The sequence below is a fragment of the Methylobacterium sp. 174MFSha1.1 genome (assembly GCF_900116815.1).
GTDB lineage: Bacteria > Pseudomonadota > Alphaproteobacteria > Rhizobiales > Beijerinckiaceae > Methylobacterium.
This window is the reverse complement of the sequence record NZ_FPCB01000030.1, coordinates 1-100,771: the sequence shown is the minus strand read 5'-3', so window position 1 is coordinate 100,771 and position 100,771 is coordinate 1. Positions and strand designations below refer to the sequence as shown.

Here is a 100,771-nt window from a genome sequence, read left to right as displayed (position 1 = left end):
CAAGGCAGAGCTTCTGCGGGTGCTGGACCGGCCGGACATCCCGCTGCACACCAATGGATCGGAGAACGACATCCGGGCCTGCGTGACCAAGCGGCGGATCTCGGGCGGCACGATGAGTGTGGCTGGGCGGGCCGCCCGCGATGCGCTGCTGGGTCTCATGAAGACCTGCACCAAGCTCGGAATCTCGTTCTTCCGCTACCTCGGCGACCGCCTCGGCATCCCCGATCACGGGCCACCCATCCCACCTCTCGCAGACTTGGTCAGGCAGACCTCACCAGCCTGACCGCCCGCGATTTTGCCCCGGTTACACTTCGCGATGGCAACGCAATCGTGAAGGGCTCTAGCCCCCTCCCCTCTTCCAGATCCACGATCGAGTCCACGATGCGCGCCCTGATCGACCTTCTCCGCGCCATGACCCCGCGCGAGCGCCGCCGCGCCGGGCTGATCGGGGCCGGGCTGGCGCTCGCGGCCCTGCTCGAAGTGGTCGGCGTCGCCTCGGTGATCCCGTTCCTGACGCTGGTCGGCGATCCGGGCGCCGCGGCCCGGGTGCCGGCGCTGGGGGCGATCCGCGACGGGCTCGGGCTCGCCGACGACCGCAGCTTCCTGATCGTGGTCGGGTTGAGCGCCTTGCTCGCCATCCTCACCACCTCCTGCGTCAATGCCGGGCTCACCTACGCCCAGCTGCGCTTCAGCCACAGCGTCGGCTACGGCTTCGCCCGCCGGCTGCTGTTCCGCACCATCGACCGCGAGCGGCTGTTCTTCACCACGGCGAACAGCGCCGCGCTCGCCAAGACGATCCTGAGCGAGACCGACCGCCTCGTCGTGGGCGTCCTGACCCCCGCCACCGTCATCGCCTCGCGGGCAACCTCGGCGAGTGCCGTGATCGTCTTCCTGCTCGTCGTCTCGCCGCGCCTCGCGCTGATCCTGGGTGCGGGCTTCGGCGGGCTCTATGTCGGCATCTTCCTGGTGGTGCGGGCGCGGCTCGCGCGCATCGGCGCCCGGGCCGTCGCCGGCAACGAGGGCCGGTTCCGGGTGGTGCACGAGACCCTCGGCGGCCTCACCGAGCTCAAGCTCTACGGCCGGGCGGACGCCTTCGCGCGCCGGTTCGAGGCGCCGGCCCGCGCCTACGCGCAGGCCAGCGCCGAGAGCCTGCTCACCGGGCAATTGCCGCGCTTCGTCATCGAGGCCCTGGCCTTCGGCGGCGTCATCGTGGTGGTGCTGTTCGCGCTCTCGCAGGGGCTCGACACCGCCGGCATCCTGCCGCTGCTCGGCCTGTTCGCCTTCGCGGGCTACCGGATGCTGCCGGCGTTCCAGAACGTGTTCAACGCGCTCGCGCTCCTGCGCTTCACCTTGCCGGCAGTGCGGCTCGTGGTCGAGGGGCTCGAGGGCGAGCGCGCCTCCACCCCCCGGACGCCCGAGCGCCTGCCGTTCCGGGACGCGATCCACCTCCAGGGCGTCCGGTTCGACTACGAGCCCGGCCGCCCGGCCCTGTCGGACATCGACCTCACGATTCCGGCCCACGCCACGATCGGCCTCGTCGGCCGCACCGGCTCGGGCAAGTCGACCCTGGTCGGCCTGATCCTCGGCTTCCTCACCCCCACCTCGGGCCGCATCGCGGTCGACGGCACGATTCTCGATCCCGCCACCCTGCCGGCTTGGCAGAACCGCATCGGATACGTGCCGCAGGACATCTTTCTGATCGACGGCACCATCGCCGAGAACATCGCCTTCGGGCTCGACGCGATCGACGCGGCCGCGGTGGAGCGGGCGGCGCGGCTCGCCGGGGCGCACGACTTCGTCGCCACCCTGCCGGAGGGCTACGCCACCCGCGTCGGCGAGCGCGGCGCCCGGCTCTCCGGCGGCCAGCGCCAGCGCATCGGCATCGCCCGGGCGCTCTACCACGACCCCGACGTGATCGTGTTCGACGAGGCGACCTCCGCCCTCGACGACGAGACCGAGGGCGTGGTGATGCGGGCGGTGCAGGGCCTTTCCGGCACCCGCACCCTGATCATGATCGCCCACCGCCTCACCAGCCTCGCCGGGGCCGATACGGTGCACGTGCTGGAGGGGGGCCGGATCGTGGCCTCGGGCCCGCCGGAGCAGGTGCTGCCGCAGCTGGTCCGCGCGGGGGATCAGGGGTGATCCCACGCGGGAGCGAGGAAGCAGTCCTTCGACGGGGTGGATGCCGGCTCGTCGCCGTCGAGACGATAGAGACGAGAGCGGCGTCCTTTCGCAAGGCGACGAGGCACGCCGCCGGGTCGTGATCCTTCCGGCAAGCGAGTAGTCTATCGCAAGCCACCTCCCCTTTCCCGGACGACTGCAGCGAAGCGGAAGGAGATCCGGGATCCAGCGCAAAAAGTCGCGAAGCGTCCGTTCGTCTGCAACGGTGCAAGAGACTGAGCCGCTTCGCGGCACTTCTCTCCTGGATCCCGGATCTCCTTCCGCTGTCGCTTCAGTCGTCCGGGAAAGGGGAGAGTGGATTACGAGGAGCGTTCAGGTGCCGACGCGCACCCCGGTCGCGGAGTGCGGCACGCCGCGGTCGGGCGGTGCTCCAGGAATCACGCTTCCAGCTCGCCGTAATCGTGGGTGTAGGCCCCCTCCTCGAACCGGTCGAAGCCCTGGCTCCAGCACTGGCCGGGCCAGAGGTAATCGACCCGGCCCGCCTCCGGCCGGTACACGGCCGTGTAGGCGGTGGTGAAGCTGAGCTTGCGCGAGTAGAGCGGCGGCGCGAAGAAGCGCGCTACCAGGGTCTCGAGGGTCATCGACGGATCGTCGAGGGCCTCCTCCAGCACCCGCTGGCGCAAGGCCGAGCGCGAGGCGGGAAGAATCCGCTCCTGGTGGTTGGTGCAGGTTCGCTGGCGCGTCACCGCGGCCTCGCGCCGGGGGCCGAGGAAGACCGTGGCGTGGTCGCCGGTCCGGTCGAGCAAGGTGACGTTGTGGAGCTGCACCGCCGGGAGGCGGCGGAGCGCGGCGACGCCCTCGGGCACCGAGCCGCAGGTCTCCAGCACGTAGCGCAGCATCTGGATGATGGCAAAACCCTCGCCGCGCCGGGCGAGGCCGCCGAGGGTGCAGCTGGCCACCAGCCCGTCCTCGTTCATCCCGTCGAGGCAGCCGCCCCAGGGCCGCTGCACCATCCCGATCACCCGCCGCCCCGCCCACGCGGTCAGCTCGATGCGGCCGGTGATCGCGGTCAGGGGATAATCGTAGTTGCGGATGAGGGCCGGCCCCTCGTCGCCGAGCCATACCGCCTGGCTGCATCCCTGGCGGTGGGGCGCCGGGCGGTAATGGCTGAGGATGCGGTGGGCGAGGTCGTCGTCGCCGACCATCCCGCACAGGTCGTCGTAATGCGGGACGAGTTCGGGCATGTGCCGTACCAAGGCGGCCCGGCACTCGGCTGCGTCCGGCCGGTCGGGCGCGCCCTCGCCGAGATACCACCGCGCCGCCTCGTCCCGTCCATCCCGGAAGCGCGCGAGCCACGCAGGCCCGGGCCGGTCCTCGCGATGGGCGGTGAAGGTTTTTTTCATGATGACGCCATGTAGGCGCCCGGCCCGTCACGCTCCAGGCCGCGCGGCAATCGGACTGGCCCCCTCCGCTTCGATCCAGGCCAGGAAGGCGGCGACCGGCCCGGCCGAAGCCCTCCCCTCCCGCACGTAGGTGCAGTAGCTCCGCGCCGGGAGACGCGGTCCCGTAAACGGCGCGACGAGGCGGCCCCGCGCGAGGTCGTCGGCGATCAGGGCCGTCGGGCCCATGGCGACGCCGACCCCGTCGAGGGCGGCCTGGAGCGTGAGATAGAAATGATCGAGGGTCAGCGCCGCCTCCGGCTCCAGCCCCGGAACGCCGGCCGCCGCCAGCCAGTCGTCCCACAGCCGCGGCAGGCTGGCACTGTGCAGCAGCGTGTGATGCCGGAGATCCGCGGGCTCTCGCAGGGCGACCCGGTCGCGCAGGCCGGGGCTGCAGACCGGCAGCCGCTCCTCGGACAGGAAGACCCGCACGGCCAGACCATAGAACGCGTCGGGCCCGCCGCGGATGGCGACGTCGCCCGGGTCGGCCAGGGCCTCGAGCGGCTGGTTCGAGGTTTCCAGCCGGACCCGGATCGCGGGATGCCGCGCCCGGAAGCGGGCGAGCCGCGGCACCAGCCAGCGCAGGGCGAAGGTCGAGGGCGCGTTGACCCGCAGCACCGCGCCCGCCTCGTGGCCGTATTGCGCCGTCGCGGCGGCGATCCGGTCGAGGGCCGGGCCGATCTCGGCCAGGTAGGCGCAGGCCGCGGGCGTGAGCACGACGCGCCGGTTGTGCCGCTCGAACAGGCTCGCCCGCAGCCACTCTTCGAGCCCGCGCACCTGCTGGCTGACGGCGCCGTGCGTCACCCCGAGTTCGTCCGCGGCGGCCTTGAAGCTGCCGAGGCGGGCGGCGGCCTCGAAGGCGCGCAGGGCGTTCAGGGGTGGCAACGCGCGCCGCATTCGGGTGAGTTTTCCTGTCTCGTGCCGCCTGAACAAATGGTTTGTCGGGGCATCCTGCAAGAGCCACCCTCACGCGTGCCCACACCAACCGCGTGACGTCCGATGTCCGACACTCCGACCCGCAGCGCCGAGGCCGCCGCGTGACGCCGCTCGTTCTCGCCTCCGTCACCGGCGCCGCGATCCTGCATGCGGGCTGGAACGCCGTCCTGCGCGGCGGCAGCGACCGGCTGTGGTCGATGACCCTGATGATGGTCGCGGTCAGCGCCGTCACGGGACTCGCCGCCCTGGTCCTGCCCTGGCCGAACGCCGCGAGCTGGCCCTACGTGGTCGCCTCCGCGCTGATCCATGCCGGCTACAACCTGTCCCTGGTGCGGACCTACCGCATCGGCGATCTCGGCCAGACCTATCCGATCTCTCGCGGCTCCTCGCCGGTCCTGGTCGCTCTCGGCGCGATGGTCTTCGCGCATGAGGCCGTCACCCTCGCCTCGGCTCTCGGCATCGCGCTCGTCTCCGGGGGAATCGTCTCGCTCGCCTTGCAGGGCCGGATGGTCCGGGCCGAGGTGCTGCCGGCGGCGCTGACCACGGGCGTGCTGATCGGCGCCTACACAATCGTCGACGGGATCGGGGTGCGGCTCTCGGGCGACGGCGTGGCCTATGCCAACGCGATGTTCCTGCTGTGGAGCCTGACGATGCCGCCGCTCTACCTCGCCCTGCGCGGCCGGCGGATCCCGGCCTATTCGCGGCGCGAGACCGCGATGGCGCTCGCCGGCGGCGTGGTCTCGATCCTCGCCTACGGCATCGTCATCGGGGCGATGCAGTTCGGCGCGATGGGCGTGGTCTCGGCCTTGCGCGAGACCAGCGTGGTCTACGCCGCGCTGATCGGCCGGATCTTCCTGAAGGAGCGGCTGACGGCGCAGCGGATCGCCTCCTGCCTGGCAATCGCCGCGGGCGCGGCCTGCCTCGCCGCCTGAGCCCTCACCACATCGTCTGCTTCGCCCGCTCGGCCCACGCCCCGTCGTAACTCTCGCCGCCGACGCGGCCCTCGCTCAACGCGGCCAGGATCTGGCCGGGGGTCGGCAGGGTCTCAGGGTCCACCTGGGCCTCGGCCCGCCACAGGCCGGAGCGGATCAGCGCCCGGGCGCACTGGAAATAGACCTCGCCGACCCGGATCACCATCACGGTGCGCGGCGCCTTGCCCTCGACGGCGAAGGACGCACACAGGGCCGCATCGTCCTCGATCGCCGCCCGACCGTTGACCCGGAGCGCGTTGCCGATGCCGGGAATCAGGAACATCAGCCCGACCCTCGGATCGCGGATGACGTTGCGCAGGCTGTCGATGCGATTGTTGCCGCGGCGGTCGGGCAGGAGCAGCGTGCGCGGATCGGCGATCCGCACGAAACCCGGACGGTCGCCGCGGGGCGAGCAATCGAGCCCCTCCGGGCCGCTCGTCGCGAGCGCGGCGAAGGGCGCCGCCTCGATGAAGCGGCGGTAATGCGGCGTGATGTGGTCGGTTATCTTGACGGTCGAGGCCTCGCCGACGGCGCCGAACTCGCCGTAGACCCGCTCCAGATCCGCTTCCGTCTCCAGGATTGCCATCGTCTCACCCCTTCCGCCGCCGGTTGCCGCGGTCTTAGGAGAGCGGGTGGTGCGTGACCATCGAGAAGATTGCACCCAAGCGTGAGCGGCGCTCACGGAGCCGGCGGTCCAGGCTGGCCCGGTTGCCACCTGGCAACGATCCGAGGCGAGAAGCCGTCCAGCTCCGTGTTGCCAGGTGGCAACCGCCTCCGTGGTTAATAACGCTTAACCAAAAACCGTTTGCGTCGCCAAGGCCACGCTGGCATCGTCTTACGGACTTTATCCGTGATGCGTCCAGGAACCGTAAATGCCCGATCAGCCGCAGGAGCAGGCGCGAGCCGCAGCCTCCGACCGTCCCTCGATCACCCGGATCATCGCCGATGACGGCGGCGCCCTGTCGAGCGAGCTGAACGCCCTGCGGCGCACGCTCTTCCCGCCGGCCTCGCACAAGCTCCTGCGCTCGTTCTCCTCCGGCGAGGCGGCGAAGCTGATCGGGGTGGCGGACGGCTACCTGCGCCAGCTCTCCCTCGCGAGCAAAGGCCCGCAGCCGGAGATCGGCCCGGGCGGCCGGCGCTCCTACACGCTCGGCCAGATCAACGAGCTGCGCCAGCTCCTCGACGACGGTCCGAAGGCGAAGGGCTACGTGCCGCACCGCTCCGGCGACGAACATTGCCAGGTGCTGGCGGTGGTGAACTTCAAGGGCGGGTCGGGCAAGACCACCACGGCGGCCCACCTCGCCCAGTACCTCGCCCTGCGGGGCTACCGGGTGCTCGCCGTCGACCTCGACCCCCAGGCCTCGCTGACCGCGCTCCACGGCTACCAGCCGGAATTCGACGTCGGCCCCAACCAGACCCTCTATGCCGCGATCCGCCACGACGACGAGCAGCGCCCTCTCGTCGAGGTGGTGCGCAAGACCTACTTCCCGGGCCTCGACCTCGTGCCCGGCAACCTCGAACTGATGGAGTTCGAGCACGACACCCCGCGGGTGCTAGCCGACCGCAACGCCGAGCCGTTCTTCGGCCGCATCGCCACGGCGCTCGGCAGCGTCGCCGACGACTACGACGTGATGATCCTCGACTGCCCGCCGCAGCTCGGCTTCCTGACGCTCGGCGCGCTCTGCGCCGCCACCGCGATGCTGGTGACGGTTCATCCCCAGATGCTCGACGTGATGTCGATGTGCCAGTTCCTGCTGATGGCCTCCGACCTGCTTGGTGTGGTGCAGGAGGCCGGCGCCGACCTCGATTACGATTTCCTGCGCTACGTCGTGACCCGCTACGAGCCTTCCGACGCGCCGCAGACCCAGATGGTCGGCTTCATGCGCTCCCTGTTCCGCGAGCGGGTGCTGACCCACCTGATGCTGAAATCGACCGCGATCTCGGATGCCGGCCTGTCGAAGCAGACCCTCTACGAGATCGGCCGCGAGAGCTTCACCCGCGCCACCTACGACCGGGCGATCGAGGCGCTCGACGGGGTCAACGGCGAGATCGAGGGTCTGATGCACCGCGCCTGGGGACGCAATCCGGCATGAAGCGCAAGGACGCCCTCCGCGCGGCGCTCGGCGCCCGCTCCGCCGACCGCGAGACGGCTGAGTTGCCAGTTGGCAACCCGGCCGAACCGGTGGAAACGCCCCCGGAGGCGCCGCGCCCCCTGGTGCGCTCCGGCGCCGTTGGCGCCATGGGCCGCAGCCTCGGCCGCATCGCCAGCGCGGCGGCGGAGGCCCGCGCCATGGTCGCCTCCGGCGACCGGGTGGTCGAGCTCGATCCGTCCCTCATCGACGGGTCCTTCGTGCAGGACCGCCTCACCGGCGACCCGGCCGAACACGCCGCCTTCGTCGAACTGATCCGCGAGCGCGGCCAGCAGGTGCCGATCCTGGTGCGGCCGCACCCCACGACGGAGGGCCGCTACCAGGTGGCCTACGGCCATCGGCGGTTGCGGGCGGCTGTGGAACTCGGCCGGCCGGTGCGGGCGGTGGTCAAGGCGCTCACGGACGAGGACCTCGTCGTCGCGCAAGGGCAGGAGAACTCGGCCCGGGCCGATCTCAGCTACATCGAGCGGGCCCTGTTCGCGATCGCGCTGGAGGATCGCGGCTTCGACCGCGCCACCATCATGGCGGCGCTCGCGGTGGAGAAAACCCAGCTCTCGCGCCTGATCGGCATCGGCCGGGCAGTGCCGGCGCAGGTCGTGGCGGCGGTCGGCCCGGCGCCGAAGGCCGGGCGGCCGCGCTGGACCGCGCTCGTCGAGGCGCTGGCGCGGGACGGGGCAGGGGAGGTTGTGACCTGCCTCATCGCCGCCCCGGATTTCTCGGAGCTGTCCTCCGACGACCGCTTCGCCCGGCTGCTCGCCGGCCTCACCGCGCCGCCGCCGCGCCCGGCCCCGGCGCCCGCAATCTGGACCAATCTCGGCGGCCGGCCGGTGGTGCGGGTCGAGCGCGGCCGCCAGGGCACCCAGCTCACCGTCGACGACACCCTCGAGCCGGACTTCGCCGCCTATCTTATCCAGAATCTTCCACAGCTCTACGCCAGCTTCACCGAGTCGAAGACGCGCGACGAGACCGATTAAGGTTCGATCCACGATGGAGCCGGCGGGACGAAGACTCGCCGGTTAGGCACAGAGATTCACAGGAATCTGTCGCTCTGCTTCGGGAATCGGCCGGACTCGACTCGGCCGATTCGGGTTTCGCGCGTTAGGACTCATCGCGAGACAACAGTCACGACGCGCGCCTTCAACCGCGCGTCCCCGTGCGGAGCCCTCTTGGTGGAGACGACGACCCCGCCGCAATCCCCCCTCGAACCGGTCGAGGGCGTGCGCGACGCCGACCTGATCGAGATCGTCGAGAAGGCGCGCGGCAGCGTCGCCTACAAGGCGACGCTCGCCTTCGTGCGCGCCAGCCAGGCCAAGCGCGACGCGGAGGCCGAGGCGCGCGACAAGCTGGTGGTGCTGAAGGCCGAGGCCGCGGCCGAGCGCGCCCGGCTGCCCCGCAACGCCCGCCGCCGCGACATGGTACGCGAGGTGATCGAGAACGAGCCGGCGGCGCCCGAGAACATCCAGCACATCCACTCGGTGCTGGCCCTCTGCGGCCTGCCGTATCGCGAGCCGAAGGGCGTCACCAACGTCTCGCGGGAATACGGCCGCAACACGCTCGCCATCAATGCCGGCCGGCTCATCAACCCGTCGACCGGCGAGATGGAGATGCAGGGGCTGCCCTACGGCCCGAAGGCGCGCCTCCTGCTGCTGCATCTCTGCACCGAGGCGGTGCGCCAGCGCAGCCCCAAGGTCGAGGTTGCGCAGAGCATGTCGGGCTTCATCCGCGACATGGGCTTTCCGGTCACCGGGGGCGAGCGCGGCACGCTCAAGCAGTTCAAGGAGCAGCTCAACCGGCTCGCCGCTTGCTCGATGCAGATCGGCCTGTGGGACGGCACCCGGGCCTCGACCCTCAACGTGCCGCCCTTCCGGCAGATGGACGTGTGGCTGCCGCTGCACAACCACCCGGACCAGGGCCTGCTCTGGTCCTCCACCATCACCTTCCACCGCGAGTTCTACGACAACCTGATCCAGCACGCCCTGCCGGTCGACATCCGCGCAGCCCGCGCCTTCGCGGGCTCGGCGCGCAAGCTCGACCTCTTGTTCTGGGTCGGCTACCGGCTCTCGCGCCTCGAGCGACCTCTGCGCCTGACCTGGGACAACCTCTATAAGCAGTTCGGCAGCGAGAACGGCTCGATCCGCTCGTTCCGCCAGGAATTCCGCAAGGACGTCGCCCACCTCACGGAAGTGTTTCCCCGGCTGCGCCTGACCCTCGACGACGGCGGGATGCAGCTCCTGCCCTCCGATCCGAAGGACCTGCTGGTGCCGCCGAAGGCGACCCTGGCAAATAGGCGAGCCCGCGCAAAGGCTTGATTCCGCCGACTTCCCTACGAGGGGAGGCGTGGGCTGGCCCGCGAACGAGGCTCCGTGCGCGGGCGTCACGACCCCGCCGCTTTTGGCATGACTCGATGTAGGATTGTTTTCTTATATTTGATTGCGCCGCTGACTTCGGCTCGGCACATCCGCCAAAGGCACGCCGACCGTTCCCGGCCGCAAGGATCACCCTCCGCGTCATCCCGGGGCCGCGCAGCGGAACCCGGGATCCATAACCGCCGAGGTCACCGGACAAGGGCGGAGATGTTCCGCTTCATCCTGCATTGTCAGCGGTTATGGATCCCGGGTTCTCGCCTTTCGGCGAGGCCCGAGATGACGACGGAGGGTCCGTCCCCCGTCGAGAGAGCTATATCAGGATTTTTTTCGAATTATTCGACTAAATGGATCGTTTTATACCATCCGTCAATGCTCATATGATTTTTTTGACTTAACATCTGACGGCTGTCATCTCAGACATAAGTTGCCTTGTACATCGATATCCAGCGCCATGACCATGTTATTCTACACCACGGCGCCCCGTCGGCGTCGCCACCCTGCGCCGAGTTGCCTACGCTCCGCCACTCCCCGGACCGCCTCCGGCCACGCCGACTCGCCTACGCCCTCACGGCTCCGCACGGCGCCCCGAATCCCGCGTCTTGCCGTTGAGATTCCGTGGCTTTTCCGATTCGTCCACCGCGCAGACCTGCCTACGGGACGTGACCGATCCCACGCCGAATTGCCTACGCTTCGTCGCAACCAGGCAGCCGGCCGGTAACCCTTCGCCCGTGGGGCGCCGCGCGTCGCGTCCAAGTATTGCCGGGCCCCGGCGGCCTCGCGAGAGTCGCGCAAGAGTCCCGCATCGGGACGGCGAATCATCAGTCAGCGTACAGGCGAGTCGGTTCCGGCCGCTCATGCCTCGGCTCGACTCGTTCCCGCGGAAACGATCCCGGCTGTGCTGGGCTTTGTCGGACGAGGACTCGTGAGCCGCGAGTCTCCGACTCGGCGGCGTCGCCCCAAGACTCGGGAGGGGCGGGGAGGGGGAGCGCCTCGCACGGCCCGGGCCCGGATCGCGAAGCCTCCCCCTCCGGCCGATCCGGGACGGGGCGGATCTCGGCGACCAGACCCCGAAAAGACCCTAACTTCCGATCCCCAAAAGCCTTTTTATGAAAGATTCAGAATCTGGATTCTGAGTCTGAATCCGTAGAGCTATATGGGTATTATATGGGGTGGCGATTTTCTGAAGTCCTGCAAGGGGTTGAGCCCTGTTCGCGTAGGCAGGTCTGCGCGGTCGCGTAGGCAACTCGGCGCGGCCGCGTAGGCAGGTCTGCGCGGAAACGGGGGGCCGGCGAAGGCGACTCGGCGTGGCCCCGTAGGTTACTCGGCGCGAGGGTCCGATTAACAGCTTGGAAAGCTGTGTGAATCGCGGATGGCCCGCCGTAGGCGATTCAGCGTGCCGCACGAGGCCGCACGACACCCCGGACGGCACCGGATTCGTGACCTCGGCGCAGCGCGCCGACCCCCGAAGCGCCGGGATCGCCGGAATCTCCGCCAGGCGGCCCGTGGAGGGCCGTCGCGCCCCAGGACAGTTGTACGGCACTTCTCGGCCTCGAATCCAGCTCAGCGGCGCTCCTGGCGGCTTTGCGGGCGTTGTCCAACGGCTGTGCCCGCCTGCCGCCAGATTCGCACGCCCGCCCGATCCCCTTGTTCCACCGCGCTTTCCGGGCGCTGCCGACCCAGCTGTCCCCGCTGCCGTCAACAGGGGGCCGGTTCCCGGAGGCTCCGACAGCGCCGCCGTCCACAGCCCCGATTGACACTTCGGTGAAACCGAACAAAACAAGAACGAGTTGGTGTTTCGGTCGGTGATGGGCATGAGATGCGACAGGCCGAGCGGGAGCAGCAGCTCGCGGCGTTGCGCGAGCGGATCGGGGGGCTGGCGTCCGAGGGGGCGGGCCGGCCGGTCCTGCCGTTCGGCGTCGCGGCCCTGGACGGGCACCTGCCGGGCGGGGGCCTGCGCCTCGGCGCGGTGCACGAGGTGCTGGCGGCGGGGCCCGTGGACGGGGAGGGGGCGCTCGCGGCCCTGTTCGCCGCCGCGATCCTCGCCCGGCTCCCCGGCCCGGTCCTGTGGTGCCTGGCGAGCCGCGACCTGTTCGCCCCCGGCCTCGCCGCGGTCGGCCTCCACCCCGACCGGGTGCTCTACGCCGAGACCCGGCGCGACGCCGAGGTCCTGCCCACCATGGAGGAGGGCCTGCGCCATCGCGGCCTCGCGGCAGTGGTCGGCGAGGTCGCCCGGCTCGGGCTCACCCCGTCGCGCCGGCTCCAGCTCGCCGCCGAGGGCAGCGGCAGCCTCGCCCTGGTGATCCGCCGCTGGGGCGCCGCCGTCCCGGAGCCCAACGCCGCCGCGACCCGCTGGAGCGTCGTCGCGGCGCCGTCCCCCGCTCTTCCCGTACCGGGCCTGTCGCGGGCCCGCTGGACCGTGGCGCTCGTCCGCGCCCGGGGCGCCGAGCCCCGCACCTGGCTCCTCGAGGCTCCCGATGCGAAGGGTCGTCTGCGTGTTCCTGCCGACCTGGCCGACCGACCGCTGGCGACGCCGGAGCGGCGGGCCGCCGCCGGATGAGCCCCTGGTCGCGGCGGCCCAGGAGGGATCGCGCCGGGTGCTCACGGCCGTCGACCGCGCCGCCCGGGCTCTGCGCCTGCGCCCCGGCCTCGCCCTGGCGCAGGCGCAGGCGATGGTGCCGGGCCTCACGGTGATCGAGGCCGATCCGGAGGACGATGCCGCCGCGCTCGCCCGCCTCGCGGCCTGGTGCCTGACCTATGCTCCCCTCGTCGCCCCCGACCCGCCGGACGGGATCTGGATCGACGTCGCGGGGGCGGCCCACCTGCATGGCGGCGAGGCGGCGCTGCTCGCCTCGTTGCGCCGCCGCCTCGGCCGGGCCGGCTACCGGGTGCGGGTGGCGGTCGCCGACACGCCCGGCGCCGCCTGGGCCGCCGCCCGCTGCCTGAACCCTGAGACCGTGCTGCCGCCAGGCAGGCAGCGCGAGGCACTTCCCGCCCTGCCGCTCTGGGCCCTGCGCCTCGATCCCGACACCGTCGCGGGCCTCGCCCAGCTCGGCCTCACCCGGGTCGAGCACCTCGTGCACCAGCCCCGCGGCCCGTTGCGCCTGCGCTTCGGCGAGGCGCCCGCCCGCCGCCTCGACCAGGCGCTGGGCGTGTGCTCCGAACCCCTCGCCACCCTGGCGCCGCCGGTGGAGCACGCGGTGCGGCTCGCCTTCGCGGAGCCGATCGGGGCGCCCGAGACGCTCGCCCGGGTGACCCAGCGGCTGACGGCCATGCTGGCCGACGACCTCGCCCGGCACGGGCTCGGCGCGCGCCGGCTCGACCTGGTGTTTCGCCGCGTCGACGGGCTCGACCAGGCGGTCAGCGTCGGCACCGCCCGGCCGAGCCGCGATCCCCGCCACCTCGCCCGCCTCCTCGCCGAGCGTCTGCCCACCATCGATCCCGGCCACGGCCTCGACGAGGCGCGGCTCGCCGCTCCTCGCGTCGAGCGCCTGGAGGCGCGCCAGCTCGCCGCCCCCGGCGACGAACCGGACCCGGATACGATGGCCGAACTGGTCGACCGGCTGGTGCTGCGGCTCGGGCCGGGCCGGGTGTTTCGCAAGGCCCCGGTCGAGAGCGAGTGGCCCGAGCGCGCGGTGCGCCGGGTCGCCCCGTTGAGCCCCGCCGCCGGCGCGACCTGGCCCGCCGACCTGCCGCGGCCCGGCCGCCTGCTCTCCGTGCCGGAGCCGGTGGCGGTGCTGGCCGCACTCCCCGACGCCCCGCCCACGATGTTCACCTGGCGCGGCACCCGCCGCCGGGTGGCCCGGGCCGACGGGCCGGAGCGCATCTTCGGCGAGTGGTGGCTCGCCGACGACGAGGTCGCGGCGACCCGCGACTATTACCGGGTCGAGGACGAGACCGGCGCCCGCTACTGGCTGTTTCGCGATGCCCTGACGCGGGACGGGGCGCGCTGGTGGCTGCACGGGTTGGGGGAGGCGTGATGCGCCTGATGATCCCCCGAGGCGCGCCGGCTCCGGCCGACGGCGCTCATCCCGCTCGCGACCTCAGAGCCTGCTCGGCTCGCTCGACGGTTTCCACACCCTCCGGGTCATTCCGGGGCCGCGCAGCGGAGCCCGGAATCCAGAACCGCGGATGGTTCAGGATCAAGCGGAGACCTTTCCACCTTCTTCGGGAACACCTGCGGTTCTGGATTCCGGGCTCCGCTGCGCGGCCCCGGAATGACCCGGAGCGTGTGAGATCCGGGAGAGCCAATCGAACTGGCTCACGGGACGGGGTCGAGGGCGGGTTTGTCATCGGTCGTCGGCCGGGCTCCCGATGAGCGTCGAGCTCCAGGTCACCACCCACTACTCCTTCCTGCGCGGCGCCTCCTCGCCGGAGGAGCTTTTTGCCGCCGCCGCCCTCCTCGGCATCCGGGCGCTCGCCGTCACCGACCGCAACACCCTCGCCGGAATGGTGCGGGCCCACGCCGCGGCGCGCACCACCGGTTGCCGCCTGATCGTCGGCTGCCGGCTCGACCTCGCCGAGGGCTGGAGCCTGCTCGTCTATCCCACCGACCGGGCGGCCTATGGCCGGCTGTGCCGGCTCCTCACCATCGGCCGCTCGCGCGAGCGGGCGCCCCACGGCGGTTGCCACCTGACAACCGCGGACGTCGCGGAGTGGAGCCGGGGCCTCCTGGCGGTGCTGCCGGCCGACCGGCCGGACGATGTCCTCACGGAGCGCCTGCGCCTCCTGAAGGCGATCTTCGGAAAAAACCTCTCCTGCGGCCTGTCGCGCCGCTTCGGCGTCAACGACCACCTGCGCCTGGACGGCATCGCGAGTCTCGCCCGCGCCGCGCGGGTGCCGTCGGTCGCCCTCGGCGACGTGCTCTACCACGTCCCCGAGCGGCGGATGATGCAGGACGTGGTCACCTGCATCCGCCTGAAGACCACCATCGCGGCGGCGGGTTTTGCCCGCGAGCGCCATGCCGGGCGCCACCTGCAGGAGCCCGACGAGACCGCGCGCCTGTTCGCCCGCCATCCGGAGACGCTGGTCCGCGCCGCTTCCATCGCCGAATCCTGCCGCTTCTCGCTCGACGAGCTGACCTACACCTACCCGGACGAGGCCGGCGAGGATGGTCGCCCGGCGCAGGTGCGCCTCGCGGCGATGACCTGGGAGGGGGCGGCGCGGCGCTATCCGGGCGGCGTGCCGGCGGCGGTGCGCAAGCAACTGGGCGACGAACTCGACCTCGTCGCCAAGAAGAACTACGCGCCGTACTTCCTCACCGTCGAGGCGATCGTCCGCTACGCGCGGAGCCAAGGCATCCTGTGCCAGGGCCGCGGCTCGGCGGCGAACTCGGCGATCTGCTGGTGCCTCGGCATCACCGCCATCGACCCCGTCGAGCAGGGGCTGCTCTTCGCCCGCTTCATCAACGAGAATCGCGACGAGCCACCCGACATCGACGTCGATTTCGAGCACGAGCGCCGGGAGGAGGTGATCCAGTGGATCTACGCCACCTACGGCCGCGAGCGCGCGGCGCTCACCGCCACGGTGATCCGCTACGGCGCCCGCGGCGCGGTGCGGGAGGTCGGCAAGGTCCTGGGCGTGCCGGAGGACGTCACCGGCGCGCTCGCCCGCCTGGTCTGGGGCTGGTCGCGCGAGGGCGTCGGCGAGCGGGAAGCCAAGGCGCTCGGCCTCGACCTCTCGGCGCGCCCCTTGCGGCTGACGCTGGAGATCGCCCGGGCGCTCATCGGCACGCCGCGCCATTTCGGCCAGCATCCCGGCGGCTTCGTCCTCACCCTCGACCGGCTCGACCTGCTCTGCCCGGTGGTGCCGGCCCGGATGGAGAACCGCCAGATCATCGAGTGGGACAAGGACGACATCGAGGTCCTGCGGTTCATGAAGGTCGACGTGCTCGGCCTCGGCATGCTCGGCTGCCTGCGCCGGGCCTTCGCGCTCCTCGCCGAGCACAGGCCCGAGACGAATCCGCCGCGGGAGATCGCCGACATTCCGCCGAACGACGAGCCGACCTACGAAATGATCCGGCGCGCCGACACGATCGGGGTCTTCCAGATCGAGAGCCGGGCGCAGATGGCGATGCTGCCGCGGATGAAGCCCGAGAACCTCTACGACCTGACGATCGAGGTCGCGATCGTGCGGCCGGGCCCGATCCAGGGCGACATGGTCCACCCCTATCTCCGCCGGCGCCGCGGGCTCGATCCCGTCACCTACCCGACCAGGGAATTGGAGACCGTGCTCGGGCGCACCCTCGGCGTGCCTTTGTTCCAGGAGCAGGCGATGCAGGTCGCGATCGTCGCCGCCGGCTTCACCGCCGAGGAGGCCGACGGCCTGCGCCGGGCGATGGGCACCTTCAAGGGCGACGGCACGATTAACCTCTACGAGGACAAGCTCGTCCAGGGCATGATCGCCAACGGCTACGACCCGGATTTCGCCGCCCGCACCTACCGCCAGCTCGAAGGCTTCGGCTCCTACGGCTTCCCGGAGAGCCACGCCGCCTCCTTCGCCCTCATCGCCTACGCCTCGTCCTGGCTGAAGTGCCGGCACCCCGACGTGTTCGCTTGCGCCCTCCTCAACGCCCAGCCGATGGGCTTCTACGCCCCGGCCCAGATCGTGCGCGATGCCCGCGCCCACGGGGTCGAGGTGCGGCCGATCAGCATCAACGCCTCGCGCTGGGACTGCACCCTGGAGCCGGTCGGCGACGGGCACCTCGCTGTGCGCCTCGGCCTGCGGCTGGTGCGCGGCCTGGGCAATCAGGACGGCGCCCGGATCGCCACGGTGCGGGAGGCCGACCTGTTCCGTTCGGTCGAGGACCTGTGGCGCCGGGCCGGGCTCTCGCTGAAAGGTCTGCGCAGCCTCGCCGCCGCCGACGCCTTCGCCTGCCTCGGGGTGGAGCGGCGCGAGGCCCTGTGGGCGATCCGCGGCCTCGCGCCGGCGCCCCTGCCGCTCTTCGCGGCGGCCGACCGGCGCGAGGCGGTGCCGTCCCCCGAACTCGCCGAGCCGCCGGTGCAGCTCGCGCCCCTCGGGGAGGGGGCCGCCGTGGTGGCGGATTACCGTGCGTCGGGCTTGAGCCTCGGCCGCCACCCGATCGCCTTCCTGCGGGCGACGTTGTCCCGCGACGGCGTCTCGACCTGCGCCACCTTGCGCCGCCTGCGCGACGGCGCCCGGGTGACGGTGGCCGGGCTGGTGCTGGTGCGCCAGAAGCCAGGCTCGGCCAAGGGCGTGATGTTCATCACCCTCGAGGACGAGACCGAGGTCGCCAACCTGGTGATCTGGCCGGCCCTGTTCACCCGCCAGCGCAGCCTGATCCTCCAGGCCGGCCTGATGGCCGCCCGCGGCCGGGTGCAGCGCGAGGGCGAGGTGATCCACCTCGTCGCCGAGCACCTGATCGACCGCTCGGACCTCCTGGGCCGGGTGGCGGAGGACGCGGCCGGGACGCTCACGGTCGATGGCGGGCGGGGGGACGAGGCGCGGCGCGGGAGTGCGGATCCGCGGGGCGCGGCGCGGCCGCTGCGGGTGGGGAGCCGGGATTTCCGGTGAATGTCGTTCGACCAGCACGATGGCGATCGTAGACTCTCTCGTTACCTGAGCGCCGCGCGGCGGAATCTGGGATGACGCAGGGAATATAAGGACGATCGTGCGATTTCGATTGCATATCGGATCAATTAAGTTCGAAAATGTGGTCCGGTCGGCCGTCTGCGCTGGCTGGTCATGCCGAGAGATGCTTGCGGGACCCGCTCGGACATTGCCAGGGTCAATCACGAAGATCATCATGTTGTCGCTCAAGCTTATTCCTGTCGAGAGCTCGGCCGGCTTTGTGATGCCGAAGAAAGTGATGGTGCGCCTCAAGATCGGAGTAGGTGATACCGTGCTCCTGACTGAGGCGCCGAACGGCTACTGGCTGACAGCCGACGATCTGTGTTCGAAGGAGCAGATGGACGCAGCGCGAAGGATCATGAGGCGTCGCCGCAATGTTCTGCGTGAACTCGCTGAGTAACGAGCAGGGCGAGTGCGACACAACCTCGGTCATCCGCTACGGCGCCGGACAAACCGAGGGCAGACCGGCTGTATCCTGCTTGACCTTTCGATATATACCCCCATTATGGGGGTGTTGCGAGGCGCTATGACCGAGAAGCAGAAGCCTCATTACGATTTGGCTGCCGTCAAGGCCGCCTTCGCTGATCCGACGCGGCTCAACCGTTCTTTTGCCTCTCGACGTGGGGCATTCGCGTTGGACATTGATGATGCAGGGGTCGTCGCGATCGTGCAAGCTCTGCGAATCTCGGATTTCGACAAGGCTATGACGTCGTACTCCGACCACAAGATATGGCAGGACGTCTATAAGCCAATGCGCGACGGGAGAACGCTCTACGTCAAATTCACGGTCGATAGCGCGGGAGAATTTCTGCTGATCAGCTTCAAGGAGTCGTGAGCCGTGGCGAAGAGGACACCGAGAAATTATCCTGAGACGATGCCGAGCGCGGAGAGCGGCCGTCCCATGATGCGCGGCGAGAAGAAGCTGTCGATCGAGATCGATGGGCAGACCTTCAGCTACATGCAGCCCGGCTGGTGGTGCTCGTTGACCGATCCGGACGACGAGGAGGGACAGCTGGTCGACGAGGACAACCAGATCGCGGAACTGGCCGAACGGACGGCGAGGATGCTGGCCCGCGGAGAAACATTGTTCGTGCCGGTCGTCTTCCGGGCGCTGCGTGAACGGCTGGGTCTGTCGCAGCGGGAAGCGGGGTTGCTGTTCGGCACCGGCGAGAAGTCGTTCGAGAAATACGAGAGCGGAGAGATCAGTCCGTCCGAGCCGACCAAGCGGCTGCTGAGGCTGGCGATCCAGCATCCGGACCTGTTCGAGAAGCCCAAGCGCGGCGGATCCATGTCATCTTCCGTCAGTGATGCGACCCTTATCCATACCGCCTTGAGGGCCGTAGAGGTCGACCGGTTCTACGAGGGGCTGTTCGCGTCGACGCTAGCGTCGCCATCGCACTGACAGATCGACCCCACCGCCAGGCAGGTTGGCAACCTGCCTCGCGGCGGGAACGCTCGCCTCAATGTGCCGCCACCCCCCGCGCCGGCACGATGTCGTTGGCGATCACCTCGCCGAACGGGCCGTCGTTGCGGGCCCCCGTCGCGCCCGTCCCGGTGGTGCTGCGCAAGGGGAGCTTGGGGAAGACCAGCTCGGCGAACCGGTAGGCCTCCTCGAGGTGCGGGTAGCCCGAGAGGATGAAGCGGTCGATGCCGAGGTCGATATATTCCTTCATCCGGTCGGCGACCTGGTCGGGGGAGCCGACGAGGGCGGTGCCGGCCCCGCCCCGCACCAGGCCGACGCCGGCCCAGAGGTTCGGCGAGACCACGAGCTTGTCGCGCCGGCCGCCATGGAGCTGCATCATCCGGCTCTGGCCGACGGAGTCCTGGCGCGCCAGGGTCGCCTGCGCCTTGGCGATGGTGGCGTCGTCGAGGCGCGAGATCAGCGACTCCGCCGCCTCCCAGGCCGCGCCTTCCGTCTCGCGCACGATCACGTGCAGGCGGATGCCGTAGGAGAAGGTTTTTCCGCGCTTCTCCGCCGCCTCGCGGGCCCGCGCGATCTTGTCCGCCACGTCGGCCGGGGGCTCGCCCCAGGTCAGGTAGACGTCGCAATGCTCGGCCGCGACCTCGATGCCGGCCGGCGACGAGCCGCCGAAATAGAGCGGCGGGTAGGGTTTTTGCACCGGCGGGAAGATCAGGCGCCCGTCCTCCAGCCGCAGGTGCTCGCCCTCGTAGGTCACGGTCTCGCCGGAGAGGAGCCCGCGCCAGACCCGCAGGAACTCGTCGGTCACCGCGTAGCGCTCGTCATGGGCGAGGAACACGCCGTCGCCGCGCAGCTCCACCGGATCGCCGCCCGTGACCACGTTGATCAGGAGCCGCCCGTCCGAGATCCGGTCGAGGGTCGCGGCCATGCGGGCGGCGGTGGAGGGCAATTGCAGGCCCGGGCGCACGGCCACCAGGAAGCGCAGGCGCTTGGTCAGCGGCGCGAGCGCCGAGGCGACGACCCAGGAATCCTCGCAGGAGCGCCCGGTCGGCAAGAGCACGCCGAAATAGCCGAGCTCGTCGGCGGCCTGGGCGATCTGGCGCAGGTAGGGCAGGGTGACGGCCCGGGCCCCTTCCTGCGCGCCGAGATAGCGGCCGTCGCCGTGCGTGGGCAGGAACCAGAGGACGTCGGTCTGGCCGGTCATGGGGGACTCCGTGAAGAGGTTTTAAGCGCCGATCTGCCTGCCGGAGCAGACGAGAGGACACCGACATCGAGAACTCTCCGCGTCATCCCGGGGTTCGCCGGAGGCGAGAACCCGGGATCCATAAACGCTGACGCTTCAGGATGAGGCGAAACGCGATCCGCCCCTTTCTCCAACGTCGGCGTTTATGGATCCCGGGTTCCGCTTTCGCGGCCCCGGGATGACGCGGAGGGTGACAGTGTCGTCGGGCGAATCAACCCCGCCCATCGAGAAGATGATCGAGGATGCGCCCCTCCAAAGCCGCCAGCTCCGGATCGCCGCGGCGGCGCGGGCGGGGCACCGGCACCGCGACGTCGAGGGCGATGCGGCCGGAATCGACCACCAGGATGCGGTCGGCGAGCGCCACCGCCTCGGCAACGTCGTGGGTGACGAGGAGGGCGGTGAAGCCTTGCGCGCGCCAGATCCGCTCGATCATCGCCTGCATGTCGATGCGGGTCAGCGCATCGAGGGCGCCGAGGGGCTCGTCAAGGGCGAGGAGTCCCGGGCGGCTGACCAGGGCGCGGGCGAGCGCCACCCGCTGGCGCTGGCCGCCCGAGAGGGTCGAGGGCCATTGCCCGGCCTTGTCGGACAGGCCGACCTCCTTCAATGCGGCGGCAGCACGCTCCCGCCGCTCCGCCGCCGAGCCGTCGCGCAAGCCCACCGCGACGTTGTCGAGGACCCGCGCCCAGGGCAGAAGCCGCGGCTCCTGGAACATGATCCGGCGCGGCGCCTCCCCGCCCTCGACGGCGACGCGGCCCGCGCTCGGCGTCTCGAGATCGAGGATCAGGCGCAGCAGGGTGGACTTGCCGCAGCCCGAGCGCCCGACCACGGCGACGAACTGGCCGGCCGGGATGTGCAGGTCGAGCCCGTCGATGACGGGTTTTCCGCCGTCGAAGCTCTTCGACAGGCCGCGCAGGGTGAGGCCGAGGCCGGCCGTCCTCCGGTCGCGGGCGATCTCCCGGTCGATCTGGTTCTCCCTGGCCTCGCGGCGCAGGCGGGCCGGGGAGGCGGGCGAAAAACCCTCGAAGCGGCGCAGGGTGCTGGCGATCATGGAACAAAGATCCTGGAAGCGGGGAGCGGGGCGTCAGGCCGAGCGGTAGGCCGGGTTCCAGGCGAGGCAGGCCCGCTCCAGCTGGCGGGTCAGCAGGTCGGCGACCTTGCCCAGCAGCGCGTAGATCAGGATCGCCAGCACCACGACGTCGACCAGCATGAACTCGCGGGCCTGCATCGCCATGTAGCCCAGCCCCGACGAGGCCGAGATCGTCTCGGCGACGATCAGCGTCAGCCACATGATGCCGAGCGCGTAGCGCAGGCCGACGAAGACCGAGGGCAGGGCGCCGGGCAAAACCACGCGCCGGAACAGCTCGGGCCCCGACATGCCGTAGATCCGGCCCATCTCCACCAGCTGCGGATCGACCGAGCGGATGCCGTGCAGGGTGTTGGCGTAGATCGGGAAGAACACGCCGAGCGCCACCAGGAAGAGCTTCGCCTCTTCGCCGATGCCGAACCACAGGATCACCAGCGGGATCAGCGACAGGTGCGGGATGTTGCGGATCATCTGCACGGTGGTGTCGGTGAGCCGGTCGGACAGGCGCGACAGCCCGTTGGCGAGGCCTAAGGCGAAGCCGATGCCGCCGCCGATGAGGAAGCCGCTCGCCGCCCGCAGGAAGCTGACGCCGAGATTGGTCCAGAGCTCGCCGGTCTCGGCCAAGCGCCAGCCGGCGGCGGCCACGTCGAGGGGGGCGGGCATCAGCCGGGTCGAGACGAGGCCAGCCGAGCCGGCGGCCTGCCAGCCGAGGAGGATCGCGGCCGGCAGGAGCCAGGGGGCGAAGCGCCGCGCCGCCGCGGCGGGGGAGGGGAGGGTGGGCAAGTGACGCGAAGACATGAGTGTCAGCCGTTCTGCGGGACGGGCGCGCGGAGCGCGTCGGCGATGCGGATCGGGCGCGGGATCAACCCGAGGGCGTGAAAGCGGTCGGCGACGCGCTGCTGCTCGCTCACCGCCCCGGAGGTCATCGGGCCGATGACGTAGTCGGTGCGGTCGACGGCGCGCCGGGTCGCGGGCAGCGGCACGCCGGTGCCCTTGGAGAGGATCGCCGCCACCTCGCCGCGGTTGGCCTCGCACCAGCGCGCGACGTCGGCGAGCGCGTCGAGGGCGGCGTCGAGCACCCGGCCGCGCTCGGCGGCGACGGTCTTGTGGGCGAGGAAGAAGCTGTTGGGCTTGGCGATGTCGTTGGCGGGCGACAGCACCCGGGTCGTCGGCTGCATCTCCGCGATGGCGAAGTACGGGTCCCAGATCGTCCAGGCATCGACGCTGCCGCGGGCGAAGGCGGCGGCCGCGTCGGCCGGCGCCAGGGTCACCGGCTCGATGTCGCGGTAGGTGAGCCCCGCCGTCTCCAGGGCCGCGATGGTGAGGTTGTGCGCGCTCGACGCCTTGGCGAAGGCGACGCGCTTTCCCTTCAGGTCCGCCAGGCTGCGGATCGGAGAGCCCTTCTGCACCAGGATCGCGGCGCCCGAGCCCGCCGCTTCCATCGCCGCCACGTAGACCAGAGGGCTCCCGGCCGCCTGCGCGAAGATCGGCGGCGCATCGCCGGTCGGGCCGAAATCGATGGCCCCTAAGCTGATCGCCTCGAGGAGCGGCGGGCCGAACGAGAACTCGACCCAGGTCACGGCGACGCCGAGGGGCTTGAGCTTCGCCTCGATCGCACCCTGCTGCTTGGCTACGACCAGGATGCCGCTCTTCTGGTAGCAGATGCGCAGGGTGTCACTGGCCGCGGCGCGGGCCGGCAGGGCGGCGCCCGCGAGCGCCGCGGCCAGCAGGGTGCGGCGGTCGATCACCGGGCACCCCCGGCGACGCGGGCGAGCGGCGCAACCGCGGCGGCGCGGGTACCGGCGAGGGCGGCGAGCTGGCTGCCGGCCTCGGCCACGCGCTGGCGGATCGCCGCGGAGTCGAGGCCGCCCTCGCGGAAGTCGGCATCCGAGGCGTAGACGGCGGTCGGCACGGTGAGCGCGGTGAAGAAGCCGAAGAGCGGGCGCAAGGCGTGCTCGACGACGAGCGCGTGGCGCGGCCCGCCGCCGGTGGCGGCGAGCGCCACCGGCTTGCCGGCCAGGGCCTCCGGGGCCACGAGGTCGAACAGGTGCTTGAACAGGCCCGTATAGGCGCCCTTGTAGACGGGGGTGCCGACCACGAGGGCGTCGGCCTCCTCCACCGCCTCGACGAGGCGGCGGGCCGGCAGGGAGAGCTGGTCGCGGGTGAGCGCGGCCCCGAGGCCGGGGCCGGCATCGACGAGGTCGAAGATCCGCACCTCGACCGGCAGCCGCACGGCCGCCTCGGCGGCGATCGCCTCGACCAGGGTGCGGGTCTTCGAGGGCCGCTTGATGTTCGCGGAGAAGCCGACGAGGCGCGGTCGCGTCATGGAAGTCGATTCCGATGGTCGAGGGTGGGGCACGGACGGAGCGTCGCGGCCCCGGTGCTCGATGCCGTCGAAGATGCGGCCGGCCCCGAGATCCGTCAATGAAATGAGATTTTAAATGCGCGTATAGCGGGAGTTGATCCTGCTACGATGGCGACGGAAGAGAGAAAAAGCGACTTTCATCGCGCCTGTGACTGAGAATGATCGTGGGTTTATCGCAAGGTATGTTGGTCCGGTGGCGGTCGTCGGCACAGGGCGACGGCCGGGGCGGTGACGCGACCGTGCAGGACCATGCCGATTACCCGGCCGCCCGGACTCAAGGATTTTCGAGTATTGGACGGGGATTAAATCCGCATGACAAACGTATCAGAGTCCGATCGACCGCTATATGGGAGTTTAAGCCGGCAAATGGAATACGGTTCCCGGCAAAAATACTCGCTCTCGATCGGTCTCATGGCGATCGACACCGCCGCGCCGTTGCGGTAATCGAGCGTCTGCGCTGATCGCTGCTTCAGCACAGATCCAGATCATATTGCCAGGGGCCCCCGACGATGTTCAACATGTTCAAGTCGCAGACCTCGCTCGACCTCACGCCGCGGACCTGCCTCGCGGTCTCGCTGATCTACTGCATGAGCGCCGACGGCGAGATCGACCCGGAGGAGATCGGCCACCTGATGTCGGTGCTCGGCCGCAACGCGACGCGCCAGAGTCTCGAATCCGCCGTCAAGTACGCCCGCGCCACCCAGCCGGCCCAGTTCCTGGCCGACGCCGCGCCCCGCCTGCGCCCCGAGCAGCGGCTCTGCATCATCCTCAACATGATCGACAGCGCCATGGCCGACGGCGAGGCCGAGGCGGGCGAGCAGCAGCTGATCATGCAGTTCGCCCAGGCCTTCGGCCTCTCCGAGAACGACCTGAACCCGTACTTCCGGGCCCTGGTGGCGAAGAACGACCGGGCGGTGCTGGATCGCTGAGGCGGGGGCCGGGCGTCGGAGGGGGACGCCCCGGCATCCGTCCAGGCGCAACGCCCTTTCCCGGGCCCATGCAGCGACAGCGGAATGGGACCCGGGATCCAGCGCAAAAAGTCGCGAAGCGTCCTTGCGCCTGCAACGGCGCAGTCAAGGAGCCGCTTCGCGGCACGTCTCTCCTGGATTCCGGATCTCCTTCCGCTGACGCTTCAGTCGTCCGGAAAAGGGAACCGGTATCCCGACGTGGGCGGACCACGCTTCGCGGTCGCCCTCACACCACCGGGTTCACCAACTCCTCCCCCCGCCGCAGCCGCCCCAGATTCTCGATCAGCAGGTCGATCACCCGGCCCTCGTAGAGGCTGGTCTCGCCGGCGCTGTGGGGGGTGACGATCACATTCGGCATGCGCCAGAACGGCGCCTCGGGCGGCAGCGGCTCGTCGCGAAAGCAGTCGAGGCCGGCGCCGGCGATGCCACCCTCGGCGAGCGCCCGCGCCAGGGCGTCCTGGTCGACCACGCGGCCGCGGGCGACGTTGATCAGGAGCGCGTCGGGCTTCATCGCCGCGAGCGCCGCCCCGTCGATCAAACCTTCCGTCTCCGGCGTCAGCGGGCAGGCGAGCGCCACCACGTCGGCCTGACCGAGCGCCTCGTGCAGCCGGTCGGGCGAGACCACCGCCTCGACCGGATCGCCGGCCTGAAGCGGGCGCCGGCGCAGGCCGATCACCCGCATATCGAAGGCTTGGGCCAGCCGGGCGATGCGGGTGCCGATGCGCCCGAGGCCGATCACCAGCAGGGTTTTGCCGCCGAGCTCCCGCTCGCGCTGGCCCGGATCGGCGATCATCGGCCGCCAGGTCGCGGCGGCCTGGTTGCGCAGGGCCTCCGGCAGGTGGCGGGTGAGGCCGAGCATCAGCGCGAGGGCGTGCTCGGCCACGGCGCGCTCGTTGCCGCCCTGCGCGCTGGCGAGCCGGATGCCGCGCTCGCGCAGAAGATCCCTCGGGAACTGGTCGGTGCCGGCGCTGACCGACTGGATGAAGCGCAGGCGTGGCGCTCGCTCCAGCAGGGAATGGCGCCAGAGCCCCGAGACCACCAGCACCTCGGCCTCCGCCACCGCCTCTTCCAGCGCCGCGAGGTCGCGCACCTCGACGAAGGGCTGGGGCGCGCCCTTCGCCCGGTACGCGTCGCCGAGGCGGTAGGCGGCGTGGGCGAGGACGATGGGGCCTTCGAGGGCGGGTGCGGTCATCGGCGGGCGGCTCGCGGGCGTGGGGAAGCGGGACCGCGGGAGTTCACACCGGGCGCGAGGCCGAGGCAAGCCGGCGCGCCGCGTCGAAACATGAAAGCCCGCCCCCGCTTGCGCAGGGACGGGCTTCACCGGCTCGCGAGAGCGATGATCCCGAACGGGGCGGACGGGATCCTCGTGCTCGATCAGCGGCCGTAGACGTACGGGGCGGCCGGGGCGTAGCCCGGGGGCACCTCGCGGACCAGCACGCCGCGCTCGTCGCGCGGATAGACGACGACGCTGCCGGTGCTGTCGACGGCCGGAGCGCCGCCCGGGGCGCCGTAGGCGCGCTCCTGGCCGGCGAGCGGGCCGCCGGCCTGCGAGCCCGCGCGGTTGTAGGGCGTGCCGCCCTGGGCGAAGGCGGGGGCGGCGGCAACGGTCAGCAGGGCCGCGGCAAGGGCGAGGCGGGTCTTCATCACAGTACCTGTCAGTTGAGGGGGACCGCGTTGCGGTTTCGCAGCGTCAACCATCCGCCCGGCGAAAGGTTCACTGCGACATGTGCGCTGCCGCACGCAGCCGCACCTGGGCGGTGCGGGGCACAGGATTACCTTGGATCGCGTCTAGCCTGGAGGAAGCCGCATGAGCGTCGACATCGTCCTGACGGTGAACGGCACGAGGCGCACGATCCCGATTCCGGACCCGCGCATCACCCTGCTCGATCTGCTGCGCGAGGGCCTGCACCTCACCGGTGCCAAGAAGGGCTGCGACCGCGGGCAGTGCGGCGCCTGCACGGTGCTGGTCGACGGGCGGCGGATCAATTCCTGCCTCGCGCTCGCGATCAGCCTCGACGGCGCCGAAATCCTGACGATCGAGGGATTGGCGGAGGGCGACCGCCTGCACCCGGTGCAGGAGGCCTTCATCGCCCATGACGGGTTCCAGTGCGGCTTCTGCACCCCGGGCCAGATCATGAGCGCCGTCGGGCTGATCCGCGAGGCGCAGGCCGGCAACGATCCCGAGCGGGTGCGCGAGGCGATGAGCGGTAACCTGTGCCGCTGCGGCGCCTACGCGGGCATCACCGAGGCGGTGCTGGAGGCGCAGGGCGCCATGAATCAGACAACCCGGCATCCGGCCACCCGGCAGGGAGAGGCGGCATGATCCCGTTCGAGTACGTCCGCGCCACCGACGTCGCCGGCGCGCTCGCCGCGGGGTCGGCCCCCGGCGCCGCCTACCTCGCCGCCGGCACCAACCTCCTCGACCTGATGAAGGGCGACGTCAGCCGGCCGACCCGCCTCGTCGACATCACCCGCCTGCCCGGCCTCGCGGCGGTCGAGCGGCGGGACGACGGCTCGGTGCGGATCGGGGCGCTCGCCCGCAACAGCGACCTCGCCCACGACCCCGCCTTCGCCAAGGCCTACCCGGCGGTGGCGGAGGCGCTGCTGTCGGGCGCCTCGGCGCAATTGCGCAACGCCGCGACGGCCGCCGGCAACGTGATGCAGCGCACCCGCTGCCCGTACTTCGCCGACACCGCCAGCGCCTGCAACAAGCGCGCACCCGGCAGCGGCTGCGACGCGCGGGGCGGCGAGACGCGGCTCCACGCGATCCTCGGCTGGAGCGAGGCCTGCATCGCCACCCACCCGTCGGATTTCTGCGTGCCCCTCGTGGCGCTCGGCGCGAGCGTCGAGATCGCCGGTCCCGCCGGGACGCGCGCCGTGCCGCTCGAGGATTTCCACCGCCTGCCCGGCGACGCGCCGGAGCGCGAGACGGTGCTCGAACCCGGCGAGCTGATCACCGCCCTCGTCCTGCCGCCGGAGGCCGCCGCCTTCGCCGGCCACAGCCGCTACCTCAAGGTCCGCGACCGCACGTCCTACGCCTTCGCGGTGGTCTCGGCCGCGGTGGGCCTGCGGCTCGATAACGGGCGCATCGCCGAGGCGCGGCTGGCGCTCGGCGGCGTCGCCCTCAAGCCCTGGCGGGCGAAGGCAGCGGAGAGCCTGCTCGCCGGCCGCACGCCCGACGACACCGCCTTCCGGGCGGCCGCCGACGCCGCCCTCGCGGGGGCAAAACCCTCCGGCGACAACGCCTTCAAGGTCGAGCTCGCCCGCCGCCTCGTGGTGCGGGCCTTGTCCCGCGCCGCGTCCGGCACGCCGGAGCGCCTGCCGGCGTTGCCGGGTTCCGCTTTCGCTCCCGCCCCGGAGGCCGCTCATGTCTGAGACCCGCCTGTCTGAGACCAAAATGTCCGAGACCGCTCCTCGGGCTCGCCACGGCTCGAATCTCGGCCAGCCGCTCACCCGCCGGGACGGGATCCTGAAGGTGACGGGCGCGGCGGCCTACGCCGCCGACCACCACCCGCCCGGGATGCTCTACGCGGTGATGGCGGTGAGCCGCATCGCCCGCGGCCGCGTCACCCATCTCGACGTCGCGGCGGCGCAGAGCCATCCCGGAATCGTCGCGGTGATGACGCCGCAGAACAAGCCCCAGCTCGCGCAGCACCCGGACGAGAAGCATGACGGCTTCACCTTCCGGCTCGACCTGCTGCAGGACGATCGGGTCCGCTACGCCAACCAGCCGGTCGCGGTGGTGATCGCCGAGACCCTGGAGGCCGCGACCGAGGGCGCCGCGCTGCTCAACCCCACCTACGAGGCCGAGACGCCGGCGGTCGGGCTCGATTCGGCGAAAGAGTTCACCCCGCCGGCGATCGGCGTCGGCGACCCGGCCGACCTGGAGACCGGCGACGTCGAAGCGGGCCTGGCCGCCGCCGCGAGGACGATCGAGGCGGCCTACGAGACGCCGGCCCAGTACCACAACGCGATGGAGCCGCACGCCGTCGTGGCGACCTGGGACGGTGATAAGCTCGACCTCGACATGCCCTCGCAGGGGCTGGCGATGGCACAAGGGCGCATCGCCGGCCTGTTCGGGATCTCAGCCAGCGACATCCGCATCCGCAGCCCGTTCCTCGGCGGCGGCTTCGGCTCGAAGGGGATGGTGGCGGGCCCGCAGGTGCTCGGCATCATGGCGGCCCGCCTCGTCGGCCGGCCGGTGAAGCTCGTCATGAGCCGGCCGCAGATGTTCGGCCCGGTCGGCCACCGCGCCCCGACCCGCCAGACCCTGCGCCTCGGCGCGGGCGAGGATGGCGGCCTCACCGCCCTCGACCACCACACGCTCACCGCCACCAGCACCTTCGACGACTTCATCGAGCCGAGCGGCGGCGTCTCGCACACGCTCTACGCCGCGCCAGCTTTGGCCACCCGGCACCGGGCAGTACGGCTCGATACCGGCACGCCGCTGTTCATGCGTGCGCCGGGCGAGGCCTCGGGCAGCGCGGCGCTGGAGGCCGCCATCGACGAGATGGCCGAGGCCTGCGGCATGGACCCGCTGGCGTTCCGCCTGCGCAACTACGCCGAGACCGAGCCGGCCTCCGGCAAGCCGTTCTCCTCGAAGGCCCTTCGGGCGTGCTACGCGCGCGGGGCGGAGGCCTTCGGGTGGAGCAGGCGTCCGCTGGCGCCCGGACAGATGCGCGATGCGAATGGGCTTCTCGTCGGCTGGGGCGTCGGCACCGCGACCTTCCCGGCCCTGATGTTCCAGGCCGAGGCGCGGGCGACGCTGAAGGCCAGCGGCGAGGCGGCGGTCGCGATCGGCGCCATCGACATGGGTCAGGGGGCCTGGACGGCGCTCGCCCAGATCGCCGCGGAAGAACTCGGCCTCGACATCGACGCGATCGACTTCCGCATCGGCTCCTCGGACCTGCCGAACGGCGGCATCGCCGGCGGCTCGGCCCACACCGCCACCGCCGGCACGGCGATCAAGGGCGCGGCGGCCGACGCCATCGCGCAGCTCACAGACCTCGCGACGCAGGATTCCCGCTCGCCGCTCTACGGCGCCGGCAATGCCGGGGTGATCGCCCGCGGCGGCCGGCTGGTGCGGCGGGACGACGAGAGCCGGTCCGAGGCCTTCACGGAGATCCTGGAGAGGGCCGGCCGGGATTCCGTCGAGGGCAAGGGCGCCGCCGGGCCCGACGCGGCGCGGGAGCACTACGCCATGCACGCCCACGGCGCGGTCTTCGCCGAGGTGACGGTCGATCCCGATCTCGGCCAGATCCGCGCGACGCGCCTTGTCGGCGCCTTCGCGGCCGGGCGGATCATCAACCCGCGGCTGGTGCGCAGCCAGTATTACGGCGGGATGATCTGGGGCGTCTCCTTCGCCCTGCACGAGCAGGCGGTGATGGACCCGCGCACCGGCCGGCCGATGAACGCCAACCTCGCCGAGTACCACGTGCCGGTGAACGCCGACGTGCCCTCGCTGGAGGCGATCCTGGTCGAGGAGGAGGATCCGCACGTCAACCCGCTCGGGATCAAGGGCGTGGGCGAGATCGGGGTCACGGGCAGCGCCGGGGCGATCGTGAACGCGATCTGGCACGCCACGGGCAAGCGGGTGCGGACGCTGCCGGTGACGCTGGACAAGCTGCTGTAGGGGAGCGCGTCTGGACCCTCCCCCTTCTGCGGGCTGGAGCATTTTTCCGGCGAAGTGGATGCGGGTTCGTTGAAGAAGATACGACAGGACCAAGACTTGGAGCCTGCTTGATTGTGAGGACGGCGCTGGCCGCCACCTTTCTCTCACCCACGCCCTCATCCTGAGGTGCGAGTGAAACGAGCCTCGAAGGAGGCCTCCAGGGATCGCGAGACTTCTGGAAGCTTCCTTTGAGGTCAGTCGATCTTCAATCGACTGACACCTCAGGATGAGGGCGTGGGTGGGATAATCTATCGATCAATCGAACAGGATCTCAGAAGTTGGAGCCTCCGGGAAACCCGGGGCGGTTCACTCTGCCAGTGGTCGCGGAACTGGGGCGGACCTGCGAGGGTAGCACCGACCACCTGCGCAACCCTCACCCCGTCGGTATGAGCTGGTTCGTGCGGATCGTGGCCTGCCACGGCGGCTGGAACGCTCCTGACGCGCCACCCGGTCCCAAGGTCGTCGGGCGCGGATGGCAACGCTTCTCCGCCATCCTCGCCGGCGCCCTCCTCGCGCGAGGCTTACTTCCGTCAAGGCCGTCGCCACACGGGAGAGGGGATCCCGCGACTTCCTGTTGTCGCGACGAGCCAGATCGAAATGTCATGCAGCGTCCGGCGCCGGGCTCGGGTAGGAGAGAGGCGGCCGGCCCGTCGTCAAGGTCGGTTGCAGGAGACGGCGCGTGCGCGCGAGAGAGCGGATCTGATTCCCGATGACCGCCCACGACCCCGCCCGCCCCGAGGCCCGGCCGGTCTCGCTGCACCAGCAGATCCTCTCCGAACTTCAGGGCCACATCCTGTCCGGCCGCTGGCCCCCCGGCCACCGCATCCCGTTCGAGCACGAGCTGACGGCACAGTTCGGCTGCTCGCGGATGACCGTCAACAAGGTGCTGACCCAGCTCGCCGCCGCCGGGCTGATCGAGCGGCGGCGCAAGGTCGGCTCCTTCGTGCGCCAGCCGCACTCGCAATCGGCGGTGCTGGAGATCCCGGAGATCCGCAGCGAGGTCGAGGCGCTCGGCCTGCCGTACCGCTTCGTCCTGCTCCAGCGCCGCCGCCGGCGCAGCACGCAAGCCGACCGCGCGGCGCTCGGGCTCGACGCGCCGGCCCCGGTCCTGGCGCTGACCGGCCGGCACGAGGCCGGGCCGCGGCCGTTCTGCCTGGAGGAGCGGCTGATCCACCTCGCGGCGGTGCCCGAGGCCGAGGCGCAGGACTTCGCCGTCGAGCCCCCGGGGGCGTGGCTCGTCCACCACGTGCCCTGGAGCGCGGCCGAGCACCGCATCCGCGCCCGGAGCGCCGATGCCGACCTCGCCGCCGCGATGGCCTGCCCCCCGGGCACGCCCTGCCTCGTCGTCGAGCGCCGCACCTGGAGCGCCGCACGCCCGGTCACCGTCGTGCGGCTGACCTATCCGGGCGAGGCGCACGAACTCGTCGCCCGTTTCGCGCCGTCACGTAACTGACGTCATACTCTAGCCCTCACAGGCCCGATCGGCTATCAGCCGCGCCGCCCCGGCAACGGCCGGGCTTGTCGGGCGTTCCGTACGGTCAGCGCCCGGCGCCCGCCGCCGCGCGGCGGGGCACGAACGGTCGAGGGTGATGCGGTACGAGGTCGAGCGGAAGTTCCTGGTCGCCCATGCGGGATGGCGCGAGCGGGCGGTGAGCCGGCACCGGCTGACGGACGGGCTCGTGGGCGAGTTCGCAGGCGGCAAGGTTCGGGTGCGGCTCGACGACGAGCGGGCCTGGCTCACCGTCAAGGGCCGGCGCGAGGGCCTGTCGCGGCCGGAATTCGAGTACGAGATCCCGCGCGACGAGGCCGCGGACATGCTGCGCCTCGTCTGCGAGACCTGCCTGATCGAGAAGACGCGCCACTGCGTGCCGCATGACGGGATGGTCTGGACCGTGGACGAGTATGGCGGCGCGCTCGCCGGCATGGTGCTCGCCGAGGTCGAGCTGGAGCACGAGGCGCAGGTCGTCGCCCTGCCGGACTGGCTCGGCCGCGAGGTCACCGCCGATGCCCGCTTTCGCCAGTCGACCCTGCTGCGGCTCGCCCGCGAGGCCGGCCGCCCGGTGACCCTGACCGAGGTGATCGCGGCACGCCTGTGAGGATACGGGCGCCGGCGGGACACCGAATCGTCACCGAAGCGGACCTGCCGGCGAGGACATACCGGCATTCCACAGCATGACCCGGCGATAAATGCCGCGGCCGGGCCCATTGCCGGGCGGTCGTTGTCCTTTGCCCAGGCATCGTCTAAGACGCGGCCCCAGAATAACCGAGCCACACCAGCCTGCGTCTTCCAAAGAGCCCCCGAAGCGGCCGTCAGGCCGCCGCGAAGAGCGGGCGAAGCGGACGCCGCCCCGCCCTCCGGACCATCCGGACGCGCGCGGGGATTCCCAGGCCGCGAGGGACCGACAGCGTCGGGGTACCGCGGCCGCCCTTCGAGGAAACCACCCGAAAAGGCCTTGTGCGGCGAGCCGGCGGCTCGCCCGCGAACGGACGCCTGTCACGGCCGGGGGCGCGCGCGCCCGCCGGTCCTGGAGCAGAACGGGGTTTGGCCATGCGTGCCGACGACACGACCACCAGCGCGACCGGCATGAACCGGCGCCAGATCCTCGGCGGCGCGGCCGTCGGCCTCGCGGCTTCGGCGCTGCCCGATTCGCTCGCCCTGGCGCAAGGGGCCGACAAGGTCGACGTGCTGCTGATCGGCGGCGGCGTGATGAGCGCGACGCTGGGCGTGTGGCTGAACGAGCTGGAGCCGGGCTGGTCGATCCGGATGCTCGAGCGCCTCGACACGGTCGCGATGGAGAGCTCGAACGGCTGGAACAATGCCGGCACCGGCCACTCGGCCCTCGCCGAGCTGAACTACACGCCCGAGAAGAAGGGCAAGGTCGAGATCGCCAAGGCGGTCGAGATCAACGAAGCGTTCCAGGTCACGCGCCAGTTCCTGGCTTGGCAAGTCAAGAACGGCGTGCTGAAGGACCCCAAGACCTTCATCAACTACACGCCCCACATGAGCTTCGTCTGGGGTGACGACAACATCGCCTATCTCCGGAAGCGCTACGAGGCGTTGAAGGCGAGCCCGCTGTTTGCCGGGATGGAGTTCTCGACCGACCCCGAGCAGCTGAAGACGTGGGTCCCCCTGATGATGGAGGGGCGCGACCCGAACCAGAAGGTCGCCGCCACCTGGTCGCCGCTCGGCACCGACGTCGAGTGGGGCGAGGTCACCCGCCAGTACGTCGCCCACCTCCAGCGCCAGAAGACCTTCCGTCTCGACGTCTCGACCGAGGTCCAGGGCATCGCGAAGAACGCCGACGGCTCGTGGCGGGTCACCGCGCGCAACCTCAAGGACGGCTCGCGCCAGGCGGTCGACGCCAAGTTCGTGTTCATCGGCGCCGGCGGCGGCGCCCTGCACCTGCTCCAGGCCTCCGGCATCCCGGAGGGCGAGGATTATGCCGGCTTCCCGGTCGGCGGCTCGTTCCTGATCAACGAGAACCCGGATGTCGCGACGCTCCATCTCGCCAAGGCCTACGGCAAGGCCTCGGTCGGCTCGCCGCCGATGTCGGTGCCCCATCTCGACACACGGGTGCTCGGCGGCAAGCGCGTCCTGCTGTTCGGCCCCTTCGCGACCTTCTCGACCAAGTTCCTGAAGGAGGGCTCGTATCTCGACCTGCTCACCTCGACCACGACCAGCAACGTCTGGCCGATGATGCGGGTCGGCCTCGACGAGTTCCCGCTGGTGGAATACCTCGCCGGCCAGCTGATGCTCTCCGACGACGACCGCCTGGCGGCGCTGCGGGAGTACTTCCCCAATGCCAAGAAGGGCGAGTGGCGCCTGTGGCAGGCCGGCCAGCGCGTGCAGATCATCAAGCGCGACAAGGACAGGGGCGGCGTGCTGAAGCTCGGCACCGAGATCGTCAACGCGAAGGACGGCAGCATCGCCGCCCTGCTCGGCGCCTCGCCGGGCGCCTCGACGGCGGCGCCGATCATGCTCGAGGTGCTCCAGAAGGTCTTCGCGAAGAACGTCGCCACCCCCGAGTGGCAGGCGAAGATCCGCCAGATCGTCCCGAGCTACGGCCAGCGCCTCAACGACGATCCGGAGAAGGTGGCGCAGGCATGGGCCTATACCAGCGAGCAGCTGCAGCTGCCGGCCCCGCCGGCGATCGACCGCGGCCCGCTCAAAGCCACCCCGGTGAGCGATACGGTGCTCAACAGCAGCGACACCCCGGTGAAGGCGCCGGTGCACGATCTGGCGCCGTGAGGGGGCGCGGTTCGCGGGATCGCGCGGGCCGTGTAGCTTCCCGGCGTTAGAACAAGGCGCGGGTTTTTTCCCCTCCCCCCTCTGCGGGGGAGGGAGCCGGGCGGGAGAGGGGGCGCCGCTTCCGGACAAGGCGGAACCATTCTGAAGAGCGCCCCCTGGATCAGCGTCGCGGTCCCCTCTCCCGGCCCCTGCTGACGCAGGGACCACCCTCCCCCGCAGAGGGGGGAGGGTTCACGCGCGAGCCTCCAGCCTCTGCTTCACATCAGATCAAACGCCAACTCATCCGGCCGATGATCGAAGACCCCGCAGGTGCGCCGGTCCACCCGGGGGGCCATCCCACGCATCACCACCCGGCGGTCGGCCACCACGTAGCCGTCGACGCTGTAGGTAAAGGTGCCGCAGGCGCCGGCGAAGACCGTCGCTGTGCCCGAATAGGTGTTGCCGCGCCGCACGCCGTCGAACAGCAGGCTGCCGCTGCGGGCGCCGGCCTCCGCCATGCCGGGACGCGGCCGGTGATAGAAGAACCGCCGCCGCGCGCCGTCCGCCACCAGCACCATCACCGAATCGTTGTGGTCCCAGTACGACCCGCCCCGGGGTGCCGCGCCGAGGACCGCCTGCGGGGCCGGTGCGCTCGGGCCGCCGGAATGATTGTAGATGTGGACGTGGGTGGTGCCGCCGCTCTGGTTGATCTGCTGGTTGATGACCTGCGCCTGCGCGACGGAGCCGGCGCCCGCCGCGAGCGCGAGCGCGGCAAGACAGACGAAAGGGTCCCTGGTCATCGACAACGTCCTGAGTGTTGGAGGTCGACGCGAAATGTTCCGGCCCCAGGTCTATCCCGGCGCCAGGATGCACATCCCACGATGCAAGTCTTGAGCGAAAACATCCTACGGGGTTTCGCGCGGTCGGCAATCGCAGCCGCGATCCAGCCTTAAGGAAGACCGAAGGCCCGCCCGTAAAATCCGCGCCTTCGGGTCAGGGGATCGAGGAACGCCCGCCGGAGTCAGTCCCAGATGTCCGCGTTCAGAATCTCGTGCGCCAGCGCCCGGCTCGGCTCGCGGTGCAGGCCGGGGCCGGACAGGACGAACTCGACGTCGGCAAGGCGCGGCAGGTCGGCGTGGGAGAGCTCCTGCAACCCGTCCGGGATCAGGCTGCGGGGCTGCGCCATCAGGCCGACGCCGGCGAGCGCCGCGGCGCGCAGGCCGCTGAGGCTGGCACAGGTGCAGGTGATGCGGAAGGCCCGGCCCTCCTGGGTGAGGGCCGCCAAGGCCACCGCCCGGGTGATGCTGGGGGCCGGAAAGCTCGCGAGCGCCACCGGCTCGCCCCGCTCCGGCAGCGCCGTGGGGAGACCGACCCAGACCAATCGGTCGCGCCGCACCAGCATCCCTTGCGTCTCGCCGACATGGCGCTTGCCGAGGACGAGGTCGAGCTCGCCCCGCGCGAGCGCGTCGTGCAGGAAGCCGGTCAGCGCCACGCTCAGTTCGAGGTCGACCGACGGATAGGCCTCGCGGAAATCGCGCAGCACCTCCGACAGCCGGCTCTGCACGAAATCCTCCGAGGCGCCGAACCGCACCTTGCCGCGCACCGGACCGCCGGCGAGCGCCCGCTCCAGCCGCTCGTGCGCGTCGAGCACCGTGCGGGCGAAGCCGAGCACCGTCTCGCCCTCCGGGGTGAGGGCGACCGAATGGGTGTCGCGCGCCACCAGCCGGCGCCCGACCTGCGCCTCCAGGCGCTGGACGTGCTGGCTCACCGTCGACTGGCCGAGGCCGAGCTGCTCGGCCGCCCGGCTGAAGCTGCGGCTGCGCACCACCGCCGCCAGGGTGCGCAGCAGCACGGGATCGATCAGGCGGGTCATTTCGGGCGGATCATTTCAGGTAGGTCATGGCGGCTCTCCCCATCCTGCATGAGCAGAGGCCATGCTATCGCATCTCACGATAACTGTAATCCTGGGCGCCTCCGTACCCATCCGGCGCCGGTCCGATTAGGTAGGCGGGACCCTTCCAGACCTTCCGGCCCGCCATGCTCTCCCGCTTTCGTCCCGACACCTTCACGCTGATGATCGTCGGCGCCCTGATCCTCGGCAGCGTGCTGCCGGTGCAGGATCAGGCCGCCGAGTGGCTCAGCGTCTTCGCCAACGGCATGATCGCGCTGCTGTTCTTCCTGCATGGGGCGCGGATCGACCGGCAGACGGCGTTGGCCGGGCTGGTGCATTGGCGCCTGCACCTCGTCGTCTTCGCCTCGACCTTCGTGCTGTTCCCGATCCTCGGCCTCGCCGCCGGCCTGCTCAGCCCGACCCTGCTGACCCCGGCGCTCGCCGCCGGCGTGCTCTTCCTCTGCGTGCTGCCCTCCACGGTGCAATCCTCGATCGCCTTCACGTCGGTGGCGGGGGGCAACGTGCCGGCGGCGATCTGCTCGGCCTCGGCCTCGAACATCCTCGGCATGTTCATCACCCCGCTCCTCGTCGCGGTGCTGCTGAACACCCAAGGCAGCCACCACGGCTTCGACTGGGGGGCGGTGGGCAAGATCATGGCGCAGCTGCTGCTGCCCTTCGCCCTCGGCCAGCTGCTGCAGCCGCGGCTCGGCCCGTGGCTGACCCGGCACAAGCCGCTGACCATGGTGGTCGATCGCGGCTCGATCCTGCTCATCGTCTACATCGCCTTCAGCCACGCGGTGGTGACCGGCCTGTGGAGCCGCACGCCCCTGCCGGCGCTGGCCACCATGCTGGTCGTCGACCTGGTGCTGCTCGCGCTCGTGCTCGCGATCACGACCGCCGCGAGCCGCCTCCTCGGCTTCTCGAAGGAGGACGAGATCACCATCGTGTTCTGCGGCTCGAAGAAGAGCCTGGCCTCCGGCGTGCCGATGGCGAACGTGATCTTCTCCGGCCAGGATGTCGGCGGCGTCCTGCTGCCCCTGATGCTCTTCCACCAGGTCCAGCTGATGGCCTGCGCGGCGCTGGCCCGCCGCTACGCCGCGCGCCCGCAGCCGGTGCTGGCCGAGGAGGGCCCGGCCCGGGTCGGCGTCGCGCCCGCCGCGAAGCTCGCGGCGCGCTGAGTTGCAGGCGGCGTTGACGAAAGATTCACTCCGTCGCGCCATTCTCGACCAGAGCCAAGTTGCGTACCGGCTCTGTTGAGTGTCCGGCCCCGTCGCGCGTTCCGCGGCGGGGCCGCGCCGTTTCTCGGGTCTGTTCGACGGGAAGACTGTCGGACCTCATCCTCCGGTCTTTTTTAAGTCTTCATTCACCCTGTCGCTTCAGCCGGCGCACACCATCCCGCCGCTAACCTCCCGGGCGTCGTCACCCGAGGAGGCGCCCGATGGCCACGTTCGTCCTGCCGCGCCGCGATCTCGCCGCGGTGCCGGTCCTGTCGCTGCTGCGGGGCCTCGGCCACGCCCTGATGGCGGCGTTCATCTTCTTCGCCTGCTTCGCCTTCTCGGATACCTCGCCCTACGACATCGTGGCGATCCCGACGATCGTGCTCTGGGTCCTGCTCGGCGTGCGGCTCCACCGCGGCGCGGTGCCCGTGGTCCTGGTGCTGCTCGTCTTCGTGGGCGCCACGGTCGTCGCCCTGATGCCGTATCTCGACGAGGACCTCTCGGCGATCTGGACGGTGCAGCTCTGCTACCTCGCGATCACCGGCATCTTCTTCACGCTGTTCTTCTCGGACGGTACCGACCGCCGGGTCGAGGCCGCCCTCAAGGTCTACACCGCCAGCACGCTGCTCAGCGCAGTGCTCGGGATCGGCGGCTACCTCGAGCTGATCGGCAACGAGGACCTGTTCGCCAAGTACGGCCGCGCCGCCGGCACCTTCCAGGACCCGAACGTGTTCGGCTCGTTCCTGACGCTCGGCGCGCTCTACCTGATGCACAACCTGCTCACCGGGCGCGCCCGGCGTCCGCTCCTGTCGGGGCTCGGGCTCGGCATCCTGCTCGCCGGCGTGTTCCTGTCCTTCTCCCGCGGCTCCTGGGGCGGCACCCTGGTGGTGGCCGGCCTGATGGTGCTGATGGTCTACCGCACCAGCGCGCCGCGTTTACGCCGCCGCATCGTGCTGCTGGCGGCGCTCACGGCGGGGTTCGGGGCGGTGGCCCTCGTCGGCCTGCTCTCGGTCGGCACCGTCGGCGAGACCTTCGCCAAGCGCGCCGCCGTCACGCAGGATTACGACGAGGGCGAGACCGGCCGCTTCGGCAACCAGATTCGCGGCATCGGCATGCTGATCGAGGACCCGCTCGGCATGGGCCCCCTGCGCTGGCGCCGCACCTTCAACCTCGAGCCGCACAATTCCTATATCGGCGCCTTCTCCAACGGCGGCTGGGTCGGCGGCGTCGCCTTCGTGTTCCTGGTGCTGATGACGAGCCGGGTGGGCTTTCGGCTGATGAGCCAGGACACGCCCTACCGGCGCCACGCCCAGATCGTGTTTCCGGCCCTGCTGATGTTCTTCCTCCAGGCGATGCAGATCGACATCGAGAAGTGGCGCCACGTCTACATGATGCTCGGCATCGTGTGGGGGCTGGAGGCGGCGCGGGTCAGGTGGCTGGCGACCGGGGAGGCGTGAGGCGCCCTACGCGGCGAGTGTCCAGCCCCGCTCGGTCTCGCGCAGCCGCAAGTCCGTCCGCGGCTGCGGTTCCAGGCCGGCGAGGCGCTCGACCATGCGGCGCACCGAGCCGTCGCCGCCGACGTATTCCGCGTAGAGCGCCCGGAGCAGGTGATCGACCGGCCCGGGCACCGCCTGGCCGCGGGCCTTCTCGTAGCGGCGCAGGGTCTGTTCCGTCGTGCCGAGGAGTCCGGCGAGCGACCGCTGGCTCAGCTCCATCTCGATGCGCAGGAAGCGCAATTCGGCACCCGTGAGTGGTGCGCTCGCGTCGATCAGGCAGCGGCCGATCGCGGCGTGAAGGCCGTGCACATCCTCGATCGATACGGCAGGGCCGTGGCTCGTCTCCAGCAGGTTGAAGCCGTTCTCGAGGTGGACGTTGTCCAGGCCGCTCTCGACGTAGTGGTAAGCCATCGCGAACTCCTTCAGAACACGGTCACGACCAGCAGCCGACGTGGTAGCTCAAACTCCACGACGCAGGTCATCTCCTCCCCCGCGGCGTGCCGCGAGACGTTGCAGCGCCAAGCCCCGTTCGCGACCTGATACGGCCCTTCCGAGATCGAGCCCTTCAGCAGGCAATCCACGATCTGCTTGAACGAGATCACGCGCTGCCGACCGCGCTTACGGCCATGCGGCAGAACGAAGACGCGGGCGCTGTCCCGCGCGATCTCACGGATCAGCGCACGGGCGGCCGGGGCAGTGCGCGGCGCTGTGTCGTTCATGGACCTATCATTATGATAGGTCATTGCCTCGGTCAACGCGAGCGCAGGAAAGGGGCCATCCGCCCCGGCGGGGCTGGAGCCCAGGCGGATATCGGCCTATGTGGGCGCGAGCCCACGAACCCCACGCGCGCTTGCCCCTGCCGCCCGGCGGCACGCGCGCCGACCGATTCCTGCCTGCGAGACCCGATGTCCAAGCCCGCGAAGGCCGAGAAGGCCGCCACCCTCAAGCCCCGCCTGCCGCGCGGCCTCGTCGACCGCGGGCCGGCCGAGATCGCCGCCACCAACCGGATGCTGGACAAGATCCGCGAGAGCTTCGAGCTCTACGGCTTCGAGGCGGTGGAGACCCCGTTCATCGAGTATACCGAGGCGCTGGGCAAATTCCTGCCCGACCTCGACCGGCCGAACGAGGGCGTGTTCTCGTTCCAGGACGACGACGAAGCCTGGCTGTCGCTGCGCTACGACCTGACGGCGCCGCTCGCCCGCTACGTCGCCGAGCATTTCGATGCGCTCCCCAAACCCTATCGCAGCTACCGCGCCGGCTACGTCTTCCGCAACGAGAAGCCGGGCCCGGGCCGCTTCCGCCAGTTCATGCAGTTCGACGCCGACATCGTCGGGGCGCCGACCGTCGCGGCGGATGCCGAGATCTGCATGATGGCCGCCGACACCCTGGAGAAGGTCGGCATCGGCCGCGGCGACTACGTGGTGAAGGTCAACAACCGCAAGGTCCTCGACGGCGTGATGGAGGCGATCGGGCTCGGCGGCGACGACCAGGCCGGCCGGCGCCTCACCGTGTTGCGGGCGATCGACAAGCTCGACCGCCTCGGGCCCGACGGCGTGCGCCTGCTGCTCGGCCCCGGCCGCAAGGACGAGAGCGGCGACTTCACCAAGGGCGCCGGCCTGTCGGACGACGCGATCGAGCGCATCCTGCGCTACGTCGCGTTCCAGGCCGCCCCCACCGAGGGCGGCGACCGCCTCGCCTTCTGGGAAAACTTCTTCGGCGGCTGGAGCGAGGTGGTCGGGGAGTCCGAGACCGGGCGCCAGGGCATCGCCGAACTGCACACGATCATGAAGCTGTGCGAGGCGGCGGGCTACGGCCACGACCGGGTGCGGGCCGATCCGTCGGTGGTGCGCGGCCTCGAATACTATACCGGCCCGGTCTTCGAGGCCGAGCTGACCTTTCCCGTGGTCAACGAGGACGGCCAGACCGTGCGCTTCGGCTCGGTGGCCGGCGGCGGGCGCTATGACGGCCTCGTCGGCCGCTTCCGCTCGGAGCCGGTGCCGGCGACCGGGTTCTCGGTCGGCGTCTCGCGCCTGTTCTCCGCCCTCCAGGTGGTCCGCAGCCCGATCGTGTCGGGTCAGGCCGCCCCCGGCCCGGTGGTGGTGCTGGTGCTCGACCGCGAGGAGACCGCCGCCTACCAAGCCCTCGTCGCGGCCCTGCGCCAAGCCGGCATCCGCTCCGAGCTCTATCTCGGCGCCTCCGGCATGAAGGCCCAGATGAAGTACGCCGACCGCCGCGGCGCGCCCTGCGTCGTCATCCAGGGCAGCGACGAGCGGGCGAAGGGCGAGGTCCAGATCAAGGACCTGATCGAGGGCGCGAAAGCCGCCGACGCCATCGCCAGCAACGCCGAGTGGAAGGCCGCCCGGCCGGCCCAGTTCTCGGTGCCGGTGGACGAGATGGTCGCGCGGGTGCGCGAGGTGCTGGGGCGGCATTACGGTGGCTGAGGGTCGATACTCTTCGTAATTCGTAAGTTCGCCACCGGGTTGGGCGCGTTCGCCTCTCCCCGCGGGCGGGGAGAGGAGAGATCCGCGCCGCATCCGGCAACGTGGATACAACTCCACTCCGCACACCCCCACGGTCGCCAAGCCCGCCCGCGGCTGCTACAGGGCCGTCCGGATAGTGTAGGTGTTGGGACCAATGACGGGTAACGGAGCCGCGGCCCCCCGGCCGGCGGCGGCGCACGAGGCGCTCCTGGCGCTGTTCGAGGACCGGGGCTACGCGCGGGTCGAGCCGCCGGTGCTGCAGCCGGTCGAGCCCTTCCTGGAGCTGTCCGGCGAGGACATCCGGCGGCGCATCTTCATCACCCAGGACGGCGCCGGGGCGGAGCTCTGCCTGCGGCCCGAATACACGATTCCGGTCGGGCGCCATCACCGCGCCGTCGCCGACGGGCAGGCGGCCGATTACAGCTATCTCGGCCCGGTCTTCCGCCTGCGGGCGGCCGAGCCCGACGAGTTCCACCAGGCCGGCATCGAGTCGATCGGCCGGACCGACGTGCCGGCGGCCGATGCCGAGATCCTCGGGCTGGCCCTCGACGGGCTCGACCGGCTCGGGCATCGCGACCGGCAGGTGCGCCTCGGCGACATGGGGCTGATCACCGCGCTCCTCGACGCGCTGAACGTCCAGCCGGCGGCCAAGCGCCGGACGCTGCGGGCGGTGGCCGCCGGCCGCTCCCTCGACGAGATCGCGGTGCCGGTCTCGGTCGACGCGGCCCATGCCGGCCTGCTCTCGGCCATCCAGGGCCAGGACCCGCAAGGGGTGCGCGCCTTCGTCGAGGACGTGCTCGCCATCGCGGGCATCAGCCGGGTCGGCGGCCGCACCGCCGGCGAGATCGCCGAGCGCTTCCTCGCCAAGGCGGCGGCGCATGCCGAGGGCGGCGCCGGCCTCGGGGCCAAGGCCCGCGAGGTGCTCGATGCCTACCTCGCCCTCACCGGCGATCCCGATGCCGCGGCCCTCGCCGCCCGCGACCTCGCCCGCCGGGCCGGGCTCGACGATCCCCGGCTCGAGGCGGCGCTCGCCCTGTTCGAGGAGCGCAACGGCTTCATCGCCGCCCGCGGCCTGCCGCTGGAGCGCTTCGCGTTCACCGGCAGCTTCGCCCGCAACCTCGACTATTATACCGGCTTCATCTTCGAGGTCGCGCAGGACGGCGAGAAGCCGGTGGTCGGCGGCGGGCGCTACGACGGCCTGCTCCAGCATCTCGGCAGCCGGGACGCCCTGCCGGCGGTGGGCTGCTCGTTCTGGCTCGAACGCCTCGGGGGCGCGCGCTGATGACCGACACGACGAAAGCCGCTCCCCTCGACGGCCCGCTCGATGGCCCCCTCGTCCTGGCGGTGCCCTCGAAGGGCCGCCTGCAGGAGAACGCCGCCGCCTTCTTCGGCCGTGCCGGCCTGACGCTGGCCCAGACCAGCGGCGCCCGCGACTATCGCGGCCGTCTCAAGGGCGTCGACGGGGTCGAGGTGCGCTTCCTCTCGGCCTCCGAGATCGCCGGCCAGCTCGCGTCCGGTGCGGCGCATCTCGGCATCACCGGCGAGGACCTGATCCGCGAGACCCTGCCGGACGCCGCCGGCCAGGTCGAATTGCTGACGCCGCTCGGCTTCGGCCAGGCCACCGTGGTGGTGGCGGTGCCTCAGGCCTGGATCGACGTGCGCTCGATGAGCGACCTCGACGAGGTGGCGAGCGACATGCGGGTGCGCCACGGCAAGCGCCTGCGCATCGCCACCAAGTACGTCAACCTGACCCGCCGCTTCTTCTACGAGCACGGCGTCGCCGATTACCGCATCGTCGAGAGCCTGGGGGCCACCGAGGGCGCGCCGGCCTCCGGCAGCGCCGAGATCATCGTCGACATCACCACCACCGGCGCCACCCTGGCGGCGAACGCGCTGAAGATCCTCGACGACGGGGTGATCCTGCGCTCGGAGGCGAACCTCGTCGCCTCGCTCGCCGCCTCCTGGAGCGAGACGCCGCGGCGCGCCGTGCAGGCGGTGCTCGGCCGCATCAGCGCCGAGGAGCGGGCCCGCACCACCCGCGAGGTCCGTGCCGGCATGCCGGCCTCCGGCGAGATCGACCTCGCGGCCCTCGCCGCCCTGCACGAGGCCGAGTTGCCCTACGGCGCGCCGGAGGGGCGCGGCGAGATCGTGCTGCGCTGCCCTGCGGATGCGGTGTTCGGGCTCGCCGACGCGCTGGTCCGGGCCGGGGCGCAGGCGGTGAGCGTGCGGCGGATCGACTACGCCTTCGCGGCGGAGAACCCGCTGGTGGAGCGGTTGTTGGGGCGGTTGTCGTAGATCGTCCGGGGTCTGCCCGTGCTACGATCAGGGGATCGGACATCGGCGCAACCCGGCGATGACGGATCGGCTGCGGCAAGCGGCGGCGGCGCTGGAAAGGCTGCCGCCCGAAATGCGCGATGAGTTCGCGCGGGCGCTTCTCGCCTCTGTGCGGGGATGGCGATCGTGGCGAGGTCGAGCCTGAGGACATCGATCCCGACCATCTCGCAGTCGTGCTCGACGGCATGGCTCAGGCGGAGCGGGGGCGCTCGCTGTTGGCGATGCCTGTGTGACGTCGTGAAGGCTGCCTTCGATCGCGCTCGGTCATGAGCATGCATTCATCGTCACGTTCACGAGGATGGTCGCACAGAAGGCCCTCGCCATTCGTGGTGAAAGGCCGGGCGAACCGTGCGATGATGGCAGCCTGCCGCTGGCCGTATCGTCGACCACGAGGATACATAAGCAATGACAATGCTTTTGGACAAGGCCGTGGAAGCTCTGCGTCGCCTGCCGCCGAATACGCAGGATACGATGGCGCAAGCGATCCTCTTATTGGCCCAGGACGATGTCCTGGCAGATATCGCGCCGGAGCATCTGTCTTACATCCTGGAAGGTTTGGCGGAAATCGAGCGCGGCGAGTTCGCGACTGACGAGGAGGTGGAGGCAGCGTTTCGAAGCTTCGAACGGTGAAGCTGCGCCTCTCGTGGCGAGCGCGTCGCGATATCGATGCGATCGGCCGTGACATCAGCGCCCATGACCCGGTCGCTGCCAAGCGTGTGGGCGACGCGATCCGCTCGGCGCTGACGATGCTGACTGTGCACCCGCAGGCCGGACGCATGGTCGGGAAAGGCCTGCATCGGTTTGCGGTACCGCGCCTGCCCTACCTGATCTTCTACAAAGTGGATGTGGTGGCCGATGCCGTGCAGATCGTCACCATCCGCCACGCCGCCCGCCGGGAGGAGCACTGACGAAGGCCGTCAGTGCTCCCAAAAAAGCTTACTCCGCCGCCTCGACGAACACCGTCCCGGCCCGCGGCAGGTTCAGCGCGTCCCATACCTCGACCAGCGCTTCGCGGAGCGCCGCGATCTGCGCCTCGCCGTGGAACGGGGAGGGGGTGATGCGCAGGCGCTCGGTGCCGCGGGGCACGGTGGGATAGTTGATCGGCTGGATGTAGATGCCGTGGCGCTCCAGCAGCCGGTCGGCCGCCGCCTTGCAGGCCTCCGCGTCGCCGACCATCACCGGGACGATGTGGGTGTCGGTGGCGAGCACCGGCAGGCCGGCATCGAGGAGGGCGGCCTTGGTGCGGGCGGCCTGGCGCTGGTGCGCCTCGCGCTCGGCACCCGACCGCTTCAGGTGGCGGATCGACGCGACGGCGGCGGCGGCGATCGCCGGGGGGAGGGCGGTGGTGAAGATGAAGCCGGGCGCGTGGCTGCGCACCGCGTCGCAGAGCGCCGCCGAGCCGGTGATGTAGCCGCCGACGCAGCCGAAGCCCTTGGCGAGCGTGCCCTCGATCACGTCGACCCGGTGCATCACCCGGTCGCGCTCGGCGATGCCGGCGCCGCGCGGGCCGTAGAGGCCGACGGCGTGGACCTCGTCGAGATAGGTCATGGCGCCGTAAGCTTCGGCGAGGTCGCAGATCTTCCCGATCGGCGCGACGTCGCCGTCCATCGAGTAGACGCTCTCGAAGGCGATCAGCTTCGGCCGGTCGCCGGCCGCGATCAGCAGCTCCTCGAGATGGGCGAGGTCGTTATGGCGAAAAATCTGCTTGTCGCAGCCCGACTGGCGCACGCCCTCGATCATCGAGTTGTGGTTGAAGGCATCGGACAGGATCAGGCAGTCCGGGATCAGCCGGGCGATCGTCGAGATGCCGGCCTGGTTCGAGACGTAGCCGGAGGTGAAGACGAGGCCCGCCTCCTTGCCGTGCAGGTCGGCGAGCTCGCGCTCCAGGTCGACGAGCGGCGAGTTGTTGCCGGCGATGTTGCGGGTGCCGCCGGCGCCGACGCCGCAGCGCTGCGCGGTCTCGGTGAGCGCGGCGACCACCGAGGGGTGCTGGCCCATGCCGAGATAGTCGTTCGAGCACCACACGGTGATCTCGCGGGTGCCGGCGCCGCTGCGCCACAGGGCGGTGGGAAAGCGGCCGTTGATGCGCTCGATGTCGGCGAAGACGCGGTAGCGGCGCTCGTCGTGCAGGCGCGCGAGCGCGCCGCGGAAGAGGGCCTGGTAATCGGTCGCGCCCTGAACGGTGTCGGGGCGGGTCTCGGGCCGGGTCTCGGGCATCGTGGTCCTTCGCGGTCTGGCCGGATGGGCATCCGGGGGCGGGACCGGGCCTGACCCCGGGGAGGAGCCGGTCCGCGCGGCGGATGGCCGAATCGCCGATCCATCGCTGGTCGCGCCTTGATCTCGCTCAAATGCGACGGCTTTGTCTTTGGAAAAAGTCGAGGGCGAGGCGGGCGTTCTGACTCCTCTCGCACGGTCACGGAAGCGGGAAATTGGTCATGGCGACGAAGGGTCGCGCGCGATGAGCGGGCAGGGCGAGGGAGCCCGGCAGGACGACCGGCAAGGGACTCGCGACGCGACGCGCGACGAGCGGCTGAAGGCGGCGCTCCGCGAGAACCTGCGCCGCCGCAAGGCGCAGGTGCGGGGCCGCGAGGCGGCCGAGCCGGCGCCGGACGCGCCCGCGGATCGAAAGGCCGGGGATGAGCGTTGACGCCCAAGCGTAGCGGTAGCATCGCTGCGGTGCAATAAAGCAGGTTTCGGAATCACGAGGCGCGCCGGTCCGGCGCGCGGGACGCGCCGCGGGCGCGAGGGACGTTGTCACCATGGATCGCATCCACATCGTCGGCGGCCAGCCGCTTCACGGCATCATCCCGATCTCGGGCGCCAAGAACGCGGCCCTGCCGCTGATGATCGCCAGCCTGCTCACCGGCGAGACGCTGGAACTGTCGAACGTGCCCCGGCTCGCCGACGTCGCCTCGCTCCTGCGCATCCTCGGCAACCACGGCGTCGACCACATGGTGGTGGGCAAGCGCCCGGGCCAGACCACCGAGGCCGGCCAGACCATCCGGCTCACCGCCTCGAACGTCATCGACACCACGGCGCCCTACGACCTCGTCTCGACCATGCGGGCGAGCTTCTGGGTGATCGCGCCGCTGCTCGCCCGCTTCGGCGAGGCGCGGGTGTCGCTGCCGGGCGGCTGCGCGATCGGCACGCGCCCGGTCGACCTGCTGCTGATGGCGCTGGAGACGCTGGGCGCCACGATCGAGATCGACGGCGGCTACGCGGTGGCGCGGACGAAGAACGGGTTGCGCGGCGGCGAGATCAAGTTCCCGAAGGTCACGGTCGGCGGCACCCACGTCGCCCTGATGGCGGCGGTGCTGGCCCACGGCACGACCGTGATCGAGAACGCCGCCCGCGAGCCGGAGGTGGTGGACCTCGCCGCCTGCCTGTCGCGGATGGGCGCGCGGATCGAGGGCGCCGGCACGCCGCGCATCGTGATCGAGGGCGTCTCGCGCCTCTCCGGCGCCCGCCACGCCGTACTGCCCGACCGGATCGAGACCGGCACCTACGCCATGGCGGTGGCGATGACCGGCGGCGACGTGACGCTCGAAGGGACCCGGGCCGACCTCCTGCACAGTGCGCTGGACATCCTGGCCACCACCGGCACCGAGGTGACGCCGCTCGATCACGGCATCCGGGTGCGCCGCAACGGCCACGGCGTGGCGGCGGTGGACGTCACCACCGATCCGTTCCCGGGCTTCCCGACCGACCTCCAGGCCCAGTTCATGGCCCTGATGACCAAGGCCAAGGGCCAGTCGCGCATCCGCGAGACGATCTTCGAGAACCGCTTCATGCACGTGCAGGAGCTGGCCCGCCTCGGCGCGAAGATCCGGCTGGAGGGCGACGTCGCGGTGGTCGAGGGGGTCGAGCGCCTCAAAGGGGCTCCCGTGATGGCGACCGACCTGCGCGCCTCGGTGTCGCTGGTGATCGCCGGCCTCGCCGCCGAGGGCGAGACCCAGATCAACCGGGTCTACCACCTCGACCGTGGCTTCGAGGCGCTGGAGGCCAAACTCGTGCGCTGCGGCGCCGAGATCCGGCGCGAGCGGGTGTGACGATCCCCGGGGACGGTCCCGCCTCCGGCGGGGCCATCCCCGGCGGCTACTTCCGGTAGACCGCCACCGCGCTGCCGTCGGTCAGCAGGAACACGATCCCGGCCTCCCGGAGCGCCGCGACGGCGGTCCGGCGGGTGCGGGAGGTCAGGGCCTCGCCGTCATCCTCCAGGCGGCGGACCGAGGAGAGCGAGAGGCCGCTCCGGGCGGCGAGATCCTGCATCGACCAGCCGAGCAGGGCGCGGGCGGCGCAGAGATGCCGGCCGCCGATCCCGCTCTCGAATCCCTGCTGCACCGGCTCGTCCATCGCCGCATTCATCGGGCCGTCGAGGCGCGAGGCCATGATCGCCCAGGTGCGGATCGCGTCGGTCTCGTCGCGCAGGGGCGCGTAGGCGAAGCGGAAGCGGGCCTCCCCGCCCTCGGCGAGGCGCAGCACCTTGCCCATCACGAAGGGCCGGCCGGCCTGCAGCAGCGTGCGCACCTGCTCGCGCGCCCGCGGCCGGTCGCCCGCGGCGATCACCCGGCAGCAATCCTCACGGTACTCCTCCTGCGTCAGGCCGGTCAGGGCCAGCACCTCCTGCGAGCCGACGCGCTGCGCGGGATCGTCGATCGCCGCGTGGGTCCAGGACTGGGTCTGCTCGAACAGGGCCCGGCGGCGGCGGCGCTCCTCCGCCTGCACGGCGGCCAGGCGCTCGCGGTCGGTGACGTCCAGCACGGTGCCGGCGGCGGCCCGCGGCCGTCCGTCCGGGTCGTGGTAGACCTCGCCGCGGAATGACAGGATGCGCAGCGACCCGTCCGGCCGGATCACCCGCACCGTGCCGTCGGGCAGGGTTCCGGTCTGGATCGTCTGCGCCGCCGTGGCGAGGTCGAAGCGGTCGTCCGGGTGCACCATCGCCAGGAGGGTGGCGTAGCTCGGCCGGATTGCCCCGGGGTCGAGGCCGAGCAGGCGGTACAGGCCGGGCGACCAGACGTGCTCGTCGGTGGCGAAGGTCCAGCCCCAGCTGCCGGTCAGCCCGCGGATCTCGAGCAGCCGCAGGAAGTCCCGCGACGAGAAGGCGGGCCGGTCCGGCACACCGGGAAGAGGGGGAGACATGCGGCGATCCTGACAGCCGTGCGATGCTGGTTCGGAGTCAAGTCGACTCTCCGGCAGAGCAGCGTCCTGGCCAGACCAGCCGGCCACGACGCGACGTCAACGCGAGACTGTCACGTACGCTGCATGCGTATCACCGTTAGGTCAAGCTGCCGCCTCCGCCAGCCGCGTCCGCTCGGCGGCGAGCCGGGTCACCGCGGCGAAATCGACCTTGCCGGAGCCGAGCTGCGGCAGCTTGTCGACCGTCACGATCTCGGCCGGCACGGCGAGTTCGCTCATCCCGCTGACGCGGGCGCGGGCCTGGAAGGCGGCGCGGGTCGCGTCCGCCTTCTCGGTCACCAGCACCAGGCGCTCGCCCTTGCGCGGATCCGGCAGGGCCGCGACGGCGCTCGCGGCCTCCGGGTAGAGTTCGGCGGCCAGCGCCTCGACGGCCGACAGCGAGATCATCTCGCCGGCGACCTTGGCGAAGCGCTTGGCCCGGCCGCGGATGGTGACGAAGCCGTCCGCGTCGATCGTCACGATGTCGCCGGTGTCGTGCCAGCCCTCGGGCGGGGCTTCGAGCACGCCGGGATTCTCGGCCCTGAGATAACCCAGCATGACGTTGGGGCCGCGCACGAACAGGCGCCCGCCTTCCGCGACGCCGGGCACCGGCTCCAGCCGCGCCTCCATCCCGGGCATGATCCGCCCGACCGTGCCGAAGCGGTTGAACATCGGCGTGTTGAGGGCGAGCACCGGCGCCGTCTCGGTGACGCCGTAGCCCTCCAGGATCCGCAGGCCGAACTTCTCCGCGTAGGCCTTGCGGGTCGCCGGCTTCACCGGCTCGGCCCCGGCCAGGATGTAGCGCAGCGAGCGGAAATCGTAGGCGTGGGCGACGCGGGCATAGCCGGCGAGGAACGTGTCGGTGCCGAACAGGATGGTCGCGTTCGAGCCGTAGACCAGCTCGGGCACGATCCGGTAGTGCAGCGGCGAGGGGTAGAGGTAGACCGGCACGCCGGAGACCAGCGGCAGCACCAGCCCGACGGTGAGCCCGAACGAGTGGAACACCGGCAGGACGTTGAACACCTTGTCGGTGCGGCCGAAATCGATCCGCGCCTGGGCCTGGGCGGCGTTGGCCAGCATGTTCCGGTGGGAGAGTACCACGCCCTTCGGCGTGCCCTCGCTGCCCGAGGTGAACAGGATCGCCGCCGGGTCGTCGGGCTGGCGCGGGTGGAGCGCCTGGCGCCAACTGATGAGGCCGCGCAGCTTGTCGAGCCGGCCGACCTGCCCGCGGACATCCTCCAGGTAGACGATGGTCAGGCTCTCAGCGAGCGCCTCCAGGAGCGCGTCGAGGCGGCCCTTCTGCACGAAGGCCCGGGAGGTGACGATCGTGTCGACCTCCGCCGCCTTGCAGGCGTTGAGGATGTTGGTCGGGCCGGCGGTGAAGTTGATCATCGCCGGCACCCGGCCCGCCGACATCAGCCCGAGCACCGTGACGGCGGCGGCGTTGGCGTTCGGCAGCATCACGCCGATCGCCCGGCCCCGCGGCGCCAGCGGCCCGAGCTTCCCCCCCAGCACCCGGGCGCCGATCAGCAGGCGGCGATAGGTGAGCGTGCCGGAGACCGGATCCTCGACGGCGACGCGGGCCGTCCCCTCGCGCTCGGCCGCCTGGACCACCGCGTCGAACACCGTGCGGTCGGTCGGCGCGGTGCGGAAGATCAGGTCCGACATCACGCCGTAGAGGGCGGCGCCCGCCGCCTGGCGGCGGGCCTTGCCCTTGAGCGCGGGATCGACGTCGAGCCGCACCGGCTCCAGCACCGTCACGGTGAATTTCGGCCACCAGCGCCGGCGCACCTGGGCCCGGGACAGGCGCGAGAACGCCGTCCGCTCCGGCCCCTCGATCTTCACCGGCACGACCGGCACGCCGGACTTGTCGGCGATGAGGCCGGCGCCGTCATAGACCTTCATCAGGCTGCCGGTGACGGTGAGCCGCCCCTCGGGGAAGATGATCAGCGTCTCGCCGGACTTCACGGCGTTGATGAGGGTGCGCGTCGCCATCGGCTTCGTGGGATCGAGGGGCAGCGCCCGGGTGAGCCACAGGAACGGGCGCACCCACCATTTCTGCGCGATGGTGTGGTCGATGGCGAAGGTGGGGTCGCGCTCGGTCAGCGACAGGGCGAGGCCGGCATCAAGGAAGCTGACGTGGTTGAGGGCGATGATGGCGTTCGGCCCCGCCTTCTCGACGTTCTCGATGCCCCGCACCTCCAGCCGGTAGAAGGCCCGGAACAGGATCGACAGGAAATCGCGAAAGCCGCTGGTCGGCAGGACCAGGAGGATCGCGATGCCGGCGAGGAGGTTGGCGATGCCGACGATCAGGAACTGGCCCGCCGAGGACAGGCCCGCCTTCTGCAAGCCCGCGAGACCGACGGCGCCGAGCACGATGAGGGCGGCGGCGAGCACGTTCGAGGCGGCGATGACCCGGGCGCGGCGCTCCTTCGGGGTCCAGGCCTGGAGCGCGGCGAAGGACGGCACGATGAACAGGCCGGCGGCCGCGGCCAAAAGCACGAAGTCGAGGGCGATCCGGGCGCCGCGCCAGGACCCCAGGAAATCGAGGGCGCCGACGGGCGAGGAGGGCGGCACGCTGGTGGCGGCGACGTGCGCCAAGTCGAGGGAGACGAGGCCCATGACGAGCGCGGCGACCGGCGTCGGCAGCATCACGATCCGCCCGGCGCAGAGCCAGGAGGCGAGGCCGGAACCGAGCGCCACGCCGACCGAGAACATGGCGAGCAAGGCCGTCACCACGGTCTCGTCGCCGCCGAAGGTGCCCTTGACGAGGGCCGGCAGCAGGGCCAGCACCACGGCGCCGACGAGCCAGAACCAGCTCGTGATGACGCCGGTGCGCCACAGCCGCGTGTCCTCGTAGAGGTCGCGCATCAGGCTGCCCGTCGAGCGCAGCACGTTGCGGTCGACGGTGAGGTAGGGAGCCGCCTCGCCGGTCTTCGGGATCGCGAGGCTGGCGAGCCAGCAGAGGACCGCGAAGCCCATCACCAGGAGGCCGAAGGCGTGCGCCCCGCCATGGGTGACGGCGAGGCCCCCCGCGATGGTGCCGGTGAGGATGGCGAGGAAGGTCGCGGCCTCGATGAGCGCGTTGCCGGCCGGCAGCTCGGCGCGGGCGAGGTGGTCGGGCAGGATGCCGTACTTGATCGGCCCGAACAGGGCCGCGACGATCCCGAACAGGACGAGGGCCACGAACAGGATCGGTACCGAGGCGAGCCAGAAGCCGAGCACCGCGACGCCCGCCGCCACGATCTCGGCCGCCTTGAGGCGGCGCGCGATGTAGGCCTTGTCGTAGCGGTCGGCGAGCTCGCCGCCTAACCCTGAGAGGAAGAAGAACGGCGCGATGAAGGCCGCGCCGGCCAAGGTCACCAGGGCCGCCGAGCCGCCATCCGCCCCGCCGCCGACCCCGCCCGCCCCGAACATGATCAGGAACACCAGGGCATTCTTGAGGAAGTTGTCGTTGAAGGCGGAGAAGAACTGGCACCAGAACAGGGGCGCGAAGCGCCGGCTGGCCATCAGCTTTCCGGACATGGAGGGCGTTCCTCGCTCGGTGACGGGTGGGCGGACGAGCCGGGCGCCGCCGCGCCAGGAGACGCAGCCCTTAGCCGGTAAACCCTAACCGGCTTTGCTGCCGCGGTCTCGGGGTGATCCGAAGGCCGGCGATCCGACGACTGGCGATCCGATGTCGGGAAGCCGGCCGCCCGGAGGGCGACGGGCTATTCCTTGCCCATCTCCATCAGCAGGCGCTCGGCCCGGGCATCCTCGATCCGGTTGACGAGGCGCTTGCCCTCGTGGACGTCGCGTACGGTCTTGACCAGGGTGATGCAGGACTGGACCAGCATCGTCACCCCCATGGCGAGATAGGCCTTGGTCCAGAGGTCGAGGGGCAGGAACAGGATGCCGCCGGCCACCATGGTGGCGGCGCCGATGAAGGAGGCGTAGGTGAAGGCCACCCAGGCGGAGGTGTGCTGCGGGGTCTGCGGGGTCATGGATGGGGTTTCCTCAGGAGCGTGAGACGGGGGGCGGGTCGCGCTCAGGCGGCGCCGGTCGGGGTCTGGGCTTGGGACTGGGCGTTGGTCCGGGCCTCGGCTTTCGCCCGCAGGCGCTCCATCACGCGGCCGGCACTCGGCCGGGTGCGCGGGCCGAAGCCGGCCTCCTCCAGGCGCTCGCTCAGGGATTCGGGCGTCGCCGCCTCGATGATCGCCAGGGCCTCGTCGGAGGCGGCGTCCGCGGCCTGGGCCTCGCGCAGGCGCCGCAGGGTGGCCTGCGCCTCGGCGAGCGCCGCCGGGCTGCCCAGCCCCTGCCCGCGCCGGGCCCGCAGGCGGTGCACCGCCTCCGCCGCCCGGGCGATGCGCTGGCCGCGCTCCAGTTCGGCGAATTGCCGGCCGCCCTTGCGCACGGCCCGGCGCAGGGCCGCGACCTCCGCGGCGTAGGCCGCACGGCTCGCCTCGAGGGCTTGCGCCTCCTCCTCCATCTCGGCCAGGGCCTCGGCGGCCTCGGCCGCCAGGTCCTCGCGCCCGCCGGCGAGAGCCGCGACGGCGCTTCCCTCCAGCTCGGCGATCCGGGCGGCGAGCGCGGCCTGCCGCTTGGCGTCGGCCGCCTCCCGGGCGAGGGCGAGCCCGAGCGTCCGGCGGCTGTCGTCGAGGGCGGCGGCCGCGTCGCGCAGCTGCTGCTCCAGGATCAGGAAGGCGTGCTGGTCGTGAAGGTCCTCGGCGGCCCTGGCGGCGGCGCCCCGGACGAGGGTGGAGAGGAGGTTGAGCATCTTAGGCTCCGTGAGCATCTTGGCTCCGCTGGCGTGAACGTTGTTCACGAACGCAAGTTTCCACAGCTCTGAACGGTGTTCAAGCGCGAATTTGAACGGCGTTCACGAGCGTTTTCAGGCAGGTGCGAAAACGCACGCGAGAGGCGACGGACGGGATGCGCAACGACGAGAGGCGGGAGCGGTTGCGGACGGCCCTGATCGACGCCGCGGAGGCCGCCATCGCGGCCGGGGGCCTGTCGGCCCTGAAGGCGCGCGACCTCGCCCGGGATGTCGGCTGCGCGCTCGGCGCGATCTACACGGTGTTTCCCGACCTCGACGCCCTGATCCTCCGGGTGAACCTGCGCACGCTCGCCCTGTTCGAACGGGCAATCACCGCGGTGCCGATCGCGCCCGAGCCGGTGGGGAAGGCGACGCCGGCCGAGCGGGACGCGGCGGTGGAGACCCTGGTGCGGCTGGCGGTGGCCTACCTGCGCTTCGCGGCGGGCCATCCGGCGCGCTGGCGCGCCCTGTTCCAGCACCGGGTCACGCACGCGCTGCCGGACTGGTACCTCGTCGAGCAGGTGCGCCTGTTCCGCTACATCGAGGCACCTTTGCGGGTGCTGCGGCCCGATCTGCGGGACCGCGAGCGGGCGCTGCTCGCCCGCTCGCTGTTCTCCGCCACCCACGGCCTCGTCAGCCTCGGCCTCGACGAGAAGCTGATGGTGCTGAGCGAGCCGGTCCTGCGCGGGCAGATCGAGATCGTGGTGGGGGCGCTGGGGCGGGGATTGGCGGGGGAGTGAGGTGGGTTGTCTCTTCTCCGCTCAGCCGCTTGGGCGCGACCTTCCCGCTTCACAGGGTCATTCCGGGGCCGCGCCAGCGGAGCCCGGAATCCAGACGCTCAGGTCTTTCCGACGCGAGCGGCACGCATCCCGCCATGATCTGCATCACCTGCGGTTCTGGATTCCGGGCTCCGCTGACGCGGCCCCGGAATGACGCCGAGGGTGTCAGAGCCGATGCGTCGATCGGTAGGGCCGCACTCCTACCACGCCACCGTCTCCCCCCGATATTCCAGGTACACGCAGCCCCGCTGCCCGAGCCGTCCCTCGACCACCGCCACCATCCCCTCGGCGCTGGTGGCGACGTCGATGTCGGCCTCCGGGCCGCCCATGTCGGTGCGCACCCAGCCCGGATGCATCAGCACCGTGCCGAAGGGCGCGTCGCCGTGGCGGGCGGAGAAGGAGCGGGCCAGCGTGTTGAGGGCGGCCTTGCTCGCCCGGTAGCTCTCCCAGCTGCCGCCCTCGTTGAGCGAGACGCTGCCGAGGATCGAGCTCATCAGCACCATCAGGCCGCCGGGGGCGACCCGGTCGGCGAAGGTCTCGGCGAAGCGGATCGGGCTCACCGCGTTGGTCTCGTAGACCTTGAGCGCCGTCGCCCGGTCGCCCTGCGGCAGCGGCACGTGGGCGCCGTCGGCGACGCCCGCCACCACGAACACCACGTCGAAGCTCTGGCCCGCGAGGTCGTCGTGCAGGCGCGCCACGCCCGCGTCGTCGTCGATGTCGACCCGCGCGAGGGCGGGCGCGACGGGGCTCAAGGCGGCGAGCGCCGGCGCCTCGCCCCGTGAGGTGGCGGTGACGGCCCAGCCGCGGGCGAGGAAGACCCGCACCAGCCCGAGCCCCAGGCCCCGCGAGGCCCCGACGATCAGCGCGCTGCGTTCCTGCTGGGCCATGGCGGACATCTCCCGTGTCGGTTCCGGTGCGGGGAGAAGTAGGGCCCGCGCGACCGTGGCAAGCAGTCCGTGGCAAGCGGTCCTGGGCAAGCGGTCCGGGGCCGAGCCCTCAGGCCGCGTCGGCCGTCCGCGGCGCGCTCCACCGCTCCACCGTCGCCAGGAGCTCGTCGGGCCGGAACGGCTTGCCGACATGGTCGTCCATGCCGGCGGCGCGGAACTGGGCGACCTGCTGCGGCAGCACGTTGGCGGTGAGCGCCACGATCGGCAGGCGGCTCGCAGGGGCGCCCAGCGCCCGGATGTGGCGCGTCGCGGTCAGCCCGTCCATGCCGGGCATCTGCACGTCCATCAGCACCACGTCGTACCCGCCCGCCTGCAGGGCCGAGACCGCCTCGGCGCCGTCGCCCGCCACGCTCACGGCGTGGCCGCGGCGCTCCAGGATGGCGCGGGCGATGTCCTGGTTGATCGGGCTGTCCTCGACGAGGAGGACCCTGGCCGGGCGCGCGAGCGGCGCGAGCGGGGGCCGCTCCCGGGCCGGGTCCTCTTCGGCGGCGGCCGCCAGCGGCACGGTGAACCAGAAGGTCGAGCCGGCGCCCGGCCGGCTCTCGACCCCGATCGTGCTGCCCATGGCCTCGACCAGCTGCCGGCTGATCGCCAGGCCGAGGCCGGTGCCGCCGAAGCGGCGCCGGATCGAGCCGTCGACCTGGCTGAAGCGCTGGAAGAGCTGCCCGAGGCGGTCGGCCGGGATGCCGATTCCGGTATCGCTGACCGAGACCCGCAGGGCGTGGCGCCCGCACGTGAGCGGCGTGCTCGCGAGGTGCAGGGTGACGCGTCCCGCCGGCGTGAACTTGATCGCGTTGTTGACGAGGTTGAGCAGCACCTGGCGCAGCCGGTTCGGGTCGCCGACGAGGCGTGAGGCGAGGCCCGGCGCCGTCTCGACGATCAGTGCGAGGCGCTTGGCGTCCGCCGCGGTCCGGACGATCGCGACCGCGCCGTCGGCCAGGGCCGCCGGCCCGAAGGGCTGCGGGTCGAGGTCGATCTGCCCGGCCTCGATCTTCGAGAAGTCGAGGATGTCGTTGACCACCGTCAGCAGGGCCTGCCCCGCCTCCTGGATCCGCGCGGCGCTGCGGCCCTGGACCGGCGACAGGTCGCCCGCCCGGACCAGCAGCTCGGCGTAGCCGATCACGCCGTTCAGCGGCGTGCGGATCTCGTGCGACATGGTGGCGAGGAACTCGGTCTTGGCGGCGCTCGCCGCCTCCGCCTGGACCCTGGCCGCCTCGGCGACGCGGTTGGCCTCCAGGACGGCGAGCTCGCGCCGCTTGCGCTCGGTCACGTCCGAGAAGGTGCGGATCGCCCCGCCCTCGGCGAGGCGCACGGTGCGCACCTCGAGCACGGTGCCGTCGGGCCGCGTGCGCTCGTAGACCGGCGGGGCGCCGAGGAGGTCGCCCCTGAGTGCGAGCCAGGGCGCGCGCTCCGCCGCGGCGTCGCCGAACTCGCCGCTCGCGCTCTGCCAGGCGACGAGCTCGGCCAGGGTCGGGTGGCCGTGGCGGTACTCCGGCGGCAGGCCGAGGAGGTCGATCGCCCGCTCGTTGCAGAGCTGGACGATCCCGGCGGCGTCGATCAGCAGCACGCCCTGGTCCATGTTGGCCAAGGTCGCGTCGAGCAGGGCCTTCTTGCGCTGCAGGGCCGCCTCGGCCTCGCGGCGCGCCGTGATGTCGGTGAGGGTGCGCAGCACGCCGCCATCGGCGGTCGGCGCGTTGTGGACCTCGAGGATCGTGCCGTTCGGCCTAGTGCGCTCGTAGCGCGCGCCGATCACCGCGAGGTCGCCGACCGAGATCGCGTGCTCGAAGGCCGGATCGACCCCCGCATACTCTCCGGCCGCCGTCAGCACCCGCCGCATCTCCGCCCGCGACGGCCGCGCCGCCAGGAAGGCCGGGTCGAGGTCGAGGAGCTCGGCGAGCCGGCGGTTGGTGACGGCGACCCGCCCCTGCGCGTCGACCATGATCAGGCCCTGGTCCATCGCGTCGAGGGTCGTCGTGAGCACCGCCTCCTTCGCGACGAGTTCCCGGGTGCGCGCGGCGATGCGGTCCTCGAGGTCGGCGTTGCTCTTGCGCAGGGCGTCCGCCTGCCGCTGCAGGATCGCGGAAGTCTGCGCCAGCACCGCCCCGACCTCGTTCACCTCCCGGATCGGCGTCACCGGCATCCGCAGGGTGACGCCGCGGCTGAGGTCGTCCGCCGCCCGCGCCAGCAGCGCCTTGGCGAGCAGGATCCGGCGGCCGACGAGCAGCGAGGCGATCAGGGCGATCAGCGACAGGCCGAGGATCACCGGCGCCAGCACCAGCACGGAGGTGACGAAGGGCGCGCGCAACGCCGCCTGCTCGATGCCGATCGTCACCACCCAGCCCGAGAGGGCGGAGCGGTGATGGGTGCCGAAGACCGGGATGCCGCTGAGGTTGCGGCCCCACCATTGCCCCGTCGTCCCGGAGACCGAGCGGAAGCCCGGCAGCGGCTTGCCGGCCGCCGCCGCGGTGTCGACCGACCGGCCGATGATGATCCCGTTCCGGTCGGCGACCGAGCCGGAATAGGGCGCGGAGACGCCCGCGCCCCGCAGGAACTCGCCGAAGAGCGGCGCCGGCAGGGTGGCGTTCAGGAAGTAGGCGAGCGCCCCGCCGTGCCGCACCGGCACCGTGACGACGACGATCGGCTGGCCGGTGACGGTGCCGGCGACGAGGTCGGAGATCGCCGGCGCGCCGGTCTCCCGCACCACCCGGTCGTTGTCGATGACCGCCCGGGGCAGGGGGGTTCCCCAGGGCAGCCGCGTGTTCACGCGCTGCTGCCCGTCGGCGTCGCGCAGCACGACGTTGATGCCCTGCAGGCGCACCAGTTCCCGGGCCTGGCGGTCGAACCGGGCGAAATCCCCGTGCTCCAGGGCCGGCGAGGTCGCGAGCGCCTGCAGCATCGCGATCTGGCCGCTGAGGAAGCGGTCGATCTGCTCGACCGCGTGGGCGTTGAGGGTCGCGGTCCGCTCCTCCATCCGCGCCCGCTCGGCCTGGACCCAGTGATGCGCGATCAGCCCGATGATGAGCAGCGCCGGCACCAGCAGGGCGACCGCCAGGGCCGCGACATGCGTGCGCAGCAGGCGCGCGCGGAACCCGGACGGTCCGGCCCCGCGCGTCGCGCAATGTTCGTGATCGGACACTCGTCTCTACCGGCCAAACCGTTCTTGCGCCCGTCGCAAGCCGATCGTCTACGTGAGAGAAGACTGTAGAACGTTGTCCTTGGTAAGGCGATAACCGTTATGCATCGCCTGATCTTCGCGGCTGGGCGGGTGGCGTGCGGACTAATCCACTCGGCGGGACGATATAGGCTGCATGATCAGTCCGGACTTAGGCCCAAGAGCTATCTCGAAGCGTGTTTAGCTTTCTCGACAGTATTGGTACCCTCTGCGTCATTCCGGGGCCGCGCAGCGGAGCCCGGAATCCGGACACTCAGGTGTTTCCGACGCAAGCGGAACGATCTCCGCTTGATCCTGAACCATCCGCGGTTCTGGATTCCGGGCTCCGCTATCGCGGCCCCGGAATGACCCGGAGGGTGTCAAGGCTGCCGGCTCGATCGAAAAGGCTTTCGATCCGCGCCCCGCCTCAATCCATGTCGCGGCTCGAATCCCCGCCGTCGAGCCCGCCCTCGAGATCGTCCTCGGCCTCGGCGTCGGATTCGTGCGCCTCGAGGCCGGCGGCCTCGGCGAGGTTGCGGGTGGCGCGGCGCAGGAGCTTGCGCAGGCGCCGGCGCTCCTTGTTGTCGAAGCCCTCCAGCATCTCGGCCTCGATCTCGTCCCAGAGGCCCTCGATCGCCGCGGCCTTGGCCAGGCCGGCCTCGGTCAGCCGCACCCGGACGATGCGGCCGTCCCCGGCCTCGGTCCGGCGCTCGACCACCCCCATGGCGGCGAGCCGCGTGATGGTCTTCGAGGCGGTGGGCGGTCGCACCCGCAGGGTCGCGGCGAGGTCGCCCATGGTCATGGTGCCGGCCGCCGCCAGTGCCTGCACCACCTGCTCCTGGCCGGCGAAGAGATCGAGCTCCGCCAGGCGGTCGCCGATGCGGCCGCGATGGAGGCGGGCCGCCTGCATCAGGGCCCAGCCGACGCTCTTGGCGCCGGGGGGCCGGAGGCGCTTGGCCGCCCGGCGCGGCGCATCCACGGCCAAAGCCTGCTCGCCCGCTGCCATGGCACCCGCCCCCGCTCTCGAGACAAATCCTGCCGCGCGTGCATCGTGGGAGCAAGGGCGGCGGGCCGGGCGCCGCGTGGCGCCCTCACCGGCGCACATGCCAGCCGGCCTGTGACGACTGGATGACGCGAAGGTGAAGAACATGCGCCGGTTTCGGCCGGTCCGTCCGCGGCTTATGGTCGGCCGCGCGAGACGCGCGTGAGAGACGGAGGATGCGCGATGCCGGCCCGGCCCTGGGGCGACCTGACCACCGAGGAGTGCCGCGACGGCGCGCTCGCGGCCACCGTGGCGGTGCTGCCGGTGGCGGCCGTGGAGCAGCACGGGCCGCACCTGCCGCTCTCCACCGACGTCGTCATCGCCGAGGGCTACCTGGCGCGGGTCGCGGACCTCGTCCCCGACGACCTCGACGTGCGGGTGCTGCCGGTGCAATCCGTCGGCCTGTCGCCCGAGCACGGGGATTTTCCCGGCACCCTGACGCTGAGCCCTGAGACGGCGCTGAAAGCCTGGACCGAGATCGGCGATGGGGTGGTGCGGGCGGGCTGCACCCGGCTCGTCATCGTGTCGTCGCATGGCGGCAACAGCGCGCTCATGGATCTCGTGGCCCTGTCCTTGCGCGGCCGGCACGGGATGGTGGCGGTCACCACCGCCTGGAGCCGCTTCGGCACCCCGCCGGGCCTCTTTCCGGACGAGGAGGTGCGTCACGGCATCCATGGCGGCGGGATCGAGACCGCCCTGATGCTGGCGCTCCGCCCCGACCTGGTGCGGCGCGCGGCGATCCGCGACTTCGTGCCGGCGAGCCGCGCGATGGAGCGGACCTACGCCCAGCTGCGCGCCGGCCGCCCGGCGGCGTTCGCCTGGCACGCGCAGGACCTCAACCCGGAAGGCGCCGTCGGCGACGCCCGCCTCGGCACGGCGGAGGCCGGCCGCGCGCTCCTCGATCACGGTGCGAGGGCGTTCGTCGAACTCCTGCGCGACGTCGCCCGCTTCCGCCTCCCCGGACCGGCCTCGCGCCCGGCGGAGTGACACACTATATCACTCCTCGCGGCGCCTCCCGGCGCCCGGCTCACCAGCGAACAGACGGCCCCGCATGTCCGACAAGATCCCCGTCACGGTGCTCACCGGCTATCTCGGCGCCGGCAAGACCACGCTCCTCAACCGCATCCTCACCGAGCCGCACGGCAAGCGCTACGCCGTGATCGTCAACGAGTTCGGCGAGATCGGCATCGACAACGACCTCGTGGTCGGCGCCGACGAGGAAGTGTTCGAGATGAACAACGGCTGCATCTGCTGCACCGTGCGCGGCGACCTGATCCGCATCATGGACGGGCTGATGAAGCGCAAGGGCAAGTTCGACGCGATCATCGTCGAGACCACCGGCCTCGCCGACCCGGCGCCGGTGGCCCAGACCTTCTTCGTCGACCAGGATGTCGGCGAGGCCGCCACCCTCGACGCGGTGGTGACGGTGGCCGACGCCAAGTGGCTCTCCGAGCGCCTGAAGGACGCCCCCGAGGCCAAGAACCAGGTCGCCTTCGCGGACGTGATCCTGCTCAACAAGTCCGACCTCGTCGACGCGGCCGGCCTCGACGCCGTCGAGCGCCAGATCCGGTCGATCAACCCCTCGGCCGAGATCCACCGCACCCAGCACTGCGCCGTGCCGCTCGAGACCGTGCTCGACCGCAAGGCCTTCGATCTGTCCCGCATCATCGAGGTCGAGCCGGACTTCCTGGAGGAGGGGCACCACCATCACCATTCCGACGAGATCCAGTCGATCTCGGCGCGGCTTCCCGGCGCGGTCGATCCCAACAAGTTCATGCCCTGGATCTCCGACCTGACCCAGGTGCAGGGGCCCGACATCCTGCGCTGCAAGGGCATCGTCAGCTTCCCCGACGAACCGCGCCGCTTCGTCTTCCAGGGCGTGCACATGATCCTCGACGGCGATTTGCAGGACGAGTGGAAGCCGGGCGACCCGCGCGAATCCCGCGTCGTCTTCATCGGCCGCCACCTCGATCCGGAGGCGATCCGCAAGGGCTTCGAGGCCTGCCGGGCCTGAGCGAGGCGATCGGTCCCGCCTGAACGGGACCGACCGAGCGTCGCGCTTTCGCGAGCACGCTCGGCTGGATCAGGGCGGCGGGCTCCTGCCGGCCTCCGGTGCGGTGCATCGGGGGCCGAGGCCCGACCTTTTCGAAGGCCCGGATCTCGGGAGCTGGCACGTCGATCGCCCGGCCCCCGGTGCTCACGATCTCGCCGCGGGCTTGGGTGCCCGCGGCGCCAGCCGCAGCACCAGCGCTCCCGCCGCCATGCAGGCCAGTGAGCCGGCCAGCACGCCGATCTTGGTCTCCGCCTCCAGCTCCGGGCTCGCGGCGAAGGCCAGGAGGCCGATGAACAGGCTCATGGTGAACCCGACCCCGCACAGCAGCGCCACGCCGTAGACCTGCGGCCAGGTCGCGTGCGCCGGCCGCTGGGCCCAGCCGAGCCTGACCACGGCGAGCACGAACCCGAACACGCCGAGCTGCTTGCCCACGAACAGGCCGAGCGCCACGCCGAGCGTCACCGGATCGAGCAGCATGGCCGGCATGAACCCGGCCAGCGACACGCCCGCATTGGCGAACCCGAAGATCGGCAGGATCAGGAACGACGACCACGGATGGATCGCGTGTTCGAGGATGTGCAGCGGCGAGGTCGGGTCGTCCGGCTTGCCGACGCTGAGGCGCAAGGGGATCGTCAGCGCCAGCAGCACGCCCGCGATCGTCGCGTGCACGCCGGACTTGAGCACGAACACCCACAGCACCACGCCGAGCAGCAGGTAGGGCCACAGGCGCGCCACCCCGGCCTTGTTCAGCCCGTAGAGCACGGCGAGCGTCAGGCCCGCGCCGCCGAGCATCGGCAGCGAAAGGTCGGCGGTGTAGAACGCCGCGATGATGACGACGGCGCCGAGGTCGTCGATGATCGCCAGCGCGGTCAGGAACACCTTGAGCGACACCGGCACGCGCGAGCCGAGCAGCGCCAGCACGCCGAGCGCGAAGGCGATGTCGGTCGCGGCCGGGATCGCCCAGCCGCGCAGCGTCTCCGGCGAGTGCCGGTTGACCGCGACGTAGACCAGCGCCGGCATCATCATGCCGCCGAGCGCGGCCACGCCCGGCAGGATGCGGTCGGGCCAGGTGCGCAGTCGCCCGTCCAGCATCTCGCGCTTGATCTCCAGGCCGACCAGCAGGAAGAACACCGCCATCAGGGCGTCGTTGATCCAGTGCAGCACCGAGAGCGGGCCGAGATACGCCTTGAGGACCGAGAAGTAGGTCTCCGCCCAGGGCGAGTTCGCGACCACCAGCGCCAGCGCGGCGCTGGCCATCAGCACGAGGCCGCCGCTGGCCTCGTTGCGCAGCATGTTGCGCAGGGCCGAGAGCGGCCGGCGGACCGGCAGGGGAGCCTGGATGGTCATGTCGTCGCCTTGTGGGGATGCGGGGAAATCGGCCGGGCGATCCGCCCCGTCCGCGGGAGCGCCGGGGCCCGGCGGCTCGCCGGCGACAGCCCGAGGCGGCAGAGTCGGATCAGAGGAGGCATGGGGATGAGGTATGGGCACGGGTCTTCCCCGCGGGCGGCCCGACCCGCGGAAGACATCCTGCAAGCCCCGCCCTGGGACCGCACACCTTGGCGCCCGTATCCCATCGATGGGCCCGGCGCGCAACGGGCGCCCGCGATCCGGATGCGCTATGGGGCAGGCCCGCTCCGCCCGACCGGACTCGTTCCCCCCTCAGCATGACCCCGCTCAAAGCCAGACTGCACGCCCTCTACGAGGGCGACACCGACCAGGTGCACCGCTTCCGCTACGCCCTGCTCGCCTTCGACGTCGCGACGATTGCCTTTGTGATCGCGACCTCGTTCCTGCCGCTCGCGCCCTGGATCGTCGCCCTCGATGTGGCCCTCGGCCTCGGCGTCCTGGCCGACTTCCTCGGCCGCCTGACGATCAGCCGGGCGCCCGCGCGCGAGTTCCTGCGCCTCAGCACCTGGACGGACGTGGTGGCGATCGTCTCGTTCCTGGCGCCGATGTTCGTGCAGGGCGTCGGCTTCCTGCGCATCCTGCGCACGCTGCGCCTCCTGCGCACCTACCAGCTGCTCGACCGGATGCGGCAGGACAGCGTGGTCTTCCGGCGCAACGAGGAGGCTATCCTCGCCGCCACCAACCTGGTGGTCTTCGTCTTCGTGATGACCGGCGTGGTCTACGTCACGCAGGCCGGCAGCAACCCGGCGATCGGCAGCCCGGTCGATGCGCTGTACTTCACGGTCACCTCGCTGACGACGACCGGCTACGGCGACATCACCCTGCCGGGACCCTCCGGACGGCTGATCTCGGTGTTCGTGATGATCTGCGGCGTGACGCTGTTCTTTCGCCTCGCCCAGGTGGTGTTCCGGCCCTACAAGGTGCGCTTCCCCTGCCCGACCTGCGGCCTGCAGCGCCACGAGCCGGATGCCGTCCACTGCAAGGCCTGCGGCACCACGCTGAACATCCCCGACGACGGCGCAGACTGAGCCGGTATCGGGCCCATCGCGGGCGATCCTGGTGCGTGTCGCTCCGGCCCGACGGACCGGGCGTCGGATCCTGCCGGGGCTTCGTCCACCGACGAAGCCTACCGCACCGTCACCTGACCCTTGATCCTGTCGTAGGTCGCCCGGCTCAACACCCGCTTCGACAGGAGCTCGCCCGGGGAGGCATAGGGCCGCTTGGCGATGATCGCCTTGCCGATCATGCCGCCGCCCAGGCCGTTCAGTTCCGCCACGCTGGCGGTGTTGAGATCGACCGTGCCGCTCGACGAAGCGTCGGCGGTGGTGTCGGCCTGCGGCAGCGGCGCGGAGGGCGCGGCCGGGGTGAAGACCGGGGGAGGGGGGGAGGGCGCCGGCGCGGGAGGCGGCGCGGGCGCCGGCAGGGGCGCCGGCATCGGGGCGGGGTTCGCGGGGGCGGGGCTCGCGGTCGGGGGCGCCTCCGCCGTCGGGGCGGGGCGGGGCGCCGGCGGGTCGGCCGGGCGCGGGCCGCCCGGATAGACCGAGCGCACCGCGTCCCCGCTCGTCGGGGCCGGCGTCGCGCCGCGGCCGGCCTCGGCGCGCTTCTGCGGCTCGGAGACGTGCGGGCCGGCGGCGCGCGGCATCAGGAACTGCCACAGCCCGGCGAGGCCGGCCGCCAGCACGACGATGACGAGGGCGCGGGTGATGGCCGAACCGGTCAGCATCGCGGGCGGGTGTCCTCAGGGCTCGGGAGCGGGGCCGCCGGCGGCGGTCCTCGATCTTATTGTACCGCGGGTTATGGCCGGCGCGAGGCATGAACGGTCGTGCGCGGCCAAGATCCCGCCGGATGTCCACGGATTTGACGCGAAACTCCCGTCCCGCGGGGCGCAAGTGCCGCAGGGTTCAAGTGCCGCAGGGTTCAGGCGCCGCGGGGTTACGGGGATCGTCCGCGGGCCGGACCGGCCGGCGGCACCGTCAGGCGGCGGGATTCAGGCGCCGGACCGCCCGGATCGCCCCGTCGCCCGTGCCCGGCCCGGTCCGTCCGGCGCGGATGCGGCCCTCCGCCTCCGCCAGGGGCTCGACCGCCACCGCCATGTGGTGCCCGTTGGCGTGGATCAGCCGGGTCTCGTCCAGCATCATCCCGACATGGCCGCGCCAGAAGACCAGGTCGCCCCGCCGCAGGCCGGCGAGACCGGGGGCGAGCGCCACCGCCTCTCCCAAGGCCGCCTCCTGCTGGTCGCTGTCGCGCGGCGCCGGGATGCCGGCGGCGGCGAGCGCGGTCTGCACCAGCCCGGAGCAGTCGAGCCCGAGGCTGCTGCGCCCGCCCCAGAGATACGGCGTGCCGAGGAAGCGCAGGGCCGTCGCGGCGACGTCCGGCTCGATCGCCGCGACGGGCGCGAGGTGCCCGGCCCAGACGAAGCTCCCGTCGGCGAGGCGCGCATAGGCGCCCTCCCGCTCCGCCACCGTCACGCGGGCGCCGAAGCTGAGCGCGCCGAGGACCGGGCGCTTCAGGTCGGCGGCGGGGTAGAGGAAGGTGCGCAGGCCCGAGACCCGGTGGGTCGGGGCGGGACCCGCGGGGCCGAGCACCTCCTCCGGCAGGTAGCCGACATAGCCGTCGGCGGCGAGCTGCGCGAAGGCCCAGCCGTCGCGCAGGTCGTAGACCGTGGCGGCCTCGCCGAAGAGGGCCTCGCTGTCGAGGGCGGCGGTGGGATCGGGCGCGCGCCGCAGGGGCGCGACGGGCACGGCGATCCGGTGCGGCCGGCCGGGCACGTAGCGCGCCGCCTCGACGCGGCCGCGCAGGCGCTCGTCGGCGAGGTCGGGCCGGGCGGGGGTCAGGCGCGGGTCGAGGCGGGGGAGGTCGGTCATGGCCGATCCATTGTCCCAGGTCCGCCGGATCCGGACAAGCCGGCTGCCGCGGCGCGGTGCGACCTTATGCCCGATATCCTGCCGGCGCGTGAGATCGGGTCGAATTCCCTTGGCCGCAGCGTGAGCTAACCGTGAGGCCGGGGCAACCATTCCGGCGGCGTCGGGTTGGACATGCGCGTGTTGCACTGCAACAATCGCGACCTCCGCGCTATGCTCAGCCGCATGATGATGAGCCGCACCGTGAAGAAGCCGACCGACAAGCCCCGCAACCTGCCGCCGATCCGGGTGCGCAAGGAGCCCCCCACCATCTCCGAGGCGGTGGCGGCGGCGCAGGACCTCGCCGACGACGTCGAGCAGCAGGTCGAGATCGCCGCGGGCCTGATCGGCCTGCCCCCCGAGGAGGTGCGCCCGCACGTGCTCCAGGCGGCGCAGGCCCTGGCGGCCAAGCCGAAGACCGAGCGCGCGCCGGAGCGGATCATCAGCACCGGCAGCGGCCTGCGCGGCCCGCGCACGGTGATCGTCGAGCGCCGGGCCGGCCGGCCGCTGGTCGAGCGCCGGCTCCGCCCGCCGCTCGACGGCCGGCGCTGAGACGCCGTCCGGAAGATCCCTTACTGACGGCGTCCCGCGAGCCCGCGCGGTGTCTGAGGAAGCCGCTTTCCGCATTGCGACAGCGATCCACCGGAACGCGCATGAGAATCCGGTCCCAAGATCGCGGCCGGCTTCGAGAATTCGGGCGGCCGCGATCCAGTCGCCCATCTTATGCTGTTGCGGATGGAGCCCCATTCGAGAGATGATCGTTCACCATCGAACGCATCCGCATGGATTTCGGTGGTCCGCCCGGCGTGTTAGGCTGGCGGCATGAGGATCCTGCGGCGAGGGCGGCGCCCAGGTGCCGTTGGTATGGTATGAACATGAACTCTCTCGAGCCTGTTTTGTCAGGTGTGGAAGCGCTGCGGCTCGACAACCAGCTCTGCTACGCGCTCTACGCGGCCTCCCACCGCATGACGAAGTGTTACCGGCCGCTCCTCGAGCGGCTGGGCCTCACCTACCCGCAATACCTCGTGCTGATCGTGCTGTGGGAGAGCGACGGGCTGACCGTCTCCGACATCGGCCGGCGCCTGCGCCTCGATTCCGGCACGCTGACCCCGGTGCTCAAGCGCCTCGAGGCCGCCGGCTTCGTGCGACGCACCCGGCGGCAGGCCGACGAGCGCGAGGTCGAGATCAGCCTGACCGAGGAGGGCCAGGCCCTCCAGGCCGAGGCGGTCGAGGTGCGCCGCTCGGTGGTCCGCACGCTGCAGATGTCGGAGAGCGAGATCGCCGATCTGCGCGCCCGCCTCGACGCCCTGATCGCGACCCTCGGCAGCGAGGCCTGACCCCGGCCCGGCAATTGTTTTGCCGGTTAACAAATCCTGCTTGAGCGCCGCGACCCGCACCGGCTAAAGGGACGGGTGAGGTGCGCCGTCCGCCGCGAGGAAGTCCGGACCGCGGAGCGTGCCCCCAAAGGATCCTTCGAGGGATCTTTCGAGGGATCCGTCTCGAAGGATCTTTCCCGGCCGATGCGGTTTCTCGCGAGGGGAACCCGCGCCGGGATCCCTTCCAACGGGGTACTCCTGGGCCCGCCGCCCGGGAGCGGGACCAGCGAGTGCGCCGCGACGTGACATCCGTGACCTGCCCCGGGCTCGGCCCGAGTTCTCTTCCGAGCCTTCGCCCCTGCTGCCCGGGCCGCCGTTCCGTCGCGGACCGCGCCGGATCATGAAGAGCCTGAAGGCCCTGGCGGGTTTCCTGACCGGCTGGTCGGAGCGCGGCGGCGAGCCGCGCCGGCAGGTCGCCGTGCTGCCGGTCCGGCCCGCGCCGGACGGCAGCCTCCAGGTCATGCTCATCACCTCCCGCGAGACCCGGCGCTGGGTGGTGCCGAAGGGCTGGCCGATGAAGGGCCTGAAGAACTACGAGGCCGCCGCCCGCGAGGCCTACGAGGAGGCGGGCCTGATCGGCCGGGTCGGCCGGCGGGCGCTCGGCAGTTATTTCTACAACAAGCGCCTGAAGAGCCGCGACGCGGTCCTGTGCCAGGTCCAGGTCTTCCGCCTGGATGTGCGCAAGCAGCTCAAGACCTGGCCCGAGCAGAACGAGCGCGAGTGCCGCTGGTTCAGCGTGCCGGAGGCGGCCGAGGCGGTGACCGAGGCCGGGCTCGCCGCCCTGATCCGCGCCGCCGGGGCCGAGGGCGCCAAGGCGCGCAAGGACAAGGCCAAGGTGGTCAAGGCCCAAAGCCTCAAGGGATCGGCCCTCCGGGGCCAGACTCCCAAGGATCCCGCGTCCAAGGATCCCGCGCCCAAAAACCCTCCTTCCAAGAATCCTCCCCCCAAGGCCGCGCCCTGACCCCGCCGCTATGCGGCCGTCACACGGCCCCGCTATAGGCCGGGATTTCGGCGCGGGCCGTCGAGGCCGGCGCGATCCTCCACGAGCGGCGCGACGCGATGGCGATCATCCAGGCCTTCCAGGCCGGCGAATTCCTCAACTCCACCCTGAGCCTGTTCTGCGCCTTCGTGCTCGGCACCCTGATCGGGGCGGAGCGCCAGTACCGGCAGCGCACCGCGGGCCTGCGCACCAACGTGCTGGTGGCGGTGGGGGCGGCGGCCTTCACCGATCTCGGCATGCGCATCGGCCATGCCGACGGGGCGATCCGCATCGTTGCCTACGTGGTCTCGGGCGTCGGCTTCCTGGGCGCCGGCGTGATCATGAAGGAGGGCATGAACGTCCGCGGCCTCAACACCGCCGCGACCCTGTGGTGCTCGGCCGCCGTCGGCGCCCTGTCGGGCGTCGATCTCGCGGCGGAAGCCGCGCTCGTCACCGTCGCGGTGCTCGCCGGCAACACGCTGCTGCGGCCCCTCGTCAACGCGATCAACCGCATCCCGATCGACGAGCGCGATTCGGAGGCGACCTACGAGGTCCGCGCCACCACCGACACCGACCGCCTCTCGGAGGTGCGCGACCTCCTCGTCGAGCGCCTGGAGGCGGCCCACTACCCGGTGAGCGAGGTGGACGTCGAGGAGCGCGGCGAGGACGATGTCGAGGTGGTCGCCACCCTGGTCAGCACGTCGATCGAGCCGGAGGAGATCGACGCGGTGATCGCGCGGCTCGGCGCCGCCGAGGGCATCCGCCGGGCGACCTGGACGGTGCGGACGACGGATTGAGGGCCTGTTCGACGGGCCGCTTTGGGGTCCAAGCCCCTCCGCGTCATTCCGGGGCCGCGCAGCGGAGCCCGGAATCCAGACACTCGGATGGTGCAAAACATGGCGGATAGCGTTCCACCTTGTCCTTTCTAACCTGCGGCTCTGGATTCCGGGCTCCGCTGCGCGGCCCCGGAGTGACGCGGAGGGTGGCAAGACCGTCGAGAAAAACAAACAGGCGTCGGGTCGGGATTTCTGCATTCTCTCCGCAAGCTGATCGCGTTCATCGATCGCATAAAGGGATGAGCATGTTGGTGAGCGACTACTCCGTCGACGTCACGCACCTCCCGACCGAGGACGGGGGGGATGGCTCGCGACGGTCCCCGACCTCCCGGGGTGCATGTCGGATGGCGACACGGTCGAGGAGGCGCGCGAGAATGTACGCGATGCCATTGCGTGCTGGATCGCGGCGGCGAGACGCCTGGGTCGCGCCGTGCCGCCGGCGAGCGTGAGCGAGCGGCGGGCCTGACGTCGACGCTCACTTGGCGCAAGCGTGCGAAGAGCTGCTCGACCCGCCGGCGGCGTGAGGATGCCAGGACCCGGACGGTGACACCCCGCCCCCGCTTCACGACAGCCCGAAGCCCCGCCGCACCAGCCCGGCCATCGCCCCCGACAGGCGGGCTTGGCGGGCGATGCTGTCCCGCGGCGTGCCGTAGAGCATCAGCACCAGGGCGCGGCGCCGGGCGAAGTCCGGATCGAGCCGCACCAGGCCCCCGCCGAGGGGCGTGACGGGCACCGGGCCGATGCCCGGCAGGTGCAGCACTGCGCCCGCCGGGATCGCGACGTCCGGCGCGAGGGTGGCGCGATCGGTCGAGAGATGGGTGACTCGGGCCGGCACCGAGCACCCGTCCGCCTCCAGCACCGCGTCGAGTTCGCAGGGAAACAGGAGGTCGGCGCGCGGGTACTCGAAGCAGACCAGGAAGGCCACGAAGGTCAGCACCATCGCGACGCCGGCCCAGACGAGGTTGAAGTAGTCCATCGAGGACACCTCCGAGGCGGCCTCCGGCGCCACGAAGGCCCAGACGATGCTGAAGGCCGAGAGCAGCGAGAAGCCGCCGAACAGGGCGGCGAGGCGCCAGCGCACCATCATCCGCGAGCGGTCGCCGCCCTTGTCGGTCACCTTGAACGGCCGGCCGAACGGCTTCACGGCGGCCACCGCCAGGGTCACGGTGATCGGCAGCGCCGTCATGGTGTGGGTGACCTCCATGAACAGCGGCAGGGTGCGCGAGCCGGAGATCCAGCCATTGTAGGCCCAGACCGCAAGCAGCATCGGCAGGCCGAAGCGCAGGAACGAGAGGTAGTCGGCCTGGAAGGCCGGCAGGCCGGCAAACCAGTAGATCGAGGGGGCGATCAGCATCAGCACGATGAACGGCTTGCACAGCCAGTTCAGCACCCCGTGGACGAAGTGCAGGCGCTGGACGAGCGTGTAGCCGGAGCCGAAGAGCGGGCCGGAGCGCAGGAGGGCCACCTGCATCGTGCCGAGGCACCAGCGGGTGCGCTGGGTGATGTATTCCGGCAGCCCTTCCGCCGAGAGGCCCATGCTGAGGCGCTCGTTGAGCCAGTGTGTGCGGTAGCCCGCCCGCATCATGCCGCAGGAGAGGTTGAGGTCCTCGCAGATCGCCGCGTCCGGGAAGCCGCCGATCTCGTCCAGCCGGTCGCGCCGCACGATGAACGAGGTGCCGACGCAGAACGAGCAGCCCCAGGCGTCCTTGGCCGGCTGAAAGACGTCGAAGAAGATGCGCTGGTCGTCGACCCAGCTCTCGGAGGCCGCGAGGTTGTGCTGGATCGGGTCGGCGTTGAAGAAGAACTGCGGCGACTGTACCAAAGCCGCGCGCGGATCGTCGAACAGGCCGACCATCCGCGTCAGGATGTCGGGCTGCGGCGCGAAGTCGGCGTCGAGGACCAGGATCAGGGGCGCGTTCGTCTCGGCCGCGGTCGCCCGCAGGCCGTTGTTGAGGTTGCCGGCCTTGGCGCCCGTGTTGTCGGGCCGGCGCAGGTAGCGCGCGCCGACCGCCCCGCAATAGTCGCGCAGCCAGTCGCGGCGGGTGTCGTCGAGCACCCAGACGGTCTTGTGCGGATAGTCGATGGCGAGCGCCGGCAGGATCGACTTCTCGAGCACGTCGAGCGGCTCGTTGTAGGTGCAGATGAAGACGTCGACCGCCGGCCAGTCGTTCGCGGCCTCGTGGCGCGCCTGCGCCAGGTCGGCCTCCGCCGAGCGGTCCTTGTGGCGCATCAGGATCGCGATCGACATCAGCGTGTAGGTGATCGCCACCGCCTCGAAGGTGAAGAACAGGTAGGGCCACAGGGCCTCGGCCGAGAGTTCGAGGGGCGGCAGGGTGTCGGTCCAGCGCCACGAGAGGTAGGTGACGACGAGCGCCGCCGTGAGGCCGCCGAAGACCCAGCGGTCGTAGGCGCGCTGCGGCACGAGCAGGGCCGGCAGGGCGTAGAGCGCCAGCGCGACCGCGAGGTTGAGGGCGAGCACCGTCGAGACGTCGCCGGGAGTGCCGAACATGCGCGCGACCTTAGGGTTGGGCCGGCAGGATCCTGCCGTCGAAGGGGTTCCAGCCCGCCTGCGCCAGCACGGCCCAGGCCGTGGCGCCGAGATGCGGGCGGCGGAAGTAGAGGAAGTCCGGCGTGGTGCTCCCCGGGCCGATCGTCAGGCCGGTGGTGAGCTTGGCCTCGCGGGTGGCGTAGAGCAGGCCCGAGGGAGCCCGCTCCCCCAGCGCGGTCCTGAGCAGTGCCGCACTGCGGGCGTGGTCGCCGGCGGCCCGGTAGGCGAGGGCGGCCTGCGCCGTGCCCTCGACCCACAGCCCGTCGCGGTCGTCGTTGAAGTCGAACCCGCCGGGCACGGCGAGGCGTTCTTCCGCGCAAGGAAGCGCCCGGCGCCAGGGGGCAGGCGGATCGGCCACCGCGAGCAGCGGCCAGAGCTGGGTGTCGAGGGCGATCTCGGCCGTGTCGCGCATCCGTCCGTCGGGCCCGGTTCCCATCCGGAAGCAGCCCGCGCCTTCGTCGAACGCCGCATCGACGAATTCGCGGGCGGAGCGCGCCGCCCCTTCCCCCTCGGGGCCGAGCCAGGTGCCGAGCCAAGTGCCGAGCGCCACGACGTCGAGATTATGCTCGGTCGAGGCCCAGGGCAGCGGGGTCTGCTCGGGATCGTAGCCGTCGCGCCCGCCGGTGAATCCGGTGGCGGCGGCCGCGTTGGCGGTGATCCAGCCCAGGAGCCGGGCGGCGCCCGCCCGGTAGCGCGCCTCGCCGGTGGCCGCGTGCAGCGTCATCAGCGCGAGGCCAACCCAGGCGACGTTGCCGGTGGCGCTGCCGACCTGGTAGCGGTCCTCCGACCAGCGCTTGGCCTCGCCGTCCCACCAGCCCGGCAGCAGCACCGGCCGCGCGGTCGCCGGGCCGGCCCGGTAGGCGTTGCGCACCCGTCCATCCGCGAAGGTGCGGTCGGCATCGAGCGCGCCGAGGAACGCGTCGCCGATCCGGCGGGCGCGCTCCCGGTCGCCGCAGGCGGTGAGCGCGATGACGGCGAGCGCGTTGTCGTAGGCGAAGGCGGTGTTGCGCAGGGGCAGCGGCACCGCGACCTCGCCGGGGCCGGGGCCGTAGCTCGCCGCGAAGGCGGGCCCGCTCGGCGCGACGGCATCGAGGGCGGCGGCGACCGCCCCGCATGGGGCGGGTGCGGCCAGCGCCGGCGCCGCGAGGCCGGTCGCCAGGGCGAGGGCGGCGAGGAGGGCCTTCACTCGCTTGAGACCCTTCAGCGCTCGGCCCGCTGCTCGCGGCGTCCCCGCTTCGGATCGGCCTGACCCGGCCCGAATTCCTGCGGGCGCTGGGGCGGCAGCGGCATGGCGTCGGCGCGCGGGGCCGGCCTCGTCGAAGCCGTGGTCTCGGGTGCCGGGATCGCCGGGACCTGAGTTGCCGGGACTTGGGTTGCCGGGACTTGGGTCGCGGCCATCGCCGGGGCCTGCTGCGGTGCCTGGGTGTCGGCCGGGGCGACGGGCGCCGGCTCGGTGGCGGCGACCGCGGTCTCGGCGGTGAGGGGCTTCAGCGCCGCCGTCACGAGGGTGCCGGCCCGGGTCGCGAGGCTCGCGGCGTGGTCGCCGGCCGAGCGCCACAGCATCGAGGTCGAGGGCACCCAGCCGGCCTCGCGGGTCACGCTGACCCAGCGGCCGAAGCCGCAGCTATTGGCGGGAATCGCGCTGCCGGCTTCCGTCGCGGGAGCGGCCGGGGCCGGATCGGGCTTGACCAGGACGTAGAGCTCGCGCCGCTCGGTCTGCGGGAACGGCACCGCGTAGCCGGCATCGGCCTTGTCGCTGGTCTTCGGCAGGATCTCGGTCACGGTGCCGGGCCGCGGACCCGACGGCTCGCCGTCGATGGTGACGCGACTGCCGACCTGCAGGTTCTGGCCCTGGCGGTAGGAGAAGATCGCGACGACGAAGCTCTGCCCGCAATCGACGAGGGCGGCGAGGCTGTCGCCGGCGGTGACGTGGCGGCCGACGCTCGCCCCGACATTGAGCACGAAGCCGCCGCCCGGCGCGCGGATCTCGGTGCCCGACAGGCTGTCGATGCGGGTGTTCTCGCGGGCGAGCAGGCGCTGCTGCTCGGCGAGCGCCGCCTTCAGCTCGGTCTCCTCGATCTGCAGGCGCTGCGCGTCGTAGAAGATCGCCATGCGCTTCTGGGTGATCTCGGCGAGCCCGCTGAGGTCGTCGCCGGCATAGACCTTGCGCAGGAGGCCGTCGAGCTGGCCGGTCTTCTGGACGAGCCGGGCTTCCGCCGCCTTCTGCTCCTGCTGCGCCGCCGTGTAGGCCTGCGAGGTCGACTTGACCATGTCGGGGCTGGCGACGTTGCGCGACACCATGCTGACCTGGCGGTCCATCAGGACCTTCTTCTCCTCGGCCGAGGCCTGGGCCGAGGCGATCTTGGCCCGCAGGGCCTCGATCTCGGAGCGGAACATCTGGGCGATGCCATCCGACTGGAGCTTGATCGCGGTGTCGAGGCTCTCGAGATAGGCAAGGTTCGACAGGCGCTTGCGCTCGGCCGAGAGCGAGCGCTCGCGCAGGTCGGTCACCTTGCTGTCGAGCTGGATCGCCGTCGTGCGGTCGACCCGCGGGTTGGCGATCCGCGCGAGCAGCGCGCCGGGCTCGACGCTGTCGCCGGGCTTCACGGGAATCGCCGCGACGTCGCCCGAGATCGGCGCGGTCAGGAGCGCCACCGGCGCGTTGACCACCGCCCGGTCCGACTGGTCGGCCACCAGCGGCGGCAGGACGGAGGTTCCGATCAGCAGGGCGAGGACCGAGGCCAGGCCGACGCTCGACAGCCGGACGAGGCCACGGTGCCGGTGCGGCGCCTGCGGGCTGGAAGACGATTGGGTCACGGGGACCTCCGATCGAAGCGTTGCGGACGAGCATCGACGATCAGGGGCGCGCTGACGGCGCGGCCCGTGTCTCTCGCTGATGCGGTTATTCTTGAAATACCGCACTGCGAAATTCGATCAAATTTTTTAACTGATTGCTTGTAGTCGATTCTGATCTGGCAGAATTTTTACACCCGCGCGATGGAACGGTTTTGCCACGGCGTTTTTCACCAGTTGGAACCCGCGCAGCACTTCGGTCATGAGGTCTATGTTGCGATGCAGCAAAGATCGGAATGCGGCGATGATCGGGCGGACGAGGTGTTATGGAAAATATGCCTAGCTGCGCCGGGCGCGTAGACTGGGCGTTTTCGTCACCGTCATGCCAATTATGACGCAGAGGCATCTTCGTTAGAGTTTAGCGATTCACATGTCATAATGTGACATTCATGACCTAAGGGCGGGCGCGCGGCGGCGAGTCGGAGCCGGGAGCGCTCCCACCGGGCGGATCGAGCGCCCAGGATGGCGTCCCACGGCGCTTCCCATGCGGCATTATGCCAGGCGGCGCGCAGCGGTACGCGACCCCGCGCGGTCAGAACTCGCGCTGCACCCGCATGCGGAACTGGAACACGTCGGTGCTGCTCACGGTCCGCAAGGGGGCGCCGGCCGCGGTGACCGGCACGCCGTCGACCACGTCGGCGACGACGGCGCCGGGATAGCGGCCGAGGTCGATCGTGCGGCCGGACTGGAGCCCGACGCGGCTGTAGAGGCCTTCGAGCCCGATATCGAGGTCGCGCACCGGCGACCAGATCAGGTTCATGCCGGCGACGAGCTGGTTGGTGTCGCGCAGGGTGCCGCTGAGCGCGAAGGCCGCGGGCCGCAGGGCCGGGTTCGGGATGCCGGCGAAGTTGAGGAGGCCGAGCCCGGTCCGCGCCGCCTTGCCGAACGCGATCTCGCCGTAGCTGCCGAAGAACGCCGAGCGCCAGTTCGGAGTCCAGTTGTGCAGGTAGGAGGCGAGGATCGTCCAGCTCGTCGAACGGTCGAGGCGGCCGGTGACCGGATTGAGCACCGCATCGACGAAATCCTGCGGCACCGCGGTGCCCTGGCCGAGCGAGGCGGTCGCGGTGTAGCTGGCGGTGTAGTTGGCGTAGCCGGTATAGAGCGTCGCGCCCTCGCCGTAGGCGCCCTGGAGGTAGAGCGCGTCCCCGGCCGCGATCATCGGCAGGTTGACCTTCGCGCCGCCCTGGACCGCGAAGCCGTAGGCCGCGGCCGGGCGCGGGGTCGCGACGGCGCCGACCGGCGTTCCGGAAAAGCGCGTCAGCGACGAGGCGTTGCCGACGGTGATCTCATGCAGGGCGGCGGAGGCCTGCACCGAGCCCCATTTGGCGTCGTAGCGCAGGACGCCGACGATGTCGGGCAGGCGCGAGCGCTGCGCCACGTCGTTGAACGCCTCGCCCAATGGTACCCCGGCTGAATCGGTGACGACGAGGGGGGCGAAGTTGCCGCTGCCGGGGAAGAAGACCTGGAACTGGCTCGCGGTGTTGCCGGCGACGCCGTTGCCGAAGACCGGGTTCTTGCGGTGGATCGGGTCCTCGATCGACAGCGTCGCCTGAAGGCCCTCCCCGACCTTCGCCGTGTAGGCGACCAGGTTGGTGGAGAAGAGGTCGGAGCCGAGCGAGGCCCCCACGATCTCGAAGTCGTGGGCGTAGAAATCGTAGAACGAGGCGGCCCGGCCCGCGGTGAGGCCGGCGAACTGGATGAACGCCTTGTCGACGTTCACGTAGGTCTGGCCCCGGCCGAAGGTGTCGACGCCGAGCGCCGGGAAGGCGCGGCCGAGGCGCTGCTGCGAGCCCGAGGTGACGTAATTGCCGGTGCGGCTGATCAGGTCGAAGCGCACGAAGGCGCGCAAGGTGCCGTAGGCGGTCTCAGTGCGGGCGTCGAGGTTGAGGCGGCCGGCACCCCAGAAGTTGGTGAGATCGCCGTTGCCGCCGCCGCGGCTGTAGGACTGGACGTAGCCGGTCTGGACCTGCGCCCGGCCGGAGACCCGCAGGCAGGTGTCGGTGCCGGGGATGAAGAAGAAGCCGGTGCCGTGCGCGGTGCAGATCCGGACGTATTCGATCGCCGCCGCCTTGCGCGCCGGCAGGTCCGCGGCAAGCACTCCGTGCCCGGCGCCGTGCAGGGCAGCGAGCCCGGCCACCGACCCGAGAAGCCGCCAGCCCCCGCCCATCCCCTGTTCCCCCCGGCCTCGTCCGCACGACACGGAGCGTTGACGCTGGGGACACTGCGCGACCCTGGGGCAGGGTTCAACGACGCCGGGTGCGGGCCTGCCGGATTGTGACGGATGTGTGTCCGGCTTGCCACCGTATCACTCGCCACCGCCCCACGTGCTGCCGGGTCAGGTGCCCGGCAGCGTCACCCGCCGGGCGCGCCGGCTTTGGATCGCGAGGTAGCTGCCGAAGGCGAGCCCGATGACGAGGAGCGACACGCCCGTCGTCACGGTGCCGAGCGCGTAGATCTCCGGCGTCGTCACGGTGGTGGTGAGGCCCTGCAATTCCAGCGGCAGGGTGTTGCGCCCGCCGATCGCCTGGCTGGTGCGGGCGAGCTCGTCCCAGGACAGCGTGAAGCCGAACAGCGCCACGCCGACGAGGGAAGGCAGGATGATCGGCACCACGACGTGCCGGAGCGATTGCGGGCCGGTGGCGCCGAGGTCGCGGGCGGCCTCCTCGTAGGCCGGGTTGAAGCGGTTGAACACCGCGAACATGATGAGGAGGCCGAAGGGCAGGGTCCAGGTCAGGTGGGCGCCGAGGCCCGAGGTGAACATCCCCATCACGGTGCCGTGGTCCTGGAGGAAGCCCCAGCCGGTGCGGGCGGCGAGCGCCTTCAGCCCCTCGTCGATCAGCCGGAACTCGAGGCCGATGCCCAGCGACACCACGATCGAGGGCACGATCAGGCTCGCCACCGCGGTGTAGAACAGGGGCGTCTGCCCGCGAAAACCCTTGCGGAAGGCCAATCCTGCGAAGAACGCGATGGTGACCGTGAGCCCCATCACGACGACGCCCAGCGCCAGCGAGCGCCGGAACGCCGCCCAGATGTCGACCACGCCGAGCCCGGCCCAGAGGCGCGAGAACCAGAAGGTCGAGACCCCGTTCATCGGGAAGGTGAGGCCGCCCTGCGGACCCTGGAAGCTGAGCGCCAGGATCGTCAGGGTCGGCCCGTAGAGGAAGAGCACGAACAGCCCGAAGAAGGCCGCGAGCACGTAGAACGAGAAGGGGCGGGGCCCGTCGCGGCGCATGGTGTCAAAGCTCCCGGCGCAGGTCGATCAGGCGGGTGAGCGCGGCGATCAGCACCATCACGGCGCCGAGCAGCACCACCGCGTTGGCGGCGGCCGCGGGGAATTGCAGGTAGGCCATCTGCACCTGGATCACCTTGCCGACCGAGGCGATCTGCTGGCCGCCCATGACGCCCACCGTGACGAAGTCGCCCATGATCAGCGTCAGCACGAAGATCGACCCGATGGCGATGCCGGGCTTGCAGAGCGGCACGATGACGTTCCACAGGGTCTGCCAGGGCGTGGCGCCGGCATCCGTCGCCGCCTCGATCAGCGAACGGTCGATCCGCATCATCGAGTTGAAGATCGGCACGATCATGAACACCGTGTCGAGGTGGATGAAGGCCAGCACCACCGAGAAGTCGGAATAGAGCAGCCCCTCGATCGGGGTGCGGATCAGGCCGAGACCCATCAGCGTGTCGTTGACGAGGCCGTTGCGGCCGAGCAGTGGGATCCAGGCGATCATCCGGATCACGTTCGAGGTCCAGAACGGGATGGTGCAGATCAGGAACAAAACCGTCTGCATCGCAGTCGAGCGGACGTGGAAGGCGACGAAGTAGGCGACCGTGAAGCCGATGGTCAGCGTCGCGGCCCAGCCGAGCAGGCAGAACTTCAGCGTCGACAGGTAGGTGCGGAAGGTGGTGCAGAGGTCGCCCCCCGACAGGCAGCCCTCGAACACGTCGGCGTAGTTCTGGAGCGTGAAGGCCGGGATGATCTCGTACTCGTTGTACTCCCAGAAGCTGACGATCAGGGTCAGCGCCAGCGGCACCAGGAAGAACACGAGGAAGACGAGCCCCAGCGGCATCGCCTGCCAGTAGGCGAGGCGGCGCTGGCGCTTCGTCGCCGCGGCGAGGCCGACGGGGCCGGAGGCGGCTGGCGCCGCCTCCGGAAGGGCTGGAGCCGTGGCCGTGCTCATGCGGCGATGAACTCGTTCCACTTGCGCACCATGTAGGTGTTCTCGTCCATCACCGAGTTCCAGCAGGCGACGGCGCCCATCCGCTGCTCGAACGAGCCGCCGTCGCGCACCGCGCCGGCCTTCTCCATCACGGTGCCGTCCGGGGCCTTGATGTCCTTCTCGGCCGGCTTGCCCTCCATCCAGAATGCCCATTCGTAGGGCTCCATGTGGGCCTTTGCCGTCTCAAGCACGGCCGAATAGTAGCCCTGGCGATTCAAATAGGCACCGGCCCAGCCAGAAAGGAACCAATTGATGAAATCGTAGGCAGCGTCGAGCTTCTTGCCGGTCAGGGTCTTGGGCAGGCCGAAACCGGTCGCCCAGGCGCGGTAGCCCTCCTTCAGCGGCTGGTAGGTGCAGGCGACGCCCTGCGAGCGCACCTTGGTGACGGCGGGCGACCACATCGACTGGATCACCGTCTCGCCGGACGCCATCAGGTTCACGGACTCGTTGAAGTCCTGCCAGAAGGCGCGGAACTGGCCGGCGCGCTTGGCCTCGATCAGCACCTTCATGGTGCGGTCGATCTCAGGCCTAGTCATGTTGCCCTTGTCGGGATAGGTGTAGTCGCCGGTGGCCTCGACCACCATCGCGGCGTCCATGATGCCGATCGACGGGATGTTGAGGATTGAGGCCTTGCCCTTGAACTCGGGGTTGAGGAGCTCCTTCCACGAGGTGATCGGGCGCTTGATCAGGTCGGGCCGGATGCCGAGCGTGTCGGCGTTGTAGGTGGTGGGGATCAGGGTGATCCACTCGGTCGGGGAGGCGGCGAACTTGGTCGAGTTCTGGCCTTCCAGGTAGAACACCTTCTTGGGTGCCGTACCCTGGTCGCCGATCTTTTTGCCTCCGACCTCGCCCTTGGTGAAGACCGGGGTGATCTTGTCGGCGTTCTTGATCCGGCGCGCGTCCATGCCGACGAGGTTGCCCGACGGCATCAGCTTCTTGAGGCTGAAATACTCGGAATCGACGATGTCGAACGAGTTCGGCTGGGTGACGACGCGCTTCGAGACCTCGTCGGTCACGACCGGGATGTACTCGATCGTGATGCCGAGATCCTCCTTCACCTTGCGGGCGATGTCGCCGCTCTGGTTCACGGCGGTGCCGAGGTAGCGCAACGTCACCGGCTCGGCGGCGATGATCGCCGGAAAGCCCGTGATCGCGCCGGAGCCGGCGGCGAGGCCGGCCGCGGCGCCGGCCCCCTGCAGCAGCGTGCGGCGCGACAGGCGGGGCGTCTTCATATCTGCCATGGCGAAAGTCTCCCTTCTTAGAAGTCGTGCTCAGGCGTCGAGGCGGTGGGCCTCGTTCGCCGGCCAGCCCACCCGCACCGTGTCTCCGAGGGCGAGGGGGTGGCCGGCATAGGCGTGGTCGCTCAGGATCGCCGTCAGGGCGGCCCCCGGCTCGGCGGAGAGGTCCGGCGCCTCCAGGCTCACATGGACGGTGCTGCCCTGGTACTCGACCGCGACGACGCGGGCGCTCGGCGCCTCCGGGCCGGCCTCGTCGCCGAGGCGCATCCGGTCGGCCCGCACCGCGATGCGCCGGTCGGGGAGCGCGATGACGTTGTGGCCGCCGATGAAGCGGGCGACGAAGGCGGTGGCCGGCCGCTCGAACACCGTGCGGGGATCGGCCGCCTGCTCGATGCGGCCGCCATTCATCACCACCACGAGGTCGGAGAGCGCCATCGCCTCTTCCTGGCTGTGGGTGACGTGCACGAAGGTGATGCCGAGCTCGCTCTGCAGCCGCTTGAGCTCGGTGCGCATCCGCACCCGCAGGAACGGGTCGAGGGCCGAGAGCGGCTCGTCGAGGAGCAGCACCTTCGGGCCGGTGACGAGGGCGCGGGCCAGCGCCACGCGCTGCTGCTGGCCGCCCGAGAGCTGCGCCGGCAGCCGGCCGGCGAGGTGGTCCATCTGGACCAGCGCCAGCATCGCCTCGGCGCGCTTCATGCGCTCCGCCTTCGGGACGCCCCGCATCTTGAGCCCGAAGGCGACGTTGTCGCGGCAGGTGAGGTGGGGAAACAGCGCGTAGCTCTGGAACATCATCGCGGTGCCGCGCTGGGCCGGCGGCAGGTCGCCGACGGCCTTCGGGCCGATCACCACGTCGCCGGAGGTGACGGTCTCGTGCCCGGCGATCATCCGGAGCGTCGTGGTCTTGCCGCAGCCCGAGGGCCCGAGCAGGCAGCAATACGAGCCGGACCGGATCTTCAGGTCGATGGAATCGACCGCGACGGTGTCGCCGTAGCGCTTGGTCAGGCTGGCGAGTTCGATGTCCACGCGCTCTCCCCTCGGCGGCTCCCCTTGCGCCACGGTCCAAGCAAGGTGCGGGCCAGGGGCGCGGAGCCGGCGGGGTCCGGTGGGGCGGCGATTCCTGTCGGCGAGCCTGTTGCAATGCGCCGGGCGATCCGCTATCCCCCCGCTCGTCTTCGGCGCACCACGGTTCGCCCGGCCACGCGGCCTTGGGCGGGACGAGCGGCGCCGACGGGCCGTTGTAGCTCAGTGGTAGAGCGCGTCATTGGTAATGACGAGGTCGGGAGTTCAATCCTCCCCAGCGGCACCATCTTCACCGTGAAGTCAGAGATTTCGCTCGGTGTGTCTGAAGCCTGTTCGGTCCCGCTCGGGACGGCAGCACGGCACCGGCGGGCCGTTGTAGCTCAGTGGTAGAGCGCGTCATTGGTAATGACGAGGTCGGGAGTTCAATCCTCCCCAGCGGCACCATCCTTCTTGCTGAAAACTCCCAGTGTCGGAAACGCGATCCGCTGATCGCCAGGCTACCGCTCGTTCGGCTCGGTGGCGGCGGCATGTCAGGGCACCGTCAACCCTCCGATATTCAGATCGCGCACACGACTGCTCGGCGCGATGGCGCCGAACGCCTGTGCCGGACCCTCCAGGTCCGATGCTGCCGATAGCGCGATGGCCCATCCGGTGCCGGCGCTGCCCCGGCCGCGTGGAGAACACTGAAGGCCGAAGCACGAACAGTTCGTCCATCTCCGCGCCTCTGGTAACGAAACATTAACCATAAACGGCGCACTGAGCCGGCTATGTACTCACAGCTCCGCCAGTACGGCTGGCGCCCGCTCGAAGCAGCGGGCCACATCGCGCTCTGGATTGCTCTGCTGACGGGCGGCCTCGCCTGCGCGGGGGCGGACCTTCTCGGCGGCTGGGAACAGGCGGGCCGGCTCGTGATGGGCCAGGGCTGAGTCTCCGGGCGAGAGGTCGGGCTGTCCTCCATCAGAGGGGGGAAAGCTTGTCCCGTCGCCGGCTATCGGTGATCGCCGACAGTGAATCGACCCAGCTCCGGCAAGGATGCAAGCACACCGTACGATGACGCTCCCGACGCGGACTGTCGCCATCTTGTCGTAACGGAAGATGCCGGGCGTCGTGCGGATCGCATGCTGTCGCCTCACCCGTGAACGTCGCGAATCCGGCGGCTGGATACGATCTCGAAACCATTCGGGTTGCATCGGAGGGCTCAGCTGCTAAGCTTGGCCTTGCCGGCCTAAGCGCAAGCGGGCTCCATGGCCGCATCACCGCCCGAGCAATGGGCGGCGCCACACGTCTCCCGCACCGCCGGAGGGCGGCGCCGGCATGGGCCGCGCGCCGTCCATGAACCCGACCGCGGGCGATTCTCGTCAATCCGGACGCGGCTCCCGCGTCCCGCCGGCCGTTGCCGCCCGTCGTGTCCGCGCCGGGTCCCGTGCGCATGGCCGCATCGACCTAAAAAGGATCCGACGCGATGATCGATCACCGCCGCCGCCTCCTCAGCCGCGCCGCCCTCAGCCAGGAGGGCTGCATCACGCTCCGGCGCGAGCCCGACCGGGCCTGGCCCGGCGACCACAGCCGGCTCTGCGCCCTCGAGAATGACGGCCACCTGCTGTTCCTGGGCGAGCGGCCGGGCCTGAATCCCGGCAGCACCTCGGCCGCCTGGCGCATCACCGCGCAGGGCCGGGAGATGCTGCAGGAGGGGTGAGGACGGGCCGGCCGCACGGGCCCGGGGGCCGCACCGGTTCTTCAAAACCGGCCTGTTCGCGCCTACATGGGAGGAGGTAGGGCCACGGCCCGGACAGCCGCCGAGGTGAGCGATGGACTATGTCTGCGACGTCCCCGGCGGAAAGACCTGGTTCCAGATCGAGACCGAGTCGGAGGCGATCCAGGAATCGGCCCTGATGGGTCACGCCGTCGAGAAGCACTTCCGGCAGGCGCAGGCCCGGGCCGAGGCCTCCTACGTGCCGCCCTCCGGCCCGTTCATCGAGCAGCAGATCGGCCTCAAGGCGCACTTGCGCCGGACCATGCCGCGCTTCTTCACCCTGCGCGACCCGGAAGGCAACGGGCTCGCCACCGCCATGGTGCCGTGGGGGGCGGGCTGCCCGATCGTCGTCGGCATCGGCAACCGCGACCCTTACGTCGAGCATGCCGAGGCGATCCGGGTGCTGGCGACGCATCTCCGCATCCCCCTCGACCGCGGACGCTGCTACCCCTACGGCCGATGAGGCTTCAGGCCGCCTCGGTCCGGGTCGCGAGCGGCACCGCGATCCGGCAGGTGAGGCCGGCTTCCGCGTAGTCGAGGCTGACCTCGCCGGCGAGCTCCCGCTCCAGGCTGGTGCGGATCAGCCGCGTGCCGAAGCCGGTCCGGGCCGGCGGCGTCACCGGAGGACCGCCGCTCTCGCGCCAGCGCAAGGACAGCGTCTCCGCTCCGGCCCGCGGGTCGGCTCGCCCCTCCGCTTGGCGATCCGCTCGCCCGTCCACCTGCCACTCCACCGCCACCTGCCCGGCCTCGACCGAGAGCGCGCCGTACTTCGCCGCGTTGGTGGCGAGCTCGTGGATCGCCATCCCGAGGGGCAGGGCCACCGCGGGGGTGAGGGAGACGGGCGGTCCCTCGAGGCGGATGCGGTCGGCCCGGCCGCCGGCATAGGGCTCCAGCTCCGCCGACAGGATGCCGCGCAGGCCCGCCCCCTCCCAGTGGTTGGCGGTGAGGACGTTGTGGGTCTGGGACATCGCCAGGAGCCGGGACTCGAAGCTGCCGGTGAAGTCGTCGAGGGAGGCGGCGCTGCGGGCGGTCTGGCGCGCCATCGACTGCACGGTGGCGAGCGTGTTCTTCACCCGGTGATTGAGCTCGTGGATCAGCAGCTCCTGGCGCGCATCGGCCGCCCGGCGGTCCTCGTCCTGCTGCCGCAGGGTGCGGGACGCGGCGGTGAAGGCGTGGCTGATCGCCTGCGCCTCGCGCACGGCGGAAGCCGGCACCGCGACCGGTTCGCCCCGGCCGAGCGCCGCGGCGGCGACCGCGAGGCGGCGCAGGGGCCGGGCGAGCAGGCCGGCGGCGAACCAGCCGATGCCCGCCGCCACCGTGGCGACGACGAGGCCCCAGAGCAGGATCTGCCGGCGCAGCTCCGCCACCGACGCGAAGGCGGTGCCGGCGTCCTGGCGCACCAGCACGGTCCAGCCGAGGCCCGGGAAGCCGCGATAGCCCCGGGTCGGCCGGTAGCCGGTGAGGTAGCGCCGCCCGTCCGGCCAGGTCTCGGCCTCGGTGCCGGCGCGGCCCGCCCGCGCCGCCGCGACGCTCGGCAGGTCCGGCGGCAGGCTCGCCCGGCGCAAGCCGTCCGGGCCGAGCAGCACCGTGCCGTCGCGGGAGAGCACCAGGGCGGTGACGTCGCGCGTCCCGGCCGAGGTCTCGCGCAGGGACGCCTCGACCCCCCGGGCCCAGGCCCAGTCGAGGTGGGCCGAGACGACCCCGACGAGGCGGCCGTCGTCGCCCCGGACCGGGGCGGCGATGTCGAGCACCCGCGGCGGGTCGGCCGGGTCGTGGCCGGGCGTCAGCCGCGCCAGCAGCTGGGTGTCGTGCAGGTCGCCGACGAAGGGCCCGTGCCGCCCTTTCGTGAAGTAGTCCCGGTGCGCGACATCGACGCCCTCGAGCGCGCCCGTGCTCGTCGCCTCGATCCGTCCGGCGGCGTCGATCAGCACGATGATCGCGTAGTCCGGATAGGTCTCCTGCGCCCGCCGCAGCACCCGGCGCTTGCGCTCCACCGGGGCGTCGGGATCGCGGATGGTGTCGTTCTCGGCCAGGATCACCATGTCGCGCCAGCGCTCGAACAGGCCGCGGTCGAGCCGGCCGGCCATGGAGGTGGCGACGTCGGCGAGCTCGGATTCGATGCGCGCCTCGAGCCGCTGGCTCGCCACCCGGGAGGCGACCAGGGCGAGAACCAGGGTCGCCACCAGGCCCGAGGCCCCGAGACCGAGGGCCAGGAAGACGCGGAGCGGCGGCTGGGGCAAGGGGAATCCGGGTCTTCGTCTCGGCCGGGGACGGCCCCGTTCGGGGTGGGCCGAATCCTACCCTACAGCAAGCGGCACCGGAAAGCCTCGCCGTTTCCGGTCCGTCCTCAGTCCCGTGCCGGCTCGATCATCGCCCGGACCTTGGTGGCGAAGGCCTCGATCGAGAAGGGCTTCGTGATCATCCGCATCCCCGGCGCGAGGTGGCCGTTGCCGAAGGCGGCGTTCTCGGCGTAGCCGGTGATGAACAGCACGCGCAGGCCGGGGCGCGCCGCGAGCGCCTCGTCGATCATCCGGCGGCCGTTGAGGCCCGGCAGGCCGACATCGGTGACGACGAGGTCGATCCGCCCGGGCGCCTCGAGCAGGCGCAGGCCGGTCCGCCCGTCGGGCGCCTCGATCACCCGGTAGCCGAGCTCGGTCAGGGTCTCGCCGATCAGCGCCCGGACGGTGGAATCGTCCTCCACCACCAGCACCGTCTCGCCGTGCTCGGCCCGCGGCACCGGCAGGCCCTTGGCCGGCGCCGGCTCGTCCACGGCCCGGCCGAGATGGCGCGGCAGGTAGAGCTTGACCGTCGTACCCTGGCCGACCTCCGAGTAGATCCGGACGTGCCCGTCGGATTGCTTGGCGAAGCCGTAGATCATCGAGAGGCCGAGGCCCGTGCCCTGGCCGAGGGGCTTGGTGGTGAAGAACGGGTCGAAGGCCCGCGCGATCACGTCGGGCGGCATGCCGGCCCCGGTATCGCTGACGCCGACGCAGACATACTGTCCCGCCCGCACCCCGATCTCGCTCGCCACGTAGGAATCGTCGAGATGGGCGTTGGCGGTCTCGATGGTGAGGCGCCCGCCCTCCGGCATCGCGTCGCGGGCGTTGATCGCGAGGTTGAGGATCGCGTTCTCGAGCTGGTTGGGGTCGCAGAGCGTCGGCCACAGGCCGCCCGCCACCACCACCTCCAGCTGCACCCGCTCGCCGAGCGTCCGGCGCAGCAGCTCGTCCATCGCGCGCACCAGCCGGTTGGCGTCGACCGACCGGGCTTCCAGCGGCTGGCGGCGGGCGAAGGCGAGGAGCCGGTGGGTCAGCGCGGCGGCGCGATGGGCCGAGGCCATGGCGAGGCCGGTGTAGCGGGCGAGGTTCTGCGTACGACCCTCGTCGATGCGGGTCTGCATCAGGTCGAGGGCGCCGACGATGCCGGTGAGCAGGTTGTTGAAGTCGTGGGCGATGCCCCCCGTGAGCTGGCCCACCGCCTCCATCTTCTGCGCCTGGCGCAACGCCTCCTCGATCCGGGCGCGCTCCTCGATCTCGGCGGTGAGCCGCGCATTGGCCTCGGCGAGCGCCGCCGTGCGCTCCGCGACCTGCGCCTCCAGCGCCTCGCGCCGCTCGGCCAGGGTCTCGCGGGCCCGGACCTGGTCGTCGATGTCGGTGCAGGTGCCGAACCAGCGCTCGATCGCCCCGCTGCGGGGATCGCGGATCGGCACCGCCCGTCCCAGCACCCAGCGATAGACCCCGTCGTGCCGGCGCAGGCGGTACTCGATCTCGTAGGGCTCGCCGGTAGCGAGCGAGTGGCGCCAGCGCCGCCAGGCCTCCGGCTGCTCGGCGGGATGGAAGATCGCGTTCCAGCCCTCGCCGTCGGTCGAGCCCTCCAGCATGCCGGTGAACTCGTACCAGCGCGGATTGTAATAGTCGTGGTAGCCGTCCGGCAGGGTCGACCACACCATCTGGGGCATCGATTCGGCGATGGCCCGGAATTTCAGGGCGGTGTCGGCGAGCGCCGCCCGCGCGTCGGTCTCGGCGGTGATGTCGACGCCGAGCAGGTGCAGGTCCGCCACCGCGCCGTCGGGCCCGCGATGGGGCACGTAGCGCACGAGCGCGTGGCGCCCGTCCGCGTCGGGATGGGGCGTCTCGAACGTGACCGTCTCGCCCGAGAAGGCCCGGGCCAGCAGCGGCCGGCGCACGGCGTAGAACGCCTCGCCGACGATTTCCCGCAAGGGGCGCCCGACGGCCTCGTCCGGATCCAGGCCGTACCAGCGCGCGAAATTGCCGTTGGCGAAGCGGCAGACCTCGTCGCGGTCGAGGGCGGCGATCAGGGCCGGGGCGGCCTCGGTGATGCTGCGCAGGTCGTCGCGCTCCGCCCGCGCCTCGGCGAGCGCCTGCGTGAGGGAGGCGGTCTCGGCGAGACGGGCGGTCTCGGCGAGGTGCGGCGCGCCGGCCGCGAGCGCGACGGCGTCCCCTCCGGCCGATGGCATCTGTCCGCTCGCGTCCTGGCTGCTCATGACTGTTCGTTGCGGTCTGCCGCCGCCAAACCCTGCGGAACGGCTGCCGATAGACGGGACGACACCCTCCAGGCAACCACCGAAGCGGCGCAGGGTTTCCTGGCGCACACAGCCGGCCCGCGGGCGCGGGCCCTGCGGCGCAATGACCGCGCCGGCCGGGTTGCGACCCCCGCGCCGAATCGGTAACTTGTTGATTATGTTGTAGTTTTCAAAAGTTCTAATCTGAGAGCGGTCAGCGGGAGCGATTCCCCCGACCCTCCGCGGATCGGGTGCTCCAGTCACGACATGATCGTCTGTTCCTGCAACGTGCTCTCCGACGGCCAGGTGCGCGCATGCCTCAATCCCGGCCCGGGCTGCCCGCGCACGCCCGCCCAGGTCTATGCCTGCCTCGGCTGCAGCCCGAAATGCGGCCGCTGCGCCCGCACGATCCGGGGAATCCTCGACCGGGCGCTGGCCGACGCGCACGCCGCCTGTACCACCACCTGCGGGGCCGCCTGCACCCTGAAGGAACTGAAGGAGGAGGCCGCCTGACGGCGGCCCCCCGACTCAGTAAAGCTTCACTCGACCTCGGGCTCGATCTTCTCCAGGCCGCCGATGTGGCGCTGGGCGTAGAGCGGCAGGCCGACCTGACGGATCAGCTCCTGCTGGGTCTCGAGGAAGTCGATATGGCCCTCCTCGTCGGCGGCCAGATCCTCGAACAGCTGCTTCGACACGCGGTCGTTGATCGAGTCGCAGTACTTCGCGGCTTCGAGGTAGAGGCTGCGAGCCTCGACCTCGGCAGCGAGATCGCATGCGATGATCTCTTCCACGTTCTGCCCGATCCGCAGCGGGTCGAGCTCCTGCAGGTTCGGGAAGCCCTCGAGGAACAGGATCCGATCGACGAAGCGATCGGCGTGGTTCATCTCCTCGATCGATTCCTTGCGCCAGAACTTGGCGAGATCGATGTAACCCCAGTCGTTCAGCATCCGGAAGTGGAGCCAGTACTGGCTCACCGCGGTCAGCTCGCTGCGCAGGCCGCGGTTGAGGTACTCGACGACCTTGGCATCACCCTTCATCGCTCGATCTCCCGTATCGATCGTCCATCGGGGCCGGGTGGTGCCGGCCCAACCGGGGCCCTAGCTAGCAGCGAACGTGCCGCAGGGCCACCATGAGCGTGGCCTGACCCAACGCAAATGGCGAGCGGAGATCACACGTCAGCGGTCACACGTCGATGCACGCGAAGGCGTCGAGGTCGAGGGCGTGGCCGGCCCGGTCGCGCTTGGCCGTGAGGTAGCGGATGTTCTCCGGCGTGATCCGGCCGAGCGCCCGCTGGGTCTCCACCACCGTGAGGCCGGCGGCCTCCAGGCTCGCGGCCTTCTCGGGGTTGTTGCTCACGAGCCGCACGGCGGTGACGCCGAGGGCCTTCAGCATCGCCGCCGCGAAGTCGAACCGGCGCTGGTCGAGGCCGAAGCCGAGAGCCTCGTCGGCCTCGTAGGTGTCGAGCCCGCGGGCCTGGAGGTCGTAGGCGCGGATCTTGTTGGCGAGCCCGTTTCCGCGCCCCTCCTGGTCGAGGTAGAGCACGATGCCGCCGCCGTGTTGCGCCATCCAGCCGGCGGTGCCGCGCAGCTGGTCGCCGCAATCGCATTTGAGCGAGCCGAACAGGTCTCCGGTGAGGCAGGCCGAGTGCAGCCGCACCGCCACCGGGCCCGACAGGTCCGGCCGGCCGATCACCACCGCCACCTGGTCGCGCAGCCCCTCGCCGCCGCGGAAGACCACGAACTCGCTGTCCGGCGCGCCGGCGAGCGGCACCGGCGCCCGGCTCACGGGCCGCAAGGCGGCGGCCTGCCGGGCCGGATAGCGGGCGACCGCCTCGGCCGCGACGCTCAGGGTGCCGGGAGGGGCGGCCTCGCCCGGCACCACCAGGACCGCCGGCAGCACCTGGGCCAAAGCCATCAGGGCGAGCGCCGCGGCATCGCCGGCGGAGGCCGGCGCCACGGGAGCGTCGATCCGTCCGTCGAGGCGCAGGGCCAGGGCCTCGATCCGGTCTGGGTCGATCACCGGCAGGGCGACCGCGCCGGCCTCGGCCCGGTCGGCAAGGCCGAGGCGGCGCAGGCGCGGCGCCGGCAGGACGAGGCGGGCACCGTTGCCCGCGAGCGCCGCGAAGGCGGCGGCCGTCTCCCCGTCGACGGCCTCGGCCGACAGGGCGAGCACGGGATCTTCACCGCGCAGGACCACCGGCCGGCCGGCACGGATTTCCGCGAGGGCCCGCTCGACATCGATCTGGTCCCGGCCCGCGGCCGGGTCTACATTGCTGCTGCTCTGCATCGTGACCGACATCATCGACCCTGAGAGAGATGGCCCGGCCCCGTCGCGGCAGACCATGAGTGAGAACCGGTGGGGGAGGGCGCTGCGATTCGACGGACGGCGAACGGCATGTGGTGCGTGCAGCCCCGCTTCGCCGCGGATCCCTCCATCAACCTTTCGCGATTGTCCAGTTCGACCATACACCCCGGGAGTGAAGCTGCATGACGCCGCGCATCTACGCTCCGTCCCAGAAGGTGCTGCACTGGGCGGTCACCATCCTGATCTTCGCGCTGGTACCGATCGCGCTCGCCATGGCCAAACTGCCCGACGGCCCGCTGAAGAACGCCCTCTACGAGTGGCACAAGTCGTTCGGGCTCACGGTGCTGGCCCTGGCCCTCGCGCGGCTCCTGGTGCGCGCCGCGCGCGGCGCTCCGCCGCTGGTGGAGGGCCTGCCGGCCTGGCAGCGCCGGGCGGCCCACGCCTCGCATCTCGCGCTCTACGTCCTGATCGTGCTGGTGCCGCTGCTCGGCTGGGCCGGCACCTCGGCCTGCTGCGCGCCCGTCATGCTGTATTTCACCCTGCCCCTCACCCTGCCGGTCTCCGGCGGCATGCCGGTGGGGGAGGCGATCCTCAAGGTGCACCAGGTCGCGGCGTTCACGCTGGTGGCGCTGGTGGCGCTTCACGTCGCGGCGGCCTTGCACCACCACGTGGTGCGACGGGACGGAACGCTGCGGCGGATGCTGCCGGGAGGGACGAAAGCCTGAAACGCCCCACCGGCCGCAGATGCTGCCCGGACACGCGTCGGCGGACAGCGAACGTCGTCCGACCGCGCCCGCGACGATGGCGGTGCACGGACACGGCGGAAGCGCGGCGAACTCCCATGCTGCGAGGCGGATGCTCGATCACGTGCCCTTCCCGTTCTACTCGGATCCCTATCGCGATGTCTCCTCCGAGATTGATACAGCTTCAGATTGGATATATGGCAAGCGATCAACCAAAGCGAGCGACGGCCGATCTTTGTCTTTGCACGACTGAAGTGTTGTAATAAGGAGGGCAAATCGCGTGCCATGCAGTAAGGCCGGCTACCCGCATCGTCTGTCGCGGATTGCCATAAGCCCAAAAGAAGAAAGTAAAATGGCAACAGAGGCGGTGCCGCGGGTCAAGACGTAACGCTAAGATGGGTCTAAGTAATTCTAACGTACTGGTAATATCCTAGGCAGGCTCGATATTTGTTTGGCGAACACCCGCTATATGGAAGGATTGGGCGTGCAGGATAAGAAGGTTGCGCTCGTTACGGGCATTACCGGCCAGGATGGCGCGTATCTCGCGCACCTCTTGTTGTCGAAGGGCTACGAGGTGCATGGCGTCAAGCGGAGATCGTCTTCGTTCAACACCGCGCGCATCGAAGATATTTACGAAGATGCCCATGTCGATAATGCGAGATTTTTTCTGCATTACGGCGATCTGACGGATGCGACGAATCTCATCCGTCTCGTGCAGCAGACCCAGCCGTGCGAGATCTACAATCTTGCGGCTCAGAGCCACGTGCAGGTCAGCTTCGAGACGCCCGAATATACAGCCAACGCGGACGGCATCGGCACATTGAGGCTCCTCGAGGCCATGCGCATCCTCGGCCTCGAGAAAACTTGCCGCTTCTATCAGGCCTCGACGTCTGAGTTGTACGGCCTCGTTCAGGAAGTGCCGCAGCGCGAGACGACGCCCTTCTATCCGCGCTCGCCCTACGCCGCCGCGAAGCTCTACGCCTACTGGATCGTGGTCAATTACCGCGAAGCCTATGGCATGCACGCGTCAAACGGAATTCTCTTCAATCACGAGAGCCCGCTGCGTGGCGAAACATTCGTGACGCGGAAGATAACCCGCGCCGCGGCCGCGATAAAATTGAACCGGCAAAATAAACTGTGGCTTGGAAACCTTGACGCGAAGCGCGACTGGGGACATGCCCGCGAATACGTCCGTGGGATGTGGCTCATGTTGCAGCAGGATCAGCCGGACGACTACGTACTCGCCACGGGCGAGACGACGGCCGTGCGCAACTTCGTCGAGTGGGCTTTCGCCGCGGTCGACATCGACCTGCGGTGGGAAGGCAGCGGCGTCGACGAGAAGGGCTATTGCCGGTCGTCCGGACGCTGCCTGATCGAGATCGATCGCCGGTACTTCCGGCCGACGGAAGTCGACCTTCTCATCGGCGACCCGAGCAAGGCCCGGGAGAAGCTGAACTGGAGGCATGAGACGTCGGCTCGCCAGCTCGCGCAGGAGATGGTCGAGGCGGATCTGGTGGTCATGAAGGACGCTCCGATCGCGAAGGGAGTGTAGGGTGGCCAAGGACTTTGCGCTGTCTGGAAAGAAGGTCTTCGTGGCCGGCCATCGCGGGATGGTCGGCTCTGCGATCGTGCGGAGGCTGGCCTCCGAGGGATGCGAGATCCTCGTCGCGGATCGCCGCGAGCTCGATCTCCGGGAGCAAGGATCGGTCCGGGACTGGTTCTCGCGCACGCGTCCCGACGCCGTCTTCCTGGCCGCCGCAAAGGTCGGCGGAATCCTCGCCAACTCGCAATTCCCGGCGGATTTCCTGTACGACAACCTGGCGATCGAGACCAACGTCATCGAAGCGTCGCACCGGTACGACGTCGGGAAGCTTCTCTTTCTCGGGTCGAGCTGCATCTACCCCAAATTCGCCCCCCAGCCGATCGAGGAGGGCGCCCTTTTGTCCGGCGCCCTCGAACCGACCAACGAATGGTACGCGGTGGCGAAGATCGCCGGCCTCAAGTTGTGCCAGGCGTATCGGCAGCAGCATGGTCGGGACTACGTCTCGGCGATGCCCACCAACCTGTTCGGTCCGGGCGACAATTTCGATCTGTCGTCAAGCCACGTGCTTCCCGCGCTGATGCGAAAGGCCCATCTCGCCAAGGTGAACGGCGATCCGCAGTTCGTGGTATGGGGTACCGGTACGCCGCGTCGCGAATTCCTTCACGTCGACGATCTCGCGGATGCCTGCGTCTTCCTGATGAAGAGCTATTCGGACGATCAGCACGTCAACGTCGGCAGTGGCGAGGATCTTCCGATCAGCGAGCTGGTCGACCTGGTATGCGATGTCGTGGGATACAGGGGGGGCATCCATTACGATCGCTCGAAGCCCGACGGAACGCCCCGCAAGCTGATGTCGGGCGAGAAGCTCGGCGGACTGGGATGGCGGCCACAGATCACGCTGCGCCAGGGCATCGAGAGCACCTACCGGTGGTTCCTTGACAATCATGTGAGCTGACGACGAGAGACGCGGGGCAGCTGCATGATTCGTGCTCGGGGTGATCGCCCAGCGTGGGAATCGAACGTGCAGCCGGCGTGGCCTCCGGCCGGGTGGTCGATCGTTTCAAGGTCTGGAGAATATCCGTTGAGTGACCAGTTTCCCGTGCATCCGGTCAAGCTGCCCATCATCCGGCGTGATGCGGCCATGTTTGCGCGCACCCTCCCTGATTTGGCGAGATCTGCCGATCGGTGACCTGCGATCAGGGCTGTGCCATACGATTTTCATCCGTGGTTGCTGCGCGGGTGCAAGCCGTGAACGAGAAGTGGAATTATGCCGCACGATATCGATAGCTTGATCCACCCGGTCATCCTCTGCGGCGGGTCGGGGACGCGGTTGTGGCCGGCCTCCCGCGAGAGCTTCCCCAAGCAGTTCCTGCCGCTGGAGGAGCCCGGCCGCTCGTCGTTCCAGGCCACCGCCGCGCGGCTGACCGACGCCGGCACCTTCGCCCAGCCGTCGGTCATCACCGCCAACGACGCGCGCTTCCTCGTCGCCGAGCAGCTTGCCCAACACGGGATCCGCGCCGACATCCTGCTCGAACCCTGCCGGCGCGATTCCGCCCCGGCGGTCGCCGTCGCGGCGCTCCATGCCGCCGCCCGCGACCCGCAAGCCCTGGTGCTGATCCTGCCCGCCGACCATGCCGTCGGGGACGATGCCGCCTTCGTGCAGGCCGCGCGCGCCGCCCGGGCCGGGGCGATGGCCGGGCACATCATGACGCTGGGCATCACGCCGACGAGCCCGTCCACCGCCTACGGCTACATCCAGCCCGGCGCTCCCCTGCCCGGCGAGACCGGAGCGCATGCCGTCGCGCGCTTCTTGGAGAAGCCAGACGCGACCCGCGCCGCCGGCCTGATCGCCGATGGTGCCCTCTGGAACGGCGGCTACTTCCTGTTCCGCGCCGACGTGATGCTGGACGAGCTCGAAGCGCATGCACCGGCAGTGCTGGAGGCGGCCCGCGAGGCGCTCGAGACGGCCACTCGCGACCTCGACTTCGTGCGCCTGGGCGAGGCGGCGTTCGAGCGCGCGCCGCAGATCTCGATCGACTATGCCGTCATGGAACGGACCCGCCGCGCCGGCGTGCTGCCGGTGGTCTTCCCGTGGTCGGATATCGGCACCTGGGGCGCCCTATGGGAGATCGCACCCCGCGACGGCGACGGCAACGCGCTGCGCGGCCGCGTCGCGGTGCGGGGCACCCGCAACAGCCTGGTGCATTCCTCCGGCGATATCCTGACGACGGTCGTCGGCCTCGACGACGTGGTCGTGGTGGCGACCGACGATGCCGTGCTGGTGACCAGCCGCAGCGCGGGAGCGGAGGTGAAGGGCCTGGTCGAGACCCTGCGGCGGCGGGGCGAGCCGGAGGCGGATGCCCATCGGCTCATGTACCGGCCCTGGGGCTCCTACCAGCGCATCGATATCGGCGGCCGCTTCCAGGTGAAGCGGATCACCGTGAAGCCGGGCGGGCGGCTGTCGCTGCAGAAGCACCATCACCGGGCCGAGCACTGGGTGGTGGTGCGTGGGACCGCCGAGGTGACGGTGGATGGGGCGGTGCGCCTCGTACACGAGAACGAGGCGGCCTACCTGCCGATCGGCTGCGTGCATCGGCTGGCCAACCCCGGTAAGATTCCGCTCGAGCTGATTGAGGTGCAGGTTGGCAGCTATACTGGTGAGGATGACATCATCCGCATCGAGGATGTCTACGGTCGTTGAGCCCGAATAAAATTAAGGGATTGAGGAAAATATCTTATGTCGAAATTTGACAGCTCGTTGTTCGAAATGCTTACTGTTTACGAGGGAAAAATCAATTTCATCTCGAAAAGAGAAAAATTTTCTGAAGACTATATCTTGAAATTTGCTGAAGATTTAAAGGAGCTGTCCAAGGTCGGCCAGGGCTTCGAGTCGTTCATTGGGTCCGATGATATCTTGGTGGGCCAAGCCGCGTCCGACGTGCAATTGAGCTGGATTGCGAAGTCGCCGCTCCCGCCTTCCGTGCATATCGGATCAAATTTTTCGGAAAGCACTAACTTTTCCAACGGGCAGACCGCCTACATGACCGGGTCGGGGGCGTCCGCGTCGGCCTGTCTATACTATTCCGACAAAGATTTCGGCACGGATATTCCCGCGGTCGCCGGCGCGACCTATCAGCTGCGCGGCCTCTTCGCGACCCATCGCGCGCTGGGCCGCCTCAAGCTGACCTTCCTCGACGAGGAAAGGAAGCCGATCGGCGGCTGCGAGGAGCTTCTCACGGAGCATAAGGCGGGGGGACAGATCGAAGATTGGAAGCAGGTCGATACCCATTGCACGGCGCCTCAGGGTACAAAGTATCTTCAAATCAACATTTGCTTCGTCCGGTCGTACAATGCGATTCGGGATATGAATTTTTTCATATTCTTCAATTCGGTCAGCCTGAAAATCGTTTGGACCAAGAAGGGTGAGTCTAACAAGACGACTGCCGACGGGTGGACGCGACTCATTCTGTCAATCCTTTCCGGATCTTCGACCTACGTGCTGTACAGCGCCGAAGTCGACGTGGAGAAAATTAACGCCGGGCGACCGAATATCTATCTTGTCAATAGAGAAAATGATTCTGATCAAACTCTCGTCTATGATCCGAATTCTATTTTCGATTTTTCCGAATCTGAGATCAAATTTGAGAACGGAAGATTTTTATCAATAAAGATCAATATGCCGATACACTACATTGTGTATTGTGATAATCGGCCGATTGCTTCCGGCTATCATCAAGGCCATCATCATACGCACGTCAAGCTCCCCGACAATCTGCTGGATGGGAACGCTCACCTCTTCGACGTCAGAGATGCAACGGGCATCACAATCCTTGCCCGTGACGTCTTCATCGTCCCATACATGTCGACACCCTGGTACATCCTGCAGGAGCACGCTGCTCCGTTCCCGCCGAGCGCTCTCGCCCCGGCGGCGGTCGATCGCTATCGCGCCCTCCAGGCACATCTCGCGAACGGCGTCGGCGGCGACCTGCAGGCACAATTGTTCCACGCGCATCAGGTCCTGGTTCTCGGCTTCAATTTCAACAAAGACTTCCGCCCGTTGAGATTTCCGCAGGATAGAACACCCAAAGTATCCATTATTATCCCAGTTCATAACAAATTTGAGGTAACATATTTCTGCTTATGTGCGTTGCTGGTCGCCCATAACAAATCGCCATACGAGATTATCGTCGTCGACGACGGATCTACCGACAAGACGAAACAGCTCGCGTCCTACGTCGACGGGATCAAAATCATCAGGAACGAAGTCAGCCTGGGCTTCATCGGAGCCTGCAACAAGGGGGCCGAGTCCGCCGAGGGCGAATACGTCGTCTTCCTCAACAACGATACGGAGCCGACGATCGGCTGGCTTGACGAGTTGCTGGACAGCTTCGCAATCTTCGACAAAGTTGGTCTTGCAGGATCGAAGCTCGTTTACCCGGACGGGACGCTCCAGGAAGCCGGCGGCATCGTGTGGGGCTCCGGCAACCCGTGGAACTATGGACGGAGCCAGAACCCGCACGAGCCACGCTTCGCCTACAGCCGCGAAGCGGACTACCTGTCCGGTGCCGCCATCATGCTTCCCAAGTCAGTCTGGGACGAGGTCGGCGGCTTCAGCACGGAGTTCATGCCGGCCTATTTCGAGGACACCGACTTGGCGTTCAAGATCCGGGCACACGGCTACAAGACTTACTACGTCGCTTCATCCGTCGTGTATCATTTCGAGGGCGTAACGAGCGGAGTCGACGTGTCGGGTGGCGGTGCCAAGCGACATCAGGAGATCAATAGGCCTAAATTCAAAAGAAAGTGGGTCGAGGATTATCGCCTGCATGGGCGCGAGGGCGTGAATCCGGATCTTGAAAAAGACCGGGGTATTCACGGCCGTGCACTGTTCGTCGATTATCAGACACCGAAAGTCGATACTGATGCCGGCAGCTACGCCGCCGTCCAGGAAATTCGCCTGGTCCAGGCATTGGGCTATAAAGTCTCCTTCCTGTCGCAGAATCTTGCTTATCTTGGGAAGCATACGGAATATCTTCAGCGCATCGGCGTCGAGGTCTACCATGCGCCCTTCTATCAATCTATAGAGGATGTCTTCGAGAAGCATGGCAAGGATTTTGATGTTGTCTACATGACGCGTTACTATGTGGCCCGCAGTTGCGTTGCGGCGGCGCGGCGATACGCACCGCAGGCCAAGCTGGTCATGAACAACGCGGATCTGCATTTCCTGCGCGAGATGCGCACTGCGATTGCCAGCAACGACAGGGCGTTGATGGGCAAGGCTCTGACCGTCAGGAATGATGAGCTCTCAGTGATGCAGGACGTCGATCTGGTCCTGAGCTACAATTCTGTAGAGCATGCCGTCATTATGAGCCATAACCCTGACTCGACGCGCGTGATGCATGCTCCTTGGGTGGAGAAGATTTCGAATAATATACCGCCCTTCGAGGCAAGATCCGACGTCGCGTTCCTTGGTGGCTTCAATCACCATCCTAACAGAGAGGCCGTAGAATTCTTTGTGCTAGCCGTGATGCCACTCCTACGTCAGAAGTCAGATATGCATCTAAAGGTCTACGGGAGTAACCCGAGCAAGGAGGTCTATCAGCTGGCATCTGACGACGTAATCGTGCATGGCTATGTCGAAAATGTTAACGTCGTTTTCGATAACTGCCGTGTTTTTGTAGCCCCGCTCGTCAGTGGGGCCGGGATCAAAGGAAAGGTCCTCGCTGCTCTCGCGCATGGCACACCTTGCGTCTTGTCGCCGATCGCCGCCGAAGGCATTGGCCTGCGACACGGCTACGACTGTTTCATTGCAGAAACGCCGGCGGATTGGGTTGAATATATTATGCGCTTGTACACCAATGCCGATCTTTGGTTGGAATTATCTAACCGGGGACGGAACTTAATCAACGAAGTTTACTCTTTTGAGGCTGGTCGAGCAAAGATGAGGAGCGCTTTCGAATCGCTTTCGCTCTATACGCCGAGTTGAGACAATTGCATCGACATTGTGGAAGGGGGTGATTTATTTATTTAACCCTCAAGGGTGGGATGCTGAAATGGGTCGGAATTAGAGGAGACGATATATTTAGACCGTCAACAGTTGGTGGGCATCTCTGATGGTGGGTCGGCGTCTGACGCCAACCGGTTAGCCACTGTAGATGCCCACATCTCGGATTGACCCTATTTCACCAAACTCGGGCTGAGACTCGAGCAGCATCAGAACGCAATGACGGCAGCAAGCGCGAGAGCCGAAGCGAAGTTGCGGGCGAGCTTGTCGTAGCGGGTGGCGATGCGACGGAAATCCTTGAGACGGCAGAACACAGCCTCGACCCGTCAGCGGTCGCGATAGCGCCGCTTGTCGAGGCGGATTGGGATTGGGATTGCCCCGGATCGGTGGACACCGAGAACGCTTTCGCGTGAGGTGTTTTTGCCATGCCGAGAACCCGTCCCCCGTACCCGGCGGAGTTCCGCCGCCAGATGGTCGAGTTGGTCCGCGCCGGACGCGATCCGACCGACCTCGCCGTGAGTTCGGACCGTCGGCCCAAGCCATCCGCAACTGGGTGGCCGAGGCCGACCAACTGGAAGGCCGCCGGGAGGTGAAGCCTCCTACCGTGGAGGCTGCCCTGTCGGCGAGCGAGCGCGATGAACTCCTTCGGCTGCGGCGCGAGAACCGTCAGTTGAAGCTGGAGCGCGACAGCCTGGTTTGCGCGCGAGACCGGAGTTCTGCCGTCGGGATCTTCCGGTTCATGAGCGCGAACCAGGCGCATTTCCCGAGCGCCGTCATGGCGCGCGTGCTGGGCGTTTCGAAGGCCGGGTACTACGCTTGGTCCGGCCGTCCCCTCTCGGCGCGGGCTCAGGCGGACGAGGTGCTGCTCCGGCGCATCCGCACGATCCACCTGGGCTCGCGCCAGACCTACGGCTCGCCACGGGTCCAGGCAGAGTTGCGTGAGCAGGGCGACGCCCACAGCCGCAAGTGCATCGCCCGGCTGATGCGACAGGCGGGTCTGGTCGGGGCGTGCCATCGCCGCGGCGGGTCGGTGACGACGCAGCGCGACCAGGAGGCTTGGCCGGCCCCGGACCTGGTCGACCGCAGCTTTGCGGCTGACGAGCCCAACCGGCTGTGGGTCGCAGACTGGGATTGCCCCGGATTGGATACTGGTGGTGAATCCTTTTGTCTGGTTAGCTCGTTCACGTGACAGCGTAATCCGACGCTTGCGGGGACTCCTCATGTCACCGCATCCAAGCTTTCCTGCCAAGGTTCCCAGCCAGACCGCCGCTGTGGCGCGAGCCGCGTTCCCGCGGGGCAATGCCTACCTGCGACTGAGGGATGAACTCGGCACCGAGTTCACCAACACGCGGTTCTTGGCGTCGTTTTCCTCCCGCGGCCGCCCGGCCGAGGTACCCTGGCGGCTGGTCGCCAAGAACCTCTCAGATCGCCGCGTGGCCGAGGCGACTCGTGGCCGCATTAATCGGATGTACGTTCTTGGCCTCAACCTTAGCGACCTAGGTGCGCAGTCCCGGAGTGTGATGGAGCATTATCGGCGCCGGGCCGCCAGTCGGAGGATGCACTATGGCAGGAGTTCTTCACGGTAGCGCCCGCACGACGCTGCGTATTCGAGTCGAGCTCCAAGCGTCGAAAGAAAGTAGCCGCTCCCTTGCCGCCCAGTATGGTCTGAACCCGAAGACCGTCGCGAATTGGCGCAAACTTACACAGCTTGAAGGCGCATGTGTCGGCCTTCGTGACGGCCTACAACTTCGCCAAGCACCTCAACGCACTGCGCTGGAAGACACCGTTCCAAACCATCTGTCAGGCCTGGACCAAAAGACCCAGACCGATTCAAGATCGATCCGCACCACCCCATTCCGGGACCATAAAGTAAGCGGCTTTCAGAATGTGGTGGAACACCTCGCATACACAATACGCTCTGATCGCTCCGACGAGCGGCCGCGGCATAAATCGCGCGAACAAAAGAGTCCTACGGCAGAAATCCTGCCGCAATGCTCCGCATAAGGGCGGGGGCGTCCCGCAGTGGGACACTCTGCGAGCGAGACGTGAGGTGGTGAGCATGTGCGGGATCGTGGGAATCGTCGGCCGGAATGCCGTGGCGGGACAGGTGGTCGACGCGCTGCGCCGGCTCGAATACCGCGGCTACGATTCTGCCGGCATCGCCACCCTGGAAGCCGGCCGGCTGGAGCGCCGCCGCGCCGAGGGCAAGCTGTCGAACCTCCAGCTCAAGCTGCTGCAGAACCCGCTCGCCGGGGCGATCGGCATCGGCCACACCCGCTGGGCCACCCACGGCCGGCCGAACGAGACCAACGCCCACCCGCACGCCACCGAGCGTCTGGCGGTGGTGCATAACGGCATCATCGAGAATTTTCGCGAACTGAAGGCCGAGCTCGCCGCCGAGGGCTGCGTCTTCGAGACCGAGACCGACACCGAGGTGGTGGCCCAGCTCGTCAGCCACCTGATGCGCCAGGGCCTTAAGCCCCTCTCCGCCGTCGAGGCGGCCCTGCCGCGCCTGCGCGGCGCCTTCGCCCTCGCCTTCCTGTTCGCCGGCGAGGAGGACTTTTTGATCGGCGCCCGCCACGGCGCGCCGCTCGCGGTCGGCTTCGGCGACGG

Annotated in this window: 82 protein-coding genes, 2 tRNA genes and 6 pseudogenes; 52 read left to right on the top strand and 38 right to left on the bottom strand. The window is 70.2% G+C overall.

The window, feature by feature from the left end; genetic code table 11:
- Together BM430_RS24355 and BM430_RS24350 are read left to right on the top strand one after the other, a co-directional pair.
- Nucleotides 1–283, top strand: a pseudogene (locus BM430_RS24355) (hypothetical protein); the annotation flags it as partial.
- Between the two features lie 98 nt (nt 284–381).
- Nucleotides 382–2,142 (top strand): ABC transporter ATP-binding protein, encoded by a 1,761-nt coding sequence (locus BM430_RS24350; RefSeq protein ID WP_093569822.1) that lies wholly within the window; start codon nt 382–384, stop codon nt 2,140–2,142.
- A 416-nt stretch (nt 2,143–2,558) separates the two neighbouring features.
- On the opposite strand, the gene BM430_RS24345 is transcribed toward BM430_RS24350, so the two are convergent.
- Together BM430_RS24345 and gcvA are read right to left on the bottom strand one after the other, a co-directional pair.
- Entirely contained in the window at nt 2,559–3,524 is a 966-nt protein-coding gene (locus tag BM430_RS24345; protein ID WP_093569821.1) for a C45 family autoproteolytic acyltransferase/hydrolase, read from the bottom strand.
- Between the two features lie 27 nt (nt 3,525–3,551).
- Complete coding sequence (gene gcvA / locus BM430_RS24340; RefSeq protein ID WP_093569820.1) at nt 3,552–4,457, bottom strand: transcriptional regulator GcvA; 906 nt, start codon at nt 4,455–4,457, stop codon at nt 3,552–3,554.
- Nucleotides 4,458–4,597: 140 nt separating this feature from the next.
- Here gcvA and BM430_RS24335 point away from each other — a divergent pair, with 140 nt between their 5' ends.
- A complete protein-coding gene (locus tag BM430_RS24335) occupies nt 4,598–5,428 on the top strand; it encodes an EamA family transporter (RefSeq protein WP_210188457.1) in 831 nt (276 codons plus the stop codon).
- A gap of 4 nt (nt 5,429–5,432) precedes the next feature.
- Here BM430_RS24335 and BM430_RS24330 read toward each other — a convergent pair whose 3' ends face one another.
- The gene (locus BM430_RS24330; RefSeq protein ID WP_093569819.1) at nt 5,433–6,053 is read right to left on the bottom strand and encodes a pyridoxamine 5'-phosphate oxidase family protein; all 621 of its coding nucleotides are present in this window, start codon (nt 6,051–6,053) and stop codon (nt 5,433–5,435) included.
- 286 nt (nt 6,054–6,339) lie between these two features.
- Between BM430_RS24330 and repA the strand changes: the two genes are divergently transcribed.
- The 9 genes from repA (at nt 6,340) to BM430_RS24285 (ending at nt 18,972) form a co-directional block, all read left to right on the top strand.
- Nucleotides 6,340–7,560, top strand: a complete 1,221-nt coding sequence (gene repA, locus BM430_RS24325; RefSeq protein ID WP_093569818.1) for a plasmid partitioning protein RepA — start codon at nt 6,340–6,342, stop codon at nt 7,558–7,560.
- Nucleotides 7,557–8,591: a plasmid partitioning protein RepB gene (repB, locus tag BM430_RS24320; RefSeq protein WP_093569817.1), complete on the top strand. Its 1,035-nt coding sequence runs from the start codon at nt 7,557–7,559 to the stop codon at nt 8,589–8,591. The genes repA and repB overlap by 4 nt, the downstream gene beginning before the upstream one ends.
- A gap of 195 nt (nt 8,592–8,786) precedes the next feature.
- Complete coding sequence (locus BM430_RS24315; protein ID WP_093569816.1) at nt 8,787–9,926, top strand: replication protein RepA; 1,140 nt, start codon at nt 8,787–8,789, stop codon at nt 9,924–9,926.
- A gap of 1,873 nt (nt 9,927–11,799) precedes the next feature.
- A complete protein-coding gene (locus BM430_RS24310; protein WP_093569815.1) occupies nt 11,800–12,540 on the top strand; it encodes an ImuA family protein in 741 nt (246 codons plus the stop codon).
- Entirely contained in the window at nt 12,458–13,960 is a 1,503-nt protein-coding gene (locus tag BM430_RS24305; RefSeq protein ID WP_093569814.1) for a DUF6504 family protein, read from the top strand. The genes BM430_RS24310 and BM430_RS24305 overlap by 83 nt, the downstream gene beginning before the upstream one ends.
- A gap of 334 nt (nt 13,961–14,294) precedes the next feature.
- Nucleotides 14,295–17,513 (top strand): error-prone DNA polymerase, encoded by a 3,219-nt coding sequence (locus BM430_RS24300; protein WP_093569813.1) that lies wholly within the window; start codon nt 14,295–14,297, stop codon nt 17,511–17,513.
- 232 nt (nt 17,514–17,745) lie between these two features.
- A complete protein-coding gene (locus BM430_RS24295) occupies nt 17,746–17,970 on the top strand; it encodes an AbrB/MazE/SpoVT family DNA-binding domain-containing protein (RefSeq protein ID WP_093569812.1) in 225 nt (74 codons plus the stop codon).
- Between the two features lie 126 nt (nt 17,971–18,096).
- Complete coding sequence (locus BM430_RS24290; protein ID WP_177303161.1) at nt 18,097–18,405, top strand: type II toxin-antitoxin system MqsR family toxin; 309 nt, start codon at nt 18,097–18,099, stop codon at nt 18,403–18,405.
- A gap of 66 nt (nt 18,406–18,471) precedes the next feature.
- Nucleotides 18,472–18,972, top strand: a complete 501-nt coding sequence (locus tag BM430_RS24285; RefSeq protein WP_177303160.1) for a type II TA system antitoxin MqsA family protein — start codon at nt 18,472–18,474, stop codon at nt 18,970–18,972.
- Between the two features lie 58 nt (nt 18,973–19,030).
- On the opposite strand, the gene ssuD is transcribed toward BM430_RS24285, so the two are convergent.
- From ssuD to msuE, 5 genes are all read right to left on the bottom strand, one after another.
- Nucleotides 19,031–20,194 (bottom strand): FMNH2-dependent alkanesulfonate monooxygenase, encoded by a 1,164-nt coding sequence (gene ssuD, locus BM430_RS24280; protein ID WP_093569809.1) that lies wholly within the window; start codon nt 20,192–20,194, stop codon nt 19,031–19,033.
- 250 nt (nt 20,195–20,444) lie between these two features.
- Nucleotides 20,445–21,281: an ATP-binding cassette domain-containing protein gene (locus BM430_RS24275; protein WP_093569808.1), complete on the bottom strand. Its 837-nt coding sequence runs from the start codon at nt 21,279–21,281 to the stop codon at nt 20,445–20,447.
- A 33-nt stretch (nt 21,282–21,314) separates the two neighbouring features.
- The gene (gene ssuC, locus BM430_RS24270; RefSeq protein ID WP_093569807.1) at nt 21,315–22,115 is read right to left on the bottom strand and encodes an aliphatic sulfonate ABC transporter permease SsuC; all 801 of its coding nucleotides are present in this window, start codon (nt 22,113–22,115) and stop codon (nt 21,315–21,317) included.
- Between the two features lie 5 nt (nt 22,116–22,120).
- The gene (locus BM430_RS24265) at nt 22,121–23,065 is read right to left on the bottom strand and encodes an aliphatic sulfonate ABC transporter substrate-binding protein (protein WP_093569806.1); all 945 of its coding nucleotides are present in this window, start codon (nt 23,063–23,065) and stop codon (nt 22,121–22,123) included.
- A complete protein-coding gene (msuE, locus tag BM430_RS24260; RefSeq protein WP_093569805.1) occupies nt 23,062–23,643 on the bottom strand; it encodes an FMN reductase in 582 nt (193 codons plus the stop codon). Before msuE ends, BM430_RS24265 begins: the two co-directional genes overlap by 4 nt.
- 557 nt (nt 23,644–24,200) lie before the next feature.
- Here msuE and BM430_RS24255 point away from each other — a divergent pair.
- The gene (locus BM430_RS24255) at nt 24,201–24,611 is read left to right on the top strand and encodes a tellurite resistance TerB family protein (RefSeq protein ID WP_244539644.1); all 411 of its coding nucleotides are present in this window, start codon (nt 24,201–24,203) and stop codon (nt 24,609–24,611) included.
- 265 nt (nt 24,612–24,876) lie between these two features.
- Here BM430_RS24255 and BM430_RS24250 read toward each other — a convergent pair whose 3' ends face one another.
- Both BM430_RS24250 and BM430_RS24245 read right to left on the bottom strand, forming a co-directional pair.
- Nucleotides 24,877–25,842 carry a D-2-hydroxyacid dehydrogenase gene (locus BM430_RS24250; protein WP_093569803.1) on the bottom strand — a complete coding sequence of 322 codons (966 nt, stop codon included), beginning with the start codon at nt 25,840–25,842 and terminating at the stop codon, nt 24,877–24,879.
- 182 nt (nt 25,843–26,024) lie between these two features.
- Nucleotides 26,025–26,294 (bottom strand): hypothetical protein, encoded by a 270-nt coding sequence (locus BM430_RS24245; protein ID WP_093569802.1) that lies wholly within the window; start codon nt 26,292–26,294, stop codon nt 26,025–26,027.
- Nucleotides 26,295–26,457: 163 nt separating this feature from the next.
- On the opposite strand from BM430_RS24245, the gene BM430_RS24240 reads away from it, so the two are divergent.
- The 6 genes from BM430_RS24240 to mqo all read left to right on the top strand — a co-directional run bounded on the left by BM430_RS24240 (nt 26,458) and on the right by mqo (nt 34,570).
- The gene (locus BM430_RS24240) at nt 26,458–26,973 is read left to right on the top strand and encodes a (2Fe-2S)-binding protein (protein ID WP_093569801.1); all 516 of its coding nucleotides are present in this window, start codon (nt 26,458–26,460) and stop codon (nt 26,971–26,973) included.
- Nucleotides 26,970–28,025: an FAD binding domain-containing protein gene (locus BM430_RS24235; protein WP_093569800.1), complete on the top strand. Its 1,056-nt coding sequence runs from the start codon at nt 26,970–26,972 to the stop codon at nt 28,023–28,025. Before BM430_RS24240 ends, BM430_RS24235 begins: the two co-directional genes overlap by 4 nt.
- 22 nt (nt 28,026–28,047) lie before the next feature.
- On the top strand, nt 28,048–30,282 hold the full coding sequence (locus BM430_RS24230) for a xanthine dehydrogenase family protein molybdopterin-binding subunit (protein ID WP_093569799.1): 2,235 nt from the start codon (nt 28,048–28,050) through the stop codon (nt 30,280–30,282).
- 748 nt (nt 30,283–31,030) lie between these two features.
- Complete coding sequence (gene hutC / locus BM430_RS24225; RefSeq protein WP_093569798.1) at nt 31,031–31,774, top strand: histidine utilization repressor; 744 nt, start codon at nt 31,031–31,033, stop codon at nt 31,772–31,774.
- 136 nt (nt 31,775–31,910) lie between these two features.
- Complete coding sequence (locus BM430_RS24220) at nt 31,911–32,417, top strand: CYTH domain-containing protein (RefSeq protein ID WP_093569797.1); 507 nt, start codon at nt 31,911–31,913, stop codon at nt 32,415–32,417.
- A gap of 452 nt (nt 32,418–32,869) precedes the next feature.
- Nucleotides 32,870–34,570: a malate dehydrogenase (quinone) gene (gene mqo / locus BM430_RS24215; RefSeq protein WP_093569796.1), complete on the top strand. Its 1,701-nt coding sequence runs from the start codon at nt 32,870–32,872 to the stop codon at nt 34,568–34,570.
- 257 nt (nt 34,571–34,827) lie between these two features.
- Here mqo and BM430_RS24210 read toward each other — a convergent pair whose 3' ends face one another.
- Nucleotides 34,828–35,349: a hypothetical protein gene (locus BM430_RS24210; RefSeq protein WP_093569795.1), complete on the bottom strand. Its 522-nt coding sequence runs from the start codon at nt 35,347–35,349 to the stop codon at nt 34,828–34,830.
- A 221-nt stretch (nt 35,350–35,570) separates the two neighbouring features.
- Complete coding sequence (locus BM430_RS24205; protein WP_093569794.1) at nt 35,571–36,422, bottom strand: LysR substrate-binding domain-containing protein; 852 nt, start codon at nt 36,420–36,422, stop codon at nt 35,571–35,573.
- A 164-nt stretch (nt 36,423–36,586) separates the two neighbouring features.
- Here BM430_RS24205 and BM430_RS24200 point away from each other — a divergent pair, with 164 nt between their 5' ends.
- Together BM430_RS24200 and BM430_RS24195 are read left to right on the top strand one after the other, a co-directional pair.
- The gene (locus tag BM430_RS24200; RefSeq protein WP_093569793.1) at nt 36,587–37,618 is read left to right on the top strand and encodes a bile acid:sodium symporter family protein; all 1,032 of its coding nucleotides are present in this window, start codon (nt 36,587–36,589) and stop codon (nt 37,616–37,618) included.
- A gap of 260 nt (nt 37,619–37,878) precedes the next feature.
- Entirely contained in the window at nt 37,879–39,114 is a 1,236-nt protein-coding gene (locus BM430_RS24195; RefSeq protein ID WP_093569792.1) for an O-antigen ligase family protein, read from the top strand.
- 6 nt (nt 39,115–39,120) lie between these two features.
- Here the strand turns inward: BM430_RS24195 and BM430_RS24190 are convergent, their stop codons facing one another.
- Both BM430_RS24190 and BM430_RS24185 read right to left on the bottom strand, forming a co-directional pair.
- On the bottom strand, nt 39,121–39,564 hold the full coding sequence (locus BM430_RS24190) for a helix-turn-helix domain-containing protein (protein WP_093569791.1): 444 nt from the start codon (nt 39,562–39,564) through the stop codon (nt 39,121–39,123).
- An 11-nt stretch (nt 39,565–39,575) separates the two neighbouring features.
- A complete protein-coding gene (locus tag BM430_RS24185) occupies nt 39,576–39,872 on the bottom strand; it encodes a DUF4258 domain-containing protein (RefSeq protein ID WP_093569790.1) in 297 nt (98 codons plus the stop codon).
- A gap of 186 nt (nt 39,873–40,058) precedes the next feature.
- On the opposite strand from BM430_RS24185, the gene hisS reads away from it, so the two are divergent.
- The 5 genes from hisS (at nt 40,059) to BM430_RS24160 (ending at nt 44,875) form a co-directional block, all read left to right on the top strand.
- Entirely contained in the window at nt 40,059–41,594 is a 1,536-nt protein-coding gene (gene hisS / locus BM430_RS24180; protein WP_093569789.1) for a histidine--tRNA ligase, read from the top strand.
- Between the two features lie 193 nt (nt 41,595–41,787).
- Complete coding sequence (locus BM430_RS24175) at nt 41,788–42,915, top strand: ATP phosphoribosyltransferase regulatory subunit (RefSeq protein WP_093569788.1); 1,128 nt, start codon at nt 41,788–41,790, stop codon at nt 42,913–42,915.
- Entirely contained in the window at nt 42,915–43,928 is a 1,014-nt protein-coding gene (gene hisG, locus BM430_RS24170; protein ID WP_093569787.1) for an ATP phosphoribosyltransferase, read from the top strand. The genes BM430_RS24175 and hisG overlap by 1 nt, the downstream gene beginning before the upstream one ends.
- 444 nt (nt 43,929–44,372) lie before the next feature.
- Nucleotides 44,373–44,597 (top strand): hypothetical protein, encoded by a 225-nt coding sequence (locus BM430_RS24165; RefSeq protein ID WP_093569786.1) that lies wholly within the window; start codon nt 44,373–44,375, stop codon nt 44,595–44,597.
- Complete coding sequence (locus BM430_RS24160; RefSeq protein WP_093569785.1) at nt 44,594–44,875, top strand: type II toxin-antitoxin system RelE/ParE family toxin; 282 nt, start codon at nt 44,594–44,596, stop codon at nt 44,873–44,875. Before BM430_RS24165 ends, BM430_RS24160 begins: the two co-directional genes overlap by 4 nt.
- Before the next feature lie 28 nt (nt 44,876–44,903).
- Here the strand turns inward: BM430_RS24160 and hemA are convergent, their stop codons facing one another.
- Nucleotides 44,904–46,184: a 5-aminolevulinate synthase gene (gene hemA / locus BM430_RS24155; protein WP_093569784.1), complete on the bottom strand. Its 1,281-nt coding sequence runs from the start codon at nt 46,182–46,184 to the stop codon at nt 44,904–44,906.
- Nucleotides 46,185–46,425: 241 nt separating this feature from the next.
- On the opposite strand from hemA, the gene BM430_RS24150 reads away from it, so the two are divergent.
- Nucleotides 46,426–46,614, top strand: coding sequence for a hypothetical protein (locus tag BM430_RS24150; RefSeq protein WP_093569783.1), 189 nt, complete (start codon nt 46,426–46,428; stop codon nt 46,612–46,614).
- Between the two features lie 112 nt (nt 46,615–46,726).
- On the top strand, nt 46,727–48,016 hold the full coding sequence (murA, locus tag BM430_RS24145) for a UDP-N-acetylglucosamine 1-carboxyvinyltransferase (protein ID WP_093569782.1): 1,290 nt from the start codon (nt 46,727–46,729) through the stop codon (nt 48,014–48,016).
- Between the two features lie 46 nt (nt 48,017–48,062).
- Here murA and BM430_RS24140 read toward each other — a convergent pair whose 3' ends face one another.
- From BM430_RS24140 to BM430_RS24125, 4 genes are all read right to left on the bottom strand, one after another.
- Nucleotides 48,063–49,106, bottom strand: a complete 1,044-nt coding sequence (locus BM430_RS24140) for a PAS domain-containing protein (protein ID WP_093569781.1) — start codon at nt 49,104–49,106, stop codon at nt 48,063–48,065.
- A gap of 141 nt (nt 49,107–49,247) precedes the next feature.
- Nucleotides 49,248–52,667 carry an acyl-[ACP]--phospholipid O-acyltransferase gene (locus BM430_RS24135; RefSeq protein WP_093569780.1) on the bottom strand — a complete coding sequence of 1,140 codons (3,420 nt, stop codon included), beginning with the start codon at nt 52,665–52,667 and terminating at the stop codon, nt 49,248–49,250.
- A 185-nt stretch (nt 52,668–52,852) separates the two neighbouring features.
- Entirely contained in the window at nt 52,853–53,125 is a 273-nt protein-coding gene (locus BM430_RS24130; RefSeq protein WP_048436865.1) for a YiaA/YiaB family inner membrane protein, read from the bottom strand.
- A 44-nt stretch (nt 53,126–53,169) separates the two neighbouring features.
- Nucleotides 53,170–53,898: a PspA/IM30 family protein gene (locus BM430_RS24125; RefSeq protein ID WP_093569779.1), complete on the bottom strand. Its 729-nt coding sequence runs from the start codon at nt 53,896–53,898 to the stop codon at nt 53,170–53,172.
- A gap of 155 nt (nt 53,899–54,053) precedes the next feature.
- On the opposite strand from BM430_RS24125, the gene BM430_RS24120 reads away from it, so the two are divergent.
- Nucleotides 54,054–54,677, top strand: coding sequence for a TetR/AcrR family transcriptional regulator (locus BM430_RS24120; protein ID WP_093569778.1), 624 nt, complete (start codon nt 54,054–54,056; stop codon nt 54,675–54,677).
- A 239-nt stretch (nt 54,678–54,916) separates the two neighbouring features.
- Here the strand turns inward: BM430_RS24120 and BM430_RS24115 are convergent, their stop codons facing one another.
- The 3 genes from BM430_RS24115 to BM430_RS24105 form a co-directional block, all read right to left on the bottom strand.
- Nucleotides 54,917–55,603: an SDR family NAD(P)-dependent oxidoreductase gene (locus BM430_RS24115; RefSeq protein WP_093569777.1), complete on the bottom strand. Its 687-nt coding sequence runs from the start codon at nt 55,601–55,603 to the stop codon at nt 54,917–54,919.
- Between the two features lie 109 nt (nt 55,604–55,712).
- A complete protein-coding gene (locus tag BM430_RS24110; protein ID WP_093569776.1) occupies nt 55,713–58,799 on the bottom strand; it encodes a PAS-domain containing protein in 3,087 nt (1,028 codons plus the stop codon).
- Between the two features lie 442 nt (nt 58,800–59,241).
- Nucleotides 59,242–59,820, bottom strand: coding sequence for a MarR family winged helix-turn-helix transcriptional regulator (locus tag BM430_RS24105; protein ID WP_093569775.1), 579 nt, complete (start codon nt 59,818–59,820; stop codon nt 59,242–59,244).
- 219 nt (nt 59,821–60,039) lie between these two features.
- Here BM430_RS24105 and BM430_RS24100 point away from each other — a divergent pair, with 219 nt between their 5' ends.
- Nucleotides 60,040–60,843 (top strand): creatininase family protein, encoded by an 804-nt coding sequence (locus BM430_RS24100; protein WP_093569774.1) that lies wholly within the window; start codon nt 60,040–60,042, stop codon nt 60,841–60,843.
- Nucleotides 60,844–60,907: 64 nt separating this feature from the next.
- On the top strand, nt 60,908–61,870 hold the full coding sequence (locus BM430_RS24095; RefSeq protein WP_093569773.1) for a CobW family GTP-binding protein: 963 nt from the start codon (nt 60,908–60,910) through the stop codon (nt 61,868–61,870).
- 183 nt (nt 61,871–62,053) lie between these two features.
- On the opposite strand, the gene nhaA is transcribed toward BM430_RS24095, so the two are convergent.
- Entirely contained in the window at nt 62,054–63,256 is a 1,203-nt protein-coding gene (gene nhaA / locus BM430_RS24090) for a Na+/H+ antiporter NhaA (protein ID WP_093569772.1), read from the bottom strand.
- Nucleotides 63,257–63,573: 317 nt separating this feature from the next.
- Between nhaA and BM430_RS24085 the strand changes: the two genes are divergently transcribed.
- Entirely contained in the window at nt 63,574–64,344 is a 771-nt protein-coding gene (locus BM430_RS24085; protein ID WP_093569771.1) for a potassium channel family protein, read from the top strand.
- 98 nt (nt 64,345–64,442) lie between these two features.
- Here BM430_RS24085 and BM430_RS24080 read toward each other — a convergent pair whose 3' ends face one another.
- The gene (locus BM430_RS24080; protein WP_093569770.1) at nt 64,443–65,039 is read right to left on the bottom strand and encodes a helix-hairpin-helix domain-containing protein; all 597 of its coding nucleotides are present in this window, start codon (nt 65,037–65,039) and stop codon (nt 64,443–64,445) included.
- Nucleotides 65,040–65,289: 250 nt separating this feature from the next.
- Nucleotides 65,290–66,180, bottom strand: coding sequence for a C40 family peptidase (locus BM430_RS24075; RefSeq protein WP_093569769.1), 891 nt, complete (start codon nt 66,178–66,180; stop codon nt 65,290–65,292).
- A 210-nt stretch (nt 66,181–66,390) separates the two neighbouring features.
- Between BM430_RS24075 and BM430_RS24070 the strand changes: the two genes are divergently transcribed.
- The 5 genes and pseudogenes from BM430_RS24070 to BM430_RS35715 all read left to right on the top strand — a co-directional run bounded on the left by BM430_RS24070 (nt 66,391) and on the right by BM430_RS35715 (nt 69,873).
- Complete coding sequence (locus BM430_RS24070; protein WP_244539643.1) at nt 66,391–66,768, top strand: hypothetical protein; 378 nt, start codon at nt 66,391–66,393, stop codon at nt 66,766–66,768.
- Nucleotides 66,769–67,091: 323 nt separating this feature from the next.
- A complete protein-coding gene (locus BM430_RS24065) occupies nt 67,092–67,553 on the top strand; it encodes a MarR family winged helix-turn-helix transcriptional regulator (protein WP_093569828.1) in 462 nt (153 codons plus the stop codon).
- 379 nt (nt 67,554–67,932) lie between these two features.
- Nucleotides 67,933–68,388: pseudogene (locus BM430_RS24060) on the top strand (NUDIX hydrolase); the annotation flags it as partial.
- Nucleotides 68,389–68,651: 263 nt separating this feature from the next.
- Complete coding sequence (locus BM430_RS24055; protein WP_093569767.1) at nt 68,652–69,368, top strand: MgtC/SapB family protein; 717 nt, start codon at nt 68,652–68,654, stop codon at nt 69,366–69,368.
- A gap of 376 nt (nt 69,369–69,744) precedes the next feature.
- A complete protein-coding gene (locus BM430_RS35715; protein ID WP_348273095.1) occupies nt 69,745–69,873 on the top strand; it encodes a type II toxin-antitoxin system HicB family antitoxin in 129 nt (42 codons plus the stop codon).
- A gap of 96 nt (nt 69,874–69,969) precedes the next feature.
- On the opposite strand, the gene BM430_RS24045 is transcribed toward BM430_RS35715, so the two are convergent.
- The 8 genes from BM430_RS24045 to BM430_RS24010 all read right to left on the bottom strand — a co-directional run bounded on the left by BM430_RS24045 (nt 69,970) and on the right by BM430_RS24010 (nt 81,292).
- Nucleotides 69,970–71,916, bottom strand: coding sequence for a glycosyltransferase family 2 protein (locus BM430_RS24045; protein ID WP_093569766.1), 1,947 nt, complete (start codon nt 71,914–71,916; stop codon nt 69,970–69,972).
- 10 nt (nt 71,917–71,926) lie between these two features.
- Entirely contained in the window at nt 71,927–73,087 is a 1,161-nt protein-coding gene (locus BM430_RS24040; protein ID WP_093569827.1) for a hypothetical protein, read from the bottom strand.
- A 68-nt stretch (nt 73,088–73,155) separates the two neighbouring features.
- Complete coding sequence (locus tag BM430_RS24035; protein WP_244539641.1) at nt 73,156–74,772, bottom strand: HlyD family secretion protein; 1,617 nt, start codon at nt 74,770–74,772, stop codon at nt 73,156–73,158.
- A 568-nt stretch (nt 74,773–75,340) separates the two neighbouring features.
- The gene (locus tag BM430_RS24030; protein WP_093569765.1) at nt 75,341–76,975 is read right to left on the bottom strand and encodes a porin; all 1,635 of its coding nucleotides are present in this window, start codon (nt 76,973–76,975) and stop codon (nt 75,341–75,343) included.
- A 168-nt stretch (nt 76,976–77,143) separates the two neighbouring features.
- Nucleotides 77,144–78,040 (bottom strand): ABC transporter permease, encoded by an 897-nt coding sequence (locus tag BM430_RS24025; RefSeq protein ID WP_093569764.1) that lies wholly within the window; start codon nt 78,038–78,040, stop codon nt 77,144–77,146.
- 4 nt (nt 78,041–78,044) lie between these two features.
- Nucleotides 78,045–78,992 carry an ABC transporter permease gene (locus BM430_RS24020; protein ID WP_093569763.1) on the bottom strand — a complete coding sequence of 316 codons (948 nt, stop codon included), beginning with the start codon at nt 78,990–78,992 and terminating at the stop codon, nt 78,045–78,047.
- Nucleotides 78,989–80,263, bottom strand: coding sequence for an ABC transporter substrate-binding protein (locus BM430_RS24015; RefSeq protein ID WP_093569762.1), 1,275 nt, complete (start codon nt 80,261–80,263; stop codon nt 78,989–78,991). Before BM430_RS24015 ends, BM430_RS24020 begins: the two co-directional genes overlap by 4 nt.
- 39 nt (nt 80,264–80,302) lie before the next feature.
- The gene (locus BM430_RS24010; protein WP_093569761.1) at nt 80,303–81,292 is read right to left on the bottom strand and encodes an ABC transporter ATP-binding protein; all 990 of its coding nucleotides are present in this window, start codon (nt 81,290–81,292) and stop codon (nt 80,303–80,305) included.
- Between the two features lie 208 nt (nt 81,293–81,500).
- Between BM430_RS24010 and BM430_RS24005 the strand changes: the two genes are divergently transcribed.
- From BM430_RS24005 to BM430_RS23990, 5 genes are all read left to right on the top strand, one after another.
- Nucleotides 81,501–81,575: transfer RNA gene (locus BM430_RS24005), tRNA-Thr, on the top strand.
- A gap of 83 nt (nt 81,576–81,658) precedes the next feature.
- Nucleotides 81,659–81,733: transfer RNA gene (locus tag BM430_RS24000), tRNA-Thr, on the top strand.
- 323 nt (nt 81,734–82,056) lie between these two features.
- Complete coding sequence (locus BM430_RS34855) at nt 82,057–82,215, top strand: hypothetical protein (RefSeq protein ID WP_177303159.1); 159 nt, start codon at nt 82,057–82,059, stop codon at nt 82,213–82,215.
- Between the two features lie 536 nt (nt 82,216–82,751).
- Entirely contained in the window at nt 82,752–82,985 is a 234-nt protein-coding gene (locus tag BM430_RS23995) for a hypothetical protein (RefSeq protein ID WP_093569760.1), read from the top strand.
- A gap of 112 nt (nt 82,986–83,097) precedes the next feature.
- Entirely contained in the window at nt 83,098–83,505 is a 408-nt protein-coding gene (locus tag BM430_RS23990; RefSeq protein ID WP_093569759.1) for a hypothetical protein, read from the top strand.
- A 4-nt stretch (nt 83,506–83,509) separates the two neighbouring features.
- Here BM430_RS23990 and BM430_RS23985 read toward each other — a convergent pair whose 3' ends face one another.
- Together BM430_RS23985 and BM430_RS23980 are read right to left on the bottom strand one after the other, a co-directional pair.
- Nucleotides 83,510–85,282, bottom strand: coding sequence for a sensor histidine kinase (locus BM430_RS23985; protein ID WP_093569758.1), 1,773 nt, complete (start codon nt 85,280–85,282; stop codon nt 83,510–83,512).
- 107 nt (nt 85,283–85,389) lie between these two features.
- Nucleotides 85,390–87,519, bottom strand: coding sequence for a PAS domain-containing protein (locus BM430_RS23980; protein WP_244539640.1), 2,130 nt, complete (start codon nt 87,517–87,519; stop codon nt 85,390–85,392).
- A gap of 312 nt (nt 87,520–87,831) precedes the next feature.
- On the opposite strand from BM430_RS23980, the gene BM430_RS23975 reads away from it, so the two are divergent.
- Entirely contained in the window at nt 87,832–88,077 is a 246-nt protein-coding gene (locus BM430_RS23975; protein WP_048435019.1) for a (2Fe-2S)-binding protein, read from the top strand.
- Between the two features lie 26 nt (nt 88,078–88,103).
- Here the strand turns inward: BM430_RS23975 and bfr are convergent, their stop codons facing one another.
- Together bfr and ribA are read right to left on the bottom strand one after the other, a co-directional pair.
- Nucleotides 88,104–88,601: a bacterioferritin gene (gene bfr, locus BM430_RS23970; protein ID WP_093569756.1), complete on the bottom strand. Its 498-nt coding sequence runs from the start codon at nt 88,599–88,601 to the stop codon at nt 88,104–88,106.
- 145 nt (nt 88,602–88,746) lie between these two features.
- Nucleotides 88,747–89,850 carry a GTP cyclohydrolase II RibA gene (gene ribA / locus BM430_RS23965; protein ID WP_244539639.1) on the bottom strand — a complete coding sequence of 368 codons (1,104 nt, stop codon included), beginning with the start codon at nt 89,848–89,850 and terminating at the stop codon, nt 88,747–88,749.
- Nucleotides 89,851–90,050: 200 nt separating this feature from the next.
- On the opposite strand from ribA, the gene BM430_RS23960 reads away from it, so the two are divergent.
- The 5 genes from BM430_RS23960 (at nt 90,051) to BM430_RS23940 (ending at nt 98,140) form a co-directional block, all read left to right on the top strand.
- Nucleotides 90,051–90,593, top strand: coding sequence for a cytochrome b (locus BM430_RS23960; RefSeq protein WP_093569755.1), 543 nt, complete (start codon nt 90,051–90,053; stop codon nt 90,591–90,593).
- Between the two features lie 487 nt (nt 90,594–91,080).
- Nucleotides 91,081–92,163, top strand: a complete 1,083-nt coding sequence (gene gmd / locus BM430_RS23955) for a GDP-mannose 4,6-dehydratase (protein WP_093569754.1) — start codon at nt 91,081–91,083, stop codon at nt 92,161–92,163.
- A 1-nt stretch (nt 92,164) separates the two neighbouring features.
- Nucleotides 92,165–93,109 carry a GDP-L-fucose synthase gene (locus BM430_RS23950; protein WP_280142289.1) on the top strand — a complete coding sequence of 315 codons (945 nt, stop codon included), beginning with the start codon at nt 92,165–92,167 and terminating at the stop codon, nt 93,107–93,109.
- 312 nt (nt 93,110–93,421) lie between these two features.
- Nucleotides 93,422–94,855, top strand: coding sequence for a mannose-1-phosphate guanylyltransferase/mannose-6-phosphate isomerase (locus tag BM430_RS23945; RefSeq protein WP_177303158.1), 1,434 nt, complete (start codon nt 93,422–93,424; stop codon nt 94,853–94,855).
- 36 nt (nt 94,856–94,891) lie between these two features.
- The gene (locus BM430_RS23940) at nt 94,892–98,140 is read left to right on the top strand and encodes a glycosyltransferase (protein ID WP_093569753.1); all 3,249 of its coding nucleotides are present in this window, start codon (nt 94,892–94,894) and stop codon (nt 98,138–98,140) included.
- A 227-nt stretch (nt 98,141–98,367) separates the two neighbouring features.
- On the opposite strand, the pseudogene BM430_RS23935 reads toward BM430_RS23940, so the two are convergent.
- Nucleotides 98,368–98,520 (bottom strand): annotated as a pseudogene (locus tag BM430_RS23935) (transposase); the annotation flags it as partial.
- A 191-nt stretch (nt 98,521–98,711) separates the two neighbouring features.
- Between BM430_RS23935 and BM430_RS23930 the strand changes: the two are divergent.
- The 4 genes and pseudogenes from BM430_RS23930 to BM430_RS23925 form a co-directional block, all read left to right on the top strand.
- Entirely contained in the window at nt 98,712–99,347 is a 636-nt protein-coding gene (locus tag BM430_RS23930; RefSeq protein WP_093569752.1) for an IS3 family transposase, read from the top strand.
- 374 nt (nt 99,348–99,721) lie between these two features.
- Nucleotides 99,722–99,841: pseudogene (locus BM430_RS35355) on the top strand (IS481 family transposase); the annotation flags it as partial.
- Between the two features lie 13 nt (nt 99,842–99,854).
- Nucleotides 99,855–100,026, top strand: a pseudogene (locus BM430_RS34205) (IS481 family transposase); the annotation flags it as partial.
- Between the two features lie 191 nt (nt 100,027–100,217).
- Nucleotides 100,218–100,771 (top strand): annotated as a pseudogene (locus tag BM430_RS23925) (glutamine--fructose-6-phosphate aminotransferase); the annotation flags it as partial.

What these genes read in the sequence shown, in the direction of transcription:
- BM430_RS24350 (WP_093569822.1), top strand. Translation starts at nt 382, where the DNA reads ATGCGCGCCCTGATCGACCTTCTCCGCGCCATGACCCCGCGCGAGCGC.
- BM430_RS24345 (WP_093569821.1), bottom strand. Translation starts at nt 3,524, where the DNA reads ATGAAAAAAACCTTCACCGCCCATCGCGAGGACCGGCCCGGGCCTGCG.
- gcvA (WP_093569820.1), bottom strand. Translation starts at nt 4,457, where the DNA reads ATGCGGCGCGCGTTGCCACCCCTGAACGCCCTGCGCGCCTTCGAGGCC.
- BM430_RS24330 (WP_093569819.1), bottom strand. Translation starts at nt 6,053, where the DNA reads ATGGCAATCCTGGAGACGGAAGCGGATCTGGAGCGGGTCTACGGCGAG.
- repA (WP_093569818.1), top strand. Translation starts at nt 6,340, where the DNA reads ATGCCCGATCAGCCGCAGGAGCAGGCGCGAGCCGCAGCCTCCGACCGT.
- repB (WP_093569817.1), top strand. Translation starts at nt 7,557, where the DNA reads ATGAAGCGCAAGGACGCCCTCCGCGCGGCGCTCGGCGCCCGCTCCGCC.
- BM430_RS24310 (WP_093569815.1), top strand. Translation starts at nt 11,800, where the DNA reads ATGCGACAGGCCGAGCGGGAGCAGCAGCTCGCGGCGTTGCGCGAGCGG.
- BM430_RS24305 (WP_093569814.1), top strand. Translation starts at nt 12,458, where the DNA reads ATGCGAAGGGTCGTCTGCGTGTTCCTGCCGACCTGGCCGACCGACCGC.
- BM430_RS24300 (WP_093569813.1), top strand. Translation starts at nt 14,295, where the DNA reads ATGAGCGTCGAGCTCCAGGTCACCACCCACTACTCCTTCCTGCGCGGC.
- BM430_RS24295 (WP_093569812.1), top strand. Translation starts at nt 17,746, where the DNA reads ATGTTGTCGCTCAAGCTTATTCCTGTCGAGAGCTCGGCCGGCTTTGTG.
- BM430_RS24290 (WP_177303161.1), top strand. Translation starts at nt 18,097, where the DNA reads ATGACCGAGAAGCAGAAGCCTCATTACGATTTGGCTGCCGTCAAGGCC.
- BM430_RS24285 (WP_177303160.1), top strand. Translation starts at nt 18,472, where the DNA reads ATGATGCGCGGCGAGAAGAAGCTGTCGATCGAGATCGATGGGCAGACC.
- ssuD (WP_093569809.1), bottom strand. Translation starts at nt 20,194, where the DNA reads ATGACCGGCCAGACCGACGTCCTCTGGTTCCTGCCCACGCACGGCGAC.
- BM430_RS24275 (WP_093569808.1), bottom strand. Translation starts at nt 21,281, where the DNA reads ATGATCGCCAGCACCCTGCGCCGCTTCGAGGGTTTTTCGCCCGCCTCC.
- ssuC (WP_093569807.1), bottom strand. Translation starts at nt 22,115, where the DNA reads ATGTCTTCGCGTCACTTGCCCACCCTCCCCTCCCCCGCCGCGGCGGCG.
- msuE (WP_093569805.1), bottom strand. Translation starts at nt 23,643, where the DNA reads ATGACGCGACCGCGCCTCGTCGGCTTCTCCGCGAACATCAAGCGGCCC.
- BM430_RS24255 (WP_244539644.1), top strand. Translation starts at nt 24,201, where the DNA reads ATGTTCAAGTCGCAGACCTCGCTCGACCTCACGCCGCGGACCTGCCTC.
- BM430_RS24250 (WP_093569803.1), bottom strand. Translation starts at nt 25,842, where the DNA reads ATGACCGCACCCGCCCTCGAAGGCCCCATCGTCCTCGCCCACGCCGCC.
- BM430_RS24245 (WP_093569802.1), bottom strand. Translation starts at nt 26,294, where the DNA reads ATGAAGACCCGCCTCGCCCTTGCCGCGGCCCTGCTGACCGTTGCCGCC.
- BM430_RS24240 (WP_093569801.1), top strand. Translation starts at nt 26,458, where the DNA reads ATGAGCGTCGACATCGTCCTGACGGTGAACGGCACGAGGCGCACGATC.
- BM430_RS24235 (WP_093569800.1), top strand. Translation starts at nt 26,970, where the DNA reads ATGATCCCGTTCGAGTACGTCCGCGCCACCGACGTCGCCGGCGCGCTC.
- BM430_RS24230 (WP_093569799.1), top strand. Translation starts at nt 28,048, where the DNA reads ATGTCCGAGACCGCTCCTCGGGCTCGCCACGGCTCGAATCTCGGCCAG.
- hutC (WP_093569798.1), top strand. Translation starts at nt 31,031, where the DNA reads ATGACCGCCCACGACCCCGCCCGCCCCGAGGCCCGGCCGGTCTCGCTG.
- BM430_RS24220 (WP_093569797.1), top strand. Translation starts at nt 31,911, where the DNA reads ATGCGGTACGAGGTCGAGCGGAAGTTCCTGGTCGCCCATGCGGGATGG.
- mqo (WP_093569796.1), top strand. Translation starts at nt 32,870, where the DNA reads ATGCGTGCCGACGACACGACCACCAGCGCGACCGGCATGAACCGGCGC.
- BM430_RS24210 (WP_093569795.1), bottom strand. Translation starts at nt 35,349, where the DNA reads ATGACCAGGGACCCTTTCGTCTGTCTTGCCGCGCTCGCGCTCGCGGCG.
- BM430_RS24205 (WP_093569794.1), bottom strand. Translation starts at nt 36,422, where the DNA reads ATGACCCGCCTGATCGATCCCGTGCTGCTGCGCACCCTGGCGGCGGTG.
- BM430_RS24200 (WP_093569793.1), top strand. Translation starts at nt 36,587, where the DNA reads ATGCTCTCCCGCTTTCGTCCCGACACCTTCACGCTGATGATCGTCGGC.
- BM430_RS24195 (WP_093569792.1), top strand. Translation starts at nt 37,879, where the DNA reads ATGGCCACGTTCGTCCTGCCGCGCCGCGATCTCGCCGCGGTGCCGGTC.
- BM430_RS24190 (WP_093569791.1), bottom strand. Translation starts at nt 39,564, where the DNA reads ATGGCTTACCACTACGTCGAGAGCGGCCTGGACAACGTCCACCTCGAG.
- BM430_RS24185 (WP_093569790.1), bottom strand. Translation starts at nt 39,872, where the DNA reads ATGAACGACACAGCGCCGCGCACTGCCCCGGCCGCCCGTGCGCTGATC.
- hisS (WP_093569789.1), top strand. Translation starts at nt 40,059, where the DNA reads ATGTCCAAGCCCGCGAAGGCCGAGAAGGCCGCCACCCTCAAGCCCCGC.
- BM430_RS24175 (WP_093569788.1), top strand. Translation starts at nt 41,788, where the DNA reads ATGACGGGTAACGGAGCCGCGGCCCCCCGGCCGGCGGCGGCGCACGAG.
- hisG (WP_093569787.1), top strand. Translation starts at nt 42,915, where the DNA reads ATGACCGACACGACGAAAGCCGCTCCCCTCGACGGCCCGCTCGATGGC.
- BM430_RS24165 (WP_093569786.1), top strand. Translation starts at nt 44,373, where the DNA reads ATGACAATGCTTTTGGACAAGGCCGTGGAAGCTCTGCGTCGCCTGCCG.
- hemA (WP_093569784.1), bottom strand. Translation starts at nt 46,184, where the DNA reads ATGCCCGAGACCCGGCCCGAGACCCGCCCCGACACCGTTCAGGGCGCG.
- BM430_RS24150 (WP_093569783.1), top strand. Translation starts at nt 46,426, where the DNA reads ATGAGCGGGCAGGGCGAGGGAGCCCGGCAGGACGACCGGCAAGGGACT.
- murA (WP_093569782.1), top strand. Translation starts at nt 46,727, where the DNA reads ATGGATCGCATCCACATCGTCGGCGGCCAGCCGCTTCACGGCATCATC.
- BM430_RS24140 (WP_093569781.1), bottom strand. Translation starts at nt 49,106, where the DNA reads ATGTCTCCCCCTCTTCCCGGTGTGCCGGACCGGCCCGCCTTCTCGTCG.
- BM430_RS24135 (WP_093569780.1), bottom strand. Translation starts at nt 52,667, where the DNA reads ATGTCCGGAAAGCTGATGGCCAGCCGGCGCTTCGCGCCCCTGTTCTGG.
- BM430_RS24130 (WP_048436865.1), bottom strand. Translation starts at nt 53,125, where the DNA reads ATGACCCCGCAGACCCCGCAGCACACCTCCGCCTGGGTGGCCTTCACC.
- BM430_RS24125 (WP_093569779.1), bottom strand. Translation starts at nt 53,898, where the DNA reads ATGCTCAACCTCCTCTCCACCCTCGTCCGGGGCGCCGCCGCCAGGGCC.
- BM430_RS24120 (WP_093569778.1), top strand. Translation starts at nt 54,054, where the DNA reads ATGCGCAACGACGAGAGGCGGGAGCGGTTGCGGACGGCCCTGATCGAC.
- BM430_RS24115 (WP_093569777.1), bottom strand. Translation starts at nt 55,603, where the DNA reads ATGGCCCAGCAGGAACGCAGCGCGCTGATCGTCGGGGCCTCGCGGGGC.
- BM430_RS24105 (WP_093569775.1), bottom strand. Translation starts at nt 59,820, where the DNA reads ATGGCAGCGGGCGAGCAGGCTTTGGCCGTGGATGCGCCGCGCCGGGCG.
- BM430_RS24100 (WP_093569774.1), top strand. Translation starts at nt 60,040, where the DNA reads ATGCCGGCCCGGCCCTGGGGCGACCTGACCACCGAGGAGTGCCGCGAC.
- BM430_RS24095 (WP_093569773.1), top strand. Translation starts at nt 60,908, where the DNA reads ATGTCCGACAAGATCCCCGTCACGGTGCTCACCGGCTATCTCGGCGCC.
- nhaA (WP_093569772.1), bottom strand. Translation starts at nt 63,256, where the DNA reads ATGACCATCCAGGCTCCCCTGCCGGTCCGCCGGCCGCTCTCGGCCCTG.
- BM430_RS24085 (WP_093569771.1), top strand. Translation starts at nt 63,574, where the DNA reads ATGACCCCGCTCAAAGCCAGACTGCACGCCCTCTACGAGGGCGACACC.
- BM430_RS24080 (WP_093569770.1), bottom strand. Translation starts at nt 65,039, where the DNA reads ATGCTGACCGGTTCGGCCATCACCCGCGCCCTCGTCATCGTCGTGCTG.
- BM430_RS24075 (WP_093569769.1), bottom strand. Translation starts at nt 66,180, where the DNA reads ATGACCGACCTCCCCCGCCTCGACCCGCGCCTGACCCCCGCCCGGCCC.
- BM430_RS24070 (WP_244539643.1), top strand. Translation starts at nt 66,391, where the DNA reads ATGCTCAGCCGCATGATGATGAGCCGCACCGTGAAGAAGCCGACCGAC.
- BM430_RS24065 (WP_093569828.1), top strand. Translation starts at nt 67,092, where the DNA reads ATGAACTCTCTCGAGCCTGTTTTGTCAGGTGTGGAAGCGCTGCGGCTC.
- BM430_RS24055 (WP_093569767.1), top strand. Translation starts at nt 68,652, where the DNA reads ATGGCGATCATCCAGGCCTTCCAGGCCGGCGAATTCCTCAACTCCACC.
- BM430_RS35715 (WP_348273095.1), top strand. Translation starts at nt 69,745, where the DNA reads ATGTCGGATGGCGACACGGTCGAGGAGGCGCGCGAGAATGTACGCGAT.
- BM430_RS24045 (WP_093569766.1), bottom strand. Translation starts at nt 71,916, where the DNA reads ATGTTCGGCACTCCCGGCGACGTCTCGACGGTGCTCGCCCTCAACCTC.
- BM430_RS24030 (WP_093569765.1), bottom strand. Translation starts at nt 76,975, where the DNA reads ATGGGCGGGGGCTGGCGGCTTCTCGGGTCGGTGGCCGGGCTCGCTGCC.
- BM430_RS24025 (WP_093569764.1), bottom strand. Translation starts at nt 78,040, where the DNA reads ATGCGCCGCGACGGGCCCCGCCCCTTCTCGTTCTACGTGCTCGCGGCC.
- BM430_RS24020 (WP_093569763.1), bottom strand. Translation starts at nt 78,992, where the DNA reads ATGAGCACGGCCACGGCTCCAGCCCTTCCGGAGGCGGCGCCAGCCGCC.
- BM430_RS24015 (WP_093569762.1), bottom strand. Translation starts at nt 80,263, where the DNA reads ATGAAGACGCCCCGCCTGTCGCGCCGCACGCTGCTGCAGGGGGCCGGC.
- BM430_RS34855 (WP_177303159.1), top strand. Translation starts at nt 82,057, where the DNA reads ATGTACTCACAGCTCCGCCAGTACGGCTGGCGCCCGCTCGAAGCAGCG.
- BM430_RS23995 (WP_093569760.1), top strand. Translation starts at nt 82,752, where the DNA reads ATGATCGATCACCGCCGCCGCCTCCTCAGCCGCGCCGCCCTCAGCCAG.
- BM430_RS23990 (WP_093569759.1), top strand. Translation starts at nt 83,098, where the DNA reads ATGGACTATGTCTGCGACGTCCCCGGCGGAAAGACCTGGTTCCAGATC.
- BM430_RS23980 (WP_244539640.1), bottom strand. Translation starts at nt 87,519, where the DNA reads ATGCCATCGGCCGGAGGGGACGCCGTCGCGCTCGCGGCCGGCGCGCCG.
- BM430_RS23975 (WP_048435019.1), top strand. Translation starts at nt 87,832, where the DNA reads ATGATCGTCTGTTCCTGCAACGTGCTCTCCGACGGCCAGGTGCGCGCA.
- bfr (WP_093569756.1), bottom strand. Translation starts at nt 88,601, where the DNA reads ATGAAGGGTGATGCCAAGGTCGTCGAGTACCTCAACCGCGGCCTGCGC.
- ribA (WP_244539639.1), bottom strand. Translation starts at nt 89,850, where the DNA reads ATGCAGAGCAGCAGCAATGTAGACCCGGCCGCGGGCCGGGACCAGATC.
- BM430_RS23960 (WP_093569755.1), top strand. Translation starts at nt 90,051, where the DNA reads ATGACGCCGCGCATCTACGCTCCGTCCCAGAAGGTGCTGCACTGGGCG.
- gmd (WP_093569754.1), top strand. Translation starts at nt 91,081, where the DNA reads ATGGAAGGATTGGGCGTGCAGGATAAGAAGGTTGCGCTCGTTACGGGC.
- BM430_RS23945 (WP_177303158.1), top strand. Translation starts at nt 93,422, where the DNA reads ATGCCGCACGATATCGATAGCTTGATCCACCCGGTCATCCTCTGCGGC.
- BM430_RS23940 (WP_093569753.1), top strand. Translation starts at nt 94,892, where the DNA reads ATGTCGAAATTTGACAGCTCGTTGTTCGAAATGCTTACTGTTTACGAG.